Annotated in this window: 104 protein-coding genes (2 of these 104 cut by a window edge); 60 read left to right on the top strand and 44 right to left on the bottom strand. The window is 67.1% G+C overall.

What is annotated here, in order from left to right; all coding sequences use genetic code 11:
- Positions 1-629: the final stretch of an IgGFc-binding protein gene (locus IPI67_29550; GenBank protein ID MBK7584337.1), read on the top strand. Its footprint begins 1,195 nt before the window's first position; only the last 629 of its 1,824 coding nucleotides appear in the window; its start codon lies beyond the left edge, outside the window; the stop codon is at positions 627-629.
- A 33-nt stretch (positions 630-662) separates the two neighbouring features.
- Here IPI67_29550 and IPI67_29545 read toward each other — a convergent pair whose 3' ends face one another.
- The 5 genes from IPI67_29545 to IPI67_29525 form a co-directional block, all read right to left on the bottom strand.
- A complete protein-coding gene (locus tag IPI67_29545) occupies positions 663-3,347 on the bottom strand; it encodes a hypothetical protein (GenBank protein MBK7584336.1) in 2,685 nt (894 codons plus the stop codon).
- 142 nt (positions 3,348-3,489) lie between these two features.
- Positions 3,490-4,263 (bottom strand): DNA methylase, encoded by a 774-nt coding sequence (locus IPI67_29540; protein ID MBK7584335.1) that lies wholly within the window; start codon positions 4,261-4,263, stop codon positions 3,490-3,492.
- A gap of 186 nt (positions 4,264-4,449) precedes the next feature.
- The gene (gene nhaA / locus IPI67_29535) at positions 4,450-5,760 is read right to left on the bottom strand and encodes a Na+/H+ antiporter NhaA (GenBank protein ID MBK7584334.1); all 1,311 of its coding nucleotides are present in this window, start codon (positions 5,758-5,760) and stop codon (positions 4,450-4,452) included.
- Between the two features lie 183 nt (positions 5,761-5,943).
- Entirely contained in the window at positions 5,944-6,837 is an 894-nt protein-coding gene (locus IPI67_29530; GenBank protein ID MBK7584333.1) for a hypothetical protein, read from the bottom strand.
- Positions 6,838-6,945: 108 nt separating this feature from the next.
- Positions 6,946-7,815 carry a hypothetical protein gene (locus IPI67_29525; protein MBK7584332.1) on the bottom strand — a complete coding sequence of 290 codons (870 nt, stop codon included), beginning with the start codon at positions 7,813-7,815 and terminating at the stop codon, positions 6,946-6,948.
- A 257-nt stretch (positions 7,816-8,072) separates the two neighbouring features.
- Here IPI67_29525 and IPI67_29520 point away from each other — a divergent pair, with 257 nt between their 5' ends.
- The 5 genes from IPI67_29520 to IPI67_29500 all read left to right on the top strand — a co-directional run bounded on the left by IPI67_29520 (position 8,073) and on the right by IPI67_29500 (position 12,959).
- A complete protein-coding gene (locus IPI67_29520) occupies positions 8,073-9,296 on the top strand; it encodes a hypothetical protein (GenBank protein ID MBK7584331.1) in 1,224 nt (407 codons plus the stop codon).
- Positions 9,297-9,313: 17 nt separating this feature from the next.
- On the top strand, positions 9,314-10,000 hold the full coding sequence (locus IPI67_29515; GenBank protein ID MBK7584330.1) for a hypothetical protein: 687 nt from the start codon (positions 9,314-9,316) through the stop codon (positions 9,998-10,000).
- Positions 10,001-10,080: 80 nt separating this feature from the next.
- Positions 10,081-10,656 (top strand): TlpA family protein disulfide reductase, encoded by a 576-nt coding sequence (locus IPI67_29510; GenBank protein MBK7584329.1) that lies wholly within the window; start codon positions 10,081-10,083, stop codon positions 10,654-10,656.
- Positions 10,657-10,713: 57 nt separating this feature from the next.
- On the top strand, positions 10,714-11,880 hold the full coding sequence (locus tag IPI67_29505) for a class I SAM-dependent rRNA methyltransferase (protein ID MBK7584328.1): 1,167 nt from the start codon (positions 10,714-10,716) through the stop codon (positions 11,878-11,880).
- 200 nt (positions 11,881-12,080) lie between these two features.
- Positions 12,081-12,959 carry a hypothetical protein gene (locus IPI67_29500; GenBank protein MBK7584327.1) on the top strand — a complete coding sequence of 293 codons (879 nt, stop codon included), beginning with the start codon at positions 12,081-12,083 and terminating at the stop codon, positions 12,957-12,959.
- A gap of 286 nt (positions 12,960-13,245) precedes the next feature.
- Here the strand turns inward: IPI67_29500 and IPI67_29495 are convergent, their stop codons facing one another.
- The 7 genes from IPI67_29495 to IPI67_29465 all read right to left on the bottom strand — a co-directional run bounded on the left by IPI67_29495 (position 13,246) and on the right by IPI67_29465 (position 18,582).
- Complete coding sequence (locus IPI67_29495; GenBank protein MBK7584326.1) at positions 13,246-13,881, bottom strand: hypothetical protein; 636 nt, start codon at positions 13,879-13,881, stop codon at positions 13,246-13,248.
- 226 nt (positions 13,882-14,107) lie between these two features.
- Positions 14,108-14,833 (bottom strand): hypothetical protein, encoded by a 726-nt coding sequence (locus IPI67_29490; protein MBK7584325.1) that lies wholly within the window; start codon positions 14,831-14,833, stop codon positions 14,108-14,110.
- A 148-nt stretch (positions 14,834-14,981) separates the two neighbouring features.
- Entirely contained in the window at positions 14,982-16,562 is a 1,581-nt protein-coding gene (locus tag IPI67_29485) for a PPC domain-containing protein (GenBank protein MBK7584324.1), read from the bottom strand.
- A 176-nt stretch (positions 16,563-16,738) separates the two neighbouring features.
- Positions 16,739-17,296, bottom strand: a complete 558-nt coding sequence (gene pyrE, locus IPI67_29480) for an orotate phosphoribosyltransferase (protein ID MBK7584323.1) — start codon at positions 17,294-17,296, stop codon at positions 16,739-16,741.
- Positions 17,293-17,880, bottom strand: a complete 588-nt coding sequence (locus tag IPI67_29475) for a polymer-forming cytoskeletal protein (GenBank protein ID MBK7584322.1) — start codon at positions 17,878-17,880, stop codon at positions 17,293-17,295. The genes pyrE and IPI67_29475 overlap by 4 nt, the downstream gene beginning before the upstream one ends.
- A 7-nt stretch (positions 17,881-17,887) precedes the next feature.
- Positions 17,888-18,202, bottom strand: a complete 315-nt coding sequence (locus IPI67_29470) for a polymer-forming cytoskeletal protein (GenBank protein MBK7584321.1) — start codon at positions 18,200-18,202, stop codon at positions 17,888-17,890.
- A gap of 26 nt (positions 18,203-18,228) precedes the next feature.
- Complete coding sequence (locus IPI67_29465; GenBank protein MBK7584320.1) at positions 18,229-18,582, bottom strand: polymer-forming cytoskeletal protein; 354 nt, start codon at positions 18,580-18,582, stop codon at positions 18,229-18,231.
- Positions 18,583-18,829: 247 nt separating this feature from the next.
- Here IPI67_29465 and IPI67_29460 point away from each other — a divergent pair, with 247 nt between their 5' ends.
- On the top strand, positions 18,830-19,513 hold the full coding sequence (locus tag IPI67_29460) for a hypothetical protein (protein ID MBK7584319.1): 684 nt from the start codon (positions 18,830-18,832) through the stop codon (positions 19,511-19,513).
- 24 nt (positions 19,514-19,537) lie between these two features.
- On the opposite strand, the gene IPI67_29455 is transcribed toward IPI67_29460, so the two are convergent.
- The gene (locus tag IPI67_29455) at positions 19,538-20,239 is read right to left on the bottom strand and encodes an RNA methyltransferase (GenBank protein MBK7584318.1); all 702 of its coding nucleotides are present in this window, start codon (positions 20,237-20,239) and stop codon (positions 19,538-19,540) included.
- Between the two features lie 6 nt (positions 20,240-20,245).
- Positions 20,246-21,262, bottom strand: coding sequence for a 3-deoxy-7-phosphoheptulonate synthase (gene aroF / locus IPI67_29450; GenBank protein ID MBK7584317.1), 1,017 nt, complete (start codon positions 21,260-21,262; stop codon positions 20,246-20,248).
- 154 nt (positions 21,263-21,416) lie between these two features.
- Between aroF and trxA the strand changes: the two genes are divergently transcribed.
- The 4 genes from trxA to IPI67_29430 all read left to right on the top strand — a co-directional run bounded on the left by trxA (position 21,417) and on the right by IPI67_29430 (position 25,445).
- Positions 21,417-21,737: a thioredoxin gene (trxA, locus tag IPI67_29445; GenBank protein MBK7584316.1), complete on the top strand. Its 321-nt coding sequence runs from the start codon at positions 21,417-21,419 to the stop codon at positions 21,735-21,737.
- A 32-nt stretch (positions 21,738-21,769) separates the two neighbouring features.
- Positions 21,770-22,897 (top strand): metallophosphoesterase, encoded by a 1,128-nt coding sequence (locus IPI67_29440; protein ID MBK7584315.1) that lies wholly within the window; start codon positions 21,770-21,772, stop codon positions 22,895-22,897.
- A 7-nt stretch (positions 22,898-22,904) separates the two neighbouring features.
- Positions 22,905-24,272 (top strand): hypothetical protein, encoded by a 1,368-nt coding sequence (locus tag IPI67_29435; protein ID MBK7584314.1) that lies wholly within the window; start codon positions 22,905-22,907, stop codon positions 24,270-24,272.
- Between the two features lie 123 nt (positions 24,273-24,395).
- A complete protein-coding gene (locus tag IPI67_29430; protein ID MBK7584313.1) occupies positions 24,396-25,445 on the top strand; it encodes a hypothetical protein in 1,050 nt (349 codons plus the stop codon).
- 27 nt (positions 25,446-25,472) lie between these two features.
- Here the strand turns inward: IPI67_29430 and IPI67_29425 are convergent, their stop codons facing one another.
- Together IPI67_29425 and IPI67_29420 are read right to left on the bottom strand one after the other, a co-directional pair.
- Positions 25,473-26,729: a hypothetical protein gene (locus tag IPI67_29425; GenBank protein ID MBK7584312.1), complete on the bottom strand. Its 1,257-nt coding sequence runs from the start codon at positions 26,727-26,729 to the stop codon at positions 25,473-25,475.
- Between the two features lie 8 nt (positions 26,730-26,737).
- Positions 26,738-27,856, bottom strand: a complete 1,119-nt coding sequence (locus IPI67_29420) for a DUF2249 domain-containing protein (protein ID MBK7584311.1) — start codon at positions 27,854-27,856, stop codon at positions 26,738-26,740.
- Here IPI67_29420 and IPI67_29415 point away from each other — a divergent pair.
- The 9 genes from IPI67_29415 (at position 27,855) to IPI67_29375 (ending at position 37,441) form a co-directional block, all read left to right on the top strand.
- Complete coding sequence (locus IPI67_29415; protein MBK7584310.1) at positions 27,855-28,298, top strand: hemerythrin domain-containing protein; 444 nt, start codon at positions 27,855-27,857, stop codon at positions 28,296-28,298. The genes IPI67_29420 and IPI67_29415 overlap by 2 nt on opposite strands.
- A gap of 46 nt (positions 28,299-28,344) precedes the next feature.
- Positions 28,345-29,037: a hypothetical protein gene (locus tag IPI67_29410; GenBank protein MBK7584309.1), complete on the top strand. Its 693-nt coding sequence runs from the start codon at positions 28,345-28,347 to the stop codon at positions 29,035-29,037.
- Positions 29,034-29,504, top strand: a complete 471-nt coding sequence (locus IPI67_29405) for a hypothetical protein (protein ID MBK7584308.1) — start codon at positions 29,034-29,036, stop codon at positions 29,502-29,504. The genes IPI67_29410 and IPI67_29405 overlap by 4 nt, the downstream gene beginning before the upstream one ends.
- 597 nt (positions 29,505-30,101) lie before the next feature.
- Entirely contained in the window at positions 30,102-32,906 is a 2,805-nt protein-coding gene (locus tag IPI67_29400) for a hypothetical protein (protein MBK7584307.1), read from the top strand.
- 30 nt (positions 32,907-32,936) lie between these two features.
- Positions 32,937-33,935: a hypothetical protein gene (locus IPI67_29395; protein MBK7584306.1), complete on the top strand. Its 999-nt coding sequence runs from the start codon at positions 32,937-32,939 to the stop codon at positions 33,933-33,935.
- 64 nt (positions 33,936-33,999) lie between these two features.
- Complete coding sequence (locus IPI67_29390; protein ID MBK7584305.1) at positions 34,000-35,301, top strand: adenylosuccinate lyase; 1,302 nt, start codon at positions 34,000-34,002, stop codon at positions 35,299-35,301.
- A gap of 59 nt (positions 35,302-35,360) precedes the next feature.
- Positions 35,361-35,693, top strand: coding sequence for a hypothetical protein (locus IPI67_29385; GenBank protein ID MBK7584304.1), 333 nt, complete (start codon positions 35,361-35,363; stop codon positions 35,691-35,693).
- Between the two features lie 135 nt (positions 35,694-35,828).
- Positions 35,829-36,476, top strand: a complete 648-nt coding sequence (locus IPI67_29380) for a sigma-70 family RNA polymerase sigma factor (GenBank protein ID MBK7584303.1) — start codon at positions 35,829-35,831, stop codon at positions 36,474-36,476.
- Complete coding sequence (locus tag IPI67_29375; protein MBK7584302.1) at positions 36,473-37,441, top strand: zf-HC2 domain-containing protein; 969 nt, start codon at positions 36,473-36,475, stop codon at positions 37,439-37,441. The genes IPI67_29380 and IPI67_29375 overlap by 4 nt, the downstream gene beginning before the upstream one ends.
- A gap of 13 nt (positions 37,442-37,454) precedes the next feature.
- Here the strand turns inward: IPI67_29375 and IPI67_29370 are convergent, their stop codons facing one another.
- Together IPI67_29370 and IPI67_29365 are read right to left on the bottom strand one after the other, a co-directional pair.
- The gene (locus IPI67_29370; protein MBK7584301.1) at positions 37,455-39,185 is read right to left on the bottom strand and encodes a hypothetical protein; all 1,731 of its coding nucleotides are present in this window, start codon (positions 39,183-39,185) and stop codon (positions 37,455-37,457) included.
- Positions 39,124-39,939: a glycosyltransferase family 2 protein gene (locus IPI67_29365; GenBank protein MBK7584300.1), complete on the bottom strand. Its 816-nt coding sequence runs from the start codon at positions 39,937-39,939 to the stop codon at positions 39,124-39,126. Before IPI67_29365 ends, IPI67_29370 begins: the two co-directional genes overlap by 62 nt.
- Before the next feature lie 69 nt (positions 39,940-40,008).
- Between IPI67_29365 and IPI67_29360 the strand changes: the two genes are divergently transcribed.
- On the top strand, positions 40,009-40,623 hold the full coding sequence (locus IPI67_29360; protein ID MBK7584299.1) for a hypothetical protein: 615 nt from the start codon (positions 40,009-40,011) through the stop codon (positions 40,621-40,623).
- Positions 40,624-40,673: 50 nt separating this feature from the next.
- Positions 40,674-41,525, top strand: coding sequence for a hypothetical protein (locus IPI67_29355; GenBank protein ID MBK7584298.1), 852 nt, complete (start codon positions 40,674-40,676; stop codon positions 41,523-41,525).
- Between the two features lie 150 nt (positions 41,526-41,675).
- Here IPI67_29355 and IPI67_29350 read toward each other — a convergent pair whose 3' ends face one another.
- The 4 genes from IPI67_29350 to IPI67_29335 form a co-directional block, all read right to left on the bottom strand.
- Positions 41,676-43,172, bottom strand: a complete 1,497-nt coding sequence (locus IPI67_29350) for a DnaJ domain-containing protein (protein ID MBK7584297.1) — start codon at positions 43,170-43,172, stop codon at positions 41,676-41,678.
- 247 nt (positions 43,173-43,419) lie between these two features.
- Positions 43,420-44,553, bottom strand: a complete 1,134-nt coding sequence (locus tag IPI67_29345; GenBank protein ID MBK7584296.1) for a hypothetical protein — start codon at positions 44,551-44,553, stop codon at positions 43,420-43,422.
- A 275-nt stretch (positions 44,554-44,828) separates the two neighbouring features.
- Complete coding sequence (locus IPI67_29340) at positions 44,829-45,158, bottom strand: hypothetical protein (protein MBK7584295.1); 330 nt, start codon at positions 45,156-45,158, stop codon at positions 44,829-44,831.
- A 230-nt stretch (positions 45,159-45,388) separates the two neighbouring features.
- On the bottom strand, positions 45,389-45,823 hold the full coding sequence (locus tag IPI67_29335) for a rhodanese-like domain-containing protein (GenBank protein ID MBK7584294.1): 435 nt from the start codon (positions 45,821-45,823) through the stop codon (positions 45,389-45,391).
- A gap of 131 nt (positions 45,824-45,954) precedes the next feature.
- Between IPI67_29335 and IPI67_29330 the strand changes: the two genes are divergently transcribed.
- Complete coding sequence (locus IPI67_29330; GenBank protein ID MBK7584293.1) at positions 45,955-47,553, top strand: ribonuclease J; 1,599 nt, start codon at positions 45,955-45,957, stop codon at positions 47,551-47,553.
- A 97-nt stretch (positions 47,554-47,650) separates the two neighbouring features.
- Complete coding sequence (locus IPI67_29325) at positions 47,651-48,637, top strand: metallophosphoesterase (GenBank protein ID MBK7584292.1); 987 nt, start codon at positions 47,651-47,653, stop codon at positions 48,635-48,637.
- Between the two features lie 51 nt (positions 48,638-48,688).
- Here the strand turns inward: IPI67_29325 and IPI67_29320 are convergent, their stop codons facing one another.
- A complete protein-coding gene (locus IPI67_29320; GenBank protein MBK7584291.1) occupies positions 48,689-49,525 on the bottom strand; it encodes a hypothetical protein in 837 nt (278 codons plus the stop codon).
- 12 nt (positions 49,526-49,537) lie between these two features.
- Positions 49,538-50,746: an acetyl-CoA C-acyltransferase gene (locus IPI67_29315; GenBank protein ID MBK7584290.1), complete on the bottom strand. Its 1,209-nt coding sequence runs from the start codon at positions 50,744-50,746 to the stop codon at positions 49,538-49,540.
- Between the two features lie 126 nt (positions 50,747-50,872).
- Between IPI67_29315 and IPI67_29310 the strand changes: the two genes are divergently transcribed.
- Positions 50,873-52,288 carry a hypothetical protein gene (locus IPI67_29310; GenBank protein MBK7584289.1) on the top strand — a complete coding sequence of 472 codons (1,416 nt, stop codon included), beginning with the start codon at positions 50,873-50,875 and terminating at the stop codon, positions 52,286-52,288.
- A 6-nt stretch (positions 52,289-52,294) separates the two neighbouring features.
- Here the strand turns inward: IPI67_29310 and IPI67_29305 are convergent, their stop codons facing one another.
- Entirely contained in the window at positions 52,295-53,926 is a 1,632-nt protein-coding gene (locus IPI67_29305) for a hypothetical protein (GenBank protein ID MBK7584288.1), read from the bottom strand.
- 76 nt (positions 53,927-54,002) lie between these two features.
- Between IPI67_29305 and IPI67_29300 the strand changes: the two genes are divergently transcribed.
- Positions 54,003-55,760, top strand: coding sequence for an amidohydrolase family protein (locus IPI67_29300; GenBank protein ID MBK7584287.1), 1,758 nt, complete (start codon positions 54,003-54,005; stop codon positions 55,758-55,760).
- A 10-nt stretch (positions 55,761-55,770) separates the two neighbouring features.
- Here IPI67_29300 and IPI67_29295 read toward each other — a convergent pair whose 3' ends face one another.
- Both IPI67_29295 and IPI67_29290 read right to left on the bottom strand, forming a co-directional pair.
- Entirely contained in the window at positions 55,771-55,950 is a 180-nt protein-coding gene (locus tag IPI67_29295) for a hypothetical protein (GenBank protein MBK7584286.1), read from the bottom strand.
- A gap of 20 nt (positions 55,951-55,970) precedes the next feature.
- The gene (locus tag IPI67_29290) at positions 55,971-57,011 is read right to left on the bottom strand and encodes a hypothetical protein (GenBank protein ID MBK7584285.1); all 1,041 of its coding nucleotides are present in this window, start codon (positions 57,009-57,011) and stop codon (positions 55,971-55,973) included.
- Positions 57,012-57,123: 112 nt separating this feature from the next.
- On the opposite strand from IPI67_29290, the gene IPI67_29285 reads away from it, so the two are divergent.
- From IPI67_29285 to IPI67_29275, 3 genes are all read left to right on the top strand, one after another.
- Entirely contained in the window at positions 57,124-58,737 is a 1,614-nt protein-coding gene (locus tag IPI67_29285; GenBank protein ID MBK7584284.1) for an FAD-dependent oxidoreductase, read from the top strand.
- Between the two features lie 123 nt (positions 58,738-58,860).
- Positions 58,861-60,162 (top strand): radical SAM protein, encoded by a 1,302-nt coding sequence (locus tag IPI67_29280; GenBank protein ID MBK7584283.1) that lies wholly within the window; start codon positions 58,861-58,863, stop codon positions 60,160-60,162.
- The gene (locus IPI67_29275; GenBank protein MBK7584282.1) at positions 60,159-60,656 is read left to right on the top strand and encodes a hypothetical protein; all 498 of its coding nucleotides are present in this window, start codon (positions 60,159-60,161) and stop codon (positions 60,654-60,656) included. The genes IPI67_29280 and IPI67_29275 overlap by 4 nt, the downstream gene beginning before the upstream one ends.
- A gap of 7 nt (positions 60,657-60,663) precedes the next feature.
- Here the strand turns inward: IPI67_29275 and IPI67_29270 are convergent, their stop codons facing one another.
- The 3 genes from IPI67_29270 to IPI67_29260 are packed head-to-tail and all read right to left on the bottom strand — an operon-like array spanning position 60,664 to position 62,819.
- Positions 60,664-61,227 carry a hypothetical protein gene (locus IPI67_29270; protein ID MBK7584281.1) on the bottom strand — a complete coding sequence of 188 codons (564 nt, stop codon included), beginning with the start codon at positions 61,225-61,227 and terminating at the stop codon, positions 60,664-60,666.
- A 2-nt stretch (positions 61,228-61,229) separates the two neighbouring features.
- The gene (locus IPI67_29265) at positions 61,230-62,111 is read right to left on the bottom strand and encodes a 3-hydroxyacyl-CoA dehydrogenase family protein (GenBank protein MBK7584280.1); all 882 of its coding nucleotides are present in this window, start codon (positions 62,109-62,111) and stop codon (positions 61,230-61,232) included.
- Positions 62,112-62,117: 6 nt separating this feature from the next.
- Positions 62,118-62,819, bottom strand: a complete 702-nt coding sequence (locus IPI67_29260) for a hypothetical protein (protein MBK7584279.1) — start codon at positions 62,817-62,819, stop codon at positions 62,118-62,120.
- Between the two features lie 394 nt (positions 62,820-63,213).
- On the opposite strand from IPI67_29260, the gene IPI67_29255 reads away from it, so the two are divergent.
- From IPI67_29255 to IPI67_29240, 4 genes are all read left to right on the top strand, one after another.
- Entirely contained in the window at positions 63,214-64,545 is a 1,332-nt protein-coding gene (locus IPI67_29255; protein MBK7584278.1) for a hypothetical protein, read from the top strand.
- 47 nt (positions 64,546-64,592) lie between these two features.
- Positions 64,593-65,618: a WD40 repeat domain-containing protein gene (locus IPI67_29250; protein ID MBK7584277.1), complete on the top strand. Its 1,026-nt coding sequence runs from the start codon at positions 64,593-64,595 to the stop codon at positions 65,616-65,618.
- A gap of 42 nt (positions 65,619-65,660) precedes the next feature.
- Positions 65,661-66,125, top strand: a complete 465-nt coding sequence (locus IPI67_29245; GenBank protein ID MBK7584276.1) for a peroxiredoxin — start codon at positions 65,661-65,663, stop codon at positions 66,123-66,125.
- 85 nt (positions 66,126-66,210) lie between these two features.
- Positions 66,211-67,053 (top strand): hypothetical protein, encoded by an 843-nt coding sequence (locus IPI67_29240; protein ID MBK7584275.1) that lies wholly within the window; start codon positions 66,211-66,213, stop codon positions 67,051-67,053.
- A 6-nt stretch (positions 67,054-67,059) separates the two neighbouring features.
- Here the strand turns inward: IPI67_29240 and IPI67_29235 are convergent, their stop codons facing one another.
- Positions 67,060-68,118 carry an endo alpha-1,4 polygalactosaminidase gene (locus tag IPI67_29235; GenBank protein ID MBK7584274.1) on the bottom strand — a complete coding sequence of 353 codons (1,059 nt, stop codon included), beginning with the start codon at positions 68,116-68,118 and terminating at the stop codon, positions 67,060-67,062.
- Positions 68,119-68,148: 30 nt separating this feature from the next.
- Here IPI67_29235 and IPI67_29230 point away from each other — a divergent pair, with 30 nt between their 5' ends.
- The gene (locus IPI67_29230) at positions 68,149-69,225 is read left to right on the top strand and encodes a hypothetical protein (protein MBK7584273.1); all 1,077 of its coding nucleotides are present in this window, start codon (positions 68,149-68,151) and stop codon (positions 69,223-69,225) included.
- Between the two features lie 42 nt (positions 69,226-69,267).
- On the opposite strand, the gene IPI67_29225 is transcribed toward IPI67_29230, so the two are convergent.
- Positions 69,268-70,584 carry a M18 family aminopeptidase gene (locus IPI67_29225; GenBank protein MBK7584272.1) on the bottom strand — a complete coding sequence of 439 codons (1,317 nt, stop codon included), beginning with the start codon at positions 70,582-70,584 and terminating at the stop codon, positions 69,268-69,270.
- An 86-nt stretch (positions 70,585-70,670) separates the two neighbouring features.
- Here IPI67_29225 and IPI67_29220 point away from each other — a divergent pair, with 86 nt between their 5' ends.
- The 6 genes from IPI67_29220 to IPI67_29195 all read left to right on the top strand — a co-directional run bounded on the left by IPI67_29220 (position 70,671) and on the right by IPI67_29195 (position 75,750).
- The gene (locus tag IPI67_29220; protein ID MBK7584271.1) at positions 70,671-71,750 is read left to right on the top strand and encodes a hypothetical protein; all 1,080 of its coding nucleotides are present in this window, start codon (positions 70,671-70,673) and stop codon (positions 71,748-71,750) included.
- A 31-nt stretch (positions 71,751-71,781) separates the two neighbouring features.
- Positions 71,782-73,455, top strand: coding sequence for a HAMP domain-containing protein (locus IPI67_29215; protein MBK7584270.1), 1,674 nt, complete (start codon positions 71,782-71,784; stop codon positions 73,453-73,455).
- A complete protein-coding gene (locus IPI67_29210; protein MBK7584269.1) occupies positions 73,452-74,015 on the top strand; it encodes a TlpA family protein disulfide reductase in 564 nt (187 codons plus the stop codon). Before IPI67_29215 ends, IPI67_29210 begins: the two co-directional genes overlap by 4 nt.
- A gap of 43 nt (positions 74,016-74,058) precedes the next feature.
- On the top strand, positions 74,059-74,451 hold the full coding sequence (locus IPI67_29205) for a DUF962 domain-containing protein (GenBank protein ID MBK7584268.1): 393 nt from the start codon (positions 74,059-74,061) through the stop codon (positions 74,449-74,451).
- 63 nt (positions 74,452-74,514) lie between these two features.
- Positions 74,515-74,784 (top strand): oxidative damage protection protein, encoded by a 270-nt coding sequence (locus tag IPI67_29200; protein ID MBK7584267.1) that lies wholly within the window; start codon positions 74,515-74,517, stop codon positions 74,782-74,784.
- A 3-nt stretch (positions 74,785-74,787) separates the two neighbouring features.
- A complete protein-coding gene (locus IPI67_29195; protein ID MBK7584266.1) occupies positions 74,788-75,750 on the top strand; it encodes a hypothetical protein in 963 nt (320 codons plus the stop codon).
- A 4-nt stretch (positions 75,751-75,754) separates the two neighbouring features.
- On the opposite strand, the gene IPI67_29190 is transcribed toward IPI67_29195, so the two are convergent.
- A complete protein-coding gene (locus IPI67_29190; GenBank protein MBK7584265.1) occupies positions 75,755-76,078 on the bottom strand; it encodes a TerB family tellurite resistance protein in 324 nt (107 codons plus the stop codon).
- Positions 76,079-76,280: 202 nt separating this feature from the next.
- On the opposite strand from IPI67_29190, the gene IPI67_29185 reads away from it, so the two are divergent.
- Positions 76,281-77,030: a transglycosylase SLT domain-containing protein gene (locus IPI67_29185; protein ID MBK7584264.1), complete on the top strand. Its 750-nt coding sequence runs from the start codon at positions 76,281-76,283 to the stop codon at positions 77,028-77,030.
- A 92-nt stretch (positions 77,031-77,122) separates the two neighbouring features.
- Here IPI67_29185 and IPI67_29180 read toward each other — a convergent pair whose 3' ends face one another.
- Positions 77,123-78,631 (bottom strand): hypothetical protein, encoded by a 1,509-nt coding sequence (locus tag IPI67_29180; protein MBK7584263.1) that lies wholly within the window; start codon positions 78,629-78,631, stop codon positions 77,123-77,125.
- Positions 78,632-79,026: 395 nt separating this feature from the next.
- Here IPI67_29180 and IPI67_29175 point away from each other — a divergent pair, with 395 nt between their 5' ends.
- Positions 79,027-79,995 (top strand): hypothetical protein, encoded by a 969-nt coding sequence (locus IPI67_29175; GenBank protein MBK7584262.1) that lies wholly within the window; start codon positions 79,027-79,029, stop codon positions 79,993-79,995.
- A 25-nt stretch (positions 79,996-80,020) separates the two neighbouring features.
- Here the strand turns inward: IPI67_29175 and IPI67_29170 are convergent, their stop codons facing one another.
- Positions 80,021-81,097: a hypothetical protein gene (locus tag IPI67_29170; protein MBK7584261.1), complete on the bottom strand. Its 1,077-nt coding sequence runs from the start codon at positions 81,095-81,097 to the stop codon at positions 80,021-80,023.
- Between the two features lie 121 nt (positions 81,098-81,218).
- Here IPI67_29170 and IPI67_29165 point away from each other — a divergent pair, with 121 nt between their 5' ends.
- Entirely contained in the window at positions 81,219-81,458 is a 240-nt protein-coding gene (locus tag IPI67_29165) for a SlyX family protein (GenBank protein MBK7584260.1), read from the top strand.
- Positions 81,459-81,479: 21 nt separating this feature from the next.
- Here IPI67_29165 and IPI67_29160 read toward each other — a convergent pair whose 3' ends face one another.
- From IPI67_29160 to IPI67_29150, 3 genes are read right to left on the bottom strand one after another with little or no spacing between them, the layout of a single operon-like run.
- On the bottom strand, positions 81,480-82,466 hold the full coding sequence (locus tag IPI67_29160) for an NAD-dependent epimerase/dehydratase family protein (GenBank protein MBK7584259.1): 987 nt from the start codon (positions 82,464-82,466) through the stop codon (positions 81,480-81,482).
- Between the two features lie 12 nt (positions 82,467-82,478).
- Positions 82,479-83,429 (bottom strand): hypothetical protein, encoded by a 951-nt coding sequence (locus IPI67_29155; protein MBK7584258.1) that lies wholly within the window; start codon positions 83,427-83,429, stop codon positions 82,479-82,481.
- Complete coding sequence (locus IPI67_29150; GenBank protein MBK7584257.1) at positions 83,426-85,120, bottom strand: protein kinase; 1,695 nt, start codon at positions 85,118-85,120, stop codon at positions 83,426-83,428. The genes IPI67_29155 and IPI67_29150 overlap by 4 nt, the downstream gene beginning before the upstream one ends.
- Positions 85,121-85,180: 60 nt before the next feature.
- Between IPI67_29150 and IPI67_29145 the strand changes: the two genes are divergently transcribed.
- Together IPI67_29145 and IPI67_29140 are read left to right on the top strand one after the other, a co-directional pair.
- On the top strand, positions 85,181-86,527 hold the full coding sequence (locus IPI67_29145) for a M20/M25/M40 family metallo-hydrolase (protein MBK7584256.1): 1,347 nt from the start codon (positions 85,181-85,183) through the stop codon (positions 86,525-86,527).
- Between the two features lie 36 nt (positions 86,528-86,563).
- On the top strand, positions 86,564-87,223 hold the full coding sequence (locus IPI67_29140; protein ID MBK7584255.1) for a class I SAM-dependent methyltransferase: 660 nt from the start codon (positions 86,564-86,566) through the stop codon (positions 87,221-87,223).
- A 15-nt stretch (positions 87,224-87,238) separates the two neighbouring features.
- On the opposite strand, the gene IPI67_29135 is transcribed toward IPI67_29140, so the two are convergent.
- Entirely contained in the window at positions 87,239-87,994 is a 756-nt protein-coding gene (locus IPI67_29135) for a hypothetical protein (GenBank protein ID MBK7584254.1), read from the bottom strand.
- A 10-nt stretch (positions 87,995-88,004) separates the two neighbouring features.
- Positions 88,005-89,216 (bottom strand): phosphoserine phosphatase SerB, encoded by a 1,212-nt coding sequence (serB, locus tag IPI67_29130; protein MBK7584253.1) that lies wholly within the window; start codon positions 89,214-89,216, stop codon positions 88,005-88,007.
- A gap of 40 nt (positions 89,217-89,256) precedes the next feature.
- Between serB and IPI67_29125 the strand changes: the two genes are divergently transcribed.
- A complete protein-coding gene (locus IPI67_29125) occupies positions 89,257-90,132 on the top strand; it encodes a hypothetical protein (GenBank protein ID MBK7584252.1) in 876 nt (291 codons plus the stop codon).
- A 52-nt stretch (positions 90,133-90,184) separates the two neighbouring features.
- On the top strand, positions 90,185-90,595 hold the full coding sequence (locus IPI67_29120; GenBank protein ID MBK7584251.1) for a hypothetical protein: 411 nt from the start codon (positions 90,185-90,187) through the stop codon (positions 90,593-90,595).
- Positions 90,596-90,614: 19 nt separating this feature from the next.
- Here the strand turns inward: IPI67_29120 and IPI67_29115 are convergent, their stop codons facing one another.
- The 3 genes from IPI67_29115 to IPI67_29105 are packed head-to-tail and all read right to left on the bottom strand — an operon-like array spanning position 90,615 to position 97,423.
- Positions 90,615-91,817 carry a hypothetical protein gene (locus tag IPI67_29115; GenBank protein MBK7584250.1) on the bottom strand — a complete coding sequence of 401 codons (1,203 nt, stop codon included), beginning with the start codon at positions 91,815-91,817 and terminating at the stop codon, positions 90,615-90,617.
- A 52-nt stretch (positions 91,818-91,869) separates the two neighbouring features.
- Positions 91,870-93,750, bottom strand: a complete 1,881-nt coding sequence (locus tag IPI67_29110) for a 2-hydroxyglutaryl-CoA dehydratase (protein MBK7584249.1) — start codon at positions 93,748-93,750, stop codon at positions 91,870-91,872.
- A gap of 43 nt (positions 93,751-93,793) precedes the next feature.
- Complete coding sequence (locus IPI67_29105; protein MBK7584248.1) at positions 93,794-97,423, bottom strand: CoA activase; 3,630 nt, start codon at positions 97,421-97,423, stop codon at positions 93,794-93,796.
- A gap of 277 nt (positions 97,424-97,700) precedes the next feature.
- On the opposite strand from IPI67_29105, the gene IPI67_29100 reads away from it, so the two are divergent.
- Positions 97,701-98,531, top strand: a complete 831-nt coding sequence (locus IPI67_29100; GenBank protein ID MBK7584247.1) for a hypothetical protein — start codon at positions 97,701-97,703, stop codon at positions 98,529-98,531.
- Between the two features lie 43 nt (positions 98,532-98,574).
- Positions 98,575-99,264 carry a TetR/AcrR family transcriptional regulator gene (locus tag IPI67_29095; protein MBK7584246.1) on the top strand — a complete coding sequence of 230 codons (690 nt, stop codon included), beginning with the start codon at positions 98,575-98,577 and terminating at the stop codon, positions 99,262-99,264.
- Positions 99,265-99,283: 19 nt separating this feature from the next.
- Here the strand turns inward: IPI67_29095 and IPI67_29090 are convergent, their stop codons facing one another.
- On the bottom strand, positions 99,284-101,500 hold the full coding sequence (locus IPI67_29090) for a hypothetical protein (GenBank protein ID MBK7584245.1): 2,217 nt from the start codon (positions 101,498-101,500) through the stop codon (positions 99,284-99,286).
- Positions 101,501-101,612: 112 nt separating this feature from the next.
- Here IPI67_29090 and IPI67_29085 point away from each other — a divergent pair, with 112 nt between their 5' ends.
- The 11 genes from IPI67_29085 to fadJ all read left to right on the top strand — a co-directional run.
- Positions 101,613-102,602, top strand: a complete 990-nt coding sequence (locus IPI67_29085) for a magnesium transporter CorA family protein (protein MBK7584244.1) — start codon at positions 101,613-101,615, stop codon at positions 102,600-102,602.
- Positions 102,603-102,683: 81 nt separating this feature from the next.
- On the top strand, positions 102,684-102,983 hold the full coding sequence (locus tag IPI67_29080; protein MBK7584243.1) for a hypothetical protein: 300 nt from the start codon (positions 102,684-102,686) through the stop codon (positions 102,981-102,983).
- Positions 102,980-103,486 (top strand): hypothetical protein, encoded by a 507-nt coding sequence (locus tag IPI67_29075; GenBank protein ID MBK7584242.1) that lies wholly within the window; start codon positions 102,980-102,982, stop codon positions 103,484-103,486. Before IPI67_29080 ends, IPI67_29075 begins: the two co-directional genes overlap by 4 nt.
- Before the next feature lie 140 nt (positions 103,487-103,626).
- Positions 103,627-105,219, top strand: coding sequence for a hypothetical protein (locus tag IPI67_29070; GenBank protein ID MBK7584241.1), 1,593 nt, complete (start codon positions 103,627-103,629; stop codon positions 105,217-105,219).
- A gap of 186 nt (positions 105,220-105,405) precedes the next feature.
- The gene (locus IPI67_29065; GenBank protein ID MBK7584240.1) at positions 105,406-108,219 is read left to right on the top strand and encodes a 2-oxoglutarate dehydrogenase E1 component; all 2,814 of its coding nucleotides are present in this window, start codon (positions 105,406-105,408) and stop codon (positions 108,217-108,219) included.
- Positions 108,220-108,240: 21 nt separating this feature from the next.
- Positions 108,241-109,599: a 2-oxoglutarate dehydrogenase complex dihydrolipoyllysine-residue succinyltransferase gene (gene odhB / locus IPI67_29060; protein MBK7584239.1), complete on the top strand. Its 1,359-nt coding sequence runs from the start codon at positions 108,241-108,243 to the stop codon at positions 109,597-109,599.
- 1 nt (position 109,600) lies between these two features.
- Positions 109,601-110,992 carry a dihydrolipoyl dehydrogenase gene (gene lpdA, locus IPI67_29055; protein MBK7584238.1) on the top strand — a complete coding sequence of 464 codons (1,392 nt, stop codon included), beginning with the start codon at positions 109,601-109,603 and terminating at the stop codon, positions 110,990-110,992.
- Between the two features lie 91 nt (positions 110,993-111,083).
- Positions 111,084-111,578: an LEA type 2 family protein gene (locus IPI67_29050; protein MBK7584237.1), complete on the top strand. Its 495-nt coding sequence runs from the start codon at positions 111,084-111,086 to the stop codon at positions 111,576-111,578.
- A 494-nt stretch (positions 111,579-112,072) separates the two neighbouring features.
- On the top strand, positions 112,073-112,573 hold the full coding sequence (locus IPI67_29045) for a hypothetical protein (GenBank protein ID MBK7584236.1): 501 nt from the start codon (positions 112,073-112,075) through the stop codon (positions 112,571-112,573).
- 178 nt (positions 112,574-112,751) lie between these two features.
- Positions 112,752-114,047, top strand: coding sequence for an acetyl-CoA C-acyltransferase FadI (gene fadI, locus IPI67_29040; protein MBK7584235.1), 1,296 nt, complete (start codon positions 112,752-112,754; stop codon positions 114,045-114,047).
- On the top strand, positions 114,047-114,121 hold the 5' end (the start) of the coding sequence (fadJ, locus tag IPI67_29035; GenBank protein ID MBK7584234.1) for a fatty acid oxidation complex subunit alpha FadJ. 2,190 nt of this gene lie beyond the right edge of the window; only the first 75 of its 2,265 coding nucleotides appear in the window; its start codon is at positions 114,047-114,049; its stop codon lies beyond the right edge, outside the window. Before fadI ends, fadJ begins: the two co-directional genes overlap by 1 nt.

The raw sequence follows: 114,121 nt of genomic DNA, 5'->3' as shown, positions 1-114,121 counted from the left end.
TGGAGGAGGTCATGTTCCCGGACGAGACGCTGGGGCACGAGTACGTCGTTGCGCCGCCGGCGACTCCGTCGGGTCCGAACCCCGACGCCCAGCAGACGCTGCGCATCGTGGCCATCGAGGAGGGAACGGACGTGCTCTTCGATCCTCCGAGTGTGCATCTGCCGGTGGTGCTCGGCCCGAGCAGCCCTCCGCTCGAGATCCGCTACCTGCGCGACAACGTGCGCATCAAGGCGGGCAAACCCATCATCGTTGCGCAGTTCATGCAAGGTACGGACAAGAACGGCGACGACGGTGTCGGGGGCGACCCCGCTCAATCGATGGCGATCCCGACCGGCCAGTACCGCAACGAGTACACGTTCCTCGCGCCGGAGAGTTACGCGTCGAGCTGGGTCGACGTCATCGCTCGAGTGGGCCAGACCGTGCGAGTCGATGAGCAGGTCGTGAGCAACTTCACCGCCATCGGCGAGAGCGGCTGGGGCATTGCTCACGTGAAGCTCGGCCCAGGCAGCGTGCACCAGGCCTCAGGCGCGAAGACCTTTGGCATCACCGTCTACGGCTACGGCGACTGGACGAGCTACATGTACCCGGGCGGACTGAACCTGGGGACGATCAACCCGACCGTGAAGTGAGAGCGGACGCGGGCGCTCGAGGGCGCCCGCCGCTCACTTGATCTCGGCTAGCTGGTAGGCGCCGTAGTCGAAGGCGTAGAGCGTCTTGTTGGTCGCGTCGAAGCCGAGCCCGTACGAGCTGGTGCTGGTGCCGTAGCTCGCGAGGATGTCGGCGTACGGTGTGGTGCCCGCCGGGCTGCACACGAAGTAGACCTCGCTGCGGTAGCCCTTGTAGTAGAGGAAGTCCGCGGTGCCGTCGTTGTTCGTGTCCTGCGCGTGTACGGCGTTCGAGTAGCTCGATGTGTTGAGGTCGAAGGCGTTGGTGATCAGTGTCACGGCTTTTGTCGTACGGTCGATGCGGATCAGGCGCTTGTTGGTGCCGCAGGCCGTGTAGAAGAACTTGTCGTCGACGGCCAGGCCGCTGCAGTAGTTCTCACCCGTGAACGTCGCTTCCTGGGTCGCGTTGTTCGGAAAGGTCGAGGGCGCGGCGTTGGCCGACCAGACCTCGGTGGCCGTACCGGTCGTGGACTCGGTCGTGATCATGTAGATCTTGCCCTTGTAGACCACACCCGAGCGGAGGTAGTCGCCGGGGACCTGCGGGAACGTCACGTAGTCCTGGCCGCTCCAGGTGGTGCCGGGGATGAGCTTCCAGACGTAACCCGCGGTGCCCGTCAGCGTGTAGCGGATCGAGAACGGATCGGGGCCGTTCATGAAGAACCCGTAACCGAGCCACGACGACGTCACACCCGCCGCGGTTTGCTGGATCCACGAGCCCTTGGTCACCCGCCAGAGCGTGCTGGTGTTGCCAAGGTAGACGTAGCCCGTGGGGCTAGTGTCGGTGGCGACGTAGTACCAGAGGCCACTCGGCGCGCTCACCTTGGTCACAGCCGCGCCCACCATGCCGTTTTGTCCGATGCTGCACGGCGGAGTGACCACCGTGAACTGCCAGCTCGGTTTGGTGATGGGCTTGCTGCACTTGGCGTCGGTAAATCCGGACAGATCGACCGTCACCACTTCACCCGCGGGCATCGCGATGCCCGGGTTGATGTTCAGCGTCTTGTTGCCATTGGTCCACGTGATCGCCGTGTTGGGGTAGGTGAAGCTGAGGTTCGTGCCCTTGTTGCCCGTGACCTTCACCGTCCAGCCGGTCGTGACCAGTGGCACGTCGAAGTCGACGGTCAGGGTCGGCTTCAGTGTGCTGGTCGTGGAGTTGTGCGCTGGGGTCTGGGTCACCGCGCTCGCGCTGAACGTGCTGCAGTTGACCTCGGCGAGCGTCACCACGAGCGGGTTGTTCAGGGGCGCGGTGCCGGAGTTCACGTGGGCGACGTAGAAGAAGTAGGTGGTCCCACTGGTCACGTTCACGCTACCGCTCATGGCGGTGAGCGAGTAGTCCGCGACACAAGCCAGGGGTGCCGAGACACTGCCGCAGGTGCCGCTGCCGACCACCGCCACCCAGCGCGTGCTGATCGGCTTCTCGAAGGTGAACTCCAGGCTGCCTGTGAAGCCGGCCTGGTACGCCAGCACCAAGTCGGGCGCGAGCACGCTGTAACCCGACGCACAGCTCGGGGTGCTGACCAGGTAATCGTTCTTGGTGGCGGTCCAGTTCAACGTGTTCTTGCCAGCTTTGATCGGGATGACGGTGCCGCAATCTTCCCCCGTGGCAGCTCCGGTCACACACGAGTAGTTGCTGCCGCTCTGTTCACACTTCTGCCCCAGTGGGCAGGTTGTCGTGGCCTGCCAGTCCTGGCAGCCATTGATCCCGACCTTGCACTCCTGGATGACGTTGGCGTTGCACTGTTTCGCGTTCAGCGTGGGGCACGGGTTGGTGCAGACACCCTCGCATTTGGCCTTGCCGGCCCCCGCGAGCTTGCAGAACTGGCTCTTCAGCGAGCAGTCTTCGGTCTGCTGCCAGTCCAAACAGCCGTTCGCGTCCGAGCCGCAGGTCGACAACACGTTGCCGACGCAGTTCTGGGTTCCCACTGCGCTGCACTTGTTGTTGCAGGCGAGGGTGCACTGGGCCACGCCGCCCGGTGTGGTACAGGCCTGGCCCGCCGCAGCACAGTCCGACGTGGTCAGCAACATCAAGCAGCCGTCCGCACCTTGGGTGCAGGTGCGCAGCACGTTTCCGCTGCACTGGGTGTCACCCGCCTTGGTGCATTGGTTGACACAGGCGGCGCCGCACTGGGCCGTCCCGCTGGTGGCATCACAGCTCTGGCTCTTGGCCGCGCAGTCCTCACCCGGAGTCCACTGATTGCAAGTGGTCGTGGCGTTGGTCTCGCACTTCTCGATCACGCCGGCGTTGCACTGGGTTGCGCCCAGGGTCGGGCAGGCGCTGACACAACTGGCGGCGCAAGCTGCCTTCCCGCCGGTGGCGTCGCAAAGCTGGCCGTTCGATGCGCAGTCGGCGCTCTGTACCCAGCCACGACACCCGGTGGCGCCTTGGCTGCAGGTCTGGAGGATGCTGCCCTGGCACTGTGTGTCGCCTACATTGACGCAACTGTCATTACAGCAGGTCGCTGGGTCGAGCTGGCAGGTCGTGGCGTTGCAACCCAGGTTTCCGCCCTTGAAGCCGAGCGTCTGACAGGTCAGGCCACCGAAATCCTTGCCGTCGCAAGCCTCCGTCCCGTCCTTGGTGTTGTTGCCACAGCCGCCGTTTCCGCTGCCGCTCCCGCTCGAAGCGCAGGCGATCAGGACGTACGCACCCAGCGCGGCGAAACACGCCGCCAAGACTCGTTTCACTCTAAGCCTCCTCTACCGACTTCAGGCGAGCGTAGCTCAGGCCACCTGCTTTCGCAGCGTCCGCCGCGAAGTTTCAATGGTTTCGGGCGGGTCAGCTTTCGCCCCCGCGCCCGGCTCCCGCGGAAACACGGGTCTTCCTGCGTCACTCGGCGCGCCGCGGGCGGCGCGGAGCCGCGGCGGGTCTGCCCTTTTCACTCGGCCGCCGCTCGAAGAGCAGTAGATAGTTGAAACCGCGCAGGAAGAAGCCGGCTTCGTCGGCGGCCTTCCGGTAGTTGCCGAGCCCCAGTGTGCGGTTGTGGCGCACGACCGCGACGATGTCATGCGGGATGAAGTCCTTCTGGGCCAGCTCGAAGAGCTCGAAGCCGAGGGGCCAGAAGCCCCGACCCTTCTTGAACACGTCGCACACGTAGATCGCGAGCATGCGCTTTTCCCGCAGCACGCGCGCGCACTCGTCGAGCACGAGTCGCATGGCGCGCTGGTAGCGTCCGTCGGCTTTGAGCTTGCCGATGCAACGTTCATCGTCCGAGTAGTCGAGATTGTCCGCGTACGGCGGATCCATGAAGACCAGGTCCACGCTGCGATCTTTGAGCGGCATGCTGCGAGCGTCGGCGAGGCGAATGTCCGGCCGAGTGGGTGCCAGATCGAAGCCAGTGCCGACACGCCCGAGATCTTTGCAGACATCGAGGGTCGTCCCGCTCCCGCAGAAGGGATCGAGCACGAGCTCGCCGGGTGCGGTGAAGCGGTGCACCACGTTCCAGACCACGTAGCTCGGCGTCGCGCCCTTGAAGGCCTGGCTGCCTTGTTGTTCGCTACCGTAGTGCTGCGATGGGTAATCCCACAGGGTCGTCACCTGCGGACGCAGCGGCGGTTTGTCGGGGCGTTGACGGGCGGGCGAGCGCGGGCGCGAAGGGCGCATGCGCGGTAGCTTACGTCGGCTCTCGCTCGACCTCAGCCATTCTGCGCATGCGGGTGCGATTGGCCCACCAGGCGATGACCCGCCCGATGACGAACATTGCCGTCACGCTGCCGGCGGAGAGGGCACATCCCGCGCAAGTTGCCACGAGAAAAGCCTAGCGCGCCGGCTGGACACGTCGAGGGGTGTTCAGGCCTCGGTCGATGTCTCGGCCTCGTGGGCCGACCGTGCGGCCTTGGGGTCCACAGACTGTTTGAGGACCAGTCGCCCGACACCGAGTCCCAGCACGGCTGCGAGGCCCGAGGCTACCAGCACTGCGAGCTTCGCGGTCTCGAGCAGCTTGCCCGGTGGGAAAGCGAGGTCGGCCACGAACAACGACATCGTGAAGCCGATGCCCCCGACGAGTCCCACGACCAATACCCCGCTCCACTGCACGCCGCGCGGGCGGAGTGCAAACCCCGCGCGATTGGCGAGCCACGCCATGCCGGCAATCCCCAGGGGTTTGCCCAGCACCAGTCCGAGCGTGACGCCGGAGAAGAGCAGCGCACCGTCGCCGTCGATGGCGACTCCGGCCAGGGGTACCCCGGCGTTGGCCAAGGCAAAAAGCGGCATGATCCAGTACGCGACGACTCCGTGCAGTTGCCCCTCGAGGTTCTCCACCGGCGAACGCCTTTCGCCCGGGAGCGCGCGCACGGGTGTCATCAGACCGACGAGGACGCCAGCCAGCGTCGGGTGAACGCCGCTCTTGTAGATGCCGGCCCAGACGACGATTGCCGGTAGCGCGTAAGCGACGGTGGAGCGCACGCGGAAGCCTTGCAAGATCACGATACCGAGGATGCCGCCGGCCGCGATGGCGAACCCGGTCAGCTGCACGCCAGTGGAATAGAAGATGGCGATCACCAGGATGGCGCCGACGTCGTCGATGACCGCAAGCGCCAGGAGGAGCACTCGCAGCGCCGGTGGCACCCTGCGGCCCAAGAGCGCGAGCACGCCGACCGCAAAGGCGATGTCGGTGGCCATTGGGACTCCCCACCCGCTGGAGCTCGGCAGGCCTCGATTGAGCAGCGCGAAGATCAAGGCTGGCGCCAGCATGCCACCGACCGCTGCGGCGAGGGGGAACGCGGCGCGGCGGAGCTCGCTGAGCTCGCCCTTGTGCATCTCGCGTCGGATCTCCAAACCAACGACGAAGAAGAACACCGCCATCAGCCCGTCGTTGATCCAGAAGTGCACGTCTCGCTGGAAGCTCCACCTGCCGAGCGTGGCGCCGATGGGGATGTGCCAGAGTGCTTCGTAGCTGCTGCTCCACGGTGAATTGGCCCACCCGAGAGCCAGCAGTGCGGCGCACAGCAGAATGATCCCGCTCGCCGCCTCGATTGCCAGAAAGCTCTCGACGGGGCGCAGCAAGCGCCGCGCGATTCGGCGTGCAGGGCGCCAGCCGTCTCGACGACTGGGCTCCGGATCCTCGGTCAACTTGGCTTCGGCGGATGGATCGGGGCGCATGGTTCGTTTGCGACCGCTGGCGGCCCGACCAGCGCGCTCCTGCGGCAAGACAGCTGCCGCACCCAAGAATCAAGGCCGAAACTCTTGGGCCGGGATGGCGCGAGGTCAACCCACGCGACCACCAAAAGACGAAGCCCCGAGCCACAATTGCGGCCGGGGCATCGGATCACGTTGCGCGCGCTGTCAGGTGCAGAACCACTTGTTCGTCACACAGGTGCACTGCAGGCCGCCCCAGGTGCAGACCTGACCCGCAGCGAGGGTGCAGTTGCTCCCCGATTGCGGCGGGGCGCCTGGACATGCGCTGCCACCAGTGCACGACCAGTTGCCGTTGTTGCACGTACACTGGCCCGCCCCGTACATGCAACGGATGCCACTCAGCTTGCCGCAGCTGCCGGTCGGCTGCGTTGCCGGGCAGGTTCCGCAGTCCCAGTCGCCGTTGTAACACATGCATTGGTCGGTGCCGTAGAAGCACTGCGCCGTGTCGGTGCCGAAGCTGTTGCAGTTGGCGGCGACGGTCGGTTTATTTGTTGGACACGGATCACAGTCCCACGTTCCGCCGAAGCAGGTGCACTGTTGGTTGTTGAACGTGCAGTTCTGGAGCGGAGTCGTGCACTGAGAATTGCTCTGCGGCTGAGTCCCTGGACAGGTCGGGCCGCCGCCGCCCGTGCCTCCGGTTCCCCCCGTTGCGCCACCGGTGCCGCCGGTGCCGCCGGTCGTTCCGCCCGCGCCGCCGGTGCCCGCCGCGCCGCCGGTTGCTCCGCCTGCGCCCGCCGCGCCGCCACCCGCGCCCGCCGTACCGCCGCCTGCGCCCGCGGTGCCGCCGCCTGCGCCCGCCGTGCCACCGCCTGCGCCGGCCGTGCCGCCGCCCGCGCCAGCTGTGCCGCCACCCGCGCCGGCTGTGCCGCCGCCGGATCCGCCGCCTCCGCTGGAAGTACCGCCGCCCGAGGTGCCGCCGGTGTTCTTCCCGCCGGTGCCGCCGGTTGCCTTGGTGTCGCCTTCGCTATCACCGCCGCAAGCGGTTGCCACGAGCAGCGCCGAAACCACACTCGCCCATCCCAAACTCGTAAGCTTAGACATTCTCGCCTCCTACCCAGACCCGAGATGAAGGTAGCTCAGATTGGGAACCCGGTGCAATCTGCTGCGAGGCGACCAAGAGGAGCGCGAGGGACGCGCCGAGCTCACTTCTCAAGCGCAGAACCATTTACTGGACACGCACGCGCACTGGAAGCCGCCCCAGGTACAGACCTGCCCCGCCTGCACGCTGCAGTTGCCACCCGACTGCGGCGGATTGCCCGGACAGCCGTTGGCGTTGCCACACTGCCACTGACCGTTGTTACACGTGCATTCGTTGGCACCGTACTGACAGCGGATGCCAAACAGCTGACAGCTCCCGGTCGGCTGGGTCGCGGGGCAGGTGCCGCAGTCCCAGTCGAAGCCGTAACACATGCACTGCTCGCTGCCGTAGACGCACTGTGCGCCCGTCGACTGGCACTGCGCGTTGTTGTTCGGCTTTGCGGTGGGGCAGGGATCGCAGTCCCAGTGACCGCCGTAGCAGGTGCACTGCTGATTGCCGTAGGTGCAGTTCTGGAGTGAGTTCTGGCAGTTGCCGTTGTCCTGCGCCGTTGCCGGACAGGTGATCCCGCCGCCGCCCGTGCCTCCGGTGCTGGCGCCCCCGGTGTTCGCGCCTCCGGTGTTTGCGCCTCCGGTGTTCGCGCCTCCGGTGTTCGCGCCTCCGGTGCTCGCGCCACCAGCTCCGGCCATGCTGCCACCAGCTCCGGCCATGCTGCCTCCGGCTCCGGCCACACTGCCTCCAGCCCCGGCCATGCTGCCTCCGGCTCCGGCCACACTGCCTCCGGCTCCGGCCACGCCGCCTCCGGTGCCGCCACTGGTCGAGCCACCGCTCGAGGTGCCACCGCCGCTGGTGCCGCCAGTGTTGCTACCGCCGGTTCCCCCGGTGGACTTCTTGGCGTCGTCCTCGCTGTTGCCGCCACACGCTGGCGCGACGAGCGCAGCCATCACCAACACCAAACCACCGACACTCGAAAGCTTTGCCATCACGCCTCCCAATCCAAGAGATCGAAGCATAGCTCAGGCTCGAACTGCCCGGCACTTTCTGGGTGCGCGCGGCAACACGATGGCTCCCGCTACCTCCCGTCCTCTCTCGAGGCTGCCCTGCTCACGGGACGCCCCATATGCTCGGAATGAGCGGGAATTACCCGGTCGATTTGACTCGGTCGTGTGCCTTCTGCCATGCCTTCCGGGCTCTTGGGCGCCGGGTTCGGCGTTCACAATCCAGGTGCCCTGACTCTCCCATGTTTGGTCCCAACTCGAGACTCCCCGCAGCCATCGCGCTCACGGCCTCCGGCCTTGGGCTGACGTTCGCTGCGAACTCCACGCTCGACTATTCGTCGCACCTCGATCGGCGACTTCACGATCTGCATTGCAGCTTCATCCCTGGCGCTGCGCCGACGGATGCCGCCGAAGCCTGCCGGACCGCGATGTACAGCCCCTACGCCGCGTTCTTCCGCGACAAGTACTGGGGAGGGATCCCGATCTCCCTGTTTGCTCTCGGCTCGTTCACCTTCTTCGCCGGGTTCGCGCTCTACCTGCTGCTCGCGGGAGCCAAGGCACCACGGCGCGCCGTGGGTTTTTTTGCCGCGGTCGGGGTCACTCCACTCCTGGTGTCCATCGGGATGGCAATCATCAGTGCGACCCAGCTGGGCTCGTTTTGCAAGACCTGCGTCGGCATCTACATCTCTTCGTTTCTGCTCGCGCTCGGCGCGCTGCTCGGACTGCTAGGGAATCGGAGGCAAGCGTCGGCGGCCTACGCTGAGTCCGTCGAGCGGCCGCAGGGCAGTTGGTTGGTGCCTCTGGCTTTTCTACCTGCACTCGGCGCGGTCACTCTGGTGCCGGCGGCGGTCTACGCCAGCGCAATGCCGGATCACCGGCCGTACCTCGACAAGTGCGGCACGCTCAAGAAGGACCCCGGCGCGGCGGACGGTCTCTTGCGGATGACCGGCAGTCGCATGGTCTTGCCGGCGCTGTTCTTCGAGGACCCGCTGTGCCCGACCTGCCGTGCGTTTCACCAGCGCCTGGCCATCGAGGGTGTGCTCGATCGCCTGGACGTGCAGCTCGCGCTCATGCCCCTCGACAGCGAGTGTAACTGGATGCTGTCGAGCGCGATGCACCCCGGCGCTTGCATCGTGAGCAAGGCCGTCATCTGCGGCAAGGACCGAGCGCGGCAGGTGCTCGAGTGGTCGTACGACGAACAAGATACGCTGACCCGGGCCGGCAAAGCCGGTGCTCCCACGCTGCGCGCTCTGATCGAAAAACGCTGGGGCGCCGAGATGCTGAAGTGTGTCGACTCGAAGGAGACGAAACAGATTCTGAATAACCACTTGCAGTTCGCCACGGATAACGCCGTGGCCGTCTCGACGCCCCAGGTCTTCGTCAGGAAGCAGCGCATCTGCGACGAAGACACGGACATGGGCCTGCGCTACACGTTGCGGCAGCTGGCCCCGGAGCTCTCCCCATGAGCACCCAGGCGAGGTTCGTGGCTCCGCTGGTCGGTGCACTCCTGACGCTCGGGGCGCTCGGGGCCCTGTCGCTCTCGGTTCGGGCTGCGGTGCGCGGAGCGGGTGAGCGGCTGGCGACCCCCGATGCGGAGAAACCCAAAGCTGCCATCGCTGATCACGCCGAGGTGGCCTATTGCACGCCGAAGTTCAAGCAGGTGCTCGAGCGGGTCCTGCATTCGTGCGGTCTAGCCGGCGCCGACGACCGGCGTGGGTGCAAACCGGCAGACGTGAAGACGTTTGCATCGATCGACGACGACGACTTCAACGAGCTCTTCACGCCGCTGAAGGACCGCGGCGGGGTCGTCTTGTTCGACACCGCCAAGGACGAGCTGGACGACGAGGCCAAGAAGTTGTTGGGCGACCGCTGGGCAGACCGCAAGGGGGCCCGCTACTTCTTCGTGGTCGCGCGCGCGTCCAAGACGGGCTCGGCCGACAAGAATCGAGCGCTCTCCCACCGTCGCGCGAACTCGATCATGTACTTCCTGAAGGAAGTCTCCAAAGATCCGGAAATCGAGAAGAAGGTGGGACTCTTGTGGCTGGGAAACGAATTCGCTCAGTTGTCGAAGGAGTACTGCACGTGGCCGAACTCCCGCGCCGGGAAGAAATGCGACCAAGAGTCCATCAACCGCTCCGCTTTCGTCTCGTGGGTCGACTGCCGGTTGTAACGCTGTTTGCGCTACTTTCCGTCGCTTGCAACGACGACAAAAAGCGCGAGCCGGGAGCGACCGGACAGCGGAGCCAGGTCGTGAGCGCCACCGTCGCTGCGCCCGCGAGCACCCCGACTTCACGCGCCTCCGCGGTCACGCCGCCGAGGCCGCGGAAACCGCCTCGCAAGCTGTGCACGGGAGAGCTGGACAAACCCGGCAGAGGGTTCCCCGACAAGCCCATCTCTCGCGCCAACGCACCAGGTGCCGGGCAGCTGCCGGGCAAGCCGCGGGTCGGCGCGGGGGCCTGGACCTGGGTGAACTTCTGGGCTGCCTGGTGTGTGCCCTGCAAAGAGGAGATGCCGCGCCTGATCGACTTCGAGAAGAAGCTGCGAGCGGCGGGCAAGAAGCTGGACCTGACCTTCGTTTCGCTCGACGACGACCAGCGACAGCTGGACGACTCTCTGGGCGCAGCGCCGGCGAATGGTGTGCGCGCTAGTTACTGGTTGAGAGAGGGCAAAGAGCGGCAAGAGTGGCTCTCTCTAGCCGGTATCGAGGAAGATCCTGAATTGCCGACGCACTTGCTGGTTGATCCCGAGGGCAAGGTTCGCTGTCGGGTCAAGGGCGCCGTCGAGGACTCCGACTTCGCGTCGCTCTCCGAGATTGTCGGGGGCTGAGCCGGCCCAGACGGCGCTCGACTGCTCCGGCGCGATCTGGGAGAACCCCTTCACCCCATGGCCAACCTGCCCGAGATCGAGCTGCCTCGTTTTCTCGAAGCCGCCCTCGCGTCGGGGCACCCGTGGGTCTACCGCGATCACGTGCCGCGGGGTTTCAGCGCCGAGCCCGGCAGCGTGGTGCGAGTCCGCGCCGGTGCTTGCACCGCGTTTGCGGTCTGGGATGCGTCGTCGCAGATCGCACTCCGGATCTACTCGACCCGGGAACCGCCGAGCGCGACCTGGGTGGCCGCGCGAGTGCGCGAGGCCTGGGAGCTCCGGGCCCCGCTCAGGAGCCAGCGCACGACGGCGTACCGGTGGATCTTCGGGGAAGGGGACGGGCTGCCCGGAATCACCGTCGACCTCTACGGTCGTTTCGCGATGATGGTGGTCTACGCCGATGGCCTTGGGCAGATCGCCAGCTGGGTGGCCGACGCGCTGCGAGAGACGACCGAGCTCTCCGGCGTCGTGCGCCGGGGGCGCGAAGGCGAGGAGCGGATCGAGCTGGTCTGGGGACGGCTGCCGCCGACGGAGCTGCTGATCGAGGAACACGGCGTGCGGATGCGGGCGGACCTCGCGGTTGGGCAGAAGACGGGGCTGTTCCTCGATCATCGTGAGAACCGCCGATTCGTCGGCGAGGTCGCCGCGGGCCAGCGGGTGCTCAACCTGTTCGCCTACACGGGAGCTTTTTCGCTGCACGCTGCCCTCGGCGGAGCAACTCATGTCACCAGCGTGGACGTCGCGGAGCAGGCGATGGTCGCGGCGCAGGAGAATTTCCGTCTCAATGGCCTCGCCGCCGACGCCCACGATTTCGTCGTGAAAGACGTGTTCGAGTTCCTGGACCAGGCGCGGCGACGAGCATTGACCTGGGATCTCGTGATCTCGGATCCGCCGAGCTTCGCCCGCCAGAAACAACAGCAGAAACAAGCCCTGCGCGCCTACGTGAAGCTCAACTCGATGGGGCTACGGGTCACGGCGCCGGGCGGGCTCTATGCCGCGGCGAGCTGCACCTCGCAGGTGGGGCCGGAGGCGTTCCGTCAGACCCTGGCGGACGCGGCCGCCCGGGCCCGACGCCGGTTCCAGATCATTCACGATGCGGGGCAGCCCGCTGACCACCCGGTCTTTGCGCAGCACCTCGAAGGGCGTTATCTGAAGTTCGTGGTGGGGCGGGTGCTCGACCTCGTCTGAAGGACGCCGGGACCCACGGCCGCGCGCTGCGGCCAGCGGCGACCGGAGCGTAACCCTGGCTGCGTCACGTGTGACGCTCCGACGTCCGCCCGCGCATGCGTGTCCGCGCGATGGCGCAAGAAAACCCCGGTGCCCCGTGCTTCCTTGCCTTCGGCCGGCACCTCGGACGCGCCGGCACGAAATCTGCTGAGGTGTGCGACATGACCCATCGGTTGGTTCGTATGTCATCCAGGTGCTTGTTCCTGAGCGGCCTTTTCGGCCTCACGCTCTCCGCTCTTGGCTGTTCGTCGGACGACTCGAACGATTTCGCGGAGCGCTTCTGCGCCGTGTTCAAGCCGTGCTGTGTGAAGGCCGGAATGGAGGGCGACCAGAGTTTCTGCCGAGCGCTCTACGGGAGCGCACGCCCTACCAGTAGTGCTCTGGCAGATCAGTGTCTGAAGGAGTACGAGGCGCTGGCCAAAGAGCCCAGCTTCTGCGACTTCAAGACCAAGTCGCCGGAGTCCTGCGACAAGGCGTTTCCCAAGAGCTCGTCGGGTGGATCCAAGAAACCGGGGGCCAGCTGCACGAGCTCCGGTGAGTGCGCTGGCGATGCGACCTGCGATCAGGACTTCAGCTCCGACACCGGGCTTTGCGCAACCTTCGTCTTGGCCGCGGAGGGCGCGGCCTGCATCGGCGAAAAACATGGGAGCGCCAGGAGCTGGTCGGGCAACGCCGTCGACAATCAGATCTTGCTCTGTGACTACGATGCTGGACTTCACTGCAGCGGTCAGGTCTGCAAGAAGCGAGCGGCGGTCGGTCAGGCTTGTTCGTTCTCCCAGGACTGCGTCGATGCGGCCTACTGCTCGAACGACCTCTGCGCACCGAGGCTGACGGCCGGCAGCACCTGCACCGGAACCACGAACGACGAGTGTGATTCGACGACCTACTGCGTCGAGAGCACGAAGACCTGTGAGCCTCGGCGCGCTGACGACGAGAGCTGCACGAGCGATGCCGAGTGCCTCAGTGACAACTGCGACTCGGGGGTGTGCAAATACAATCCCGGGCTCGGGGGCTTGGCGCTTGCGTTCGTCTGCGGTTGACGCGCGGGCTCGTTCTGGTGAAGGAGGACACCGGCGGAGACGTCGTTGGACGTTCACCGCCGGTGCACGGCATTCATGAAACTTGGGTTTTGCGCGGAGCTTCAGCCTCCGAGCGTGACACCTCCTGGGTGGACGGCTCCGGGATCACGGGTCGCGCGACGCTTCGTCTGGCTTGCCTTGGGCAGGGCTTGCATCTTCTTCTCTTGGCTTGGAGTTTTTAGGGGACGAGGCGTCGGAACAGCTTCGCGTGATCCGGAGGCGTGAGAGTGACGGGCCTTTCGGGGGATCATTTGATCTGGGCGAGCACCTCCGTTCGGCTGCCGTCGGCGCGATCGATGGTTGCGATGACGACTGATTTGCCGGCGAGCATCTTCACGCTGGCCCGGATCTGGGCTTCGGAGGTGCTGGCCCGCGGTCCGCGCTGGCGCTTCCGGATGTCGAACCCGAGCGGTGCCAGCGCGCCGGCTCCGTCGCGCCGGACACCGATCTGATACTCGACGTCGCCCACCCGAGTCTCGAGCTGGGACGAACCGTCGCCGCCAAGGCTCAGCGAGAACCGTTCGATCTCGGTGGCCGCGCCGGCCCGGAGCTCGCGGAACTCCAGCGCGACCAGGTTCGGTTGCGCGGTGCTCGGCTGTGCGGTGCTCGCTCGAGGGCGCGTCGCCCGCGGTGGCGTCGGTGCAGCGGGCGCGCTGTGCGGCGCACGTGCGGGGCGCGCACCACGGGCGACCGGCAGCATTGCCCGCGGCGAAAACCGAGCCGGCCACGTCGTGAGACCGGCGGAACGCTGCGCGTCGGGGCGCGTAGCGTGAGCGCGCTGGCTCGCTGGTTCTGCGCGTGCTTCGGTCGCAGACAGTAGAAGGACTGTGCAGGCGAGCGGCGCAACGAACAACGACGCGATGTGGACGGAACGAAATCTCATTCAGGGCTCCTTGGCTTGATGTTCCTGAGTAGAGCAACGCGCGTGCCACTCACGTCGGGCGTGGAGAAACGCCGAAATCCGACGAAACAGTCGCGCGCGCCGCGGCGCTCCCAACCGTTTCTTGCCATGCTGTCCGCGCGTCTTCGCGCCGCGTGACGAGCTGACAATCAGCCTGCGGAGAGGGCCATCGTGTCGTGCACGGCCAGTCGAGCGTCGGCGCCGGAGCTCAGAACACGTAACGAAGCGCGAGTCCGCCGGTCCACGCCAGGGCCTGTGCACCACCGCGGTCGCGCCCCAGCACATCCTGGTAGTTCTTCACGCCGCCGTGGAGGGTGAGCGCAGTGTGAGGGTTCACCTGATACCACTCGAGCCCGAGCTGCCCACCCCAGTACAGCCCGAGCTGATCGGCCCTGCGGTAGCCGTAGTAGAAGAGCACGTCTTCGGTGATCTTCGCCCCGCCGGCGCTGCCCTGCACGTAGATGCCAAAGCGGTCCGCTGGTTTGACGGTCAAGCGCAGCCCACCGCCAAAACCGAAGAGTGCGTAGGTGCGTGGCTCGGGTGGCGGATTTGCGTACGAGGTGTTGGAGAAGACCAGATCGCCCTCCCCGAACAGCATCAGCCAACCAAACGGCTCGAAGCCAAAGTGCAGGTGGAACCACGGAGACGTCGGGGAGACGTTCTTGAGCGGGCCGAGGTGTCCCATGGCCCCGACGCTGGACTCGACGACGAACCCGTGTCCGCGTGGCGGGGGCGGTGGCGCCTCTTCCTGATCATCAGCCTCACCGAGGTCGCGGTTATCCGGCTTGTCTTCGGTCGTGAGCCACTTGTCGATCTCGGCCTCGGTCATTTGCCGGCGCTCCGGCTCGTCCGCAGCGCGGACCGGCGCGACCCACGAGAGCAGCGCCGCAAGCGCGGACAACGACACCAAGAGCTCCAAACGACCTGACCGCATCGAAAGCCGGGGCCACGTTACCGCGCCCGGTGCCGGCCGTCACCGGAGTTTTCCCCTCGAAATGAGCGAAGCCCCGCGCCTCTCGGTGCGGGGCTTCGTTCGGGCTGGCTTCGAGCGGACTCGGCGCCTGCCACTCACTCTCGCCGAATCAGGCCTTCGGACGGAAGTGGATACCGCAGCGGTAGTAGGTGCCCATGATGGTCGAGTCCTGGCTCGAAGCGTTGAGCTTGAGCAGGAGCTTGGCCTGGCCGGTCGGCGTCGGGATCTTGTCGATCAGCGCGTCCTTGTCCGCGGTCTCGACGGCAGAGCCGCCGGTGATCGCGGAGCCATCACCCTTCTGCAGCGTCATGGTGAAACCACGCAGGCCCGAGCCGGAGCGCTCGGCGCCGCAAGCGATGGACACGGTGTCGGAGCCGGTGGCCGGCACGTTCATGCTGAACCAGTCGACGTCGGCCCCGTTGTTCTTGAGGTCGCCCTCGACGAAGTAGCTGCCGGCCGTTCCGGTGGCCATGGTCAGCGCCTCGGCAGTGCCCATGGTGTCGTTCTCGCTCGCCGTTTCCTTCTCGACGGGGTTGCCGGCGCCTGCGCCGGCGAGGTCGAAGTAGAAGTCGTTGCCACCGGTCTGGGTTGCCGCGCGCTTGTAGAACGCGACGTACTCCGTCCCGCCGATCAGCGGCACGTCGAGGCTCTGGCCTAGGCCGGACTTGGTGTCCTTCTTGGAGAAGTCGACCTTGGCGAGGATCACGCTCGGCGCGGCCTTCGTGGTGATCCAGATCTCGCCGGGAGAGGTCGTCGAGCCGTTGCCGTCCACGCCGCCCTCCTGGGTGTAGAGGCTGCCGTTCAGGCGGCTGCCGCTGGCCACCGTGATGTCCGTGGCCATCGTGAAGCTGTAGGTGTCGACGTCGGTCGCGCTCGAGAAGGTGCCCATCATGGTCGTCAGGTAGTAGCTGCCGGCCTGATTCGGGTTCTTCTTGAAGGTCAGCGGCGTCGCGGCTGCCTCGGTCTCGTTCGGCTCGACCTCCTTCACTTCACCGGCGTCGGTGAAGAGGATCTCGCTGATGTAGAGGCTGTAGTTCTTTTTGGTGATCTTCGCGACCGGGGCGCAGTTGGCAGCGCCACCCTTCTCCCAGGCCGTGCACTCGAGCACGCGGATGTAGTAGGTGCCGTCCGCCGGGAGCACTGTGAGAATGTACGGATCGTTGCTGCTTCGCGGGTTCGGATCGTCCTGCTCGGCGAGCTTCTTACCCGTCGAGTCGTACATCGTGATCACGAGGTCGACGTAGGTCGGGTCGAACTTGTCGGTGCCCGTCTTCGCTGACGTGATGATGTTGAGGGCCTGGCCCTTCTTGCCGTCGAACTTGTACCAGTCCTGATCGGTCGCGACCGGGTCCAGCGCGCCCGCGACTGCGTCCTTGGCCGGATCGGTTCCGATCTTGGTCTGCGTCGCGGTCTCCTTGGTGTCGTTGCCGTCCGGCTTCGCGCCGCCGGTGCCGCCGGTGCCACCACCGCCCGTGCCTCCGCCGCCCGTGCCTCCGCCGCCGACGCCGCCGACGCCGCCCGAACCGCCCACGAGGGAGCCGCCCGCGCCGCCCGCGCCGCCTGCGCCGCCCGTCGAGCCGCCGGAGCCGCCGCTTCCGTTGCTGTCGCTACCGCCGCACGCGGTCACGGTCATGAGCCAGCCAGCGCTGGCGATCAGAAGTGCAAGAGAGGTCTTGGTCGATGAAGTCATGTTCGTATCCCCGTTCGGTTGTGGACAGGTAATCGTGGCGTCCGGCGTCGCCCGACCACCAACGCGGCGGGCAGCATAGAGGGGAACGGCCGCTTTTCAAGCCGCGGCGAATTTCCGCGTATCATCCCGGGGTTTGTCCGGCATGGGCGCACGTGGCTCCGCCCGGGGCCCGGCGCTCAGCCCATGAAATCGCTCTTCAGCGTCAAGCTGCGGAGCGGGAGCCCGGCGGCCTCGATCGTCTCGGCGCCACCCTCTTGTCGATCGACGAGCGCCAGAATGCCAACGACCTTCGCTCCGACGGCTTCGAGTGACTTCACGGCGTTGAGGCTCGAGCCGCCGGTGGTGATCACGTCCTCGAGCAGCGCAACGCGAAGGCCGGGGCGCAGCGCCTTGTCGCCTTCGACCAGCTTCGCGCTGCCGTGGTCCTTCTGTTGTTTGCGCACGTAGAGCGCAGGCAGTGGCCTGCCCTTCTGGAAGCTCACCAGGCTCACCGCGCTGGCGAGCGGGCAGCCGCCCAGCTCGACCCCGCCGACGGCGTCACACTCCGGTAGCTCCGACAAGGCTTGGAACATCAGCTCGCCGGCGAGCGCGTGACCCTCTGCGGTCAACACGGTCTGTTTGCAGTCGATGAAAAAATCGCTCTCCCGACCCGAGGCGAGCACGACCTTCTTGCGCTCGAAGCTCAGCTCGCGAAGCAGCGCCACGAGCCGTTGGCGCCGGGTCTCGTCGATCACGAACGCTTTGCTTTCTTCTTGCCCTTCACGCCCTTGCCCAAGGACGGCACGACGGGGGCCGGCGGCCCTGCCGGCGGCTCGGCCGCGGCGATGGGCGCCGAAACCGGCGCTGGTGTTGCGGGTGCCGGTGCTTCGTTCGCCTTCGGCGGAGCCGCGGTCGCGGCGGGGGCCTTCGCCGGCACGGGTGCCGGCGCGCTCTTGGGTTTTGCGCTGAAGCTGTCCGCCCGACGCGTCGGGACGACCGCGGCGCGGCGTGGCGCAGGAGCGTCGCCTTCGGTACGGACACTTCCGCGCACGAGTGCGCCATCGGCGATGCCGATGCGTGGCGCGAGCAGATCGCCGACCACGCGCGCGCCGCGCTCGAGCATGACCGCCTCGCTGCCCGTCAAATCGCCGGCAACCTGCCCGGCAACCAGGATCTGCGCGCCGCTGACACTGCCGTTCACCGCGCCGTCCTCGCCGATGGCCACGTCGCCTTCGACCTCGACGTCGCCCTCGACTCGCCCGCGGATCTCTATGGAGGCGCCGCCGCGCAGGTTGCCGCGGATCGTCGTGCCGCGTCCGATGATGGATGCTGCCGCCATCGCTCCGTCACACGTCCATGTCGACGCTGCCCTTGAACGAGGCGCCGTCTGCAATGGTGAATCGCGCGGACTTGACGTCGCCGACCAGGCGACCGCCGGCTTGAATGTCGACCCGCTCTTGGGCCGCGACGTTGCCGGTGACCTGACCCGAAATCGTGACCGAGCTGGCGGTCAGATCCGCCTCGACGACGCCGCTGCCGGCGACGGACACCGCGTCCGTCGTGGTGAGCGTCCCGCGCACCGTGCCTTGAACGACGACCTCGTCATCGCCCGTGAGCTCGCCTTCAATCGTGAGCCCTTCGCCAATCACCGTTCCCGCCATGTTTGCTCCGTCGCTCGAAGGTCGGCTCAGCGCCGCCCTCCGAGGTCAAGGGTGAAGTCCGTGTCGAGTCGCACGTCGACCCGTGAGCCCGGCTCGATGGCCACGCTGGTGCCTTTGAGCTCGCCGCGCACCTCGGCACTGGCGCGCACCACGATGGGGCCCTGGCAGTTGGCGTCGCCTTGGAGCTTGCCCGCAATCTCGAGGGCGGAGCCGCTGACGTCGCCGTCGACGCTGCCGCCGGCGACGATCTCGACCGGCCCGGAGACGGCGACGTCTCCGCTCAACGTGCCCTCGATCCTGAGGGCCCCAGTTCCGCCGACCCGCCCCGTGATCTGGGAGCGGGCGCCGATGACGCTGCTGTCCGAGCTGTGGCGCACCATGGATGCGGGCGGACGCTAATACAGGCCGGCCGGGCTGTCACCACGCGGGATGCGCTCGGGATCGCCGTTTCCCCGTCGCTCGAGCGGCTCCCCGCCCATCCTCGGGGTTGCGCCCCGTGGTCGCCCCCCGCCAAGCGCGGGGCTCCACCGGCTTGGGAAGGCACGACTGCGCTGCTTGGCGCGTGCTCCGCTCTGCTGACGAATCCTCCGCACGCCGGTGACTCGTGTCGGGCGCTATACTCAGAGCGTGCGCTCGCTCCCTCTGCTCGCAGCGGTCCTGGCGCTCGGTTGCTCGCTGCTCGAATCCGTCGACGGTTACGAGGGGCCGGCCGCGAGCGGCGCGAGTGGCGGCGCGTCCGGCGGCACGTCCGGCGGCACGTCCGGCGGCGGGACCGGGGCCGTGATTGGCAAAGGAGGCGGCTGGGCGACGGGTGGAAGTGGTGGCTCGAACGCCGGCTCGGCTGGGGTTGCTGCGGGGGGAGCTGGCGCGTGCAGCACAGCTTGCAGCGACGGCGACGCCTGCAACGGCGTCGAGACCTGCAACGCCGGCCAGTGCGTGCCCGGTGTTCCCCCGACGGTGGATGACGGTAACTCCTGCACCACGGACTACTGCGATTCGAAGACGGGTGTAGCGCACGTGATGGGCAGCTACCCGTCCATCAAACAGTGCATCGCCATGACGGACGTCTGTCCCACCGATTACTTCCGCTCGGAGTACACGTGTTGTGATCCCGAGTGCGGGGCGTGCCCTTACTTCGTCAACGCCCAGTTCTGCCAGCGCGCCTGCGCCGCCGAGATCCAGATTTGCTGCGGGGATCTCCAGGCCAAGTGCGCGGGCCTCAGCTGCCCCGGCGGGTACACCAAGACCGGAGAGGTTGGCGCCAACTGCGTGTGCGGGACTGCTGGATTCGCCGTGGTGTGCAAGCGCTGAGAGTGGCGACGGTCGTGGCGGCCGTCAGCCCGGCCGCGCCGCCGCCAAGATCTCCTCCGCGCGGTTGACCGTGGCAAACAGCCCGCGCGCGTACAGCGTTCGCCGTTCGGCCTCGGACAGATCTCCGGCGCGGTTCCGCGTCGCCGCCGCGAGCAAGATCGCCGCCGACACACTGACGTTGAGGCTCTCGACGAATCCGCGCATCGGGATCCGCACCGAGCGGCGCGTCGCGCTGGCGAGCGCCGGCGAAATGCCCTCGTGTTCGTTGCCGAGTACCAAGGCCAGGCGCGGCACGTCGGCCAAGTCTTCCGGTGAGAGCTCGCCCTTCGGATGGGTCGCGACGAGCTCGAAGCGCTCACCCACCAGCTGCGCGACCGCCGCCTCCGGACTCGGGTGTCGCACGACGTCGACCCAGCGCTCGGTGCCCTTAGCAACCCTCGGTGCGATCAGGAACTCCTCGACCCGCGGCACAACGTGGGCGGTGTGCAAACCGAATGCGTCACATGAACGCAAGATGGCGGCGCCGTTGTGCGGGTCGTGGGGCGCGTCCAGGAGCAGCGTGACACTGCCCAGCCTCGCGGCGATGACCTCGGACAAGCGCGCGCGTCTCGCCTCACCCACCATGGGTTCGAAGAGCGCGATGACGGCCTCGGAGGACCACGCCGGGCCCCACGGCACGCCGGACGCGCCGGGCGGCGAACACACGCCTTCCGACTCGCGTCGCATGTTCGCCTAGACCAGCGCCTGCCCGAGCGCCGCCGCCACCTTGCGGACCTCCTGCATCAGGTCCGCAAACATCGAGAAGGTCAGGGCCTGCGGGCCGTCCGACAGGGCCTTGCTCGGGTTCGGGTGGACCTCGACGATCACACCGTCGACACCCGCAGCCACCGAGGCGCGGGTCATCGGCCCCACGGCCTTGGCAACCCCGGTCCCGTGAGACGGATCTACGATCACCGGCAGGTGGGTGATGCTGCGCAGGATGGGCACGATGCCCAGGTCGAGCGTGTTGCGGGTCATGGTCTCGAAGGTGCGAATGCCCCGCTCGCACAACATCACCTGATAGTTGCCCCGCGAGACGATGTACTCGGCTGCCATCAGCCACTCGTTCACGCTGCTCGCGATCCCACGCTTCAACATGACAGGCTTGCCCAGCGCCCCGACCGCCTCGAGCAGCGAGAAGTTCTGCATGTTGCGCGCGCCGATCTGCAAGATGTCCGAGTAGTCGGCGACCAGCTGCAGCGTCTCGGTGTCCTTGACCTCCGTGATGATCGGCATCCCGGTCGCTTCCCGCGCCTCCGCCAGGAGGGCGAGCCCCTCCTCGCGCAGACCCTGAAAGTCGTACGGGCTGGTGCGCGGCTTGAACGCACCGCCGCGCAGGATGCTGGCCCCGTGCTCCCTCACGTGTTTGGCCGTCTCGAGCACCTGCTCGCGGCTCTCGACGGAGCACGGCCCGGCCATGACCACCAGCGGACCACCGCCGATCTTCACCCCGCGCACCTCGATTACCGTGTCGTCTGGCTTCACCTCGCGGCTCACCAGCTTCCAGGGTTTGCTGACCGCGACGGCTTCTTGAACGCCCGGCAGGCGGTTGAACAAGGCCGGGTCCACCGCGCCCTTGTTGCCCGTGACACCAATGGCGATGCGCACGGCGCCGGGAATTTCGTTGGGCGTGAAGCCGAGCTCGCGCACGCGCTCACACACTCCCTGGACCTGGTCCGGGGTGGCGCTCAGGCTCATGACAATCAGCATTGGGGCCTCCGAAGCAGCGGATCCTCTAGCATGAGGTCGTGGGCAAGAGGGGCGAGAGTCGCGCAAATTCGCGGACTTTGTCGGCTTCCTTCAGCCCGGGTGTTCCGCTTTCGGGCCGCCGTGCTTATGTATCTCGCTCACCCCGGAAACTCCCATGGCATCCAAGAACGTCCAACACTTCAACGACGTAAACTTCGACCAGGAGGTGCTGAAATCCGACAAGCCCGTGCTGGTCGACTTCACCGCCACCTGGTGCGGGCCCTGCAAGGCCCTCGCTCCCATCGTCGATCAGCTCGCTGACGAGCTCGACGGGGTCAAGGTCGGCAAGCTCGACATCGACGAGTCGCCGGTCACGGCAGGCAAGCTCGGGATCCGCGGCGTGCCGACCGTGATGGTCTTCAAGAATGGCGAGCGCGCGGCTCAGCACGTCGGCCTCACCACGAAGGCAAAGCTCAAGGAGCTGATCGGCGTCTGAACCGGCGTCGATTTCTGGTCGTCGCCCACCTCGTGACCGCCGCCTCGCACATTGCGCCGGCGGTCGCTTGGTCTTTGCTCCTGCCCTGGTGGTTGGCGCTCGTCGTGACGTTCACGTTCTGGGCGCTGACCGCGCGGCGCGTTCAGAAGATCTTCTCCGACCCCAGGCGCTCGCGCTGGGTGACGCGCCTCGTGGACGTGCCGATGTTCGTGCATTTCGGCGCGGGGTTCATGGCGCTCCCGCTGTTTGCGTTCGGCGCGCTCCTCGTCGGAGGATCTTCGCTCACCGGTTGTGCACCGGCGGCGCTGGCCGGTGACGGTGCTCTTCAGCTGAGGGAAGCCGCCTTCGCCGCCTTCGCGGCGGGGCTCGGGCTCACGGGTTGGGGAGCGTGGGTGCGCCGCCGGCGAGTGGTCACCCACGAGGTCGAGGTGGAGCTCGCGGGACTGCACCCGGAGCTCGACGGTTATCGCGTGGTTCAGCTCTCGGACCTGCACATCGGGAGTTACGACGACAAGGCGCGCGGCCTCGAGTGGACCCGGATGGCAAACGAGCTCCGGCCGGATTTGCTGGTGGTGACGGGCGATCTCGTCACCAGCGGTACGGACTACTACGAGGACGTCGCGGACGTGCTCGGGTCGCTTCGGGCGAGAGACGGCGTGTTCGTGGTCATGGGCAATCACGACCAATGGAACAACGACGCGCTGACCCGGGCCATCGTCGAGCGGGGGCCCCGTGTGCTCAAGAACGAACACGTGAACATCACGCGCGGCGGTGGTGCGTTCACATTGGCCGGCGTCGACGATGCGTTCTCCGGGAACGATGACATCGAGCGTACGCTGGCCGATCGACCGGCGAACGTGCCGACGATCCTGCTCGCGCACTACCCGAGCTTCTTCCGGGAAGCGGCTGAGCGGGGAGTCGAGCTCACCCTGAGCGGTCACACCCACGGCGGCCAGTTTGGCGTGCCGTTTCTCGCAGACCGCTGGAACCTGGCACGCGCGGTGGGGCAGCCGTCGCGGGGACTCGAGCGTCGCGGTGAGAGCGCGCTCTACGTGAACGCAGGGCTCGGAACGACGGGGCCGCCAGTGCGGATCGGTGTGGCGCCGGAGATCGCCGTCTTGGTGCTCAGGACCTCGGGCAACGAGCGCGGGGCGAGCTGACCTCGTCATGTCCACGAGCGCCAACTCGCTGAGCTGTCCGCGCTGCGGCGGAGCCGTACCGATGGCGGCGCTGGCGCGATCGGTGACGTGTCCGTACTGCGCCGGGCAGATCGAGCTCGGGCGTGATGCGCTGGAGGAGCTCGGGCGTTACCGCGCGGAGGTGCACGGTCGACTCGAGCAGGCGAGCGAAAACCTGCGCCACGCCGAGAGCTGGAACCGCTGGTACGGTGGAGAGGACGCGCGCAAGAAGAACCATCCGCTCGTGGCCGTGGGTGTGTGGCTGGGGCTGGTGCTGCTGGTGGGCGGCACGGTTTTTCTGCTGCAATCCCTCGGTTTGTCCAGCCGGGCTTCCGCAGAGCTCATGCCCTTCGCGACCATGGGTGCGTTCGTGCTCGGCATCGGCGGATACCTCTTCTGGTACTACCGTGGGCGCCGAGCCCGCGCGGCCAGCACGGCATTGACCAGCGCTGCCGTCGTCTGCCCGAAGTGTGGTGCTCCCCAAGGACATCACCCGGGCGAGGTGCTGGAGCACTGCCGGTTCTGTGGGGCCGCGCTGATGCCGGGTTCGACGGCCAGGCAGCACGGCCGCATCGAAGCCGACAGGGCGGCGGTCCGCGCGGAGATCGAGCGCTCGCGGGCGGAGCGTCGCGGCATGCTCACGCTTTCATCGTCGAGCGCCGCGAACGGGACGCCCTACATCGTCCTCGGCTCTTTCTTGCCGATGACCTTGCTGGGCGCGATCGGGTTCAGCGCGTCGTATCTGATGGGGCAGGAGAAACCGGACCAGCTCTACGGCATCTTGCTGCTGTGGGTGCTTGCGCTCGGAAACGTTGGCTTGCTTGGACTGGTGTACGTGTACCGCCGGTCTCGTCGAGAACGGCTCGAGCGCTGGATGGGGACGCTGGCGCGCGAGCTCCGCGGGCATCCGTTGTCGGATCCCTGGGCGGTCAACGCCTGGCTCGATCGTCACTGGGCTGGGCCGGTGCCGCTGGTCGAGCTGTTTCGGGGCCCCTATTACTCCGGGTTTGCCGGCGAGGTGCTCGGGTACCCGGTGCTCGTTGTGGCCAACCCCGTGGGCGCGAGCGAGGACTACCCCGATTTTGTCAGCGTGCGGCTGAGCGCGTGGTTGCCCGAGCCGGCCCGCACCGAACCTCTCGTGGCGCGGGCGCGCAGCGGGCTGGCAGTGCACGGATTCGCGCTCGAGGTCGCTCGAGCAGGGTTCGTGGCGCTGACGGAGCGAGGGCGGGCGGCGCGGCTGCTGAAGAGCCGCGACGCGTCGGGCTTGGGAGCCGCGATAGTGGAGCTTGCGCAGGCTGCGCGGGCGATCGGCGCCCATCCGATCGATGTGGCAGCCGGAGGCTGGCCGGGTGCGTGAGAGTTTTACTTAGTTTTTACAGCGAGTTGACGCGCTGCGCCTCGACGCCTTGACCTGCCAGCGGATTGGAGTACATCGGGCCCGTCTGGAATACATCTGCCCACAGGGGCGACGAGGTAGGTCATGGCCACGCGCTCGAGCAAGATCGTCGGATTCGGACTGGGGTTGGGCTTCCTCTGGCTTGCCGGCTGCTCGGTGGCCAACGAAGGCCCAGGCGCTCCGGACGAGGGTGTCGGTCAGACGGAGCGTCGTGAGCTGCGACTCACCAAGAGCAAGCTGCCCGGCTCGTGCCAGACCAAGAGCGGCGCGAAGTTCTGCGGTGGCAAATCGTTCAAGGGCGCGTGCTGGTGCGACGCCGCGTGCGCTCAGTACGGCGACTGCTGCGCCGACGTCGATGCGGTGTGCAACGTCATCCCCGTCGGCGGTGAGTGCGCCGCGGGTGCCTGCGGCCCCGCACTGGGCATGCCGATCAAGTTGTGCTCCGACGGGGTTCACACGTCGGGCCCGACCGGCAAATGTCTGAAGAACGCCGACGGCACGTGCGGTTGGGAAATCGCGAGCTGTCCGCCGGCGGGTCAGTTCTGCGGTGGCATCGCGAACTTCCTGTGCCCCGAAGGCAAGACCTGCGTCGACAATCCCGACGACGACTGTGACCCGAACAACGGTGGCGCTGATTGCGGCGGCATCTGCGTGGACGCTCCGCCGCCCCCGGCGAAGGAGTTCTGCGGGGGCTTTGCCAACATCCAGTGTCCCGCGGGTAAGACCTGTGTCGACGATCCCAACGACGGCTGTGATCCGAAGAACGGTGGCGCCGATTGCGGCGGCATCTGTGTCGACGCTCCGCCGGCTCCGCCCGAGAATAGCTGCGTCGATCACTGCGGCGGCGTTGCTGCCGACAAGAGCTGTTACTGCGACAGCCTGTGCCAGGGCTTCGGCGATTGCTGCTCCGACTTTGCAGCAGCCTGTGCCGCGCGCACGCCGGTGAGCGGTGGCTGCGCAAAGAGCAGCGATGAAACTTGCTCGACCGATGCGGACTGCACCTCCGGTGGTTGTGGCGGGGAGCTCTGCTACAACCCGGCCTTCGGCGGCGGGATCAGCACCTGTGAGTGCACCGCGCCGACCAGCGTCGCTGGCTGTGGCTGCGTCAGCGGCAAGTGCAGCTGGTACAAGTGAGCACTCCGTCGGGCGCTGCTGACCAGCTCACGCCGCCCGCAGAACTCGCACGATGGACGTGACGATCGAGGCGCCCACAAGCATCAGTCCGATGCCGGTGGCCCGCCCGAGCGTGTTGGATCCAGTGAAGGCGGCGCTCACCCCGAGCATCAGCGTCGCGAGGTGGAGGTAGAGGCCCACCCGCGCAGACCGGTCGGGCCACAGCTGCCGCATCGGAGTCACGGGCCTCTGCCCCACCTGCTGGGAGAAGCGGTGAAACCAGACCATGAAGGGCACGATGCGCGTCAACATGCCGTGAACGATCAGGCCGCCCCACCCGAACAACGCGAGCCAGCCAAGCAGCACCGGGTAACGCGCGTCGGACGCGTAGGCCGCGGCAACCCCCGCCGGCAGGACCAATGACCCGACCGCCAGGCCTGCGCGCCAGAACACCAGGCTCGGATCCGCGCGCCGTCGACGCCGACGCGCGATGGCGCGGAGCACGAGCACCGGATGCAACACGTACACGGCGAGAGCCGCCGGAGCCGCGCCGAGGGAGATGAGGCGCGGGTCCAGGCCGAAGAGCGCTCCGAAGACGAGACCGATCAGACTCGCGCTGATCGCGCCGATGAGGGTCCGTTCGCCCCACTTGGGGAGCGGCGGGGTCAGATAGAACATCGGCACGACCTGGAAGCTCACCGACGTGATGAGCCCGCCGATCCAGACCAGCAGCCCGATGCTGACGTGGGCGGCGAACCAGGCCGTGTAGTGCGGTGACGGCCTGCCGGAGCCGCGCGCCAGACTCAACAATAGGCCGAGCGTGATCGCGGCGGCAAAACCCAGAGCAGCGAGGCGCATGCCGGTCACCGTCATGGTTCGCGCCGGTGCGCGCACCAGCGCGACCGCGGCGGTCAGCAGGAACAGCGTGAGTGCGCCGGCGACCACACCGGCGCCGTGCACGAGCGCGGGCCGCTCGCTGGCGTGAAACCCCCACACCAGCGCGGCGAGCCCCGCGACGAGCGCCGCGTGCACGACGTGTGCGGAGCGCACTGCCGGTACGGGTGCTCCGGCCACGACGGGGATCATCTGATACAGCGCGCCCAGCATCACGCTGGCGAAGAAACCCAACGTGCCGAGGTGCACGAGTGCGGCGGTGGGCCCGGCGAAGCGCGTCGCGACGACACTTGCGCCGCCATGAGCGAGGAGCGCGCCGGCCGTCATCAGCGCTAGCGGCGCGGTCAGGAAGAAGCTGATCGGGACCGAGAGTGGAGGGGCTTGCTCGAGGCGCAGCCCAGACGTGCTCATGCCCTGGCTCATAGGGGTCGGAACACCCTCAAGAGCGCGCTCCCGTCGGCCTCGTCGGCGACCAACCAGCTCACCGCGTGGGCTTCCAGGTGGGGGAACAACAGGCGCGGACGACGCGGCAACCGCGCCAGGTATGCGGCTCCCTTCGGCAGGGACTTCACGGCGTCGAGCACGCGTTCGAGCGGTGCCGGCGGCTCGAGATCGCGCAGGTCTTCCGGATCGGGCGTGCCGGCGTGGAGCACCTCGACCGTCCAGTGTTTGGGTCCCACCTGTTCATCCCGCACGCGGTGACCGCGCCGCTGCAGCAAGGCCAGGAGTGGAGCCGGTCGAAACGGCACGCTCAGCTTCAACACACCGCCCGCGCCCACGTCAGCCAGTGCAGTGAGCACTGTTTCGAGTGGGTCCGTGCCGCGGCTGAGCAGCGGCCGCACGTCGAGCTCCAGCATCCCCTCGGCGCGCGCGGTGAGTGCGGGCGAGTCCACGCTGGCGGCTTGCACGCCGGGACTCGATGCGCCCCCGAGCCCGCGCAGCCAGAGGTCGAACAAGCGATCGGCGGCGAGCTCCATCGGTTCGCTGTTCGGATTCAGGCGCCGGGCCAGGCTGAGGCCTTGGAGGATGCCGACGAACAGCGTTGCGGCGTCGAGTGGATTCACACTCCGCTCGAAGACGCCTTCGTGTTGCCCTTGTCGCACGAGCTCCGTCACCAGCGCGGTCTGCGCCGAATGGAGCTGTCCGAGCGCACCGAGCAGCGGCCCATCGCCAGCCGCGATGTTGGCAAACATCAAACGCGGTAGCCCCGGATGTTTTTCGATGTAACGCGCAAGCTCGCGGGCGAGCGCTCGGAGCTCGTCGCAGGGTCCGCCGCCCCTGGAGAGGATCCCTTCCGCAACCTGAGCGAGCTCGGCGCGGGTCGCGGCGATCGCGGCGAGCAGCAGCTCGTCCCGCGAACCGAAGTGGCGAAACAGCGCTGGTTGGGAAATGCCGATGGCCCGGGCGATCTGCCTCGTGCTCAGCTGGTCGAGGGGGACATCGGCGAGCAGAGCCCGGGCCGCCGCCACGATCTGCTGACGCCGCACGTCGGATTTCACTCGCCCCGAACCAAACATGATGTTATCGACCGATAACATGAAAAGCGAGAGCCCTGCGGCCTTTTTCACCGGAGATCACCGACACTGCGACGAGCTGTGGGCCGAAATCGAGGCGGCCGATTCGCCCGACGCGGCCCTTGCCCTGTGGCTCGAGTTCGACGCCGCGATGCGACGCCACTTCGCGATGGAAGAAGAAGTGTTGTTCCCCGCCCTCGAGAGCGCCACCGGCATGGGGGGGCGCGGTCCCACCAGCGTGATGCGGAGTGAGCACGTCCAGATGCGGTCGCTGCTCGATACGATGGGCAAGGCGGCACAGGCGGGTCAGCTCGAGGCGCTGCTCGACCAGGGCGACACTCTGTTGATGCTGATCCAGCAGCACAACATGAAGGAAGAGGGCATGCTCTACCCGCTGGCCGATGGCTCGCTGCGCGCGGAGTGGCCCGGGCTCTGTACGAAGCTCGAGAGCTACCCAGTCGGCTGAGCGTCGCTCTACCGCCCCACGCCGCGCTTCGCGTAGAGTCGCCCGGATGAGGTGGCTCCGCGCTCTACCGCTCTTGGTCGTCTGGTTTGCCCGGGCCGCCTCGGCCGACGCGGTGCCGCCCCCACCTGAGCAGTGTCCGCCGGGCACGGTGGGGGTCACGGATCACGGCGGTCCGCGCTGCGAGAAAGTGGCCCCGACGAACTGCCCGAACGGCTGGTTCGGCGTGGTGGGCGGCAGGTGTGTGCTGCACCAGTGCACGGAAGACGCGCAGTGTTCTCACGTCGGGAAGGTGTGTCGACCGGCGACCCTGTGTTTCGAGCCGCGAACGCGCAGCTCCACTTGCGGAGCCCTCGAGGTTCCCCGCGGCTCCGAGCTGGGTGTGCCCCGCGTGCTCGGTGAGCCATGCGCCCAGCTGCCCGAGCCGGTCACGGATTGGGTCGCCGTCAACGTCTGCGGCGCGAGCCGGGCCTGTGCTTCGCCGAGTGAGTGTCGCCCCGGATCCCTGTGTGTCACGCCGACGGCTCCTCCGCCGGGCCCCGAGCCGAATGGCGGCTCGCCGCCATCCTCGAATGGTTTTGCACAACCGCCCCCGAACGGGGGCATGCAGCCGCGCCCAAGTGGGTGTGGCTCCGGCTGCGCAGGCTCGCCCGCTTCGGGGATCTCCGGGGCGCTGTTCAGCATCGGGGCCCTGGCGCTTTGGTCGGCGAGGCGGCGTGAGCGCGGGCAGCGTGCGACGTGAGCGCCAGACCATGCAGGTGCATCGCCCTGGGCTGGGCAACTCTAGTAGTTGCCCTGTCGTGTGGGCGTGCAACGCCGACGTGCCCCGCCGCCTACGCACCGGACGACGCTCGCACCGCGCGCATCCTCGACCTGCTCGCGCACGATCCCGAGGCAGCCGAGCTCGCGCGCCGGCAGCGCGGGACCTTCGGCTCGTGTTTTTCTCCTGGGGGCGCCGGCGTCACCGCCGGTGACCTGCTCTTGCTCGATGGAAACTCCGGCGACGCTCGGCTCGCGGCGCGGGTCGCACACCTGCTCCTGCATCGCGAGCAGGGTCGCGAGCGGACCTCGGGACACGCGGCCGATCCGGAAGAAGCCCCGGCGAACGCGCTGGAAGCGCGCGTGCACGCCCGGCTCCGGCAGGGTGACGCTCGCGGCCCTCTTTCTACCGCCCGCCAGAGCGGCCCCGCTCGACACAATCCGGAGTAACATCCCTGCGCCGGATGAGACCCCGCTCCCCCACAGCTCGTCGCGCGCTCCGCGCGTGTGGAATTCTCGTGACCGCCGCGGGCATCGTGGGTGGGGCATTGGTGGCTTGCAGTCGCAACGCCGGACCGGTGCGACCGCGGGACTCGCTGCTCGAGAACGCGCGCGGTGAGACGACCTTCCCGTCGCCGGCGAGCTGGCTTTATCACCCGCGGACCGAGGCGCCGCTCCTGGCCCGAGTGGAGCTTTCGGACGGAACGCTGCTGTACGCCGGCGAGCGAGGCGAGCGCTGGCAGTTCGAGAAGAAGACCGGCCTCGTGCGCGCTGCCGCTCGGCTCGCGCCGGAACCGCTGATCGCGATCCTGCACTTGGAAGACGGCGGATGGTTGTACGTGGGGCAGAGCGGAACCGGCTACGAAGCCCGCGAGCCGCTTGGTCCCTTCGTCCGCACCAGCGCTCCGGTGGACAAACTCGCCAGAGTCAGCGCGGCGGGCACTAGCGTCGTCGGCATCACTCGGGAAGGGCAGCTGGTGCAGAGCCCGGACGCGGGCGCAACCTGGAAGCCCGTGGGCCCCGAGCGCAACGCGTTTCGTCGACGTGATGTTGGCGAGCAGCAAACGAGGCCTGGCGGTCACGGTCCCCGAAGCGCTGTTCGAGACCAAAGACGGCGGCATGAGCTGGACCAAGCTGGATGTTCCCACGTTCGGTGTGCTCGGTCTGGGTTGGGACGATCAGGCGGGGGTTGCGCTGCAGACGCCGCTCTCGTGGACGCGCTGGGACCAGACAGCGAACACGTTCCCGCCGCTGGGCCGCACTCCAGCCAAGGGACGCTTCAAGCTGGCGGCTCGGCCCTCGCGCGGCCCCGACGCCAACGCGCTGGCCGAAGGGCGAGCCATCTTTTTGGACGGACAATACCTGGAGGCGGCGCGCGAAGAGGGAGCCAGCCGGGGGTCCAGTTGGCGCACCGGCAACGAACGCTGGCTCTTGTGGCGCGGTGCGACCGGCGGACCACTCAAGTCCTCGCCGCTCGACGTGGCCAGCGGCTGCCAGACCGTGCGCCTGGCAGGGTCGGGGCGGTTCATCTACCTCGCCTGCTCCAAGGGCGGCTCCGGTGTGAATCAGACGCTGGTGCTGCAGCGCAGCGACGACGCGGGCAAGAGCTTCGAACGTGAGCCGTACGCGATCGAGGGGCGTGTCGCCGAGCTGGCGTTGGCCGTGGGGCCCCGCGGCGAGCTGGCCGTGACCGGGATCTGCGCGCAGCACACCACCTCTCGCGGCTGTCTGCCGCACGGCATTCATCACCGGCGCATCGCACCAGCGGATGCCGGCGCCGGAGATGCGGCGACCAAATCGAACACCAAGGGCGCGGGCTCCGCGGCTTCGAAACCCGACGCCGGGACCGGAGCAAAACCGAAGAAAGATGGTGGCGTCGACGAGATCGAGTGGGAGCTCACCCCATCGGCCGTGCCAGCGCTCAAAGGAGCGGCGCTGGCGATGGCCTATTCGCCAGACGGGCGCACACTGCTGGCGATCGGGCGTCGGACCAAGGGCTCGGGGCTTGCGGTCTTCGTCTCGAAGGACGGCGGCGCGTCGTTCGAAGGCCGAGAGATCGAGCAGGTCGAAGGCAACTTCGACGAGCCGGATCCGGTCGAAGATCGCTGGGCGCGGCCGCCGCCGACGCCCACCGTCAATGTGAGCGCTCTCGGCCCGGCGGAAGACGGAACCTTCGCCATCGTAGTTCGCTCCACGGGAGCGCCGAGTGTCATCGTGGTCGACGATGATGGCCGAGTGATCTCCGCGGCTCGAGCCCCCGGGGAGGCCAACAACGTGGGCGCGGTCGGTTCACGCGCCGTTGCTTTTTCGGACACGACGCGCATGGCGTGGGAGTCGCTCGATGGCGGCGCAACCTGGGATCCCATCGGGCGGCTGCCGGTCAGCATGTGTCGGCCCGCGGCCTACGGGTGCACCTCTACGGTGCGCTGTTACCCGGGCGGTTGTGTGATCGGAAACGAGCTGTCGCGGGTCGGTTGGCGCGGGCAGTCCGACGACGATCAGGGAGTCTTCTCGCCCAACGAGGGGGGACTCGGTGACGTCTTCGATCGCAAGGTGGGTACACCGCTCTCGTGCACCCTGGACGAAAAGCCCTGGCAATTGCTGGAGGGCGTCGCGGCGGCCCCAGCGGCTTCCCACGCCGCCATCGGAAAGGCCGCGTGGTTCGCGTTGACGCAGGACGATCGCAGGGCGAGCGCCAGCGTGTACCACGCCTTCGGGGGTCCCAAACCGAAGGTCGAGAGCGTGAGCTTGCTTGCGCCGGTCAAGAAGCCCAATGACGTTGCGTATACTGCGACGTCGCAGATCGTAGGGGCCGCGGCGCTGCGCTACTCCGCGCCCGAGGCCGGGGCCACCCATCTGCGCAACGTCGAGGTGAGCTGGGACAATCTGCTCGATGGCAAGGTCGTGCGCGCGCGCATTGCCGATGCTGGTCCCGCCGGCGTCAATGATTTCACCCGCTCGGGTTTTGCCGCTCAGCGCGCACAGCCGAACTTGCTCAGCATCGGCAGTGGCGGCATCTACCTTCGCATCCACTACTCACAGGGCGAGGCGCAGCCGACCTTGTTCCTGGATGGGCGCAGCACGGTCAGCATCCCGGAGGTCAGCTGGCCAGGGTCGAGCACGTATGGCTCCCGCACCGAGATGGCCCACGTCGGCGGCACACACGTTCCCCTCATGCTGGTGGGTTCGGGCGCTGCCCTGGTGCGCGCGCGCCGCGATGGCGCCGGCTGGGCCTTCGACTCGATGGCGACGGGCACGGCGGAACCGGCGCGCTTCGGCCTGACTCAGGTGCGGGACCTGGCGTACTCCAAGGGGGCGAGCGGGCTCCAGGTGATGACCTGGGATCCGGACGGTAACCGAAACGACAACCTGTTGTTCTTGTTCCGCGCGACGGGAGCGGTCGCCGAGCCGCCCCTGGTTTTGCCCACCCAGCTCGATTCCGGAGACAAACCCACGCGCTGCGGCAGCGCTCACAAGACCAACACCCCGCGGGTGGTCGTGCCGTATCAGGGCGGGACCCGCCATCCCGTCGTGGTGACGGACACGACCGAGCCCATGCGCGTGCTCCTGACGGGGCAGGCGGTGATGCATGGGAGCGCAAAGGAGCCCTGCACCGCTGCGTTCGACGCCGAGGTCGTGGTCATCGATCCCAGCGTTGGTACTCCGGAACAAGAGCGGGCCATCATCGTCATGGACGATCTCGAGCGGTCGTGGATCTTCCGGACGACCTACGGCACCATCGGGGAGGCACGGCTCGAGTACCGCTTGATGAGCTGTCACTTCGATCCGACCCTCGAGCCGCCTCCGGAGATTTTCGGTCAGCCCGGGACCCGCCTGCGCCGCGCCAAGTAGCGACGGCTCGTCGGTGTTAGGCTTGGGCCCATGGTGCGTGGAGCTTGGTTTGGGGTTGGTGTCGCGGGCCTGGGGCTGCTGTTCATCGTCGGTTGCGGCGGGGGCTCGGCGGCGAGCAGCGGCAGTGGTGGGACCGGTGGTGGTGGCGGCAGCGGCGGCGGGAGCAGCGGCCCCGGACCCAAGATCGCCGGCTGCCCGGTATTTCCCGCGGACAACCCGTGGAATCGCGACGTCTCGGCGGATCCCGTGGACCCGAGCTCGAAGGCGTACATCGATTTCATTCTCGCGAACGGTGGGCAGAACGTGCACCCCGACTTCGGCTCCAATCCCGAATACGGGATCCCGTACGTGGTCGTCGACGAGTCACAGGCCAAGGTCCCCGTGAGCTTCGACTACGCCGACGAGTCGGATCCGGGGCCGTACCCCATTCCGCCCGACGCGCCCATCGAAGGCGGACCGAGCGCGGGCGGCGACCGTCACGTCTTGGTGGTGCAAAAGGGAGCGTGCCGGCTGTATGAGACCTTCGACTCGCACTTCCAGGATCCAGGTTGGCAGGTGGGTTCCGGCGCGATCTTCGATCTGACCAAGAACACCCTTCGCCCCGACGGTTGGACCAGTGCCGACGCCGCGGGCTTGCCGATCTTCCCCGGCCTCGTGCGCTACGACGAGGCCGTGACGGCAGGCGAGATCCACCACGCCCTGCGCTTCACCGTGAGCGTGAGCCAGAAGGCGTACATCCACCCTGCGACCCATTGGGCCAGTGGCAATACCGACGCGAGCGCACCACCCATGGGCCTCAGGCTGCGCTTGAAATCCAGCTTCGATCTGTCCGGCTTCAGCGGCGCGTCGCTGGTGGTGATGAAGGCGCTGAAGCGGTACGGGATGATCGTGGCCGACAACGGCTCGAACTGGTTCATCTCCGGCACGTCACACCCGAGCTTCGACGACGACGAGCTGGGGCAGCTCAAGGCTGTGCCCGGCAGCGCCTTCGAAGTGGTGAAGGTCGACGGCCCAATCTTCAAGCCCTGAGCCTCCGGCTCTGGGCCGCGCATGCGGTGGACAGAGGCAGGCGGACGCGTTACCCCTCTGCGCGATGATCCCGCGTTACACGCCCAAGGAGATCGCCGAGCTGTGGTCCGATCACAACCGCTACGCGGTGTGGCTGGAGGTGGAGCTCGCGGCCTGTGAGGCCATGGAAGTCGCCGGCCTCGTGCCGGCCGGCACGGCGGCCGAGCTTCGGTCGCGAGAGCTTAGGCCGGACCCCGACGAGATCGATCGCATCGAAAAGACGACCCGCCACGACGTGATCGCGTTCTTGACTCACATCGAAGAAAAGGCCGGTGCGCCGGCGCGCTGGCTTCACCGCGGCATGACCTCGAGCGACGTGCTCGACTCGAGCTTCGCGGTGCTCCTGGTGCGCGCGACCGACCTCTTGCTGGCCCGAGCCGATCGTCTCGTCGACGCGCTGGCGCGCCGGGCAGAGGAGCACAAGAACACGCCGGTCATCGGCCGCTCGCACGGCATTCATGCCGAGCCGGTCACGTTCGGTGTGGTGCTGGCCGGTCATCTCGCCGAGGTGAAACGTGGGCGGGCGCGGCTCCGGGCGGCCCGCGGTGAGATCGCGGTCGGCAAGATCGCTGGTGCGGTCGGCACCTACGCCCACCTGTCACCCGAAATTGAAGAGGCAGCGCTGGCCAAGCTCGGCCTCGAGCCCGAGACCGTCGCCACTCAGGTCGTCGCGCGGGATCGGCACGCGGCGTTCTTCTCCGCAGCGGCGCTCCTGGCAGCGGCCGTGGAACGCCTGGCGACCAACATCCGGCACTGGCAGCGGACCGAGGTCGGCGAGGCAGAGGAACAGTTCGCCAAGGGGCAGAAGGGCTCGAGCGCGATGCCCCACAAGCGCAACCCGGTCCTGAGCGAAAACCTGTGCGGCCTCGCGCGGGTCGTACGGGCGGCGGTCGTGCCGGCGCTCGAGAACGTCAGCCTGTGGCACGAGCGCGACATCTCCCACTCCAGCGTCGAACGCATGATCGCGCCGGACGTCACGGCCACCCTCGGTTTCATGCTCGAACGCGCGGCCTCGGTGGTCGAGGGCCTGGTGGTCTACGAAGAGCGCATGCGCGAGAATCTCGAGCGCTCCGGCGGGCTCTTTTTCAGCGAGGCGATCATGCTGGAGCTGGTCGGCAAAGGCCTGCCCCGCCAGCGCGCCTACGAGCTCGTGCAGAAGAACGCCATGGCCGCCTTCGCGGGTGAGGGTGAGTTCCGCGAGCTTTTGCTTGGCGACGCCGAGATCGGAAAACACCTCGGTCGAGCCGAGATCGAACATTGTTTCGATCTCGAGCATGCGCTCCGCTGGGCGGACACCTTGGTCGCGCGGGCGCTGGCTGCACCCTGAAATTCGGTGCAAAAAACTGGTCCGAGGGGAGCGCCACCGGCTAACCGACAGCTCCCACCATGCCGATCTTGACCCGCGCAGAGCTCGCCCGATATCCCGGACAGAACGCCACCGAGCAGGCGGCGAACCAGCACGCCGAGGATCTCGCTCGACCCGCTCAGCGGGCGAAGAGCTTGGGCTCCCTGCGCGCAAGCTCGGCCCGCCCGACCTGGGACGCCGCTGCGATCGCCCTGCCCCGTGTCCTGGATCTCCGGCCGTTTCCCGGGCGTGATCGCACGGAGCGGGTGATGGCTTGGCTCCTCGCGCATACGCCGCGGGCCGCCAGCTGGTCCGTGGATTCCTTGCGGGAGCTCTCCGAGCGCATCGCCGCGACCGGCAAACTCATCGAGTAGCGCCGCATGCCCCGCGCTGTCGCCGGCTGTTTTTCTGGACGCGACCCCCGGAATTTCCGCCGCTTTGCCTGGGTCATGAAGAAATCGACCCAGCCCCGGTGACAGCTCTCCCAGGCTTGCCGTTTGATCGAGACGGTGGCCAAGGGACTCGACCTGCTGGAGCTCGCGGCTCGAGTGCTGGCCTCGGACACGCACGCCTGGCACGAGCTCTGGCAGCAAATGGAGCCGCGCATTTGGGCGGTGACGGGTCGCTGGCAGGTGACCGGGCCGCTCTGCCGAAGCGCCGACGATCGGCGCGAGATCGTGCTCAAGGTCATGGCCCGCCTGCGCGAGGCGGGGTTCCGCCGTCTAGGGGCCTTCATGAGCTCGGCGGGAGGGCAGAGTGAGGCCGCGTTCGTGGCGTGGCTTCACACGCTTGCGACGCGCGTCGCGGTCGATCACGCCCGGGCTCATCCCGAGCGTTTGGGGCGGGGTGAAGCCTCGCGTTGGGTGCGTCTCGTTTCCATCGACGACGTGCCACCCCCGATCGCCACGGCCGATCTCGCCGGGCAGGCCACGGTGCTCAGTCTACTCGAACGTGCGCGCAGCGAGCTCAGCATCCAGCAACTGACGGCGCTCTCACTCTGGCTCGAGGGGGAATCGAACACTGCGATCGCTCGGCGTCTCGGCGTGCGCGAACCGGAAGAAGCACACCGCATCGTGCGCGCCGCGCTGAAGCGTCTCCGGGATCGGTACCGCACGGCCGAGACGGCAGAGCCGCGTGCGATGGAGGAGTCGTCGTGAGCGAATGTCCGGACATCGACCAGCTGCTCCAGAAGAGCGGCGGAGTGGGGGAGCATGTGCACGGGTGTGAGGCCTGTTCGGCCGTGCTCGCCCTCGAAGAGTTTCGGCACGAGCGCGCCGCGGGCAGGGAAGAGGCCTGCGAGGAAGCGGAGATCCGCCTCGCGCTCGACGCTGAAGGTCTGCTCGAGCCAGAGCAGCGAGCGCTCCTGTCGGCGCATCTCGAGAGCTGCGCCGAGTGCGGTGAAGTGGCGGTGCGCCTCGCCTGGGACGCGCGGGCCGCGGGGATTCGTGAGGTCAGTGCCCCGTCGAATACGCAGGCTCTCGGGGGCTCGACTGGGCGGCGGCCCCGAGCTCGGCTGGTCGTGCTCTTTGCCGCTTCGATGGCAATGGCCGCTGCGGTGGGTGCGCTCGTCGCGCGCTCGGGCCTTCGCCAGCCCGCCGAGCTCCCGACTCCGGAGGCGCTGGGCGGTCCGCCAATCGAGCGCGCGTCTCGACCCGGTCTCGGGCCCTGGACTCTGCCGACACCAAGCGTCGAGCGGCCAACCGATGACAGTCAGAAGCGTGCGCCGAGTGCGGCGCCCATCGGCCCGCGTGCCGTGCGGGGAGCAGAGCCAGAACGCCCCACGCTGGTCAATCCCTGGGCGTCGGATCGGGCGACCCCCACACCTGCTCCGTCCCCAGCGCCGCTCCCCGTTCCGGCAAAGCCGGCGCCTGCTCAGCAGGGCACGGGTTACCTCACGGTCATCTGTGTGCCGGTCTGCGAGAGTGTGATTGCAGGTGGAAAGACACTCGGTAGCTCGCCCGTGGTGAGGGCTCCGGTGCAGGCGGGCAGGCTGAAGCTCACGCTCGAGAGCGGTGCTGTCCGGAAACGCATCGACGTCACGATTGTCGCGGGGCAGGTCGTCGCCCGCCGGATCAACATGGCGCCGCCCAGAAAGGATTCAGTCGTCGACCCCTGGCAGTGACCTTTGCGCGAATTCAGGGAGTGGCTTCGACGAACACGGGAGTTGCATCGAGCTGCACCGGAACGTTGCCGCCCTGCAGGCCGACGACTGAGCTCGTTGGTGCGGGGGCTGAAACGTCCGTCACTGCGCGAGTGAGCTTTGCACTCGTCGCGCCGGCGAGCGGCAACAAAACGGCCACCGGAGCCTCTATCACCCCGGGAAGCTCGAGCGTGTCGTTCTCGTGCCAGGCAACCAGGATCGGCGAACCGGGGCGTTCGATGCGGTAGGCCCAGACGCCCGCGCCGAGTCCGCTGAGAGGGGTGACCTGCGTGAATCCGCTGAGCGCCGTCGCGACCTGCTCGAGCGCGCGGATCCCGGGGCGCGGTTTGCCGGGCAGCCGCGCCTTGCAGACGTCCAGCCCATTGGGGTGTGTGACGTCGACCAGCCCCATCATCGCGGCGGCTCCGGTCAAGAAGATCGAGGTCTCTCGACCGAGGAGCCCCTTGACCTGGGTGTCATCCATCCAGTCCTCTGTATTGCCGATCTGGATCCCGGCAGCGCCTTCGGCGGCGGCGACCATCACTTTCTTGATCAGACCCCGAGCGACCTCGGCCCGCACCCAGGCCAAGGACTTGGTGTAGTCGGGGCCTGCTGGATCGGCGACCGCGAGCAGGCTCTGGTAGGTCTTGTTCTTGTCCACCACGCCGTAGCTCGCAGGCCAGCCGGCGCCGTTGGCGAGCATTCCGATCGGGAATGCGTCGTCGATCATCAGCGGGCGCTCGTAGCCGCGCTTCTTCATCTCGGCTCGGAACCAGGCGAGCAACGCCGGGATTTCGCTGTAGTCGCCCAGGCTGTGCACGTCGACGAAGTCGAACAGCTCCGGATGGTCGAGCATCGTCAGCATGCCCGCGGTCGAATTGCGGAAGCCAGGCGGCGGGTCCTTCAGTTTGTTCTGGATGCTCGTCGCCGACGGCGGGTTGCCGATGAAGACATCGAAGAGCATGAACGGGATCAGTCCCATGCGTGCCGTGGAGTCGGCTTTCTTTGCTTCTTCGCAGACCACAGTGAGCGTGGCCAGATAGCTGTCTGCGTCATCCTTGGGCCAGAACCCGGTCCACTCGCCGCCGAACACCCACTCTCGAATTGGCGTAACGAGCCCTGGGGCATCATCGAGGCCATCCCCGTCATATCGCTCGACTACGGCTCGAATGAACGCCCTGAAGTCGTCCAAGCTTGCGGGCTTCGGGGCGATGTCCTTGCAGCCCAGGTCATTCGGGCAGTCGACGGAGGCCCAGTACGACTTGGGGCTGATGTACGCCTGGAGCTGGGTCTGACCGGCTTTTTGGTGCTCGAGGATCAGCGCGTCGACGCAGCTGAAATCGTAAGCGTGCACACCGGCGACGGGGGCCTTCGGTTCGATGCGTTGCCACATGACAATCTCGGGTTGGAGCTTCGTGGCCACGACCCCGGTCGCCGCGTAGGTCGCGCCCAGCCCCATGGCTGCGTATTCGCTGCCCAGCACGAACGCGGCAGCACCCGCCGCGCCGCCGAGGCTCGTGTCATTGGCTGCGTCCGCATCACCAGCGCTCGCATCGGAGGAACCCGCACTGCCTCCGCTCGGCCCAGCGCCGCTGCCCGCCGAACCTCCGCTCTCTGCCAATCCGGTGCCGCCGCTCCCGCCGCTCCCGGACGGTGGATTCGCCTCACTGCTCGAGCAAGCACTCCCGAGCAGCCACACGCTGATGACTAGCCACACCCGTGACATCGCCGGCTGATTGTAGCGCGTTGGCGCTGGAGAGGAGATTGGGGGTGCCGACGCCGAGCGCCGTCAGCATCCGGCGCCTGAGCAACACGCCGAAAATGGTGGCCATGTGCCAGGGACGAACCCCGCTCTTTTCGTCAGCGTACACAGGGCGGACCGGCACTTCGCTGACGCGATGACCCCCGGCTGCGAGCAAACCCAGGAGGTCGTTCGGGTAGCCGTAACGCGGCCAGACCGCCGACAGGTCGAGATGGTCGAGCGCACGCCGGCCGATCGCGGTGTATCCGCACTGGGTGTCGTCCACCTCGAGCCCCGTGAGCTTTCGCGTCAACACCGACAGCGCGCGCCCACCCGCACGACGCGCGAGCGGCATGTCCGCCACGCGCGAGTGCGCGAAGCGATTGCCCTTCACGTAGTCGCTGCTGCCCGCCGTGATCGGTCGGAGCAGCGCGGGCAAATCCGCCGGGTCCATCTGGGCGTCGCCCGCCATGACCGCCACCACGTCGGCGCCCATCTGCAGTCCGTGTCGGTAGCCGGTGATGATGGCTGCCCCCACCCCGCGGTTGGCTCCGTGGCGGAGCACCTGAACCCGTGGGTCATCGACACCGCGGGCCGCGGCTGACGTCTGGTCGGGGCTGGCGTCGTCGACCACCAGAATGGCGTCCACAAAACCGGGAATGCCGAGCAGTGTGCGCGGCAGCAATCGCTCCTCGCAATAGGCCGGGACGACTACGAGGACCTTTGCTCCATCGTACATGCGTAGCGAGTTCGGTATCCCGTTTCGCCCGGGACGTCCATCGCATCCGGTGGTAGACCCGCTCCCGTCTTGAAGCGTCGCCGCCTGATCGCGCTGATTGCGCTCGCCGTGGTGCTGCCGCCGGCCGGGTGGTTTGCCTGGGCTTGGCTCCGCTTCCCCAGCGACCGCACGCCCGAAGGCGCCTATCTACGCGTGGTGCGCGCGGTGAATCTCGGGCAACCGGAAGAGTTTTTTGCTTACACCGAGACCGCGGCACAGCACGCTTGTTTCACCATTCGGACCTACCGCAAACAGGCCCGAGACCGGGTGCTGGCCGACTACCCGGAGCCCGAACGCACGCGTCTCGCAGAGAGCTATTCGAGCGAGGCACTTGCGCCAGACGGCGCCGACGTGTTCGCGCTCTTCGCCCGCAGGCTCGGCTGGGTTGACCGCCTGCGAAAGGACCTGTCCGGGGTCGGCAAGGTCGAGATTGCCGGCGAGCGCGCGACGGTCGAGACCACGAAAGGCACGCGTTATCCGTTCCGACGCCGAGACAACGGCATCTGGGGTCTCACCCTGTTCACGGCGGTGCTGAGCGCGGAAGCTGAAAAAGCCGCGCGTGATGCGGCATTGATCGAAAGAAACGCCGACGATTACCGGCGTGTGAAAGGCTCGCCGAAGCCGCCCGGCGCCGATGGCGGGTGAGGCCGGCCGTTGGTTGCCCCAGGTGGCGCGGGTGACGTATTCTCCGTTGGTTGGCATCCGAGAGCAGTGAGCCGTCGGCCGACGCGAGCGCCGCCAGCGAGGAGCCCAAGGGCTCCGCAGACGCTGCGCCGGGTGCCGATGCGGCGGGGCCCGAACGGTCAGAGGGACTGAGCGCCAATGCGGCGAAAGAGACCATCCCCGCGGCGCCGAGCGCTGCGGCGAAGGAACGAACCAGCCTGGGTGCCGCGGGTTCCGTCGACGCCGCGAGCCCGACCGAGGCGGTGAGCCCGGTCGCCGCGACGGAACCTGTCCCGGCGGACGCCAGCACGCCAACGACGGAGCCCGCCGCCACCGAGGCCACACCCGCGCCGGACGGGCCCGTGAGTGATGCATCGGTGGACGTCCTCTTACGTCGGTTCTTGAGCCTTCCGCCTATCTCGATCGAGGTGGACCCTGCCACAGAACCCCGCGTCGATCGCAAGGCGTCGACGCTGCCGGCTCCCGCGGGCCATGCAGCATTCGCCAGCTTCGACGAGAAGATCAAGGAGGTCGAACCGATGCTCGCGGCGACCAACTGGGACGCCATCATCGGCGCGCTGGAAAAACACTCGACGCTTCCACCGCCCCTGGCCCTGCTCTACGCGGTTGCCCTCAAAGAGCGACAAGCGGCGGGCAACCCCGAGCGGATGGCGATCAGCGCCGTTGCTGCACTCTTGTGTGTACCGGAGACGAGCGAGACCGCGCTGGTCGTAGCGAAGCGACTCCTCCGCGCCAATCCCGTGACCTGGAAACAGCGTCGCGCGCCTTCGACTCGCACCTCGATCGGCATTGCGCTCCTGGTCGCCGCGGTCGGCGCCATTCTCGGTTACCTGGTGAGCCCCGGCACGCCGCTCTTTCGCTGACGCACGCTACGCTCCGGGCGGCTTGCGCTGTTTGGCGTCGTCGTGACGCTCGAGGTCAAGGGCAAGGGCGCGATGGAAACCCTCTTCCTGCAGCCGCTGCGCGCGCGGAGCGCGGCCGCGGGTTGACGTCGCGTCGAGCTCGACTTGCCTTCAGCTGCCGAGTTTTTTCAGCCGCCTGCACAGGGCGGCAATGGCCTCGTCTTTGGGTGCCGTCGAGCGCGCCCGCTCGGCCTCCGCCAGCGCACTCTTGAGCATGCCTGCCGCCTGGTACGCTTCGGCGAGGGTGAGACTGTGCGCCGTCACTCTGGGATCGAGGGCGACTGCGCGGCGCGCAAGGCCAACCGCGCGCCGAGGATCGGTGCCCGCGCGAAGAACCGAGCGCGCCGCCAAGTCGAGTGGCTTGGGGTCTTTGGGCCGGCCCGCGGCTACCCGCTCGTAAGACTGAGCGGCAGCGACGAAGTCCTTGCTGCGCTCCTCGTACTGGGCGCGCGCCAGATATTTCTCCGCGAGCTCCCGCGCGGCGGTCTGCTCGGCTTTCAGCAACAGACCGACGATCTCGCTGTCCTCGGGTGTGATGGACATGGCGATGCGGAACGCGTTGACCGCCGAAACGTAATGGCCGTCGCGCAGCGCATCGAGCCCTGCCAGTCGAAACTTCTGCGCTTGCTCCAAGCGCGCCATTTCTGCCCGCCCCGCGCCGCGCGGCGGGGCTGCCGGAGGGGGCTCCGACCGTTCTGCCGGCTTCGAGCCGAGCTCGGCGGATCCGGGTGCAGCTGCAGGCGCAGCCTCCGCCACGGACGCGGGAGGCGGTTCTTCCGAACGCTTGGCGTCGGGCGTCGAGCTCGCGGTGGACGCGGCGGCAGCGGTGCTCGGCGGAGTTTGGCTCGGGCCGGGAGGTGGCAAAGATGTGAGCACCGCATCGAAGGAGCGAGTGGCGCGGCGAGCCTTCAGGTAGCGGTCATACTCCTCTCGCGACGCCTTCCGCGACAGCACCTCGTACGCGTGAGTCAGGCGCGTGAAGACCTCACTCAGCTTCTTCTGGTAGGTGCCCAGCTGCTTGCCAAAGTATTTGTCCGGGTGAAACGTCGAGATGATGGAGAAGTAGGCGGCCTTGATCTCCTTGCGCTCCGCTCGCGGAGCCACGTCCAACAACTGGTAGTGGGTCAGCGTTTCGAGGCGGGAGTGGGTATCGTCGATCAGCGCTCGCCGTTCGGGGTCGAGCTCCACCTCGACGAGCGCTCGTTCGCCGCCGCCCGATTGGCGTTTGGCGGCGGGCTCGACCGAAGAACTCGGATTCACCTTCGCGCGACGCGCGCCGATCAGTCGCACGCTGTCTTCATTCGGGGCAGCGGAGTCGTCGTCCCGGCGCGGGTCGCGCTGGCGCGCTGGATTGGTCGTTGGCCCGGTGATGCGGGAGGGGCGCGGTACGTCCGCTCGAACGACACCCATTCCGACGAGGCGCTGGACGATGCGGCCGACGTCCGTTGGGCTGAGGGACGTGACCACCGACACCTCGTCGAGATCGGTCGCGCCATCGAGCTGACAGAGCACGAACGCCTCGAGGGGGGTCAACGGCAACGACGCGACCTCGACCCCATCGACCCGCCTCGGAGCAAATCGGCGCTCTTCCTCCCGGAGTGGTCTCATGTGGCCCCCCAGGAGCCTACCAGCAGTCTCAGGTTTCCTGGTTCCTTCGCTCATTCGCTGAGGTGGCCAAGTCGGACTACAAGATCGGCTTCCGCGCTGCGCCACCATCTGGCAGAGGTTCGGTCAATCATGAGCCGACGAGGTGATCGGTTACGCGCCCGAGCTTCAAAACGCACGAGCGCGGGCTCATGGTGCTCTGTACGTCAGGAGTTCAAGACGCGGAGTGCAGAGCACTTACAGCGCAACGCTACTGGGCCGCCCCACGGCGCCCGGGATAAACGCAGCCTGGCTTCACCTTCAGCACGCGCAAGATCGTGTCATAACCTGCGTGCTGCTCCCAGAAGCCGAGCCAGTTCTCATCTTTCCAGGCAAAAGGGCTGAGGTCTCGGGCATCGAAGTCCGGTGTGGACGTGCTGTCGACGATCAGCGACGGAGTGCCCCATTCGGCCGCGTCCAGCGGGATCAGGTAGAGCTTCGTTGTCGAGGCGGAATAGACACGCGCACCGCCCTTGCCCACGGACTGCAGCGCAATTCGGGAGAGGCCCTTGGGGTCCGCGAGCGGATAGATTGACCCCATCGCGGCGTTGCCCGTGGGATCGCCGTCCAGGTTGATGCGTTGCACGACCAGGTCTCCACCGGTCGGTTTGGTCTGGATCCAACCGAGCCAGCCGCCGTCCGCGTCGGCCGCGAGCGCCGGTGGGCCCCGTGGACGTCGTCGGGAACCCGATGGCGTCCACGACCTTCGGGCCTGCCACACGAGCCGAGGTGCGCCGGCCCGGTCGTGCCCCGCAAGCAAGTTGTCGGTGTCCGCGCTGAAGACGTAGGGCCGACCACTCTCTGGGCCAGTGCAAGTCTTGCTGCCAAGCTCGCTGGCGGAGACGTTGGGAATGCTGCCGTACTGGGTGAGGGGCAGCAGCACCTTACCGGTCTCGTCGATGCGTGCGACGTGCAGCGTGTACTGGGGGGGCGCTCCGTAGGCGTGAAGCGCAAACGCTTCGCCATCCCAGCCGGCAGCCAACTGCGTACCGATGAGGAGCGGGTCGCCGGCAACCGGCAGCACGACGTTGGCGAAGGGCTTGTCATCTCCGACATGAAAGAGCATGGCCCGCTGTGGTCGCTCTCCGTTCTCGACCCAGTCGTAGCCGACGACGAAAGTCCCATCTGAGCGGGCACCGACGGAGTAGAGGCCGCTGAGCTTCGCCGTTACACTGGGCGGGTAGGGATCGAACAAGTTCTGGCCCAACAGCGTGCCCGTGTCGCGGTCGAACGTGTCGACGATCAGCCAGACCCGGCCGGAATCCCACTGCGGGGGCTGATTGGGCTTCGGTAGCCACTTCACGGCCCACCACGCAACGTGGACGCCCTTGTCGGTGGCCCACATGCCGCCTCCAAGGATTCCAGCCGGGCCAGTGTAGTCGCCCGGACTCTGAAGAAGCTGCGTGGACACCACGATGTCGACACACCCCTCTCCCCCGCCCACGCCGCCCGTTTGAGGGCTGTCGTCGGCGTCGCCCGCATCCCCATCAGTCCCAGCGCTACCGCCCGCGCCAGCGTCAGGGCAACCTACTGAGCAGGCGCCGCCCGAGCCCGGACTTTGCTCGGTGCTCCCGCAGTGAACGAGCATCAGACCCGCCGCGCAGCCCAAGCGCGCGAATCTCACAGCTGGAACCCGTTCTCGTCGGCCCACCCTGCAAGGGCAATCTCCCGCGCGAGGGCGTTCGACAGGGCAACAGTCGCTTGCCCGAGCGTCTGGGGTTTGGTCAGCGCCCGAGCGAGTGATTTGAGGCCGAGGACGTGCGCGAGCTCGATGACCGCGTGATGCGCGTCCGGGCTGGGCCCTGGCGCTTTCGCAGCGAGCTTCACCGCAGCGGCGAGTTGCTGCTTGATGAACGGTCGGGATGCATCGATGTCGGCGCGGGCCGCTGCGAGGTCACCTGCCAGGATGCGGTCCTCGGCGTGCTGCTCGAGCGCGATCGCGCGGTCCAAGTCCGAGAGTCTCGGGCGACGGATAATGACCGCCGCGGGGTTGCCCAGGTTCCCAGCCGCATCTCGAGCCTGGATCTGCACGAGCGCGGTGTCCGCATCTGGCAGCCGGAGCTCCAACCTCCTACGCCTGGTCCTACAGCGCCCTTTCAGCGACGGAACCTTCGCGTTCGATCTAGATCTGCTCTCGCTGTTGGCAGGGCTTGCGAGTGCTGTGCTTCGCGCCGGGAAGTTCATCCGGGCGGCTTGCGCTGTTTGGCGTCGTCGTAGCGTTGGCCTTCGGGTTTGCCGAGCTCGACGGGAAGGCCTTGGGCACGCCAACCCGGCGAAGCCCGTCCGAATGCGTCGCGGCTGCCTTCCCAGCCGGTGGTCAGGTTGGCCACGTCGGTGAAACCAGCACCGAGCAGCATTTCGGCGGCTCGCATCGAGCGCTGCCCCGAGCGACAGCCCATCACCAGCTTCTCGTGTTTGCCAAAGCACTGCTGCATCACCGCGAGAAACTCGGGATTGGGCAGCATGCCGGCGGGCCCGGCGTGCAGCAGGGGCACGTTGAGCGCGCCGGGAGGGTGGCCCGCGTCGAATTCGGGTTCGCTGCGCACGTCGACGTACACGGCGCCCTCGGCGAGCAAGGTCTGGGTTTCTTGCGGCGATACGCTCTTCACGCTCACGGGGGGCCTCCGAGTCGAAGCGCCGAACGTAGTCCCGTCGGCACGAGTCGGCTAGGCTCCTCGCTCTTCTTCTCTCGGAGCTTCATTTGAGTATCCGCATCGTGCCGTTGGGTGGTCTCGGCGAAATCGGCATGAACTGCCTCGCCATCGAGCAGGACGACGGCATCCTGGTCATCGACGCCGGTACCAGCTTCCCCCACGATGATCTGGGCGTCGACGTCCTGCACCCAGACTTCACGTGGCTGGAGCAGAACGCGGAGCGCCTTCACGGTGTGTTCGTCACCCACGGTCACGAGGACCACATCGGGGGCCTGCCCTACCTGCTCGACCGCCTGGATGTCCCGGTGTTTGGTCCGCCGCACGCGTTGTCCTTGGCGCGCCGCCGGCTGGCTGAGCACGACTTCAAGCCCGGTGAGCTCGACCTGCGCGAGGTGCACGCGGGATCGAGCCATCGAGTCGGTCCCTTCGAGGTCGAGGTGGTACGGGTCGCCCACTCCATCGTCGAAGCCAGCGCGCTCTGCATCGAGACTCGGGCGGGATTCGTGTTTCACACCGGCGACTTCAACTTCGATCCCGATCCGCCGGACGGAGAGCCGAGCGATGTGGCGCGCCTGGAAGCGATTGGCGAGCGCGGTGTCGGTTTGATGCTCAGCGACAGCACGAACATCGACACTCCCGAGCGCCAGGGCTCGGAGCGGGAGGTCGCTCAGGCTCTCGAACGTCTGGTCCGTGAGGCATCGGGTCGGGTGATCGTCGCGATGTTCGCCAGCAACATCCAGCGCCTGATTTCCCTGGGTGAGATCGCGGTGCGTACCGAGCGCAAGATCTGTCTTTTGGGTCGCAGCCTCCTCACCCAGCGGGAGGTCGCGAGCCAGATCAAGCGCCTGGCGTGGCCCAGCAATCTGGTCGTGGCCGCCGAGGATGCCAGGAGCCTGCCGCGCAGCCGATTGCTCGTGCTAGCCGGCGGGACGCAAGCAGAGCCGAACAGCGCCATGAGTCGGCTCGCCGCGGGGGTTCATCCACACCTGACCCTAGAAGAAGGCGACAGCGTGGTCTTTTCATCCCGGGTGATCCCCGGCAACGAGCGGCCCGTGCTCGGTTTGATGAACGACCTCCTGCGGCGCAAGGTGCTACTCCACACCAGGATTTCCGATCCCGGCGTGCACACCAGCGGGCACGCCGGTCGCTCCGAACAACGGCGCATGATCGAGCTGATCCGGCCGCAGGCGTTCATTCCGCTTCACGGAACGCTGGCCCACATGACACGCCATGCGGCGCTCGCTGCCGAGCTCGGGATTGCCCAGCGGGTCGTGGTGGAGAACGGCCAGAGTGTCCGTTTTTCTGGCGACGAGGGCCTCTCCCTCGACCAGCGGGTCGTGCACGGTCGCATCGCGGTCGCGCCGCGCGGCGAGCCGTTGCCCGCGGACGTGCTCAAGAAGCGCGCCGAGCTGGGGCGCTCGGGCCTCATCTGCGTCAGTGTGTCCGTGGCGGACTCGGGTGAGGCCGAAGGTCCGCCGAGTGTCCTCTCGCGGGGTGTGCCAGCGGTCGACGGCGACGCCGGGGCGCTCAAGAGCATCGCTCGCGACGTCGTGGCTGCACTGGCCCGAGCCCGAGGTTTGCGCGGCGTGGATCTCGAAGACGAGATCCGACGAGCCGTGCGTCGGCGTGTCACGGACATCTCCGCCGCCCGTCCGGTGGTGGAGGTGATCCTGACGCGGGGCGAGCGCTGAGCCGAGTCCCGCGGCTCGCGGCGTGGAGGCCCGCGGGCCGTGGACGACGCGACCACCCGGGCACTCGGCGCGAGTTTGGACTACGCTCGGAGGCGTGATGCATTGGCGTTGCCTCTGGCTCTCGGTCGTGGCCGTGTTCGCCGCTACCGCGTGCAATTCGGATCCCCCGCGCGAGCCGAGCGCTGCGACGCGGCCCGTCAGCGCACCACCCGCGCCGCCGCTGGACGACTCGTCGTTCCGCTTTCCAGCCCGGGAGCGCCTGGTCGCAATCGGTGATCTGCACGGGGACATCGCCGCCGCCCGCGCCGCGTTGCGCCTCGCCGGGGCCATCGACGACAAGGACAGCTGGATCGGCGGCAAATTGGCGCTGGTTCAGACCGGGGATCAGCTCGACCGGGGCGACGAAGAACCGGAGATCTTGGATCTCTTCGACAAGCTGAAGCCGGCAGCCGAAAAGGCCGGCGGCGCGTTCTTGGCGCTGAACGGCAACCACGAAGTGATGAACGTCGCCGGCGATTTCCGCTACGTCACTCCCGACGGGTTTCGCGATTTTCGGGAGACACCCAGCTCCGGGCCGCGGGAGCGCGCCGCATCGCTCCTGCCTGCGGAGCAATACGGGCGGGCCGCGGCGTTCTTGCCGGGGGGCCCGGTCGCGAAGCGCCTTGCCGAGCGCCCCGTCGTCATCGTCGTCGGCGACACGGTGTTCGCGCACGGCGGCGTCCTACCGGCCCATCTGCGCTACGGCATCGGTCGACTCAACGCCGAGACCCGCAGCTGGATGCAGGGTCAGACGCCGCGCATGCCAGAGCTCTTGAATGGAGACTCCGCGCCGATCTGGACCCGAGAGTATTCCGACGGTGAACCTTCGGCGGCCGCGTGCGGTGCGCTTGCGAGCGTGCTGACGCAGCTCGGAGCAAAGCGCATGGTGGTGGGCCATACGGTGCAAAAGAGCGGTATTACCAGCGGTTGTGCTGGCAAGGTCTGGCGCATCGACGTTGGCCTTGCGCGCCACTACGGAGGTCGCCCCGCCGTGCTGGAGATCCGGGGTGACACACTGACGCCGCTCTCGAGTGACGCGGGGTGACACACCGAGACGACGGGCGCTTCGTTGGCTCGGATTGCGACCGAGTCTCGCTCAGGCTTTCTGACGCGCGAGCGGGATGATCAGCGCCTCTTGTGCACCCTCTTGCGGCGCTTCGCCCTCGTCCAACAGTCTGAGCACGAGCTCGCGACCTTGGCCTCGGACGACGCACACCCGGAGCGCGCGCATCGGCTCGAGGTTCGTCTGATGGCTACCCACCGTCGTCGGAGGCCCCACGCTCTTTGCTGACGGAGCCATCAGCTCCTCCGCCGACATCACCACCGTGCGCTCGGACTGCTGTTTCTCGCTGGGCCGAACGTTGGTGAGCGTCGCTTCGAGGCCGTCGTGGATGATAGGCGGGGGGCGCGGACGCGTGATGGGGCGCGGCATGAACTCGGTCGGCGGCTCGGCCTCGGGTGCCAGGGGTTCTGTCCCGGCGTCCGTCGCTGACTGCTGGCATGCCTCCAGCAACGACGAATCGGGTGTGAAGTGCGAAGTCAGCTCGTCAGGCGTGACCCGATAGGGTTTGGTCTGGAGCAGGCTCTTTTTGGGACGACTGACGCTGGAGCTGGCACCGGCCAGTTTCGCGAGGTCCACCAGCGGCTGCGTCGTCGACGCAGGGCTCGGCGCGACCGCAGGGGGCTGGTTCGTCCGGCGTACCGGCAGCTGCCGATGTTCGAGATCTGTCAGCACACGGCCGAGAGCGTAGGCGCGGTCGTGGCGGCCATCGTTGGTCGCAGACTGCATGGCGGTGTGCAGCCACTTGAGGGTCTGATCGCGGCTGCCTCGAATCCACATGGCCACCGCGGTCTCCAGGGCCCAGCGCACGTCCGCCGAGTCGTCGGGTTGGGGCTCGACCGTAGTCTCCAGGAAATCGCGGTCCCCACTCATCGGATCCGATCTTTACACGCGTTCGAACAAACTGGCGATGCCTTGGCCAACTCCAATACAAAGTGAGGCGAGGCCGAGCTTGGCCTTCGGGTTGGCACGCATCACGCCGAGCAAGGTCGCCACGATGCGCGCGCCCGAGGCGCCGATGGGGTGGCCGAGCGCGATGGCACCGCCGTGGAGGTTGACCTTTGCCGGGTCGAGATCGAGCCCCCGCAGGCAGGCCAGGCTCTGGGCGGCGAAGGCCTCGTTCAGCTCGACCACGTCGAGATTCGGGACACGCAGCCCGACCCGGCTCAGTAGCTTCTTCGTGGCGGGGATCGGGCCTTCGCCCATGTAGCTCGGGTCGACGCCTGCGGTGGCGGAGCCGGCCCAGCGGGCGATCGGTGTGAGACCGAGCTCCTTCACGACGGACTCCGACGCGAGCAGGATCGCCGCCGACCCATCGTTCAGCGGCGACGAGTTCCCGGCGGTGACGCTGCCGTCTGCCCGAAACACTGGCCGCAGCTTGGCGAGCGCCGCAAGGGAGCTGTCCGGTCGCACACACTCATCGCGATCGAAGACGACTGGCGGGCCTTTGGCTTGCGGCACCTCGACCGGGCACAGCTCGTCCGCAAAGGCGTTCTTCTCCCAGGCGGCCGCCGCCTTCTGGTGCGACGCGAGCGCAAACTCGTCCTGCTCTTCGCGCGTCACACCGTATTTCTTCGCGACGTTCTCGGCAGTCTCCCCCATGCTGATCAATTCGAACCGCTCTTTCATGCGCGGGTTCGGGTAACGCCAGCCCAGTGTCGTGTCATACAGCGTGGGCGCGGCTCTCGGAAATGCTTCCTCGGGCTTTGGCATCGAGTAAGGGGCTCGCGTCATGCTCTCGACGCCGCCCGCGATGGCGACCTCGGACTCGCCGACCAAGATCATACGCGCGGCGTCGTTGATGGCCTCGAGGCCCGAGCCGCACAAACGATTGACCGTCACGGCAGGCACTTCGTACGGCAGACCCGCCAAGAGCACGGCCATACGAGCGACGTTGCGATTGTCTTCGCCGGCCTGGTTGGTCGAACCCAAAATGACCTGATCGAGTCGCTCGCACAGCGCGGCATTGCGTTTTGCCAGGGCTGCGACGACGTGAGCCGCCAGGTCGTCGGACCGGACCTTCGACAGCGCACCCTTGAATTTGCCGATGGGCGTACGCACTGCATCGACGATGAAGACCGTCTCGGAAGCCATGGCCGGACTCTAACACCAGCGTGGGCGCCCGCGAGTGTTGTTGCGGGCTCGGCTCGGGAAATTGCGGCGCGCCGCGCGGCAGACGGAGTGCTCGTTCCCGGGGGCGACTTTGGTACAGTCAGCGCCATGCCCAACCCGCCGCCCTTCGATCAGTGGCCCTACCATCGAGCTGGCTCAGCCGTGCAATTTCCGCGCGACGACGGCTGGCATCGGCTGCTGCCGGGACGCATCGCGAACCCGGCTCTGTCCGAGATGGAGTGGGTGTACCTGAACGCACACGTCGAAGAGGTGGGGGGCGCGGGCCGTCGCTTCAGCGTCTTCGTTGCGTACTTCACCCAGGGGCTGCGCTTCCTGGTCGTGCGCGCCTTCGACGCATCGGATCGGTTCATCGCGGACTGGACCGGCACCGCGTGGGGGCTATTGCGCGCGTCACCGGAGCACCTCGACCTCTCTTTCAAACACGGCGGCGGTACGGACCACTGGGTGACGCCGCGAGACGCCGCGGGCGCGCTCGTGCCGTTTGCGGGTGAGCTGGACGCCAAGGACGACGCCGGACACTTCTCGGTGAAGCTCACCAGCAAGAACAAGAAGCGGCCGTACGAGGCGGGCGGAAAAGGTTATTTACCCTTCGGGCGACGCGGCGCGTTTTACTACTACTCCCTCACTCGGCTCGAGGTCATCGGCACCCTCGAGCTCGAGACGCCCGCGGGCGGGCGCGAGACCGTGAGCGTGAAGGGGGTCGGCTGGTACGACCACCAATGGGGCCCGTTCTACGTCACGCCGATTCGAAATCGGAGCCTCGAACAATACGAGTGGATGAGCGTGCAGCTGGACTCGGGTGATGAGCTCTTGCTGACGACGGTGTGGGAGGCGAACGGAGCAACGCCCAGCTTGCCCGCCTACGGGGGTGCCGGGTTGATCCGTGCCGATGGCACGTTCGACAAGCTGGTCGGCGCCGAGCGCTGGAAACGCACGCGGTTCTGGCGATCCCCCGAGCAGCATGCGGTCTACTCCGCCGGTTGGACCTTCGACGCGCCGGAGTGGGGTACGTCGCTGACCATCGCTCCCCGCTACCACGATCAGTTGACTCCTCTGGTGGACGCCCCGCCGCCAAACCTGCTCGGGGCGATGAGCCGGCTGTTCGAAGGTTGGGCCAACTGGCTGGGAGAGTTCTGGGAGGGCACTTGTAGGGTGAGCGGAACCTTCGCCGGCCAACCCGCGACGGGGTACGCGTTTGCCGAGCTGGTCAAGCGCTACGAGGACCCCGAGTTCCACATCCGCATCGCGCGCAACGAGGCGGCCCTCACGGTGCTCGAGTGGCGCGTGGAGAACCCGGACGAACAGGTGCCGCTCATGTACCGATTTTTTCTCGAACGCGCGGACGGTACGCCGCTCCTGGATCAGGACGGCCTGGACATCCCGGTCATGGTGCTCGACGACCCGTCGCTGCCCAAGGGTGAGCAGTTGATCGCCCGGGTCGTGGCCAAGAGCCTGGACGCTGCGCTGTCGGGAACTGCGTCGATTAGCATCGAGCTCGCCTGAGCCGATTCATTTCGGCAGCAAGATCGTCGGTGAGCTGCCGAGGCTGACGTCGACCTTGCCACCCGTCGGGGTCAGCTCGGCGGTCTTGCCGCTGCTCGAGAAATCCCAGGCGTGGGAGAGGAGCGGCTGGGTCGTGGCCAGCGCGTAGCTCGCGGTCGCGCTCTCGTCGCTGCCGGAGGCCTTGGCCCACAGCACGAACGCGGGCTTGCCGGCCGCCGTCTGGAACGCCGCCCCGCCGACGGTTTGCGGTAGCCCGAGCGCCGTGGTGGCGGTCCCGTCGAACTTCGCACCACCGAGCAAGGCCTTCAAGGTTGCGTAGGCCACACCGGTCTCCGTCTTCACGGCTTGGCTCGGCGCGGTGAGCGACACGATGTCCAAGTACAGCCCCATGAAGTCGTAGGGATCGGTGCTGGCTCCGGCTTTGGCCCCGTCGCTCAGCACGAACCAATCGATGCCGTGCACGCCCGCGGCATGGGCCGAGGTCATCACCTTCATCAAGTAGTTCCGCGCGTACTCGGTTCCGCTCGGCGTGCTGGTGATGGTGACGTGCGGAGCGCCGCTCTCGGTGGTCTCGTAGCCGACCACCTGCTTGCCTGCTTTCGTCAGCTCGGCGTCCATCTTCGTCTTCTGATCGAGGTAGCCGGCCACGCCGGCATCCGAGTTGCCCGGCGTGTAGATCGGGTAGTGATGGAAGCTGAGCACGTCGAAATAGTCGCCGCCCTTGCTCGGGAACTCGCTCGTCGCGCTGCCGTCCGCGGGGTTGTCCGTGTAGCGCAACAGGGCACCGAGGAACGACGGGTAGCCGAGGCCGCCGGTGGCGATCTTGGCTTCGGGATCGGCGAGCTTGGCTGCCACGCTCGATACACGCAGCAGGCGCACGTACTCGTAGATGGAGCCGTTGAAACGCGGCAGAGCTTTGGCGAGCGGCGGGGCGCTGCCCCAGGTCTGCGTGACCTGCCAGCTCGAGACCCAGTCCGGTTCGTTCCAGATCTCCCAGACCTTGATCCAGGTCTTGTACTGGCTGACGGTGTCGAACACGTATTTGGCCCAATGGTTGTTGGGATTCACTCCGCCGCCGGGGAGCACGATGGGTTCGTACAGGTTCTTCGGCAGGTAGTGGGCAAGCTCCCAATCCGCGGCGCTGGCGGGCGCGCTGGAGTGGGTGCGGATCGGGCTGGTCAAGAACGCGACCTGATCCTTCATGCCCACGCTCGCGTAGTGCTGCATGTCCTTGACCTCGATGCCATAGCCCCACTTGTCCAGGTGGGTCTCGGGCAGGCTGATGCGCTGGCTGTTGCAGCCCGCGGCGGCCTCGAGATCGGCCTGCACGTCGTCCGCGAAGCCGGCGTTGCGGTGTCCGCCGTTGATCCCGAAGCGAAATGTCGCGCCGAGTGTGGCGCCGCCGCTGCCGCCGAGTCCCGCACTGCCGCCGAGTCCGCTGCTGCCACCGAGTCCCGCGCTGCCACCGAGTCCCGCGCTGCCACCGAGTCCCGCGCCACCTCCGCTCGCGCCGCTGCCCGCCGTGCCGCCGGCGCCGCCGCTATCTTTGGGGTCATCACCCCCGTCGCTGCCGGAGCAACCCAAGAGGAGTGACGTGGCGAGCCCGAGCAGGGTGAGCAGTCGATTCGAAGCGGACATGGTTCGGAGCATCACGATACCAGACGGTGACGCCGAGGGGATCGAACGGCGAAGCCGCGTGCTACGCTCCCGCGCCATGGCGTTGGATCTCATCGTTCGCGGCGGGCGTATCTTCGATGGCAGCGGCGGTGAGCCCTTCACGGCGGACATCGCGATCTCGGGTGGACGCATCACCGAGGTGGGCAAGGTGGACGGGGTCGCGGAACGCGTCATCGACGCGACCGGCGCCATCGTCACGCCAGGATTCACCGACATCCACTGCCACTACGACGGGCAGATCTCCTGGGACCCGGATCTGGCGCCATCGAGTTTGCACGGAGCGACGACGGTCGTGCTCGGCAACTGTGGGGTCGGTTTCGCGCCCGTCCGCCCCACGGATCGCGAGCGACTCGTGGCGCTGATGGAGGGTGTCGAGGACATCCCCGGCACCGCGCTGTCGGAGGGCATCACCTGGGAGTGGGAGAGCTTCCCGGAGTACATGCGAGCGTTGGACCGGTCGCCTCACGCGATCGACTTCGGGCTGCAGATCCCCCACGACGCGCTCAGGGTTTTTGTGATGGGCGACCGCGCCATTGCCGGCGAGTCGCCCACGGATGCCGAGATCGCGACCATGCGCGACCTGGTGCGAGAGGCCCTCGACGCCGGCGCCATCGGGTTCTCGACGGGACGCTCCGACAACCATCGGGCGGCGGACGGCGGCGCCACGCCCGCATCCGAGGCTGATGCCCGCGAGCTCGAGGGGATCGCCAAGGCTTTTGTGGGCCGCTCGACGGGCGTGCTGCAGGCCGTCTCGGACTTCGACATGAACGAGGGCGACGAGCGCTTCGATGCGGAGTTCGACGTGCTCGAGCGCATGGCCGAAGCGGCGGGGGGACGACCGACGTCGGTGTCGCTCATGCAGCGGGATCAGTCGCCCAATCAGTGGCGGCGGATCCTGGAGCGGGTGGAGCGGGCAGTGGCTCGCGGTGTGCCGATGCGGGTCCAGGCTGGGGCCCGCGGCATTGGTGTGCTCCTGGGTCTCGAGGCGACGTTCCACCCCTTCATGGGGTTCCCGTCGTACAAGAAGATCGCCCACCTGCCGCTCGCCGAGCGCGTGCGCGTGCTCTCCGACCCGGCGGTGCGCACGCGGCTCTTGCAAGAGACCCACGAGCCCGTGGCCGGCGATGGCAGCCCAATCCCCCCGCTCGCGGACAAGTTGCTGGCGATGATGGACGTGGTGGCGATGCGATTGTTCCGCCTCGGCGCGACTCCCAACTACGAGCCGGCGGTCGGGGAATCGATCGCGGCCGAGGCCTTTGCGAAGAACCTGCCGGCGCTTCAGGTCGTGTACGACGCGCTGCTCGAAGATGGCGGCAAGGCCCTCTTGTATTTCCCGATCTACAACTACACCGACATGAGCCTCGACAACGTGCACACGATGCTCACGCACCCGCTGGCGTTGCCGGGCTTGAGCGACGGCGGCGCCCATGTCGGCACCGTTTGCGACGCGAGCTTCCCGACCTTCATGCTCACTCACTGGGCCCGGGATCGCGAGCGCGACAAGCTGCCCCTCGCGCGCGTCGTGCGCATGCTGACCCGCGACACGTCGCGCTACGTGGGCCTTTCCGACCGCGGCGAATTGAAACCGGGTCAGCGCGCCGACATCAACGTCATCGAGTTCGAGCGTTTGTCGCTGACGCGCCCGGAGATGGTGTTCGATCTGCCGGCCGGCGGGCGCCGGTTGATCCAGCGAGCCGAGGGATACCTGGCGACACTGGTAAACGGGCAGGTGATCGTCGAAAACGGCAAGCTCACCGGCGCGCGCCCTGGCCGGCTGGCGAGCCCCGTGAGTTAGCGGATGGCGGTCAGACCAGGTGCCACTGCACCTCGACCCGGCTCGGGTCTTGGGGATGCACGATGAGCGGCAGCTTCAACCCCTGAACCAGCCGTGGCACGAGCAGGGGAGGGATCGTCGTCTGATGGTCGAGTCCGCAGCTCTCACACTTGGCAATCGTCGCGCGCCTGGACCGGCGAGAACCTACCACGGGTGTCGTCGAGGCCCGCGTCAGCGGAGCGTGCCGCGCCAGAGGCCGGAGGAACCCCCGAGCCACACCTCAGTGCCGCGTCGACGGACTTGCCGCAGGGGGCCCGCGGGACCGGCTACGACGCTCCAATGCGTCCCATCGAAGTGGGCGGCGCCGCCGTCGGCCGCCAGCCACACGTCGTTCTTTGCGCTTCCCCACAGCCCTCGCGGGCCACGAAGCGGTGCAGGTTCCGCCGTCCAGCTCTTGCCGTCGAAATGGTGCAGCCGCTCGCCCTTGGCCTCCGCTACCCAGACGTCGTCGTCGGCATTGGCCCAGACGCCATCGCCAGCGACGAAAGTGGGCTTTGTTTCGAGCGGATGCCAGCCGTCGCTACGCAAGCGGAACAGGTCCGCTCCTTCGAGCGCCCACGGCACGCCGTTACACAGCTCGACAGCGGGCAGCCCGGGCGGTGGTTTCAGTGTGGTCCAACCCGTGCGGCGCTTGATGATGCAGACGAGGTCGGGCGCGCAGACGACCTCCGGATCGTCGTTGCCCAACACACCGAACAGCGGGCTCGCCTTCTCACCGCCGAGTTTGCCGATCTCCGCCACCGCGCGCTGCCAGCCTCCAGCGCGCCAACGCAGGTAGACTGCCGCAGTCGACTCCGAGCCGCGCTCGAAGCCCATCAGCCGCGGCTGATCGTCGCGGCCGAAGTAGATCTGAACACTCGGGCCAATTGCCGGCGGACGCGGGAGCTTCGTCAGACCCTTCCCGATGTCCAACCAGACCTCACCACCGATGGCCGCGACCCGTGCTTTGTCGCCGAGGGCGAACGAATGGACCGGATCCGACAACGGGTGTTCGAACGCTCCGAGGTCGATCGTTGGCGGTGCCTTCGCCTCGGCCGGAGCGGGGGCTGGGGGCGCTGGGTTCGTCGCTGCGCTCGGGCTCGGGCTGGTCACTTCGGCACGGGCGGAGGGCCGCTTCTCCACAGCGGGAGCGGCAGCGGGTGACTCGGGGTGACCGGTCGCGCAGCCGCTGACGGCAATCACGACGAGGCAAGCTGCGATCGGCTGCTTCACGAGCGCAAGGATACTTCCCCGCGCCTCGGGCGCGCACCACCCGGCTGGGCGATTGCGCAAGCGGGCGCCAGAATCGTTGACCTCCGCTGACACGCCGGGGAGCATCCGGGCTGTGGCAGCGAGAAAAGTTCTGATTCTGGGTGGGGGCCTCTCGGCTCTGTCAGCGGGCATTCACCTCTTGCAGGAGGGCGGGGCCAACGCGTTCGACGTGACCATCGTGTGCATGGAACACCGCCTGGGTGGCAAAGCAGCGAGCTGGCGTCTGCCCGACAACCGCTACATGGAGGTCGGGTTCCACGGCGTGTTCGGGTACTACCACGCGCTTCAGACGCTGCTTGCTCGCGGCGGACACCCGGTCACCGATCCGCGCTGGTTCACCTCCAACGAAGGCGTGCACTTGATGTACGAGGCCAGCGCGCGCGCGGTCAATCGCCTCGACATTCCGTCCGGGCCGCTCGACGTGCCGGCCCTCTTTGGCAGCGGCTTCATCGGTTACCAGGGCATGAGCTTCACCGAGAAGCTCGCGGCGGGGCGCTGGTTGGCGAAGGTCGGCGCGAAGCTGCTGCTGCAGAATGTCGACCCGGCCATCGACGAGCACGCGTTCACTGCCTACGCGGTCGAGACCGGGCTCGACATCGAGCTCACCAAGAAGAGCTGGTTCAAATACGTGCTCGACCTGGCCTTCAACTTCCCGGCAGAGGGTTCGGCCTACGTCGCCAACTACGGTTTTCAGCGGTTGATGGGCAGCGAGAACTCGACCGTCTTCTATTTGAACGGTCCGTTGAGCGAGGTGATCGTCGCGCCAATCGCCGAGCTCTATCGCTCGCTCGGCGGCAAGCTCGAGTTCTGCACGAAGGCGACCCGCATCGAGCTCGATCCCGCCACGAAGCGCGTGACCGAGGTGGCCACGCGCCAAATGGCCACCGCGCAGCCGATCGCCGGCGTGGTGGACCACGTCACGCCCGTGGCAATGGGCGGCGGATACTCCCTCGACGAGAACCCCTATCCGGTCGGAGATCCAGCGCCGGCGTCGAGCAGCGCCGAACGAGTCCTCCGGCGTGGGACCGATTTCGACGACGTCATCTCGGCTCTGCCGGTGGACAGCCTGCGCACGCTGCTCGGCACGACCTCGCGCTTCGACGAGGCCGTGATGGCGGTCCCCGAGCTGCGCACCATCTGGGCGTTGCGTACCGTCGCCTCGATCTCACTCCGGATGTGGCTGCCGCAGAAGGTCATGCCCTCCGACTACGCCACCGTGGTGATGGGGACCCCGCAGCCGTGTGCGACGCTCATCGACTACACCAACCGGGTCACCGAGCTCGAGAACGGTGCCTTCGGTTCGGTGATCGAGTTCGAGGGTCAAGAGGGCCTGTACGCTGGCCTGTCGGACGAGACCATCGTGCGTGAGACGCTCACGAGCTTCAGCGAGCTGCCGTTCGTCGATCGCCAGCGGTTTGACGTCGATCAGGTCGTGACCCAGACCAACGGCAACAAGTGGCTGTTCCGGCGCAACACCGCTCAGCACATGCGCTACCTGCTGATGGAGCCCGGGCACTGGAAGTATCGCCCGCGCCAGGACGTGCGTCCCTACACCAACCTGACCTTGACGGGAGACTGGGTGAACGGCACCCAACCGACTGCGAGCATGGAGGCTGCCGTGCGCACGGGACGAGTCGCGGCAACCTTGCTGCGGGCAGATGCTGGGCTGCCGGCCCCGGTGTCGTGAGGGTGCGCCTGTCGGGCACACGGCTGCCGGAGCCGCGCCGCCCGCCGCCGTGATCCGGGGCGGGCCGCTAGCCCAAAGCGGGCGCGCTCGCATTGACGACCGTCAACTGTTACGCTGCCCCAGATGCTTGGTCGGGGGCCTGATCCGCTGTCGCCAGATGAGCGGGCCCGTGAGCTGCTGAAGCCGCGTCCCCGCAGCCTGCCCATTGCCCCCATCGCGCATGCCGCTCGGAGGCAGCTACCCCTCGCGGCCGAGTCGCGGGCCGTCGATCGACAGTGGCGTCCGGTGTACGCCGTCTGGGAGATCACCCTGGCCTGTGATCTCGCGTGTCGCCACTGCGGCTCGCGCGCCGGACACGCTCGACCCGACGAGCTCGACACGGCGGCTTGCCTCGATCTCGTGGCGCAGATGGCAGCGCTTGGCGTCAAGGAAGTGACCATCATCGGTGGCGAGGCGTACCTGCGCTCCGACTGGCTCGAGATCGTGGCCGCCATCCGCGCGCACGGCATGACGGCCACCATGACCACGGGCGGTCGTGGCATCACGCCCGAGCGCGCACGGGCTGCCGCCCAGGCGGGTCTACAGAGCGCGAGTGTGTCCATCGACGGTGGCGAGGTCACCCACGATCGCCTGCGCGGCGTACCCGGCTCCCACCGCTCGGCGCACGCGGCGCTGAAGAACTTGCGCGAGGCCGGCGTGCGCGTCGCGGCCAACACCCAGATCAACCGTCTGAGCATGCCGGAGCTGCCGGACGTGCTCGAGAGCATCGCGGCCGCCGGGGCACACAGCTGGCAGATCCAGCTGACCGTTCCCATGGGGCGGGCCGCGGACGAACCCGACGTGTTGCTCGAGCCGTACCACCTGCTCGAGCTGTTTCCACTGCTAGCCAAGCTGAAAGAACGCTGCGACGAGCTGGGCGTGCGGCTCTGGCCGGGCAACAACATCGGTTACTTCGGACCGTACGAGACGGTCTTCCGTGGCACGATGCCGCGGGGACATCTGGCGTCCTGTGGCGCGGGGCGCTCGACGCTGGGTATCGAGGCCGACGGTGCGATCAAGGGTTGTCCGTCGCTCCCCACCGAGGCCTGGACGGGCGGCAACATTCGCGACGCGAGCCTGGAGCAGATCTGGGAGCGAGCCACCCCGCTTCGCTACACCCGCGACCGCACGGTCGATGATCTGTGGGGTTTCTGCCGCAGCTGTTACTACGCCGACGATTGCCGCGCGGGCTGCACCTGGACGTCGTTCACGTTCTTCCAGAAGGGCGGCAACAACCCTTACTGCCACCACCGCGCCCTCGAGCATCAGCGCCAGGGCAAACGCGAGCGGCTGGTTCAGCGTGTCGCGGCTCCAGGTGAGCCGTTCGACGTCGGAGATTTCGAGTTGATAGTCGAAGACGATCCTAGCGAAGGAGTTTCTGCATGAGTCACTTGGTTCCTTGTCCAGAGTGTCAGCGCCACGTGCGCGCCAACGAGAGCGCTTGCCCCTTCTGTCAGTCTGCTCTCGATCTGTCGGCGAGCCCTCCGCCGGTGCTTCCGACGCGACGCCTCGGTCGTTCGGCGCTGTTTGCGTTCGGCGCCACGCTGGCCGCGGGTCTCGCGGCCACCGCGTGTGGGGGTGACTCCGATGGCGGCGGCAGCGGCGGCAGCTCGACCGGAGGCACGGGGACCGGTGGTGCGGGTGGCTCCGGTGGCACCTCCACTGGCGGCAGCGGCGGCGTAGCGGGCAACGCCTCGGGTGGCGCGGCGGGCAACGCTTCGGGTGGCGCAGCGGGCAACGCTTCGGGTGGCTTTGCCGGTGCAGCGCCGCTCTACGGTCTGCCGGCAGACGCGGGCGGGGATGATGCAGCCGATGACGGTGGTCAGAGCACCGACGGCGGACCGCAGCCGCTCTACGGCGCGCCGCCTCCGCCGCCCTGATACGGCCTCAGCGTTTGATCCACCCCACGCGAAAACGCCATCGCGTGGGGCCGACGGCCTCCCAGCTGGTGCGGTACGGTGTGCGCCCGAGCATCGCGATGATCGTGTCGCTCCAGCCGGAGATGAGCTCCGGGATCCCCTTGGGTAGATCCGGATCGTCGAGCTCACCAATCAGATGATCCGGATGCTCCTCGACGACGGTGAAGGTGCCGACGGTGGTCTGCCGGGACCAGACACTCGACGCACGGTTGAACACCAGCGCCGGGGTCGCGAACTTGAGAAACAACCGGTAAATGACGTGGATTTGGTAGCGAGCAGCCATGCTGCCGAGCTCGCGAAGCTCGTCGTTCGAGCTCTTCACGGCCTGGCAGTACGCCTGCATCAGGGCGTGCAAGTGGGCGCGCGGATACCAAGAGCTGGCGTAGATTTCGCCGCGGAAGAAGCGCTGCGCTTCGGGTGACATGGCGAGCTCGACGCGGTGCCATAGGTCGCCCTTGTCCCGCTGCAGCGGCGCGACGTAGGACAGCAGGGCGTAACCCTTGACCTCGCCGGTATGTTGCGCGGCCGGCATGTCTACTCGGCGGGGACCGGCCCCTCGTCCGTCCAGCGATAGAACCCGAGTCCCACCTTCTTCCCGAGGCGGCCCGCTCGCACCATCTGCCGCAACAGGGGCGGCGGCCGGAATTGCTCGCCGACCTCGCGCTGCAGGTGTTCCAGGATCGCGAGTCGCACATCGAGCCCGACGAGGTCCGTGAGCTTGAGCGGCCCCATCGGGTGTCGATATCCGAGCTCCATCGCGCGATCGATGTCGGCAGTGCTGGCGACTCCTGCCTCGAGCATGCGCATGGCCTCGGCCCCCAAAATGACACCCAGCCGGCTGGTGGCGAAACCCGGAAAATCTCGGACCACGATCGACTCTTTGCCGAGCTGACGCGAGAGTGACAGCGCGCGCTCCAACGTCTCGCGGCTGGTTCCGAGTCCCTGGACAATCTCCAGGAGCGGCATGACCGGCGGAGGATTGAAGAAGTGCAGGCCGACGGTTCGATCCGCCGCCCCCGTGCGCTGCCCGAGTTCCGTGATCGACAAACTCGAGGTGTTCGAACCGAGCAGGGCGTGGCTCGGCGCATGCTCGAGCACAGACGCAAACAGCTGCACCTTCAGGTCCATCGACTCCGGGGCGGCCTCGATCACGACGTCCGCCGAGCGGCACGCGCTCGGGAGATCGCTGGCCGAAATCAGGCGTGCGACGCAGGCTTTCTCCTCTTCGGCGCTGAGCTTGCTCTTGGTCGTGAGCTTGGCGAGCTGGCCGCGCACGTCGCTGAGTGCTCGGGCGAGCTGGTCCGACGAGACGTCGAACAGGCGCGCCTCGATCCCTCGTTGCGCTGCGAGCTGCGCGATACCGCGTCCCATCGTGCCGGCGCCGAGCACGGCTACCGTCTTGATCGAGTCAGTCATCGTCCCTCACAAGGCGTAGGCGTGGCCGCGGAGCTCTTCGCCGCACGTCACGCAGTTCCTGGGTACGTGCTCCTTGTCGTAGACCTGGGCACAGGTCGGGCACAGACGGGCATCCCGCTCGAAAGCGATGGTCTTTTCGCTGGCGGCGCAGGCGCGCCCAGCGATCTGCAGGTTCTCCACCGGCACCAGCTCGCCGTCGGTCTCTTTTGGCTCCGGCAGCCCTTCGGAGTCCCGATCCTTGACGTCGAGTGCATCCGGCACGCGCAAGACCGCTTGTTTGAGGATCCAGGCGACGGTTGCCTGGTGGCCTGCGATGGGGATCGCCATCGTCACGTCGTCGGTCTCCAGCAGCAGCTTGGCGCGATCGATGCGGATCCGCGTGAGGTCGCACCAGGCGACACGCAGGAACTCGCCGCCCTGTTCCAGCGCAACGCCGGCGTCACCGACCCGGACTGGATCCCCCGTGACGTCGCTGAACCAGAGCGCTGCGCCGAGGGTGAGCGCGCCGCCGGCGACCAGGTACTGTGCCCAGGGGTAGCCCGGCTCGCGGATCCACTGGCCGTAGACACCTGCACCGAGCGCGAGGGCGCCGGCCATTCCACCAATCCCCGCGTACGTCGAGGTCGGAGTCGTGGTGGGCAGGAAGCGTCGCTCCTTGCGATCACGCTTTGTGCTCTTCTTCTTCTTCGCCGTCTTCTTTTCGGACATCGGGGCGCGGAGCGTAATTCATGCGCGACAGAGGCGTAAAGCCGTCCTCTCGGCAGGGGTTGCCAATCGCGGCGGACGGCCCAAAACTAGGCCGACCATGTCGTCCGTCGCCTTCCCGCTGCTGCTCGGGCTTGCGTACTTTGGGATCCAGCTGTGGCTTCTGCCCCGGCTCGGCGTATCCACCTGAATGGTGCCGAACCCGCGTCGGTCGACGCGGACACCAACGAAGATCGAGTCCGAGGGCGACGAGGCCTGAGCGCCAGCCGGCTCATCCGCCAAAGCAGGTAGCGCGGCAGGGAGGCGGCGCGAGAAACGGCCTGTTCGGTGGCCCGCGACTGCGGCTCCGGCGCGACTCCGGGATTTTCAGCGTTGAAGGGTGCACACTGCTCGTCGCGTGCGAGGCAGTCGCGTCGTTCTCTTGTCGTTGCCCCTGATCACCGTGGCGGTGATCGCCTTCGCTTTGTTCGTGGTCGGGGCACCCCGACCCTACTTCGGTGCGCGGGTGTTCGGGGGTTCGACCGAAGGCGCGACCCGTCTCGCGTTGCGCGTCTCCGTGGTCGAGCGCTACCTCGCCATCGAGTCGCCGGCGAACATCGGTGAAGTGACGATCGAAGCCGAGCTCGCGGATGGACGGCGGGTCCGCGCGGTTGCGACTCCGGACGAGCTGGGCATGGCCAGCGTGGCTCTCGAGCCACCGGGTGCCGTGCACGGACCCGTGAAACTCCGTGTGCTCGGCCGGAGCGGACTCCTGGCCCAAGGTACGGTCCAGCTCTCGCAAGAGGAATGGGCGAAGGGTGCGCGAGAGCGCGGTGGATTCTTGAACGGGCAGCTGAGCGGCACCCTGGTCATTCGCGCGGCACCCGGGCGCGGCGCGTTCGCCGTGCCGTTCACTGACCCGTTGTGGGTCGAGGTGAGCGGCCCGAGCGGCGCGCGTTCGGGGGTGCGACTCGTGCTCGAGGCAGACGGCGCAGACGTGGTGCGGCTGCCGGACCCGACCGACGCCCAAGGGCGCAGCGTCGTGAACCTCACACCTCGCGATCACATCGTGTCCCTGACCATCAAAGCGACGGAGCCGGGGGGAGAGGCAGGGGAGTGGAGCGGGCAGATCCCCGTGGCAGTCGGGGCGCTGCGCGCGTCGCTGGAGGGCCGCAAGTTGCGAATCGAGTCCGCCATCGAGCGTGACGTTGCCTACTTTGCCATCGTGAGCGAGCAGCAGCGCCTGCTCGGTGGCCTGCTGCCGATGGCCGCAGATCAGCGTGGCGGTTCGATCGCCGTCACCGAGCTGCCCGAGTTGCCGAGCGGCCCGCTGTGGGCGGTCGTGTCCGGTGAGCCCGAGCTCGACAGTGCTTCCACCGTAGGGTGGCCAGTTCGCGCGCCGCAGGGTCCGCTCGCTGCCGAGCCGCCACGCGCCCGGGCTGTCCCGGATCGTCTGCTGGTCGATGGCATGGGCCTCGGTTTTGCGGCCGATGTCGCGAGGCGCAGCAAGGCGCGGTTCGTGGCTCTGGGTTTCACGCTCCTGGCCGCCGCACTCGCGGCGCTGCTCCTGGTCTTGGAGGGACGCCGGTCGGCGCGGGTCCTCGACCTGCACCTCGAGGAAGCTGGCATCGGCGACGGCGAGCGCCGTTCATTTCAGTCCTCTCGCTGGCTCGGCGTGGTCGTTGCGCTGGTGTGCGTGAGCATGGGTTTTGCGGTGGCGCTGCTGGTTGCGATGTATCGCATCGGTTGAAGCGAAGAAGCTCGCGCCGGTCGTCGCATCGCGGGTAGAGTGCGGGCGTGCGAAGCACCGCTTTGGCACTGTTCCTGTCGAGCTTCGTGGTCGCGTGCGCGGCCGGTGGGGCGACCCCGGCCACGGCGGCGCCGGGGAAAGCGCCCAAGGCTGCCGCCAAGGCCGGCACACGGCCCAGAGTCCCCACGGTGATCGGCGCGGCGACGGCGGAGCGCGTGCAGCGGATCTGGGATGCCGCCGCCGGCGGTTATGGCCGCGGCGTCGCTGTGAGCAGCCGATTATCGAGGGTCGCTTTCGCCAACAAGGACGGCGTCGAGCTCTTCGAGCTGTCCACCGGCAAGTCTCTGGGCAAGGTGCAGCGGTGTCGTGACGTGGTGCGCGGCGGAGTCGCGTTTCACGGTGGTGACTTGATCATCGTGTGCGAGAAATCCGTGGTCGTGGTCGACGGGCTGAAACACGCAAAGAAGCCCGACTTGCCGATCAACGGCTCACGCATCACTGCGGCCGCCGTGAGCGGCGCGCGCTTGGCGCTCGGGCACCACGATGGCGTGGTGCGGGTGTACGGGCTCGATGGCTCGGCAACCACCGAGATCCCGGTCCCTGGGCCTCCCATCGACGTCAAGAGCTTGGCTCTGACGCGCGACGGTAGCCGCATTGCAGTTGCGTGGGTGCAGGGCTCGGTGTGGTGGTGGGACCTCGCAAAGCCGAGCGTCCCCCATGATCTCGTGCGTCACGAGAGTGAATCCGATGGCATCGCCTTCAGTCACGACGGCAACCTCTTGGCAGAGGAGGGTGGCGAGAACACCACGACGCTGTGGGAGCTCGGCGAAGTGCCAGTGGCCAAGGCAAAGCTCAAGAACGGCGCGTGGGTGAAGCGGATCTTGTTCACGCGGGATGGCAAATGGCTGGCGCGCGGCGGCTCCGACGGGCTGGAGCTCGCCGAAGTCGCGGGTCCCAAGCGTGTTGCCCTCGACACCAAGAGCCCGGTGGAAGACGCGGCGTTCGACGAAAGCGGAGCGATTCTCGCGGCCAGCGCCCGCGATGGGCGCCTGACGCTCTGGGCCGTGCGCTGAGGCCTGGCAATCCGCGGCGGTGTGGTCCAGCATCGGGCATTCATGGCTCGCGCGCTTGCTGTCGGTGATCCGGTCCCGGACTTCACTCTGGACGACCACCTGGGCCGCGCGTGGCGTTTCGCCGACGCACTCGCCCAGGGACCGGTCGTAATTTTTTTCTATCCCAAAGACGACACCCCGGTCTGCATCGCCGAAGCCTGTGCGTTTCGGGACCAGCACGAGGTGTTCACGGAGCGTGGTGCCCAGGTGGTAGGCATCAGCTCCGACGGTGTTGCGTCGCACCGGAGCTTCGCCGGTCGCCATGAGCTGCCCTACGTGCTCTTGGCCGATCCCGGGGGCGAAGTGCGGGCCGAGTTCGGGATCAAGAAGACCTTGGGCTTCTTCGACGGCCGGGTCACCTTCGTCGTCGGTCGTGATGGCCGGATCGCACACGTGCACCGAGCGGCGCTCAACGCCCAGAGCCACGTGGACGAGGCGCTGTCCGCACTGAAAAAACTCACGAGCTGAGCCCTCGGCAGATCGTTTTCCTCCCCGGCGCGTCTCAGAGCTTGGGCAAATGGACGCGAGCGCGCCAGACACCGAGGAAAAAGCCATGAACCGTCGCCGTTTACGCTACGTCATCGCCGCGCTGGTCACCGTTTCAGTGGTTCTCGGCGTGATGGCCGCAGCCGCCAGGAGTCCCCGGTGGCGCCCCCCGCCGCCGCCCCGCCCCGCATTTTCGCTGTCGCTGGAGGACGGAGCAGGCCGCTCCCTGCGCACCTTTCAGCACCGGGGCACCAGCTGGGTGCTCGGTGAGGACGGCGACCGCTACGTGGTCGTGGTCCGAAATCCCACTGCTCAGCGGGTCGAGGCTGTCGTCAGCGTGGACGGGCGGGACGTGCTGAGTGGTCAGAGCGCCGACTTCGTGCGCCACCGCGGCTACATCGTGCCGGCGTTTGGCAGTGTGCGCATCGAGGGCTTCCGTCAGAGCCTGGACGACGTGGCGACGTTCCGTTTCACGAACCCGAGCGACAGCTACTCGTCGCGCATGGGCACGCCCCAGAACGTCGGCGTCGTCGGCGTGGCGTTCTTCGCTGAGCGAGTGCGCGAAGAGGTCGCCATTCCTCAGGACAACTGGCGTCGCCGACGCGCACCGGCAAGGTCGAAGTCCGCCCCGAGACCGAGCGCAGGCCGAGCGGGTGCAGCTCAGGACCGCGCTGCCGAGAGTGATGGCAACATCGGAACTGAATACGGTGAGTCGCGCACGAGCCGCGTGGTCCAGGTCTCGTTCGAGCGTGCGAGCTCGAGCCCGACCCGCGTGCTCAGCCTGCGGTATGACGATGCGGATGGACTCGAGGCACGTGGTATCGACGTGTTCCGGACCTTCCGTCCGTCGCGCCCACTGCGTCCCGGTCCGCAGCCGTTCGCGCAGGGGTTCGCGCCGCCGCCGCCCTGACCGTCGTCACGGACAGGTCAGGCGCCAGGCGTCGAGGTCCCAGGTCTTGATCAGCGTCGAGAACCCCGCGATGGTCGATTGCCCGCAGACTGAGCCCTTCTTGGCAGCACCTTGGCCCGAATTGTCCACGTACTCGACGTGGAAGACGGCCTTGTTCGCCGTGATGAACGGCTTGAGCAGTCCGCACTCTTTGTAGGCGAGACACTCCTCGTTGAGTGCCCAATCGAAGCTTGCAACCAGCTTTGGCACCAGGTCGAGGGCGTTCTTGAGGCCCACCGACAACTTCCGAGCATGGGACTCGGTGGCAAGGAAGTTGTTGTAGTCGAGCTGATGGGCTTCGGTCAGCGGGAAGCCGGACGAGTTCTGGTACCCGTCGACGTTGTCCGGCTCGACTCCGTCGCACTTCTTGCTCACCGCCAGGTCCAGTCGCTTCTGCATGATGCTGCGCACGTTGGCCGAGCGCACGTCGAGCCAATTCTCGCCGGACCAGCCCGCGACGCCCTTGCCGTAGTCGCTTGCTTTGAAGCTGCCCGCGTCCGGCCGCCAGTCCTCGCGGCTGCCAGCGCTGAAGTAACAGATCACGACTCGGCCCATGGCGTGCAGCGCGTCGATCACACTCTGCTTGGCGTCGAAGAGATCGATGTCGAACATGGCAGCGTCGACGCTCGTGTCGATGGTGCCCGTGAGTTGCCACTGCCAGGTGGTGCCGGGTTTGGGTTGCCAGAGGTTGCCTGCGCCGCTGGCCCCGCCTGTGCCCGCGCCGCCTCCGCCCGTTGCTCCGCCCGCGCCCCCGCCGCTTGGAGCGCCGCCTGCGCCCGAGGCGCCCCCGCTCGCCGCGCCCGCCGTGCCGCCGCTGGCACTACCGGCCGCACCGCCGGAGCTGACGCCGCCGCCGCCGGAGCTGACGCCGCCTGAGCTGGCGCCGCCGGAGCTGACGCCACCGCTCCCGCCGCTGCCCGAGGCGCCCCCGCCGCTCGACTTGCCGCCGTCATTGCTGTCGCTGCCGCAGCCGACGAGCGCGCTTCCCCAGATCAACGCTGCCACGCCCAACGCCAATGGTCGCATGCCCGACATTCTACCGTATGCTCGGGAGGTATGGGACTTGGGGGCAAACTCGCTCTCTATCTCGGCGCATCCCGCGCCGAGCCCTTCGAACCGGAGGTCGCTCGGGGTGCAGCCTCGGCGCTCCTGAACGCCGCCCTGGACACCGCGGTCGACGAGCGCGAGGCGTTGGTATCCGAGCTGGCCGAGGATCTGAAACGTGAAGGATCGTCGCTCACGTTGAGCACGGTCATGGCTGGCGCGCTCGTCGAGCGCGGCGCCCCGGGGCGGGCGCTCGAGTCCGCCCTGTTCCCGCGGCTGCGCCGCTGGCTCGACGAGAGTGTCAAGTTGCTCGACAAGGTGCTTGGTGAGCAGCCGGCGCGAGACGCCTCCGGCGGCGACGAGGTCGACGAGGTCGACGAGGTCGACGAGAGTGAGTGGGTCGGGACGCGTCTGTCAGAGGAGCGGCCCTGGGCGTTGATCGGCGACACTTACCTCGCTGCGGTGGCGGTGCTCGGCGCCGATCCCGAAGCGCGTCGGCGGCAGCGCGAGTTATTGCCGGCGCTGCGCCGGCTGGAGCCCTATCACCCGGGGGCGGCGTGGTTACGCCAGCTCCTCGACGTGCTCGATGCCGAACCGCTGCTCGTGATCGACGTTGCCGCGGGGCGAGGACTGTCTGGCACGATGAGCGGCGTCGCCAGCAACTTCGAGCTATTCGTGCTGGTCGCCGATGCGGCGTCGGGTGATCCAGCAGGCGGCTACCTGACCCTGGTCCGCCCGCCCGCGGAGGCGGTGTCGTGTCTCACGGGTCACGGCGCGCAGGACTCGGGGCTCGTGGTCGAATGCGCCTTCAATGCCTACGCCTACACCGCGCTGGTCGAGCGCGGCTCTCTGCCCGAGGCCAGTGACTACTCGGGCTCCGCGCACTGGATCTGGGGCGAAGGCGAACCCTGGGAAATCCCCGCGGTCGATGGCACCCGGGTGCTCCTGATCGGCCCGTCCTCGTATGCTCGCCTGATCCCTGCCCAGCGCACCTACGCGTCGCTCGACGCGCAGGTCCGGCTGACACCGCTATCCGAGGCAGAGGTCGAGGCCTGGCTCTCCCGGATCGTCCTGGCCAACGCGAACTGAGCCGCGTCTCGTCGCGACGCCACCGCGCGGGGCCTTCGAGGCTCAGGCGCTCGGTTTCGGTAGTTTCGCGTTCTGAAACACCTGAGTGAGCGCCCGGATCATCGGTGCAACGTCGGCGGTAGCGGCCATTTCGCGGCACGAGTGCATGCTGAGCATCGGGTTTCCGACGTCGACCGTGCGCACGCCCATCGCCGCCGCCGAGATGGGGCCGATGGTGCTGCCGCAGGGCATGTCGTTGCGCGACACGAAGCGCTGGACCAGCGTGCCCGTCTCCCGGCACGCGATCTCGAAGACCGCGGCGCTCGGGCCGTCCGTCGCGTAGGACTGATTGGCGTTGGCCTTGATCACCGGCCCTTTGCCGAGCTGCGGCGCGTGTTGTTTGTCATGTTTGTCCGAGTAGTTCGGGTGGACTGCATGCGCCATGTCGGCACTCACCATCAGCGAGCGCGCAAACGCGCGGCTCGTCGCGTCGCGTCCCGCGTCTGCGTACGCGCTGGCCACCCGGTCGAGCACACTCGACAGGAAGCGGGATTTCGCTCCCGCGGCGCTCTGGCTCCCGACCTCTTCGTGATCGTAGAGAGCGATGACTCGCGTCGCGGCGCCGGCCGGCCCGGATGCGAGGAGCGCAGTCGTGGCCGCGTGGCAAGACGCCAGGTTGTCGAGCCGCGGCGCGAACAGGAGCTCGCCGCGTTCGCCACCGATGCACGCGGGTTGAACGTCGAACAAACACAGGTCGAGCCCCACGATCTCCGCGCTCTCGAGCTGCGCTCGCTCGCTCAAGCTGGCCGACAATCCCCGCTTCTCGTCCTTGTCTCCCAGTCCAAGGAGCGGGACCAGGTGGTTCTGTGCGTTGAGCTGGAGGCCGGCCGAGTTGACGTCTCGATTCAGATGAATCGCGACACTGGGGATTCGGCACAGAGCCTCGTCGAAGCGCACCAGGCGAGTCTCCCCGCTCTGCAGCGTCAGGCGACCGGCGACCGACAGATCGCGATCGAGCCAGGTGTGCCAGATCACGCCGCCGTATACCTCGACGCCAAACTGGCGATAACCAGCCGGGGATAGGTCGGGCGACGGCTTGACCCTGAGATTTGGCGAGTCGGTGTGGGCGCCGAGCAGGAGAAACCCGGCATGCGACGGCGGCTCGCCGCCCGCGACGAACGCCACCAGCGTGCCGCCTCCACGCACGACGAAGTGCTTCGCGCCCGGTGTGATCGGCCAGGCTTCGCGCTCGTCCAGCTCCGAGAACCCCGCGGCGACGAGGCGTCGCTTCACCTCGACAACGGCGTGATAAGGGGTGGGTGAGGCGTTGATGAACTGAATCAGGTCCGAAGCAGTGTCTCGGTCCGCGGGCTCCAACATTCTCCGACTATACTTCCGATCCCTCGCGCGCCTGAACCCCTGATTGTCCTCCGAATCGCGGGTGTCGAGGCGTATACTCCCGGGCCGTGCTGTCGCGTGACGTTCGCCTCGAAGGGTTCACTACCGACGATTGGGTGCGGCTGGCGGAGGTGTTCCAAGCGCCTCGAGCCGCGGTCGAGCGCAGCGAGCCTGCTGATCGTGGCGAGCCGGCGCAGAACAGCGACGATGTTCGTGCTGAACGCGCCAGCGCGGACGCTCGCCTCCGCGGCGGCGTGATTGCCGTGACGGCGGACGGTCAACTGAAGAAGCTCCTCGGCACCGAGCTCGGGCGGCTCGACCTCGGCGCTCAGCCGTGGCCCGAGCCCCTCGAAGAATTGGCGGCACGCTACGGCTGCCGGTGGGCGGCGGAGCTGAGGCGCGGCGCGCTCGACGAGCTGATGGAGCGCGTCGCAGCGAGGATGCGGCGCGACCAGGATTCGCTGGACCAGATCGTGCTCTTCATTGCAGTGCTGCGCGAGCTCGAGGCCGAGGGTCAGCTGAGTGTTTGGCCTTGGAAGGTCAACGCTTGGCCGATGCCCCACGAAGGCGTCTTGCTCAGGGCGTTCGACGCGCTGTGTCCCGATGGAAAGTCACTCCTCTTGGGAGTGTTTCGCGAGGGCAAGCTGTACACGAGCATCCTCGCGCGGCGCAAAGGTGCGGGTTTCGATCTGATCCTCGGTCCCGACCGCTTGCGCGCCGAGATGGGGCTCGTCGCGGGGGATTTCAGGCGTGACTATCGGCATCTGGCGCGGGCGGCGGAGCAAGCGGGTGGCCCGCTCGCGATCGGATGTTTTGGCGAGCTCGACACACTCTCGGCCTTGCTCCATCGGCCGCTTCCCGGGGCGTGGGCAGCGGCGGTCGCAGCGCGCGACGTCATCTTGTCTCCCGCAGTGCCGGCGGTGGCGTTGCCGCTGGGTGTGGACGTTGGGCGAGCCGCGTTCGTCGCAGTCCGGGGGCTCGCCGAGCGCATGGGTGCCTCGGCATGGTTGACCTCGGACGGACCGCTAGGGCCCGCGTTCTCGCGTTTCCGCGAGCTTGCCCACGTCGATCGCGACGTGCGCGAGCTCCTCGGATTTGATCCCATGTTGCTCTTGCGGAAGTTATTTTCCCGCGGGGGCGACGCCTGAGGTGGCCCAATCGGGGCGTATCCGTCGGCGCTTGGCACTGGCCATCGGCCTGACCGCTCTGATCCCGATGTTGTTCGCCATCTGGATGGCGCGCAGCATGGTGCGCCAGACGGCGTCCCGCTTCTACTTGCCCGAGATCGGCTCTCGCCTCGACGAGTCCCTCGGGTTGTATCAAGAGCTCGCGCGGACGGTGAAGGCGTCGATGCGGAACGCGGCAGCGGCCATCGCGGCGGGCCAGCCACTCCGGACCGCGGTGGCAAGCGCGGACGCTGCCGCGACGAAGCGTGAGCTGGAGAAAGATCTCGCACGCTATCCCGGCGTGGTGTCCCTGAGTGTCTACGCTGCGGACGGCAAGCTGCTCGCCGCAGTCGACCGCGGAGCACCGCTCGATCCCAAGAAAGAGAACAAGCTGGAGGTGACGCGTTTTCTGGGCGAACAAGCGCCGCCGCCGGACACCGGAAACGAGCAATACGAGCCTGAGGATCCGCCCGATGACGCAGGACTCGGCGAGGCACCCGAGGCTCCGGCAGCGAACGTGGCCAAGCTGGTGGCGGTCTTCGCCGCAGACAAAGCTCGCTTCGAGGAGCTCGAGGGCATGAGCCAGTTCGTCGACACCTACAAACAGATGGAGCAGCGGCGGGAGGTCGACGAGGAGTCGTACGTTTACTCGTTCGCCATGCTCCTCGGCATCACCATTCTCGCGGCGTTTGGCGTGGGGACTCTCCTGGCGCGCAGTGTGTCGTCCCGCATCGGAGAGCTTGCCGTCGCGACCAAGCGAGTCGGCGCTGGTGATCTCGCCATACGTGTGCCCGAGGCCGGCAGCGACGAGATCGCGGATCTGGCCCGCGCGTTCAATCGTATGCTCGGTGAGGTCGAAGCCAGCCGCGCGCGCATCGAGTACCTGCAGCGCATCGGGGCCTGGCAGGAGATGGCGCGGCGCTTGGCCCACGAGATCAAGAACCCGCTGACGCCGATCCAGCTCGCCGTTCAGGAGGTCCACCGGCGCTACGACGGGGATGAGGCGGCTTATCGCAAGCTGCTCGACACGACGCGTGAGATCGTCGAGGACGAGGTCGGCACGTTGCGACGGCTGGTCGGTGAGTTCTCGAGCTTCGCACGCTTGCCGCAGGCGCGGCTGGAACTGGCGGACCTCGCTGGATTTCTGCGCGAGCAGCGGGAGCGCATCAGTGTGGTCGACGAGGAAGGGCTGGACGCGGAGGCACCGCTCGAGCGCGGAGCCGTCTTACCCCGGGGCGTCGAGCTCGAGTTCGAGCTCCCGGAGGGCGCCGCTGAGGTACACCTCGATCGACAGATGCTCCGGCGCGCGCTGCTCAACCTGATCCGTAATGCCGGTCAAGCCATCGTGACCGAGAGCGGCCGCGTCAAGGTCAGCCTGCACCGGCAGGGTGAGTTCTTCGTCATCGATGTGGACGACGACGGTCCGGGTATCCCCACCGAAATGCGCGAGACCATCTTCGATCCCTACGTCACGACCAAGACCGAGGGCACCGGGCTCGGCCTGGCCATCGTCAAGAAGATCATCATCGAGCACGGGGGCACCGTGGTCGCGGACGCGAGCCCGCTCGGCGGTGCGCGCGTGAGGGTCCGGCTGCCGGCCAGCGGCACTCCGGCCGCGCAAGCCGTGCTCGAGGCGAGGGACTGGCAGGGGCCGCCGTCATCGGTTAGACCGAAGCCCGCAGCGTGACTGAATCGGTCGACCGGAGCAAAGACGAGCCTCGTACGGCTTGGTTGACCATCGTCTTGGTCATCGCCGCCAGCTTGATCTTCGGTCTGGTGGTGTTGCCGCGGGTGGGCGGCGGCAAATCGAGCCCCCTCGAAGGGGCTCCCGCGCCCGACTTCGACCTCGACGTCATCTCGGGTGGAGAGCTGGGCAATCGCCTCCACCTGGCAGACCTTGCCGGCAAGGCGGTGGTCTTGGATTTTTGGGCGAGCTGGTGTGGGCCTTGCCGTCAGCAGGCGCCGATCGTCGAACAACTCTCGCGCGCTCACCCGAGCGGCGACGTGGTGGTCGTGGGCGTCAACACCAGCGACGAACGCGACGACGCGCTGACGTTCGTCAAGTCGGCGTCACTCACCTACGCGATGGTCTTTGACGAAGGCACCCGGGTGGCCGCGGCGTATGGGGTGCGCAACCTCCCCACCCTGGTGGTCGTGGGCAAGAGCGGAAAGGTGACCGCGGTCCGCGCGCGGGTCGTGCGAGGGCCCGAGCTCGACCGTCTGGTCGCGGAGGCGCTGACTCGATGAGCGACTGGCGCGATGGCGCATCCTCGGGCAGGCTATGGGTCCCATGAAAAAGCGCATCGAATCCTTCGAAGAGTTCTGGCCGTTCTACGTGCGCCAGCACTCCCGAAAGCTGACGCGGCAGTTCCACTTCGTGGGAACCACGTTGGCCGTGGGGTGTGCTGCCGCGGGGCTCCTCAGTCGCAGTCGAGCGTTGCTGCTCGCGGCCCCCGTGGCGGGCTACGGGCCGGCGTGGTTTTCGCACTTCTTCGTCGAGAAGAACCGCCCGGCAACCTTCAGTTATCCCGCCTGGAGCCTGGCTGCGGACTTCATCATGTGGGGCAAGATGCTGGCCGGCACGATGGACGACGAGGTGGCCGCGGTGCTCGAGGTGGAGCGAGTGGCTTCGGTCGAATCCAGCGTGCGCCCGAACATGGCGACCGACGGCACGTTGAACTGAGGCGGAGCGCGTCCCCGCCGCTTCACGGTTGACGACACCGGCCCGCCGACGCAAGAAGCGGGCATGGCGCGTTCGGTTCAATGCGTGAAGCTCGGTCGCGAGGCAGAAGGCCTGGACAAACCTCCGTTCAAGGGTGAGCTCGGTGAAAAAGTCTTCGAGACCGTGTCCAAAGAGGCCTGGCGTGGGTGGCTCGAGCACTCGAAGATGATCATCAACGAGTTTCGACTGGACCTCACCAGTGAGCAGGGCCAGCGCGTCTGGATGACGGAGCTCGAACGTTACTTCTACGGTGAAGGGTCGGCGGTTCCGCCCGAGTTCAAACCCCACGGTTGAGCCATGCGAGTCCGGTGGCGGTATCTGGGGTGGGCGGCCGGCTTCTCGCTGGCTCTCGCGGCTTGCGCCGCCAAACCGCCTCCGCCACCGGTCATCGAGACGCAGGAGGCGCAGATCGGCGGCGCGCAGCGTCCGCCCGCTGACGAAGGGCTCGGCGCCCAGGCGGCGGGCGCCGGTGAGGGCGGCGCGAGCGCCGGGAAGCCGACAGCGCTCGATGCCACGGACACCGAGCTGCAGGCGGGGCCCGCGGTAAAACTTCTCGACGCCGGTGCGGAACCTCGCCGGGAGCTGAGGCACCGTTTTGGCAAGAACACGCAGCGGCTCGCCATGAAGGCGAAGACCCGAGTGAAAGGTGCCAATCTGCCGCTGCCGACCATCAACATCAACGCGCCGATGCAGGCGCAGATCGTCGAAGTGAACAAAGCCGGCGAGGCACGCTTCAAGTTCGAGGCTGGCCCGTTCAAGAGCGGAGGCGGCGGCGGGGCGGCCGCGCTCGGCGGCCTGATGGGCGGAGGCGGCGCCGCCCCGGAAAAGATCGCAGGCTGGGGCTGGATCACCAGCCGCGGAGTGATGAAGGAGTTCCACGTCGAAGAGGGCGCGACCGACGGTGATGCGCCGGTGGAGACGGGAGACCCGTTTCCCGAGGAGGCGGTTGGCTTGGGCGCGCGCTGGCAAGTCACGAGCTTGGTCAACGAAAAGGACGGTCCCGTTCGCCAGGTCAGCTCGTACGAGCTGACCTCGCTCGACAAGAAGTCCGCGCACACCCGGCTTTCGCGCACGCAGATCCCCGCCGGCAGCACGGACGAGACCGCGACTGCGAGGAGCAGCGGCGAGCTCGTGTTCCGGTTCGGTGAGGTCTACCCGACCGGTCGGCTCGAGATGACGCGCAACATGAAGCTGGATCTGCCGGGCCTGGACGGGACCACGCTTCAGCTGGCGTCCGAAGTTACCATCGGCAAGCGCTGAAGTTTCAGACCAGGAGCTGCTCGAGCAGGTCCAAGTTCTCGCGCTCGTTGTCGTCGATCTCGCCGTCCACCGCGATCATGTCGCGTGCGGCGTCCAAGAAGAGCTTGCGGTGTGCTCGAGGGATCTTGTTGGGGTCGATCTCTTCGGCTCGCGGTGGCGTCTTCAACCACTGCTCGACCTCTTTCTTCTCGTCGGCGTCGAGCTTCAGCTTTCCCACCAGCTTCTTGACCAGCGCCTTCTCGCTCGCCTTCACCTCGAGATCGGCCCAGGCGAACGCACACACGAACTTGAGGAGGAGCAGGCGGTCCTCCTTCTTCAGCTTCTGCATGGGCGGCAGCCTAATGCAGTTTGGTCCGCGTCGTCATCGGCGACGAAATGATCCGAGCGGGCTCTGGGCGAGCGGCGCTTGCCACGGGCACGAGCTTGCGGAAATTTCCCGCATGATTCCGCCGATTCGGGCTGCCGAATTTGCTCCTGGTACGACGCCTCTGCTACCGACTGGGGTCCCGCGCCTTCCCGAGTAGTGCGTCATGCTGCGCCCGATTGCCGTCATCGTCTCCGCCATCCTGCTGTCACGGCCGGATCTGCCGCGCGAAGAGGCGGAGCGGTTCGCGAAGGTCGTTCAGGAAGAGGCCAAACAACGAGATTTCGATCCGTTGACCGCCGTCGCGATCGTCCACAACGAGAGCGGGTGGCATCCCGACGTGGTCTCGCCGAACGGCGAGGACTACGGACTCGGTCAGATCCGTGCGCGTTTCATCGGGGCATGCCGGGGCGACGACGACCCGGTGAACAATCCGAGCGCTGAATGCCAGGCGGAGAAGAAGTCGCTGCTCGACGCCGAGACGAACCTGCGCACCATGGCGCGTATCATCAGCGACAACCGCAAGCTGTGCTTCGAGAAGGTGAAGAGCGCCGCGTTGCCCCGTTGGTTGGCAGCGTACCAGGGTCTGAATTTCCCCAAGCAGAACCGCTGGTGTGCGCCGCGCGAAAAGACCTGGCAGGTGATCAGGTATCGCGAGTGGCTCGTGCGCGAAGTCGTGGGTCCCAAGTCTGGGCGCACTCACAAGCCATCCGCGCCAGCCGAGAAACCGTCACCGAGCAAACCCCCCGCATCCGGTAGGCCGCCGGTGTCGAAGGCGCCCAGTGCAAAACCATCGTCACCCGCGAAGCCGCCCGCAAAGGCGAAACCGCCCGCAAGGGCGAAACCGCCCGCAAAGGCGAAACCGCCCGCGAAGGTGAAGCCGCCGGCGACGAAAAAACGAGCCCAGAAGGGTTGAAGCATCCCCAAATGCGTCGAGGCGAGTGACGTCGCCGCCACTCGCCTCGTGTGCCGATCAGCTTTCGCTACGTGCGCCGAACGGAAGCTCGCTCAGAAACGCACGGCAACCGTCGCAGAGCCACCTGCCTTGACCGTGGTGCCCGACGCTTTCCGTCCGTGCTCGGGGTGAATGAAGACCACGGAGTGCGGCCCTGCGCTCACCTTGAGACCGATCAGCGGGGTCGAGCCCATGGGTCGACCGTCGAGCACGACGTTGGCCATCGGGATCGAGTTGATGTTCAGCGTGCCGCCCTCGATCGCCTGCGTCGCGCCGGCGTTCTTGGTGTCGGCTTTGGCGTCGGCAGCCTTCTTCGCTTCGGGTTTGTCGGCCTTGGCAGTTCGCTCCATCTTGGCCGGGCTCTGTGCGACCGGCCTGGCTTCGGTGCGGTCCGCCGCCGGGCTTTCGGCCTTCAGGTCGTCGAGGGAGGTGCCCCCAGCCAAGATCTTCGGCTGCTCTGCCGCGGCCTGCGGCGCGACCGGCACGAGATCGACGTGCAAGGCAGCCTCGGCCCCGCGCTCGACGGCAACGGCGCGGGCCGCCGTGGTCGAAAACCCGGGCGCCTCCGCGCTGATGAAGTGCGTGCCCGCGCTGAGCTCGCCGAGGCGGCACGGGGCAGTGTCGCACTGGACGACGCCGTCGACGAGGACCCGCAGTCCGTCGACCTTTGCGCCGCCTGGCCCAGCGACCGTGACCGCGAGGGCGCCGGTCTTGGGCGAACCAATTCCCAGCGCCGACCCACCTTTGACGGCGGCGACACCCAGGGCCCCAACCACACACAGCGCTGCTGCAGCGGCCAACAAGACCAAGCCGGTGTTGCCCTTCGGCTGCGCGGTGGTGACCGGCGGCGGTGGCACACTCGCTGCCATCGGCATCAGACTGTGGGCGCGGCTCGCCGGAATGGTCTCGAGCGCGCTGCGCGGACGCGGAACCGACGGGGGCACACTCGGCGGCGCGTAGGAGCGAGCTGTGCCGCTCGGAGCAAGCAGGCTCGCCGCGGCGGACGCACGGGCAGCCTTGGAGCTCACCGGTGCTTTCAGCTCTGCCTCTACTTCGGTCACCACGGGCGGGAGCGCAGGCGGGATCATCGGCTCGCTCGGCGCGGCGAGATCTTGCCTGGACGGCGGCGGCGTCGGAACCGGAGGAAGTCTGGACGCGCTCGGCGCGGACGGGACAGGTGGAAGCTTGCCCGCGCTGGAAGGCGGCGGCGCTGCCCGGCGGCTGACCGGAGGAGGGGTGGAGCTCGACGCGCGCGGCGCCGACGATGCGATCGGGCGGGCGGTCGCGGGTGCACCGAGGAGCGGCGAGTGCAGCGCGATCGTCGGACCCTCGTCGACGTACTCGTCGTCGACCGGTCGAATCGGTTCGAGGTGAGCGGGTGCCGATGCGAGCAGCTCTTCCGCTTCGACCTCCTCGAACATCTCCGGCTTGCGCGCGCTGGGCGGCGGCGGCTTCACACTCGCGGGGGCCTTCGGCGTCGCTGGCCTGACACTCAACGGCGCCCTCACGCTGGCCGGCTGCGATCGCAGGCTGGGCGGCGGCGGGATGACTCGAGCCGACACCGGCGCACCTTTGAGCAGACTCGACGCGGCGGCAGCCGGCGCCATGAAGCGCGGCGATTTCGAGGCCGCACTGGGTCGCTTCAGGTTTGGGAAAAGTACGTCGAGGTTCGGCTTTTCGTTCGTAGGTGACGAGTTGAGGTCGACCATTTGCTCCCTTTCGCCCCGACCGGCTGTCCGGAACGGTCGCGAGACGATACACGAATTATCGGCAAAAGCACGTCGGATCAGAGAGTTTCAGGTTTTGGTAGGCTGAACCATTTCAGCACAGCCGTAACGTTTCACTGTCGCGCGCCAGAGGTGTGTCTCTGGATCCAGTTCACCTACATACCGCCACCTGCACGCGCGCCTCGCGTCGCCCGGGGCGCTATCCTCGAACGACGAAACGAGGGAGCGCGATGGATCTCGAGGCGATGCTCGAAAAATGTGAACGCGAGCAGTGGAAAGTCGGTGATCTCGATTTCAGCAAACGTCCGCGGGACATGAGCCGCGAGGACGAGATCGCCATCGTCCAGTACTTCACCGACATGGCGGGCATCGAACGCCTGGCAGGCGCGCTCTTCGCGCAGCAGCAAAAACACACGGACGACCCCACGCTGCGGCGCATCTTCGCCAGCTTCGTCAAAGATGAAGTGAGGCACGCGCACGCAGCGCAGATGCTGGCGGACTTCTACGATGTGCACAAATACGAGGTCTACCAGCTCAATCCTGCGCTCGTGAAGTTCACCCCGCACTTCGTCAACGCCGTGCGCTACCTCTCCCCGGAGATAGCCAACGCCTACATCACGGCGGGCGAGCTCGTGCTGGACGTGGCGCTCCTGCGCTCGATCAACGACTTCGTGGGTGACGAGATGAGCGCGAGTGCAATGGAGCTCATCAATCGCGACGAGTCACGGCACATCGCCGTCGACTTCCGCATGACCGAGTACTACTCGTCGCCCGAGTATCGACGGGATCTGGCGCGGCGCCCGAAACCCCGGCTGGCTCATCGGGTCAAAGGTGCACTGGCTTTGGCCGGGTTGATGTACCGGGCGGCGCCGTTCTTTCGGGGGGTGTTCTTCGAGCCCATGACCCTGACGGACCCCAGCGGGCGCCGCATCAAAGAAGCCTTCAAGCGCATGCAGATCTTGGGGACCAAACCCGGCGTTCAGGAGCACCCATTCACGCGTTTCTTGCAGGCTCTGCAGGACGTCTACAACGAACACCCGGTGGCCCGCCTGGTCTTCGGCCGCCTGATCGAGCGCATCGTGGGGATCGACCGCACGCTGCTGGCGCGGCTCTACACCGAGAGTGACCGAGAGCGGGCTCGGCGCATGAGCTTCGACGAGCTCGCAGAGGAAGCGCTCTCGGCGAAGTTCGCGGCTTGAACGGCGAGACCGCTCCGCGCGCCGCTCACTGGCAAGCGTTGATCTTGCAGACCCCCCCGACGCAGGTCTCACTGTAACAAGCCTGATCGCTCTTGCACGGGCCACCGTTGTTTTGTAGCGCCACGCAGGTGCCGGCGTCGCAGCGGGTGTAGGGGGCGCACACCTGATCGCCGAGCTCGGTGGCACACGGCTCCCCGGCGCCCGGCAGGGCCTTGCACGTGCCATCCGCCGAGGCCGCGCCGCCGTCGCAGTACTCACCCGCAGGGCAGGCGCTCGGGATCGACGCGCGCTTGCAGGCCGCGCCCGAAGCCACCTTCTTCGCGCACGCGCCGGTGGTCGGGGGGGTGCCTTCGAACACACAACTCTGGTCGGCCGTGCAGAGGTTGAGTTCCTTGAACGAGCAGGCGCTGCCGGGACCCCCGCTGAACACGTCCGAAAACGCTTTGCACTTTCCGGCGGTCTGAGTCGCTGCGCTCGCGCCTGCACACGCAAGCGTCGGCGCGCATTCGGGCGCCACGCCCCCGCCACAAGCGTCGCCGACCGCGCCGGGTTTTACGCAGGCTTGCGTCGCACCGCCGCACACCAGGCCGTCCTGGCAGTCGTCGTCTCGCTTGCAACCAGCCCCGGCGGGCTGGCGCTCACTGCATTTGCCCGGACAGGCGCTGTCGAATTTGCAGTAGAGCGAGCCTACACAATCGAAGTCGTAGTCGCAGCTCTCGCCGGCCGCGACGCTGCCTTCGGCCGCCAGATCGCAGGCCTCACTCGTGCGCTGCGCCAGGGCGTCGCAGCTCCGCGCAGCGATCTCCGCCAGGCAGTCGGCGGCCTTGGCGCCGTCGTATTTGATCTTGCCGGCAGCGACGCCCGCCGCGAGCTGCCCCAGAGAAGAGCTCTCGACCCGTGTCTTGGTGAGGGTCTCGCAGTCTTCACCCTTGCTGAACAGGCCGAAGACGTCACCAAAGCACTTCTTGTACAGACCACACTGAGCCTTGGCGTACTCCGCGGGCAGGTCCTCGATGCTGAGCGTCTTGCCGCCACCGCCGTCGTCGCTACTGCCGCCGCAGGCGACGACCACGAGGGAGACCACAGAAATCGAACTGAGCATCGAGCGCCTGAACATCAAACACCTCCGCGCGGTAAGGTCCGCTGTCCCGAGAGTGTAGCCGGTTTCTTCCAAAATGAAGCGGGCTCGGACCGGCGGGTGAAGGCGCGCTACACTCGGGCCCGTGAAAGACGGAACCGGCGCCGAGGACCGCGGGGGCACGGACGGGAGGCTGGTCGAGCTTGAGGTCCGCTACACACATCAAGACAAGACCCTCGGCGAGGTGAGCGACGTCGTCTATCGACAGGAGCAGCGCATCGAACAGCTGGAGCGCCGGCTCAAGGCGCTGGAGAAGCGCCTGCTGGAGCTCGGTGAACCCGGCGCCACCCGCGACGCGAAGGACGACGTGCCCCCGCACTACTGAGCGGCGGAGAGGCCGGGTCGTTCACGCGAGGCCGCGTTCGCGGAAGTACGCGATGGCATCGTGCAGGGTCTCGGAGAGCGGGCGGTAGGTCGCCCCGAGCTCACGCTCCGCACGCTTGCCGGTGCAGAAACACGGCAACGTGCTGTACTCGAAGAAGTTGCGCGACAAAAGCGGTTCTTTGCCCGTGCGACGCGCCGCGGCCTCCATCGCCTTGACCAGTCCGCGCGCGACCGAGGTCGGAACCCTGACGTAGCGCCGCGAGCGGCCCGCCACGTCGTCGACTGCTTGCATGAACTCGAGGGCGGTCAGGTTGTGCGCGGTCGCGATGTAGCGTTCTCCAGGCCGACCCTTGTCAGCCGCGAGCACGTGCACGCGGGCGGCATCGCGCACGTCGACGTAGCTCGCGCCGGCGTCGATGTAGACCGGCGGTCCGCCCTTCAACGTGTTCAGGATGAGCTTACCGCTCGGAGTTGGCGTGATGTCCCCCGGGCCGAGCACCACGCCGGGACACACGATGCGCACGTCGAGCCCAAAGCGCGCGAAGTCTTCGGCCAGCTCGCGGCTATGATACTTCGAGCGGCTGTAGGGGAAATCGATGTCCCAGGCCTCATAGGCGGTGTTCTCGTCCGCGAGGCCGCCCTTCGCTGGGCGCCCCAGAGACACGATGCTGGCCGTGTAGACGACGCGCTGAACCCCGGCGCGACGTGACGCTTCGAGCATGTTGAACGTGCCGCTCAGGTTGACGCGATACATGTCCGTCGGGTCGGGAGCCCACGCTTTGTAAATGGCGGCGGCGTGGAACACGGTCTCACACCCTGCGACCGCGCGCTCGCAGGCCTCGCGGTCCCTGATGTCTCCCCGAACCAGCTCGACGTCCACACCGCGCAGGTTGTCCGCCACCTCGTGTGGCAGCGCGAGCACACGCACGCTCCGGCCGGCCTGAACGAGCTGTTTGACGATCGAGCTTCCGAGGAAGCCACAGCCACCGGTCACCAAGCTGGGGGTCATGAAACGTACCTCTCAGAACCGGAAGCGGCCGCTCACGGAGCCCGGTCCGACTGCCACGCTCGCGCTTCCGGCCTCGTCTGGGGTCTTCTTGCCGGTGAAGATCAGATACAGCCCGACGCCGCCGGCGACCGCCGCGACGCCGAACGCAACGTTGGACAGCGTGCGATTGTTGATCGCCCGATCGCGCGCGTCGGCGTCGGTCTTTCCCGAGTCGTTGAACTCGCTCTTGGCCGACAGAGTCTGCACTCCGAAGAAAGCTCCGGCGCCTGCGGCTGCCACACCCACACCCAAGCTGACCCAGCCCCAGGTGCAGCTCGTACATGATTCGGATTTCGCCGGAGCTTTCTCCGGGGGTGGTTTCGGGGCCGCAACCGGCGCGGCCTTGGGCGGCGTCGGCGGCGGCGTGTCGGCTGCCAGATCGGCGGCCTCGAATTCGACGGTAAGAGTGGCGCCCGCTCGCAGCGTCACGTTTCGTTCCGCCGTGGAGCCGTCACGTCGCTTCAAGACGAGCTGGTGCTCACCTGGTGTGAGATGAAACCGAGTGGGAATGGGAGCCTCGGTGACGTGGTCGCTGCTGATCGTCGCGCCGATGGGTTTCTCGACGAACACGTAACCGAGCATCGGCTTCAACACTGCCAGGCGCGCTCGTGCGGCCTTGGCACGCCCTTCGTCCAGTCCCTCGCTGTTGAGCGCGGCCTCGAAAGCATCCGCCGCGCGCGCGAGCTCTGTGCCCTTTTCCCACGCCAGCGCCGCGTTGTACTTGGTCGCCGGGTGGGGTTTGACGCGATAGGCCTCTTCAAAGGCAGCAGCCGCGCCCGCGAAGTCTTTCTTCTCGAAGGCAGCGCGGGCCTTCTTGTCCCAGTCCGCCGCTTCGTCGGCGCGCGCACTCGGGGCGTGCATGCAGACCGAAAACACGAGGGCTGCCCCGAGCAGAGAGGCGAGCGAGGGATGTCGGCGCGTCATTTCTCGTAAGGGGTCGGCGCCAGTCCGGGCAGCTCCGGAGGCTTGGGGGAGTCTCGCACGACTTGGCCGGCGGGGGCAGCGGCAGCGGGGTGCTTCACTTCGCTGAAGGTGAGGCGCGCTGCTTCGGCCCCAGGTTCGACGGTCGTGCGCGTTTTCCGCTGGTCCTCGGCGACCCCCTCGAGCTCGATGCTCTTCTTCCGCTCGTCGGCACTGAGCGTCACCCGTGCCAGGCGGGCGTGCGGTTCGAGGCTGATGTGTCGCCCGTTCACCTTCAGCGCCTTGAGCGGCGCGTTAAACTCGACCGAGAGCTCAACGGTCGACGGCGTGGCGGCGGCGACCGCGCTCGGGCTCGGGCTCGCGGGCGTGGCCGGCGTGCTCGCCGGCGCTGAGCTTGGGGGGGGGGTATTGGTCACGGTCTCGGCCCTCGGGGTCCGCCCGCCCATCCAGATGGCGAACCCGACGGCGCCTGCGGCGACCACCAACGCGCCGATGAACAGTCCGCGGTAGCTCCGCTCGGCGGGGCGCAGGCCCGCCATGGAATCGGCGCTGATGCGGCCCGGGTTCGCGGCCCCGATGCTCGACGCCGAAATGGCACTCGTGGTGTCTTCGTTGCCCGGGCCACGGGTGCTGAGACTCCCCGAAGACTCGTGGGCGGCTCGGGATGCGGCGTTGCTGACCTTCGCGAGGCTGCCGCGAAGTTTGATGACCCGACTCACCTGCTCGCGCCGCGCGCTGATCTTCTGGCGTGCGGTGCAATCGACGAACTCGCCGACCTCCTGAGCGTCCGCCAGACCCCCCGCCGCTCGCCATGCTTCGGTCAAGCGCTGCCGCAACGCCGCGGCGTTCGGGATGCGCTGTTCGAGATCCATGGTCAGCGCGTCGGCGATCACCTGGTCCAGCTCCGACGCGATCTCCGGGCGCACGGTCTTCAAGCGCGGCGGCGGTTCGTTCACGATCTTCAGCAGGGTCGCGAGCTGATCTTCTTGTTTGTACAGGCGCTGGCCGGCCAAGATCTCCCAGGCGACGACCCCCGCAGCCCACACATCACAACGCCGATCGACCTTCTTCCCCAGCGCCTGCTCGGGCGCCATGTAGGCGACCTTGCCCTTGATGATGCCCGAGGTCGTCACGTTGACGCGTCCGGCCGATTTCGCGACACCAAAATCGGTCAGGCGGCTGACACCGTCGCTGCCCACCAAGATGTTCTGGGGGCTGAAGTCGCGATGCACGAGCTCGAGGGACACGCCATCGTCGTCCCTCAGCTCGTGGGCTGCGTGCAGCCCGGCGAGCGCGTCCATCAAGACCCGGCCAGCGATCCTGAGCGGGAGCATGTGTCCATCGGCGCGAACGGTCCGGTGCAGCCCGCTCAAGGTGTCACCCTCGACGTACTCCATGACTAGGAACACGCCGTGTGGGCCGTCTCCGACCTCGATCACCGGCACCACGTTGGGGTGGCGGATCCTGACCGCGAGCTTGGCTTCCTCCATGAGCGAGATCGACGATTCTCGCCCCTCGGCCTGCATGAACGGGTGCAGCAGCTTCAGCGCGACCTCGCGGTGGACATCCCCGACCACCGCGACCCGCGCGAGGTACACCGTCGCCATGCCCCCCGTTCCGATGGGCAACAGCAGCTCGTAACGCCCCACGCGCTCCGGAAACGTGGGCGCGGTCTCGTCGCTGGACGCGGACATGGGACGCGACAGATTACCACGCTTGGCTCCGGATTCCGGTAGCATGCCGTCCTCCTCGCCATGTCCGCGATCGACCAAGGAAAAGCCAGCGAAGAGGCGCTCGAGCTGTTCAAGGCGCTGCTTCGAATCGACACGACCAACCCCCCCGGCAACGAGCGCCCGGCCGCTGAGCTCCTGGCCCGCCTGTTCGAACGCGAAGGGATCGAACACACGGTGCTCGAGAGTGAGCCGACGCGCGCAAGTGTGGTCGCGCGCCTGCGCGGCACGGGTGAAAGAGGCCCGCTGCTCTTGAACGGTCACCTCGACGTCGTGCCAGCCGATCGCGAACATTGGAGCCACGACCCGTTCGCCGCCGTCGAGGCGGACGGTTGTGTCTGGGGACGCGGCGCCATCGACATGAAGAACATGGTGGCGATGAGCGCCATGACCCTGATCGCGCTCAAGCGCTCCGGCGCAAAGCTCGCGCGTGACGTGATCTTCGCCGGCGTCGCGGACGAAGAAGCTGGCTCCAACAAGGGCGCGCTCTTCTTGGTGAATCAACACCCGGACCTGGTGCGCGCCGAGTACGTGCTCAACGAGGTCGGGGGGCACACGCTGCACATGGGGTCGTCGCGCTTCTATCCGGTGCAGGTGTCCGAGAAGGGCATCTGTTGGTTCGAGCTGGTAGCCACGGGCGAGCCCGGGCACGGCTCGATGCCCCACCCGAACAACGCCGTCGTGAAGCTCAGTCGTGCGATCGAGGCGCTCGGGAGCACCCGACTACCGCAACACGTCACACCCGTGGTCGAGAGTTTCCTGCGCGCGCTGGCGCGGCGCGCGCCCTTTCCGCAGAACAAGTTGCTGCCCATGGTGCTCGAGCCCCGTCTCGCGGGGTTCTTGCTCGATACCATCGAGCGGCAGAATCCGGATCAAGCGCGCGGTATCAACGCCATGCTGCGAAACACCGTGTCGCCGACCATTTTGCGGGCGGGACGCAAGGTGAACGTGATCCCCTCCGAGGCTCGGGCCGAGCTCGACGGGCGGGTGGTGCCGGGGCTCTCGGTTGGAGAGTTCCTGGCCGAGGTCCAGGACGTGATCGGCCGCGACCTGCGCCTGAACATTCTGGAGCAACACGACGGCACCGTGTTCGAGACGCGCACACCGCTCTACGACGCCATCGTCGAGACCGTGGGCCGCCACGACGCCGACGGTACGGTTGTGCCCTACATGATTCCCGGTTTCACGGACTCGTTTGCGTACGCCAGGCTGGGCGCTGTGTGTTACGGCTTCTCGCCGGTGCGTTTGCCGGCCGACCTGAATTTCACGCGCATGTACCACGGCCACGACGAACGCATCCCGATCGAGGGGTTCAAGTGGGGCTTCGAGGTGCTCTCGGAGTTGGTCCGGGAGTTCTGCGCTGCGCCCTGACCCCTGGCTATTAGAGTCTCGAAACGAATTTCTCCGATGTCCAACCGCACCCTCGCAGTCACCGACCGTATTCACGAGTATCTGCTCGGCACCGTGCGCGAACCGCGCGTGCTCGCAGAGCTCCGAGAAGAGACGATGAAGCTGCCGCTCGCGCGCATGCAAATTGCGCCTGAGCAGGGTCAGCTCATGGGCCTGTTGGTCGAGCTGGTGGGGGCGAGACGTGCCATCGAGATCGGCGTTTTCACCGGCTACAGCGCGATTTCCGTGGCGCTCTCTCTGCCCGACGACGGGCGCCTGGTGGCTTGTGACGTGAGTGAAGAATTCACCAGCGTGGCGCGGCGGTATTTTCCGCGCGCAGGTGTCGAACACAAGATCGACTTGCGGATCGCCCCGGCGCTCCAGACCCTCGATGCGTTGATCGAACAGGGTGAAGCCGGCGGCTTCGACTTCGTGTTCATCGACGCCGACAAGGGGAACTACGGCGCCTACTACGAGCGCAGCCTGCAGCTCCTGCGTGTCGGGGGGCTGGTCGCAGTCGACAACGCGCTCTGGAGCGGTGACGTTGCTGATCCCGAGAACAACGACGCCGACACCCAGGCCATCCGGGCGCTCAATGCCAAGGTAGCGGCGGACGAACGTGTGACCCAGAGCCTGCTGCCAATCGGTGACGGCCTGCTCCTGGCGCGCAAGCGCTGAGGCTTGCGCGTTCGCTCAGCTCGCTTGCTGGTCGGGCGGCAGTGCCCACAGGACCAGTTCGAACAGGCGCAGGCGCTCGCCGTCGCTCACGTCCTTCCAGTACGCGCCCAGGAATTCGTGGAAGAGCTGGATGGCCAGCGCGCCGACGCCGTGCCCGTCGGCTGCGCCGGGGCGTTCACTCTCGAAGGCCGCCTGGTCGCAGGCGTTCTTCCGCACACTCGCGGAGCGCGCCGGGCCGAGCCCCACGTAACGATACGCCAGCGCGCCAGCCGCCTGAGCCGGCACGCGAGCGGCTTCTCGAGGCTCCGCCACCGCATCCAGGCTGAGCACCGCGGCGCTCGCAGCGTAGTGCGCTGCTAGTGCTGCGTGGCGCACCACGACGCTGTCGGCGTGGGGGTCGATCAGCGTCGTTTGGCCCGGGGGGCGCGCCTCGGTCGACAAGGAAGCGCGCACGGCGTCTGCGGTGGCGCGCTCGAGGGGCATCAGCGCCGAGAACAGCTCGGCGCGCGCCTTCTTCACCGCGCCCTCGCCGAGCTTCTGCCCGGCGAAGTCGGAGAGCGTCGCGAGCGCGTGCTGGACCGCTGCGCGGGCGCTCGGCGGAGCGCAGGCAACCACGGTGTTTTCGCAGATGCTGGCGCACAGGTGGAGCAGACCCCGGTGCAGCGCGTCGCCCGGTCTCGCCCGCGCGACCGCGCGCTCGAAGGCGGGCGGCGCGATGCCGGTGAGCTCGTCCGACGGCAACACGAGCGGCAGCGGGCGGAGCTTGGCCATCGGCGCTCGATTACTCGACGCTGCGTAGGTCGCGGGCGTGAAAGCCCATCAGGTAGAGCAGCGTATCGAGTCGCTCGTGATGGTTGAGGCTCATGTCGGCCACGGCCTGCAGCTTGGGCTTGGCGCGGAAGGCGATACCGAGCCCGGCCGCCTTGAGCATGAGCATGTCGTTGGCGCCATCACCGATGGCCACGGTCTGCTCGATGCGGCACTTGTAGACCTTGGCCATGTCCCTGAGCACCTGGGCCTTGCGCTCGCCGTCGACGATGGTGCCGAGCACACGTCCGGTCAGAACGCCGTTCTGCACTTCGAGCTCGTTCGAGAACGCGAAGTCGAGGCCGAAGCGTTGTTTGAGCGGCTCGACGAAGAAGTCGAACCCGCCGCTGACCAGCCCAACCCGGAAGCCCAAGCTCTTCAGCGTTCGCACGAAGCGTTCGGCGCCCGGCGTGAGCTCGAACTTCGATGCCAGATCGAGTGCGCGCTCCATGCTGAGCCCTTCGAGCAGCTTGACGCGCTCGCCGAGGGCACTCTTGAAGTCCAGCTCTCCACGCATCGCCCGGGCGGTGATCGCGGCGACCTGCTCCTTGACACCCACGAGCCCCGCGAGCTCGTCGATGAACTCACCCTTCACGAACGTCGAGTCGACATCCATCACGACGATGCGCTTGCTCCGGCGGTAGATGTCGTCGCGCTGCACCGCGAGGTCGACCCCCAGCCCCGCCCCGAGCGTCAGGAACGAGCCTCGCAGCTCCGCGAGCTCGTCGGGCCCGAGGTTTGGACCGGGCGGCAGCTCCGCCAAGAGCTCGAGCCCATCCAGGTCGTCGTCGGAGAGCGAGCGGATCTCACCGATGTTCATGTTCTTGGCGGCCATTTCTCGAGTGATGGCCGCAACCGCCTGGCCGTCCGCGAGCTGGCCCAGCACCGTGACACACAGGCCCGGAGGTGCATCCGAGCGCAGGCCCTGAGTCGGCATGAACTTGGACACCTCGAGCCGGAGGCCGAGCTCCGACGCGAAGAACAGGATCTCCCTGAGCGCCGCCGAATGGGCGGGGATTTCCACGATCGCCGAGAGCGTCAAGTAGCCGTGGAGCACACTCTGGCCGATGTCCACCAGGAGCGCTTTTTCCTTGGCGACGATCTCGGCAATGCGAGCGGTGACGCCGGGACGATCGGGGCCGGCGACGTGGAAGACGATCCGGTCGTTGTCTTTTTTCTGGGTCATGACTCGGTTCGGGGCGCGGTGATAGGATCTTCGGTGGCGGATGGCAAAGCTCATCTACGTGTTCGAGGACATTTCGGAGGCGGACCTGTCGAGGACCCCGCTCGCCGCCTTGCGGGCAATGCGCCTCGCGGGAGTGACCCTGTCACGCGCAGGCTGGCTGTCGATGTCGGCGGAGCTGCGCCGCGATCTGGTGCTGGCGGGGGCAGCGGACGCCGTGGAGCTGTCACGCATCCAGAAGTTGATGAATGCCGCGCCGATCCGAGAAATGAAGCTGATCGCCTCGATTCCGGACCCGCCGACGGACGAGGTGCCGCAAGCCGTTGGACACGCACTTGGGCCTGGCCGCAGCGTGAGCTTGGAGCTGTGGCGCGCACTCTCCGGTCTGGATCGCTACGTGCTCGCCCTGCTCGCCAACAACACGCGGCTGTTCTGGCGCGCGCTGCAGGAGATGGCGCTCAGCCGCCGCGAGGTCGGCCAGCTGTTGCCGAGCTTTGGCTGGACGGGCACGCTCGCCCGGGCAGAGGTTCGCATGTCGGGTGAGACCTTGACCCAGCTAAGATCGCCGCTCTTCATGGACGGCCGGGCCTTCGTCTTGGCGCGCGTGGCCGGGATTCGGGCGGCGCGCTGGGCCTCCGAAATCCTCGACCTTCACGCGGCGAACCCGACCGGTGCAGTCGAGCTCGGTCACTCCTTCGACTTGCAGCGCGCCGACATGCTGGTCTGGCAGGCGCACGTCAGCACCGTCGAAGGCCAGTTCTCACCATCTGCGTCCCTGCTCGCGGTCGCGACGGCCTCGGCGGCGCTGGCCGACATGCTGACACGCGCCGGCTCGACGTTCATGATCGAGAGTATTGGTCTGTCCACCGAACCGTGGCGAGCCGACGACACGGAGGACGACGTCACGATCGGTGTCTGACTTGACCCGTCGCGGTCTCTGCCCGAGACTCCCGTCGTTCCAGGAGACGAAAATGCGGATGAAGTGGCTTGGTTCAGTGCTGGTCTTTTCCGCGCTTCTCGCCTGCAAGAAAGATCCTCCTCCACCCCCGGCGGTGACGGCAGAGGCGCCACTACCGCCGCCCGCTCCGACCGCCCCCGAAGAGAAGATCGAAGACTTCCGGGGGACCTACATCTCGAACTGGGGCAAGGCGAAGTGCACCCAGGTCAAGCGCAACGTGAACTGCCTCTACGCCGGCAAGAGCGGCTCAATGGACTGCAAGGTCGTGGGCGAGAAGGAGCTGGAGTGCGACTGGGACGAGCCGGGCGCCAGCGGCAAAGCCAAGCTCGCCAAGAAGGACGACGGAAAGATCTCCGGCACCTGGGGCAACGGTTCGAGCGCCACGAACGGCGGAGCGTGGGTCTTCAAGCCCGCCGCCCAGTGAGCGGCGCGGGAGAGATTGGCTAAGGCTTGGGCACCTTGCGCAGCTCGCCGGTGCTGGTGGAAAAAACGACGTCGTAGGGACCGTCCGCGAGGGACTCGGGTCCGGACTCCTTGGGACCGATCTGGGTGACGGCTCCGCCGCCGGGCGAGACGATGAACACGCCGCCGCCTTCGAAGCCCTGGGCGTCGTCTCCACGCGCCGTCCAGGCCACGAGCGGAGCGGACTTGAAGCGAATGATCGGACCGATGTTGACGAAGCCGCTGGCCAGTTGTTTCTCCGCGCTCCCGGTCCCGTCACACGTCGTGCCCGAGAGCGTTCGGGCCCAAACGCTGCCATCGCCCCGCGTGAAGTAGAAGTTGGCTGCGTCGGCCGCAAGGCCAATGGCGTCGGTCACTGCGTTCGAGAGTGCGCTCTTGCGGGAGCCGCCTCCGGTCGGCATCACCCAAATCCCGCCGGACGCCACGAAATACACGCAGCTACCGCTGGCCACCACGGCGCCTCCGGTCTCGCTGCCCGTACCGGTGAAGATCGCCGTTCCGGTCTGCACGCCCGAGGCCAGCCCAAACCGTGCGACCCCCACGCTGTGCGTCGCGTCGGTATCGAAGGTGACATAGGCAAAACCGTCGGTCGCCACGTACAGGCCACGCGCAGCGAGCAAGCTCGCGCTCGGGATCGTGATCTCGTCTTTGACTCCGCCGGCCTTGGTAGTCCGGACCAAGCTGCCTCCGGCGCCGGAGTTGCGGCCGCCGACCGCAAAGAGAAACGTCGACGTCGACGGCACGGCGATGGCACCCGGCTTCTCCAGGGTGGGGGGCAGCGTCTCGGGGGTGCCTCCGGCTACCGGTGTCCGCGTCAGCGCGGAACTCGCGACACCCGCGACCGAGTGGAAGACGTCCGTCTCGTCCACACCGAAGACGATGGGGGCTGTGCCCGCCCACAGCTTGGTGACGGGGAACTTCGTGGGATCGTAGGGCACGGTCCCGGCGCTGCCGCCGGCGCCGCCGCTGCCACCGGTCGCGCCGGTGCCGCCGCTGCCGCCGGTCGCGCTGGTGCCGCCGCTGCCGCTCGCGCCCCCCGCGCCGCCGCCGGCAACTCCGCCGCCTGCGCTGCCGTCCTTCTTCTCGTCGATCCGGGCTTCGTCCAGGGATTTCAGGCAGCCGGTGGCCGCGAGGGCGCCCACGACGAACCACACGCGAAGGCGAAGCGGGGAGGGCGCCGGCATGCTGGCCGAAGCATACCACCCGCCCTCACGCGCGGTCGAGTTGGTGCCGGGCTCAGCCCGCCGCGGCGGCGACCTGCGAAGCCGGGTCCGATTTCAGCCCAAACGCGACCTCGATCAAACGCGCCTTGGCCTTGGCGAAGGTCTCGTCGACGACCGCCGGCCCGTTCTCCTTGGCGATGTCCCGGAGCTCGAGGCTCGCGCGGGCGGCGAGGGTGAGCGCCCTTGGAGCTGCCTTCGCGGCCCCAAGCAGGCCACGGCCCGCGAGCGCCGCGTTCTTGCTCAGACTGGTGGCGCTGCGGCGCCAGAGCGGAGTCGCGGCCAGGTGCGCCGCCTCTTTCACGAGATCCGTCGTAGTGCAGCCGCCGGCGTGGGGCGCGCGGTGCAAGGACGACGCGAGCCGGGGGTGCGCTCGGAGGTAAGCGCGCGTCGTTTCGAGATCACGCCCGGTCGAGGCGAGGGCTGCCAGAACTTCCGCCTCTGCCGCCTGGCGCGCCTTGAACAGGTACATCTGTACGCGCGAGTAGAAGTTCACCGCGCCGTCGCCGCTGGTCTCGACCGCACAGAAGATCGTTCCCGGGTACTTCTCGGTGATCAAGGACTGCACGCCGTCGCTCACGCTGCCCGACGGCATACAACCAAACGGCTTCACGCTGAGCGTCATGGTCGCCTTCTGTTTGACCACGTTCAAGATGAGCTTGCCGACCTCCATGTGGCCTTCGCCGCCCCGCAGATCGTTGTTGTAGTGCGGCATGGCGGCGTCGGCGACGTCGGCCATGTTCGGCAGGTGGTAGCCGTGAAGACCACCGAACCACGCGTAGGTCTGGAACACGACACGCAGCCCCTTGTCAGCTGCCCAGAGCGCTGCCTTGCGCTTGGCCACGCCGTATTCTCCGAGACCCTTGTGGCCAAATCGCCCGCCGTCGTCGGCGCGCAGCTCGGCGCGATTCTCGGTGTCCCAGGTGACCTCCCAGATGTTGTAGAGCAGCCAGGCGGTGACCAGCTGGATGTCGACCTCGGCCCCCTCTTTCTCGAGGAAGCGCTGCAACTGGTAGTTGCCGTCGCCCTCGGTCGTCATCGCCCAGAATTCCCCGATGATGGCCACGCGGGGTTTGATCATGGTGCGATCGACCTCGACCTGCTCCAGCACCTTTCGCGAGCGGTACAGCGCGCCGAGGATGCTCTTGCCGTTCGAGAGCGCCTCGTGACAGATGCGTTTTGCCTCGTCGATGGCGCGATCGGTGGCACCGGCCTCGACCTCGTATGGACGAATTCGGTAACCGACGGCGTTCAACACATCACCCGCGAGGATCGCCTTGACCAAGGCCAGGAAGAACTTCGGGTTCAGCTCGAGCCCGCTCTCCTCGCCCGTCGCCTGGGAGAGCCCGCCCTGCTGCTGGAACAACATCACGCGGAAGCCGTCGAAGCCCGCGTCGCGGAGCGCTTTGCGGTACTCGGTGACGTACATGCCGAAGCGGCACGGCCCACACGCCCCAGCGGTCAAGAACACGAACTTCGAGATGATCTCTTGAGGGCTCATGCCCTTGTCGTCGCGCAAGTGAACCAGGAACTTCACCAGGTTGCCGACGGTGAAATACGTCGGGTTACACTGGCCGCGGTTGCCGAACTCTTTGCCGTAGCGCAGCGCATCGTTGTCCGGAGCGTCGAGGGCGAGCACCGAATAGCCGACCCGTTTCAGCGCCGCCTCCACGAAATAATCGTGGGCCATGGTCAGGCCACCCACGAGCAACGTCACGTTCGCGCGCTCGCTCTTGGTGAAACCCAAGTTGGCCATGTCCTCCACCCAGCGCTCGCGGTCCTCTAGGCCGAGGCGCGCACGCTCGTCGGCCTCGAATTGACGGAGCTCCGCGTCCACGTCCACGTCGGCGAGAGGAAGGCGCTTCTTCGGGGGGTCGAACGATACGGACTGAGTCATGCGGTTCTCCTGGTCTCTTCCTGTTGGTCTGTGTGGCGGGCGTTCATTCAGCGGGGACGGCGGTTGGTGCGCTCTCGACGGGAACGATGCGGCCGTCCAGCTTCTTGCCGAGGCGGACGACGTTCTTTGGTAGCTCGATGGGGGCCGGGGGGGCCGCGTACGCCCGGAGTCGCGCCCCAAGCTCCTCGATCTGCTGGTTCAAGCTCGGGTCGGAGCGTTTGGCGCCCTCCAGCTGCTGCCGCTTGAGCTCGAGCAGCTCCAAACGTTTCTGATCGATGGCCTGGGCGAGCTCGGCGCGTTTGTGCGCTTGGTCTTCCAGCCGCTCGAGCTGCATGCGCAACGAGTGGGCATACGTCTTCACTCGGATCTTGATGCTTCCGCCAGGTTTGTTGGCGTCCAGATCGTGGAGCGCCGCTGCCGGGGTCTTGGCCGTCTGCAAGATGGTGTCGATCAACCCGTAAGTGGGCGAGTCGTGGCCACACTTGAAGCTCGACAGATCCAGGACCGCGACGTTCGGATGGCGTGAGGCGAAGGTTGCGGCCCAGACCTTCTGTGCGCTGTTGGCCGAGTAGTTCTCGGGCCAGACGTGGTTGATCTCGAGCGCGCTCTTGATGCGGCGTTCGCCCAGATCCTTCTGGTAAAACCGCGCGAGCCACGCCGGATCCCTGGGGATCGAGCGGATGCTGATGATCGGGTAGCCCAGCACCTGAAACTCCTCCGGGATCGAGTGGTTGAGCCCGGGATCGGAGTGGTAGGGGCGGTTGAGCACCAAGATTGCAATGCGGTTCTCGTGCTCGACCGTCTCGAGGATCGCGAGGCCCTTCTCCTGCAAGTCGAGCTCGAAGGCTTCGAGCGCCTTCCACCCCTCGCGACAGGCGTGGTCGTTCTCGTCCTCGGTCATGCCGAGGCGCGGGCCCCAGGTCTCGAACATACGCTGCGCCAGCAAGGTCGGCTCAGTGAACGACAACGCCGGGTCGATGTACTCGATGTTGCGCTGCTGGAAGAAGTCCACCTCCTTGGTGAAGGCGGCCTTCATCACATCCGGGGTGCCCGCCACGATGGGACACGAGGCGTTGTCCATCGTGTCCGTGACGAAGTTCGGGACATGGGTCAGGATGGGGAAGAAGATGTGGGTGAGCGGTTGCTGCCGCTCGGGCGCGTGTTTGTGAAACAGCAAGTTGTGGATGTGCGCCTGCACGACCTTGCTGGGGAAACACGGGTCAATCGAGCCGTACTTGCCACCCTCCACCCACATCTCCTCGGTGGTCGGGTCGCTGAAGATCACGTTGCGTTTCGGCACGCCGAGCGCCTCCAAATAGGTGCGGAAGAACGGCGCCGTGGAGTACATGTTCAGCACACGCGGCATGCCGACGCGCACGTTCTTGCGAGCGGCCCAGCTGGCGCTCGTCGAGCGCTCGAACGCCCGGGTGAACGTCTCGCGTTTGACCCGGAACAGCCCGCGTTTGACCCGCACGTCCTCGAGCGGTGAGCCCGCTTCCGGCATCGGAGCCGGCTCGTAGAAGTGCTGGAAGGCGTGACGCCCTTCGTACTCGACCAGGTTGGGGTGCTGGGCGGCGATCTTCTTGCGCGCGGCGACCAGCTCGTGCATTGCGTCTTTGCTCTCGACGGTGCCCTTCTCGCAGGAAAAGCCCGAGATGTAGCGGGCGTTCGAGCCATCCGGTCGCCGGGCGTCGATGAACGTGCGTTTGCACTCGTTGGCGCAGAAGTGACACACGGTCTCTTCGTCGTTCTTGGTCGTGTACTCGAGGTTGAGCAGCCCTTCGACGCCAATGAAGCGCGTGGTGCCGACGCGCTTGAAGCGACGCAGCGTCTCCATGGCCGCGCCGATCGCGCCGGCCTCACCGGTGTGGGGATGCACGTAGACCTCCGCGTCCGGAACGCGCTGTTTGATGTAGTCGACCTGCGCCTTGACCGCCGCCATGTTGTATTGAGTGCCACCTTGGAGCACGAACTTGCGGCCAAGCGAGGCGAGGCGGGGGATCTGCACCACGTACTGCCAGACGTTTTTCGGTAGCACCTGCGCCAGCCCGGCGAGCAGCTCCTCTTTCTGGAAACCTTCCTTCTGGAAGTTCACCCGGTCGGTGTCCAGGAACACCGCGCAGCCGTAGGAGAACTTCGGCGCGAGCTCGGCCTTGAAGGCGTTCTCGGCGTACTCCGTGACCGGCAGGCCAAACTGGTCGGCCATCGCTTGCAGCAGCATGCCGTTGCCGGCGCTGCAGCTGTTCGACAGCTTGAAGTTCTGGATGTCGCCGTTCTTCATGAACAGGACCTTGATGTCCTGCCCGCCGATGTCGCAGATCACGTCGACGTCACCGAAGTAGTGCACCGCGCTCATCATGTGCGCGACGGTCTCGACCACGTTGACGTCTGCCAGCACACACTCGTCCAGCACGTCGGCGGCGTATCCCGTCGCCCCGAACCCGATGCATTCGAGCGTCGCGCCTTGGCTCACGACGTGTTCGTTCAGCTGAGCGATGAGCTCCTTGGCGTCCTTGATCGGATTGCCCCCCGAGAGCTGGTACGCCTTGGCGACGATGCTGCCTTCTTCGTCGACCAGCACGGCCTTGCTGCTGGTCGAGCCGCCATCGAGCCCGATGACCGCGCGCACGACCTGCCCTCTCTCGAAGCGGGCGGGCTCGAAGCGCGGGATCTTGTAGGTCTCGATGAAGTCACTGGTCTCGGTCTGGCCGACGGAGAGTGGCGGGCCGGCTTGTTCGCCGAGGCGAGCACGGCGCCCGTGGTTGATGAACTGCTCCAGGGTCTCGATGCCTGTGAATCGGCCTGCGTCGCCGCCCTCACTCAGGCCGTACGCGGCCGCGCCGAACGCGGCGTACAGATCGCTCTTTTCTGGTACGAAGATCTGCTCCTCGATCGGCACTTCTTTCGGGTAGTCGTAGCCGCGGTCGCGCCAGGTCTCCGGGATGCGCTTCTGCCAGCACTCGCGCAGGAAGGGCAGGTAGGTGTTCGGGCCACCCAAGAGCAGCACGCGTCCTCGAAGTGTGTTGCCGCGTGTCAGCACCGACAGGTTCTGCAGCACGATGGCGTCGGCGAGGGAGTTCAGGACCTCGTCCTTCGGGATCCCCGACTTGACCAGGTTGACGATGTCGGTTTCGGCGAAGACTCCGCACTTGGCAGCCACGTGGTGCAGCTTTTCGTCGTTGAAGTGGAGCGAAGTGGCGAAGCCCGGCTCGGCGCCGACCTTGATCATGCACTTGTCGATGGTGGCGCCGGTGCCGCTCGCACACTTGTCGTTCATCGAGGTGAGCGCGGTCTTCTGGCCGGTGCTCTTGTCCTCTCGGAACATGATGATCTTCGCGTCCTGTCCGCCGAGCTCGATGACGCTGAGCACATCGGGGTGTTTGCGCTCGACCGCCAGGGTCACGGCGTTGACTTCCTGGACGAACTTGCCGCCGGTCGGCGGCGCCAGCGGACCCGCGCCGGAGCCCGTCAGGAAGATGCGCCAGGCTTCACGCGGCTGGTCGGGGAACGCTGCCAAGATCGCCTGCAGCAGCTCGAGCACCTTCTCGGGTTGTTTCGTGTGGTGGCGCTGGTAGTCGTCCCAGAGGATGTCGAGGGTGTCAGGGTGCAGGACTACGGCTTTGACGGTCGTCGAGCCGACGTCCATGCCGATGATCAGATCGTGGGAGCTCATGTTTCGCCCTCGTGAAGCGCGCCTTGTACCCAGCCCCTGCTGAACTGACGCCGGCGTCAGTGTACGGATCGGGACCATGAGGGCAAGCAGGCATTGAGCGAAGCCCCCCCCGACCCGACGCTTGGCGGGTGATTTGGCCCAGTTCTCCGGCCGGGAGGCTTCGGGTGACCCGGCCGCGCCGCGTCGCTGCTCCCGCTCGGAGCATGCTGACGTCCGTGTCACTCGGCAGTCCACCCCCCGCCACAGGGGCCCGAGGGGGGCTGCTAGAGTCCCGCGAATGTCGCGTACGACGAAGCTCGGTGGTTCCCTGCTGCTCGCTTGCTCGCTGCTTCTTGCCTGCGGCTCCGACGACAAGACACCGGCTCAGGATTTCGCCGCTCGTTATGGAGAGCTCCTGTGTCCGCGGCTGACCCCGTGCTGCAAAGCCGCTGGCGACGACAACGACGAGGGAGCTTGCAGGCAGTTCATCAGTTTTGCATCGGCCGCCCAGGGCTCGAAGCTCAACCAGGCCGCGGCCGATGAATGTCTTGCCGCGCTCCAGAGCTGGAGCTGCGAAGAGCCGGAGCCGAAGGCGTGCGACGCGGTGTTCGCCGGCTCGTCCGCTCCCGGCTCGGGCTGCGACTCGAGCTCCGACTGCGCCACTCCCGCGGAGGGGGGTGTCAGCTGCCACTACTCGTCCGGAAGTGGCTCGGGCACCTGCAAGGTCGAGCCGGTCCCCGCGGTAGGTCAACCCTGCGGCTCCAAGGGGAGCACTGCGACCGAGTACTTCGTATGCGAAGACGATCCGGCGCTGTATTGCGACGTGGACACCTGCAAAGCGAGAGCCGCTCTCGGAGCGCCGTGTGCCGGCTTCTCGAGCTGTGTGAAAGATGCGACCTGCCAGTCTACCTCGGGGGCATCCGGGACTTGTGTTGCGCTCACCCCCGTCGGCGGCAGCTGCGACTCGGTCGCTTGTATCGAGAGCGCTTACTGCACACCGGCCAAGCAGTGCGTGGCGAAGAAGGCCAGCGGCGAGCCGTGCTCGAGCTTCGAGGAGTGTGTCGGCTTCTGCGACACCGACACGGGCAAGTGTCGCGCTGGCGCCACGGTTTGTTTCACCAAGAACTGACCCGCGTTTACACGCCAGGGTCCGACCACGTATGGTCTCCGCCGTGGCCCGCGCGAAGACCAAATCGCCAGCGTCGGAAAGAGCGCGGGGTCGCGGCAAACGCAGGGTGGCGGCGTCCAAGGCCGAGCGCCGCTCGCACATCCTGGCGGCCGCTCGCGATGTGTTCGCCAAGCGGGGCTACCATCAGGCGACCATTGACGACATCGTGGCCGAGACCGGCGTCGCCCGCGGTACCTTCTACCTCTACTTCGAGGACAAGCGCTCGGTGTTCTCCGACCTCATGGATCGGTTCTTCACCTCGCTCACGATGGCGATCAATCGCATCGACGTAGCGCCGGGCGCAGCGCCGGTGGCCGAGCAGGCGCGCGCCAACGTTCGCGGCATCATCGGCATGTGTCTGGCGGATCGCGCCATGACCAAGATCCTGCTCTCTGATGCGCAGGGCGTAGACCCGGCCTTCGACCGCAAGCTCTCGACCTTCTACGACGCTGTGGTCCAGCTCCTGACCGACAGCCTGCGCGAGGGTCAGAAGCTGGGCATCGTCGCGGACGGTGAGCCGCGGGTGATCGCCTACCTGACCATCGGCGCGCTGAAGGAGCTGCTGTACCAAGCCGTGACGCTGGGCTTGGCGGAGGAGAGCGCCGAGGTGCTCTCGCAGCAGGTCTTCGATTTCGTCAGTCAGGGTTACCTGCGAGTGCACGCCCGGGAGCCCAAAGGGCGTCGGGCTCGCTGACGCTCGGGGCGGGCCGCGCTCAGTTGAAGATGGGCGTCGGCCAGGTCGGACAGAATGCGCAGCCGCCGACCGGACATGGCATGCAGAAGTTCCGCTGGCACGAGTCCGCCGTGGGGCAGCCCGAGTAGTCGCAACCGGCCGGCACCGCGAGCTGAGCGTAGCCGCCGCTGCTCGGCGGGAGGCCCGGCTGGGGTGTGCCTGGACAATAGTAGACGGTCGCAATGCAGTAGCCCGCGTTGGAGCTGAACTGCCACTCGTCGCCGGCCACACACGTGCCGTTGCCGTCGCACCCGAACACGAAACCACCCGTGCAGCCCGCGCCGGTGCAGGCGCTGCCGTTCGATTTGGGCGAAGACGTGGCGCATACGGCCTGACCGGTACTGCACTGGGTCACACCATTCATGCAGGCGTTCGACGCTGAGCAGCTGGCGCCGGTCTGGCAGGCGTTGCAGTTACCATTGTAACAAACCAGGTTCGAGCCACAGCTCGTGCCGTTCTGCACATTGGTGGTCGCGTTGCACACGGAGCTGCCGCTACTGCAGCTGACTGAGCCGTTCTTGCAAGGGTTCGACGGAGTGCAGCCGCCGCCTTCGCTACACGCCTGACACGTCCCGCCGTTGCACACCATGCCCGAGCCGCAGGACGTGCCCGAGGCCACGTTGGTCGTTGCGTTGCACACGCCCTGCCCGCTCGAGCAATCGAGCGCGCCGTTCTTGCACGGGTTGGACGGCACACACGAGCTGCCGCCGGCGCAGTTGCTGCACGACCCGGCATAACAGACCTTGCCGGTGCCGCAGCCCGTCCCGCTTTGAGCATTGCCTGCCGCGCTGCACACCGGACTGCCCGAAGAGCAGGTCAACGTTCCGGTCTTGCACAGCTGTGAGGGCGTGCAAGAAGCACCATCCGTGCATGTGATGCAGGAGCCGCCGGCGTCACACACCTTGCCGGCGCCACAGGCGGTGCCGGCCGCCAGGCTCCCGGTCACCAGGCAGACCGACGCGCCCGTCGAGCAGTCCGTCGATCCCGTCTTGCAGGCCGTGCTCGGCGCGCAGCTCTGGCCCTGGGCGCAAGCGACACACGCTCCCTGGCCGTTGCAGACCTGTCCCTGTCCACAAGACACACCCGCAGCGGTGAACCCGGTGTCGTTGCACTTGGGCGCTCCGCCCGAGCAGTCGACGCTGGCGGTGTGACAAACCGCCGACGCGGCGCAGCTTGCACCCTGCACACAAGCAGCGCACTGGCCGTCGGTGCCGCAGACCTTCCCACTCGGGCACGTGCCACAGGCGAGGTCGTTGCCGCAGTCGTCCTTGAAGGTACCGCAAGCCTTGCCGAGCTCGGCGCAGGTCTTCGGCTTGCAAGCACACGCGCCTGCCCCGTCGCACGCTTGCCCCGCGCCGCAGCTCGTGCCGGCCGCTGCGTTGCCGGTGTCGGCGCATTTCGCTTCACCGCCCGCACAAGTCATGCTCGCGGTCTTGCAGGGGCTCGAGGCGGCGCACGGGTCGCCTTCGCTGCAAGCGCCACACGTGCCGCTCGTCCCGCAGATCTGCCCCGACGGGCAACCGCCGCAGTCGAGGTTGCCGCCACAACCGTCGTTCGGTGCACCACACTCGACACCCGCCTCTTGGCAGGTCTTGGGGGTGCAGACGCAGTTGCCCTTGCCGTTGCAGGTGAGGCCGGGACCGCACGCCTTACCCTCACTGATGAATCCGTCGTCGACGCACTTCGGGGCTCCGCTGCAGTCCATGCTCGAGGTGACGCAGAGCTTGGAAGGTGAGCAGGCAGCGCCCTCGGTGCAGGTCACGCATTGGCCTTTGTCAGAGCAGAGCAGGCTACCCGTGCACTCCCCACACGACAGGGTGCCGCCGCACCCGTCCGAAGCAATGCCGCACTGTCGACCACTGTCCGCACAGGTGGTTGGTTTGCAGCCGCAGCGATTGGCCTTGCCGCCGCCGCCGCAGCTGAGCCCTGGCGGACACGCGCCACAATCGAGCGGGCACTTGCCGTCGTCGTACTTGCCGCACTCCGCGCCGGAGGCCACGCACACTCCGGGGTCCGGAACGCAGATAGCCGCGTCGCCGTCCGGCTTGCCGCTGTCGGACGTGCCAGCGTCGGCCGAGCCAGACTTCAGGGAGTCCAGATCCTGGCTGAGTGAGCACGACGCGGCCGTGAGCGCAGCAACGATCGCGGAGGCAACCAAGCTCACCGCACGTCGAATCGAGGGCGCCCGCCAAACCATGGTCGGTCCAAAGGTAGCGCCGAATGTGCCGAGGGGGAAAGCCGAGGCCGGCTTTCTTCGCCGTTCTTTGGCGTTCGCCTGACGTCCCGACGTACGATCGCGGCGAGCCTGCATGTCCGAAGAGCCCGCCGCGGGCAGCACCACGCGCGTCGTTGCGTTCGACTTCGAGAAGAAGGTCGAGCGATTCCTGCAGCTATCCGAGGTCCGTGGCGCGATCGAGGCCGGCCAGTACGTGTGGATCGACGTGGACATTGGCGACGCAGATGCAACCCGCACGGCCCTGGCCGAGCTCGGGCTTTTCAACGAAGAGATCGTCGAAGACGCCTTGACCCGTGAGCCGGCGACACAAACCGCGCGTTATGACGGCTACCTTCATCTGGTGATCTCCGGCTGCCGCCTCGTCGGCCGACACTTCGATCTCGAGCGGGTCGACTGCATCATCAGCGACCGCTTCCTGTTCACGCTTCACCGTGGCGCCGTGGTGTTCCTGGAGGCCCTGAAAAAGGACTACTCCCACGACTTCATCGCCTTCGCCAAGAGCCCGAGCTTCCTGGTGTACGAGATCTGGGATCACCTGACCGACAACTACCTGGCCGTACAGAAACGCTTCGAAGAACGGGTCGAAAAACTGCAGAACGAGCTGATGAAGGAGGTGGACGATCGGGTCTTTGCCAGTGTCTCGGAGCTGGGCGCCGACCTGCTTCACTTCCGCAAGGTGGTCATGCCCGCCCGCGCCGTGCTGACCGATCTCTCGACGCGAAAGTCCCTCTACATCAGCGAGGCCACCCAGCCGTTTCTGGCAAACATGGTCGGGACCCTCGAGCGGGTGTTGCAGGATTTGCTGGTCGATCGCGACGTGCTCTCGAACTCGCTCAACCTGTACATGTCGCTGGTCCAGCACCGGACCAACGAGGTGATGAAGAAGCTGACGGTGGTCAGCGTCATCTTCCTGCCCCTCACCTTCTTGTGCGGTGTGTACGGCATGAATTTCGACCACTTGCCCGAGCTCAAGTGGCAGTACGGATACGCCATGTTCTGGGGCATGGTCTTCGGCATCGTCTTGCTGATCGCGCTCGTGTCACGCCGTGCGAAGCTGTTGTGAGCGCACGAGCGGCCCGCGATGGCGGTTGACGAGACGGCTCGGGTCCGTGATCGTCCAGGGCGGAGGCCGGAGCATGCGAGCATGCGAAGGGTTTCGATTGGACTGTCGGTCATCGCCGCGCTGGCGCTTGCTTTCGGGTGCAGCAGCGATGCTGGAGACACGGGGTCGGGTGGGGGAGACGCTCGCCAGAAACCCGTGGGTTGCTCGGGCAAGTGCGATTCCCCGACGGATCTCTTCGTCAGCCCTTATGTGGCCGACGTCGCCAAGCTGAACGCGATCTGGCCCGGCGAGCCGGCCATGCTGAAGGTGGAGGACGCTTACACGGTGCTGGTGGATCTGGCGCAGGCGAAATTCCCCGCGCCGACCCACTTGTTCAGATGAAACCTGGTGTGCTCGAGGCAATGGCGATGAACGAGCTGCCGGCGACGGATCCGAAGCGCATCGCCGTGGAACAGCTGTTCGACGCGCTCGTCGCGGTGGTGAAAAAGAGCTACGCGACCTACACGGAGTTCCAGGCCGCGCTCGAACCGCTCATGGCCCAGGCCCGGAAGATGACGGATCCCCGCGACGACAGCGGCGCGGGGTACTTCGTGCCGCCGAGCCTCCTGCACGTCGTGGCTCAAGGCAAACATCCGGGTGGCCTGATCGGGCTCGCGTATGTCGGCCACGGCATCCATTGGTCCGCGGTGAGCCTGCCGGCGACGCCCGCTCCCGCCGAGCCGAGCGACAACGGCTCGCTCGAGGTCGTCACCAGCGACAACCCATTCGCAAAGAGCTGCCGCTCGTCGTGCGGGGGCTCCTCGCCGGACGGCTCGTGTTGGTGTGATGGCTCCTGCAGCGAATACGGCGACTGCTGCTCCGACAAGGCGGCGCTCTGCCCCTGAACGGACACCCTTGACCGCTGGATAGCGCGGCATTCCGCAGAAAAGTTGGCCGCCTGAGATTTCCCACTTGCCCCCACAGATACTTACATGTAGGTATTTGGGGCACACGGGGTGTTCACCCGTGAAGGGAGATGGGCCAGATGAAACTCCGCAACGTTCTCGTCCTCGGCGCGCTGGTTTCCGTCGTCGCTTGCAGCGGCGATCCCTCCGGCACCGGCGGAGGCAGCTACGAATACCCATCTCGCCCGCCGAAGCTCGGCAAGGCTGAAGGCTGGGACTACAAAAACGATCCCAAGAAGCTGGGCGACTTCTTGAACAAGGATCTCGTTTACAGCATGGGCGAGCTGCCTCTGGAAGGCATGGCCCAGAACACACCCTGGCCCGACACCTACTGGCCAACCTACAAGGACAGCACGAACACGCGCTGGAAGGCCAAGGACGAGCTCAGTCCTCTCGAGAAGTACGACGTTGCGTTCAACGGCTGGAAGGCCGACGCGGAGTTCATGAAACTCCGTCCCTTCGACGCCGACAACTGCGCCGCCGGGACCAGCGCTTGGGACAAGGATTACTACGAGAAGCTCGGCCCGGCCGCCAAGTACCAGAGCGCCAACAAGGGCAACGAAGCCTCGCGCGATGGCGTCGACAGCGACGGCGACGGCCAAGTCGACGAGTGCGATGACAACGACGGCGTCGAGTCATGGTGGGGCCTCTGCCACGCCTGGACGCCGGCGGCGCTGAACGAGGTCGAGCCGAAGTTCCCGGTCGAGTACCAGGGCGTCATGTTCTACCCGTCGGATATCAAGGCGCTGCTCATCACCATCTACGACCGCAGCAAATCGATCATCGTGGGCGGGCGCTGCAACACCAAAGAGGTCGAGCGCGACGAGCACGGTCGGATCAAGGATCCGAACTGCCGCGACACCAACGCGGGTTCGTTCCACGTGATCGTGACCAATATGCTGGGGCGGTACAAGATGGCCATCGCCGAGGACCGCACCTACGACTACCAGGTGTGGAACCAGCCCGTGCACGACTTCAAGGTGGACAAACTCGAGGAGATCGACGTCGCCAAGGCGAATGCGCTGCTCGGCATCGAGGGCGCCGACTACCCCTACAACCCCGAGGCGAAGCGCTTCTGGGAGGTCGTGGTGACCATGCACTATGTCACCGAGTCCCACGCCACGGACCACCCACTGGTGCCAGAGATCGGCAGCTATCTGCGCACCGACAAGTACAACTACATCGTCGAGGGCGACGCCGACGGCAAGATCATCGGCGGTGAGTGGATCAAGCCAGGCTCGAACCACAGCATGTGGGGATTCAGTGAGCAGCCGGATTTCCTGTGGACCAGCGTCGGCCCCGCAGGGGACGTGACGAGCAATCCCTTCGTGTCGTACGCCAAGGTCAAGGAGCTGCTCGCCAAATCGCAGATTGACCCCAACGCGCCGCCACCGCCTGCCGAGGCAGGGGTCTGCGCGGGCAAGTGTGAGTCTGCGGCCGCTCAGACCGTGGACGGTCGAACCTGTTACTGCGACGCGCAGTGCTTCAGCTACGGCGATTGCTGTGAGGGACGCGCCGCGGCGTGTGGTGGCCCCGCCGGCGGGAGCTGCAAGGACTACTGCGGCCGAACCGACGCGGCGCCGGGCAGCTCCCCCGACAATCTCTGCTACTGCGACCCGCAGTGTGGTCAGCGCGGCGACTGCTGCTCCGACTTCGCGCAAGCCTGCAACTGAAGCGGCGTGCTGCTCGAACGGGTGCGGCTCGAGAGAGAGCTGCGCCCGTTGCTACGTTCGGGTTTCGGACCCACCCCGGCGGAGTCCCGGTCGAGGGCGGATCCCCCCTCAAAACCCAGTCGCAGCGGGTTTCGACCTGCACACCCGCTTGACCGTCAGGGGCGGGGGGAGCAGATGGCAGAGGCCATGGATTTCAGCTCGCGCGCCCCGAATGCCCTGTCGCTCGGCTTCGTCGAGGACCTCTACGCGGCCTACGTCGCGGACGCGCGCTCCGTCTCAGAAGACTGGCAGCGCTACTTCGCCTCGCTCGGGGACGCTGGCGCACCACCAAGGCTCGGCCCGACCTTTCGCCCGCACAGCGTCTTCAACCCGGGCAACGGCGCGGCGCGCGGCCCGCTCCGGAGAGAGCCCGGCGCTGTGCAGGTCGCAGACGTCAGTGATGCGGTCGTGCGCCAGGACCGCGTCGATCAGCTGATTCGCGCCTACAGAGTCCGCGGGCACATGATCGCGCGGATCGATCCGTTGGGTCTGCCGCGCGCCGATCAGGCCGAGCTCGCCCCGGACTACTACGGGCTCACCGCAGAAGATCTCGACCGCAAGTTCAGCGCCCGGACGATTGCTGACGGTCGGGTGATGACGCTGCGTGAGATCCTCACGCTGCTCCGGAATACCTACTGCCGTTCGATCGGCGTGCAGTTCATGCACATCGACGACCTGGGGGTGAAACACTGGCTTCAGGAGCGCATGGAGGGCTCCCAGAACCATCTGAGCCTCGGCCGCGAGGAGCAGCTACGCATCCTGACCAAGCTCACCGACGCTGTGATGTTCGAGGAGTTCGTCCAGCGGAAGTACCTGGGCGCCAAGAGCTTCTCTCTGCAGGGCTCCGAGAGCCTGATCCCGCTCTTGATGTTCGCGATCGAGCGCGCGAGTGAGCGAGGTGTGGACGAAGTGGTCCTGGGCATGGCCCACCGCGGGCGGCTCAACGTACTCGCGAACATCATGGGCAAGAGTGCGCGGGCGATCTTTCGCGAGTTCGACGACCGCGATCCCGAGCTGTTTCTGGGCAGCGGCGACGTGAAATACCACCTCGGCTACAGCAGCGACTGGCAAGCGGCCAATGGCCGCAAGGTGCATCTCTCCTTGTGTTTCAACCCGAGTCATCTCGAGTATGTGAACCCCGTCGTGCTGGGGCGGGTGCGCGCCAAGCAGGATCGGGGTGGAGACACCGAGCGCGACAAGAAGCTCGGCGTGTTGATCCACGGTGACGCGGCATTTGCAGGCGAGGGCATCATCCAGGAGACGCTGAACCTGAGCCAGCTCGAGGCCTACCGGACCGGGGGCACTCTGCACGTGGTCGTGAACAACCAGATCGGGTTCACGACGCCGCCGACGCAGAGTCGCTCGACCACCTACGCCACGGATGTCGCCAAGATGTTGCAGAGCCCGATCTTCCACGTGAACGGCGAAGACCCGGAGGCAGTGGCTCAGGTCGTGCGGCTGGCGCTGGACTTTCGCAGCGAGTTCCAGCGGGACGTCGTGCTCGACATGTATGCCTACCGCCGCTTGGGGCACAACGAGGGCGACGAGCCCGCATTCACTCAGCCGCTGCTCTACGCTGCCATCAACGAGCGCAAGAGCGTGCGGGACGGGTATCTCGAGCACCTGCTCGCGCTCGGTGGCGTCACACGCGACGAAGCGGATCGCATCGAGGTCGAACGCCGCGAACAGCTCGAGCGCGAGCTGTCGCAGGCGCGCAAGAGCGACTACGTCCGAACCAGCGCCTGGCTCGGCGGTTACTGGCAAGGTTACTCGGGCGGCGCAGAAGAAGACGCTCGCGAGGTCGAGACGGGTGTGCCCCGAGAGAGGCTGGCGGAGCTCGTCGAAGCGCAGGCGGCCGTGCCCGAGGGATTTCATCCCCACAAGAAGATCGAGCGCATGCTCGAGCAGCGTCGTGAGGTCGCGCACGGCAAGCGCCCCCTCGATTGGGGAACCGCGGAGCAGCTAGCGTTCGCGACCCTGGTGACCAGCGGCATGCGTGTTCGCCTGACCGGTCAAGACGCGGAGCGCGGTACGTTCAGTCACCGACACTCGGTGCTGCACGATGTCCTCGACGGTCACACCCACATGCCACTCGGCGCGCTCGCGGCGGATCAAGCGCCGATCGAGATCGTGAACAGCGCGCTCTCCGAGGCGGGTGTGCTCGGCTTCGAGTACGGCTACAGCCTGGATTGGCCGGACGGCTTGGTGCTGTGGGAGGCGCAGTTCGGCGACTTCGTCAACGCCGCCCAGGTGATCATCGATCAGTTCCTGGTCAGCGCCGAGGACAAGTGGAAGCGACTGTCGGGGTTGGTGATGCTCCTGCCGCATGGTTACGAAGGGCAGGGGCCGGAGCATTCGAGCGCACGGCTCGAGCGGTTCCTGGTGCTGGCCGCCGAGGACAACATCCAGATCGCGCAGCCGAGCACGCCCGCCCAGTACTTTCACTTGCTCCGCCGCCAGGTCCTCCGCCCGTGGCGAAAGCCCTTGATCGTGTTCACTCCGAAGAGCTTGCTCAGACACCCCCGCTGCACCAGCTCCCTCGAAGAGTGCGCGACGGGGCGGTTCCGACGTGTGCTCGCTGATCCGGCGGTCGAGCCGGCGGAGGTTCAGCGTGTGCTCCTGTGCAGCGGTCGCATCTATTACGACCTCGTGCAGCGCCGCGAGGAGCTGGCACGACGTGACGTCGCCATCCTGCGCATCGAGCAGTTCTACCCACTCGACGCCGCGATCCTGCGCGACGAGCTCGAGCCCTTCCGCGAAGGGACACCGGTGGTGTGGCTGCAAGACGAGCCCAACAACATGGGCGCGTGGCGCCACTTGCGCGCGCGCTTCGGCGACGGCGTCTTCGGGCGGCACCCGCTCTCGGTGGTGTGTCGGGCGGAGTCCGCGAGCCCGGCCACCGGTTCGCCGAGCGCGCACAAGCTCGAGCAGGCGGAGATCCTCGAAAAGGCGTTCAGCTGAAGCAGAAAGGCGACGAAAGAGATGCTCCTCGAACTGAAGGTCCCAAGCGTCGGCGAGTCGATCACGGAGGTGGTGATCGGCGAGTGGTTGAAGTCCGTGGGAGACCGCGTCCGCCGCGAGGAGATTGTGGTGATGATCGAGACCGACAAGGTCACGGTCGAGTTGCCGGCTCCGGTCGACGGCGTGCTCACCGAGATCCGCGTGGCCAACGGTCAGGCCGCCCGAGTCGGAGACGTGATTGGCACGGTGGAAGAGTCGATGGCTTCGGCCGGCGCGGCACCCGCGCCAGTGCAGGTGGCTCCCCCCGCCTCGCCGCCTCCGGTGGCGGCCACGCCGCACGCGCCGAGCGCGCCGCCGTCGCCCTTTGCGCGAGCCGTCGCCGAGCCCGGCTCGGCCCCACAAAGCGCCCGCGCCGCCAGCGTGCCGCCCGAGGGTTTCGCCCGAGTCATGCCCGCAGCGCGCCGGGTGTTGGCCGAAGGTCACGTCGCCGCCGCGGACGTAACTGCCACCGGTCCGGGCGGACGTATGCTCAAGGAGGACGTGCTGCGTGCGGCTGCGGGCCGAAGCCCCGGGTCGGCACCGGCCTCGGCGGGGGTCGAGGCCCCGCGTCCGGCCGTCGCTGCGTCGTCACCGGCGGCGCATTCACCGCCCGAGCCGACCGCGCTGGTCACGGGAGGCGAGCGCGAGGAAGAGGTCGTCGCCATGACCCCGATGCGTAAGCGCATCGCCGAGCGACTGGTCGAGTCGCTGCAGTCGACCGCGCAGCTGACCACCTTCAACGAGGTCGACATGTCTGCCGTGTTCAACCTCCGCAAGGAGTTGCAGGCGCAATTTCAGGAAAAATACGCGATCAAACTCGGCTTGGTGTCGTTCTTCGTGAAGGCGGCGGTCGAGGCGCTGAAGTTGGTGCCGGAGGTCAACGCCGAGATCCGCGGCACCGACATCGTGTACAAAAACTACTACGACATCGGCGTGGCCGTTGGCGGCGGCAAGGGGCTCGTCGTACCCATCATTCGCAACGTCGAGCGCCTTTCGTTTGCTGAGATCGAGCTCAGCATTGCGGACTATGGCAAGCGCGCGCAGGCGAACAAACTGAAGCTCGAGGAGCTCCAAGGCGGGACGTTCACGATCTCGAACGGAGGCGTCTACGGAAACCTGCTGTCGACGCCCATCATCAACCCGCCGCAGAGCGCCATCCTGGGTCTGCACGCCATCCAGGATCGCGCCGTGGTGCGCGATGGTCAGATCGTCGTGCGACCCATGATGTACGTCGCAGTGAGCTACGATCACCGCATCGTCGACGGTCGCGAGGCCGTCGGTTTCTTGAAGCGCATCAAAGAGTGTGTGGAGCAACCTTCTCGCATCTTGCTCGAGGTTTGACGTGGCAGAAAAAAGACACGACCTGATCGTGATTGGCGCCGGCCCCGGCGGCTACGTCGCGGCGCTCCGGGCGGCGCAGCTGGGGCTCGACGTTGCGTGTATCGAGCGGGAACCCGCGCTAGGCGGAACCTGTCTCCGCATTGGCTGCATCCCGAGCAAAGCGCTGCTCGAGGCCAGCGAACGTTACGCGGAAGCGAAACACGGTCTCGAGGCCTTTGGGGTGAAGCTGACGGGGGTCGAGCTCGATTTGCCGCGCATGCTCCGGAAGAAGGACGACACCGTGCACGCGTTGACCGCGGGGATCGCGGGTCTGTTCAAGAAGAACCGCATCACCCGCTACGCCGGCAACGGCAGCCTGTCGGGCCGAGGCAGAGTTCGGGTCGAGTCGAGCGACGGCGGGGTCGAGCTGCGTGCCGAACACGTGGTGATTGCCACCGGAAGTGTCGTGCAGCCGCTGCCGGGCGTGGAGCTCGACGGCGACGTGATCGGGACGAGCACGGAGGCGCTGTCTTACCCGAAGGTCCCCGAACACCTGGTGGTGATCGGGGCAGGTTTCATCGGCCTCGAGCTCGGAAGCGTGTGGCAGCGGCTGGGAGCCAAGGTGACCGTGCTCGAGTACCTGCCGCGCATCTTGCCCGGCATGGATGCGGAAATCGCCAACGATGCTCTGCGGGTCCTCAAACGCCAAGGGCTCGAGATCCGCACCGGCACGCGGGTGACCGGGGCGCGACGTGAGGGCCGCGGCGCCGTCGTCAGCATCGAAGCGGGTGAACCGATTGTGTGCGACCGTGTGCTCCTGGCCGTCGGGCGCGCACCGAACACCGCCGCACTCGGACTCGACAAGGTCGGCATCGAGCTCGATGCCAGAGGGCGGATCCCGGTCGGGGAAGGCTACGTGACACGGGTCCCCGGCATTTATGCCGTCGGAGACGTGATCGAAGGGCCGATGCTCGCCCACAAGGCCAGCGAAGAGGGGGTGGCGTGTGTCGAGCGTATCGTCACCGGCTATGGGCACGTCAACTACGCGGCCATCCCTGGCGTCTGCTACACACACCCGGAGATCGCCGGGGTCGGCGCCACCGAAGAGGAGCTGATTGCCGAGCGAGTGCTCTACCGGAAGGGGAGCTTTCCCTTCATGGCCAACGGTCGTGCGAAGGCCCTTGGCAGCGTGGATGGGCGCGTGAAGATCCTCGCGCATGCCGAGACCGATCGAGTGCTCGGTGTGCACATCATCGGGGCGCGCGCCGGCGAGCTGATTGCGGAGGCCGTGGCGGCCATCGAGTTCGGCGCGAGCTCCGAGGACCTGGCGCGCACTTGCCACGCCCACCCGACCCTGGCCGAGGCGGTCAAAGAGGCCGCGCTCGCGGTCGATGGGCGCGCGCTCCACATCTGAAGCTCGAGCCCGCTCGTGCGCGGGTTGGCCAACTCGGCGGGTTTCATCTGACGCCTGGTACGGGCTGCCCGCGTCGGCTACGCTCCGGACGATGCAGCGGCGATCTTTCTTGCTCGGGGGCGCCTCGGTCCTGGTCTTGCCGGGTTGTGTGTCGAAGCCGAAAATGGAGCTTCATCACGCCGAGGTGCAGACCGCGAGCCCGATGGGCATTGGCATGACCGTGTACCTGCGCGTCAACAACTCCAACAGCTTCGACGTGCAGGTGCGCAACGTGCGTGTCCAGACCACGCTGCAGGGGCGCTGGACGCTGCCGCCGCTCGTTTACAGTCCAAATCAGTGGTTGCCCGCGGACGGCACGACGATCGTCGCGGCGCCCGTGATCATCCCGTGGGGCATGGTGCCGCCGCTGCTGGGTGAAACGGCCATGAATGCCAACATCGAGTACCGCGTGCGCGGCGAGGCGGACGTCACTGCGATCCGCTCCGTCGGAATCAAGAGCGACAACTACCCCGTCGACGAGACCGGAAAGATCCCCCGCATCGCGGTGCTGCAGGCCGCGCGCTCATCGATGCCATTTCTTCGCTAGTCTCTAGTCTCGACCCGAGCAGTCTTGCGACGCTCAGATCGCGATGGGCATGAGCGGCGAAAACCCACTTGAACTACCGGCGAGGCCGGCGGATGCCTGCTCTGGTCTGGGATGAGTCGCGAATTTCTGGCAGGTCGCGCGCCGGGGGTAACCTCGAAGAAACCCTCTCGCAGCAGTGTTTCCGCTGCGCGAGAGCGCACAAGTCGAGTCTAGTTGTGCGCTTTCGCACAGGGAAAGAACCGACGTGAGCGGGTTTCTGCGATTGCCCCGCGAAAATCGAGTGGTGAAAACGCCCACTCATTTGTCCGCGCTGGGTTGACGCCCGCGCGCGGCTTCGCGATCCTCCGTTTGTCGGCGCGAGGGGTGCTGACAGGGAGGTCGATCATGTTGATCGGGGGAAGTACGCCTTTTGGCGTTTGGAGGTCGCGTTGGGGAATGATCTCGGGGCCACCGGGTTTCAGCTACCAGGGGTCGGCTGTCGCCGAGTCAATCCAATGACGCTGGAACACAACGATACCAAGACGGCGATGGTGGTGATGGAGGCCGGCGCACGCTGGCCCTCGTACTCGAGCGAGCTTGCCGGCCGCGCCTCGAGTGCCGTCGTCGAATCTCAGCCCGCGAGCGAGAGCAGTGAGGAATTCGCGACCCGAGTCGTGGGCCGCCTCGCGCGGCTCGCCGAGCGACAGGTCACACTTCCGGTGGCAATCTTGGCGACCAGCCAACGGATCGACTCCGAAGCTCGCGACGCCCGCTACCAGATCGCCCGCAGCATCCTCAATCAAATGACCGCCCAGGGTTTGGGTGAGCTGGTGATCATGGGGGATGAGCACTTCGGAGACGATGTGCGGCACGAGTTGATGGCATTTGTCGGCGCCCTGTGTGACGGCCTCGCCGGAAGCCCGGTGACAGTGCGGGTTCGGTTTGGAGCTGGGCGCAGTGGAACCCGCGCAATTGGCCTGCCCGGCCATCTGTCGCGGGCCTCGGGCTCTTCCTGAGCTGGCTCTGCCTTCGCGGCAGCTTGTTGGGCACTGCCCGCGAAACGATTGCCGGGGCTGACCCCACGCTGGCTTGACACGCCGCGTCATACTGCCTATGGACCCCTGGTCTGACGCTCCGAGGTGGAGCGCGGTGCGGCCCGCTGTCGAAGCGGAGCCGCCAGGAGGTCCGGTCACCATGGGCAAGAAGGTTGGCGCACGCCGGGTTGCGATCGTCAGTGGGCTGCGCACCCCATTCGTGAAGTCGGGGGGCGCGTTTCGGACGCTGAGCGCACTCGACCTGGGCAAGCTGGTCGTGGCGGAGCTGCTCGAGCGCTCCGAGGTTGCTCCGAGCGCGGTGCAGCAGCTGGTGTACGGCCAGGTCGTCCCGTCGCTGGTTGCACCGAACATTGCGCGCGAGATCGTGCTCGGTACGGGTCTGCCGCGCGACATCGAGGCCTACAGTGTGTCGCGGGCCTGCGCGACCAGTTACCAGTCCACCATCAACGTCGCCGAAGCCATCATGGCCGGGACCATCGACTGCGGTGTCGCGGGTGGCGCGGACAGCGCCAGCGACGTGCCGATCGCCGTCAGCAAACGCCTGGCCGAGGCGCTCATCGCAGCGAGTCGGGCCCGAAGCCTCGGCGAGCGCATCAAGGCGTTTGCCGGGCTCTCGCCCAAAGATCTGGTTCCGGTGCCTCCCGCGCTCACGGAGTATTCGACCGGGCTCACGATGGGCGAGAGCGCCGAGAAGATGGCCAAGGAGAACGGGATCTCCCGCAGCGCCCAGGACGGGCTCGCGCATCGCAGTCACAGCCTGGCCGCGGCAGCGTGGAACGACGGGCGGCTCGAACAAGAGGTGATGCACGTCTTCGTTCCGCCGAAGTTCGAGGTCGTGGCGGAAGACAACCTGGTGCGCAAGGACTCGAGCCTCGAGTCGTACGAGAAGCTGCGGCCGGCCTTCGACCGAAAGCTCGGCACGATCACCGCGGGCAATAGCTCGCCGCTGACCGATGGTGCGAGCGCAGTGCTCCTGATGAGCGAGGAGAAGGCGCGTGCCGGTGGCTTCGACGTACTGGGTTTCATCCGCAGCTATGCGTTTGCTGCGCTCGACCCCGCAGGCCAGATGTTGATGGGCCCGTCCTACGCGACCCCGCTGGCGCTGGATCGCGCCGGGCTCAAGCTGAAGGATCTGGACCTCATCGACATGCACGAGGCCTTCGCGGCGCAGGTGCTGAGCAACACCCAGGCGTTCGAGAGCGACGAGTTCGCCCGGGACAAACTCGGGCGCGGCAAGCGAATCGGGGAGGTCGACTGGGATCGGTTCAACGTGTCCGGCGGCTCGATCAGCATCGGACACCCGTTCGCGGCCACGGGCGCGCGGCAGATCACCCAGAGCCTGAACGAGCTCAGGCGCCGCAAGGGCGCCCTTGCGCTGTGCACTGCGTGTGCGGCCGGCGGGCTCGGCGCGGCGATTGTACTGGAGGCAGAGTGATGGCCAAACGACAGAACGGCAACGGGTCGGGAGAGACACACGTGCTCAGCGTCGAGCAGCGAGCCGACGGCGTC

The organism is Myxococcales bacterium, assembly GCA_016706225.1.
Taxonomy (GTDB): domain Bacteria; phylum Myxococcota_A; class Polyangia; order Polyangiales; family Polyangiaceae; genus JADJKB01.
This window is presented reverse-complemented; position numbering and strand designations above follow the sequence as displayed.

Bases quoted from the DNA above. Each gene is read 5' to 3' on its own strand.
- IPI67_29540 (MBK7584335.1), bottom strand. From the start codon at position 4,263: ATGCGCCCTTCGCGCCCGCGCTCGCCCGCCCGTCAACGCCCCGACAAA.
- nhaA (MBK7584334.1), bottom strand. From the start codon at position 5,760: ATGCGCCCCGATCCATCCGCCGAAGCCAAGTTGACCGAGGATCCGGAG.
- IPI67_29530 (MBK7584333.1), bottom strand. From the start codon at position 6,837: ATGTCTAAGCTTACGAGTTTGGGATGGGCGAGTGTGGTTTCGGCGCTG.
- IPI67_29525 (MBK7584332.1), bottom strand. From the start codon at position 7,815: ATGGCAAAGCTTTCGAGTGTCGGTGGTTTGGTGTTGGTGATGGCTGCG.
- IPI67_29520 (MBK7584331.1), top strand. From the start codon at position 8,073: ATGTTTGGTCCCAACTCGAGACTCCCCGCAGCCATCGCGCTCACGGCC.
- IPI67_29505 (MBK7584328.1), top strand. From the start codon at position 10,714: ATGGCCAACCTGCCCGAGATCGAGCTGCCTCGTTTTCTCGAAGCCGCC.
- IPI67_29500 (MBK7584327.1), top strand. From the start codon at position 12,081: ATGACCCATCGGTTGGTTCGTATGTCATCCAGGTGCTTGTTCCTGAGC.
- IPI67_29495 (MBK7584326.1), bottom strand. From the start codon at position 13,881: ATGAGATTTCGTTCCGTCCACATCGCGTCGTTGTTCGTTGCGCCGCTC.
- IPI67_29490 (MBK7584325.1), bottom strand. From the start codon at position 14,833: ATGCGGTCAGGTCGTTTGGAGCTCTTGGTGTCGTTGTCCGCGCTTGCG.
- IPI67_29485 (MBK7584324.1), bottom strand. From the start codon at position 16,562: ATGACTTCATCGACCAAGACCTCTCTTGCACTTCTGATCGCCAGCGCT.
- IPI67_29475 (MBK7584322.1), bottom strand. From the start codon at position 17,880: ATGGCGGCAGCATCCATCATCGGACGCGGCACGACGATCCGCGGCAAC.
- IPI67_29470 (MBK7584321.1), bottom strand. From the start codon at position 18,202: ATGGCGGGAACGGTGATTGGCGAAGGGCTCACGATTGAAGGCGAGCTC.
- IPI67_29465 (MBK7584320.1), bottom strand. From the start codon at position 18,582: ATGGTGCGCCACAGCTCGGACAGCAGCGTCATCGGCGCCCGCTCCCAG.
- IPI67_29455 (MBK7584318.1), bottom strand. From the start codon at position 20,239: ATGCGACGCGAGTCGGAAGGCGTGTGTTCGCCGCCCGGCGCGTCCGGC.
- aroF (MBK7584317.1), bottom strand. From the start codon at position 21,262: ATGCTGATTGTCATGAGCCTGAGCGCCACCCCGGACCAGGTCCAGGGA.
- trxA (MBK7584316.1), top strand. From the start codon at position 21,417: ATGGCATCCAAGAACGTCCAACACTTCAACGACGTAAACTTCGACCAG.
- IPI67_29435 (MBK7584314.1), top strand. From the start codon at position 22,905: ATGTCCACGAGCGCCAACTCGCTGAGCTGTCCGCGCTGCGGCGGAGCC.
- IPI67_29430 (MBK7584313.1), top strand. From the start codon at position 24,396: ATGGCCACGCGCTCGAGCAAGATCGTCGGATTCGGACTGGGGTTGGGC.
- IPI67_29425 (MBK7584312.1), bottom strand. From the start codon at position 26,729: ATGAGCACGTCTGGGCTGCGCCTCGAGCAAGCCCCTCCACTCTCGGTC.
- IPI67_29415 (MBK7584310.1), top strand. From the start codon at position 27,855: ATGAAAAGCGAGAGCCCTGCGGCCTTTTTCACCGGAGATCACCGACAC.
- IPI67_29420 (MBK7584311.1), bottom strand. From the start codon at position 27,856: ATGTTATCGGTCGATAACATCATGTTTGGTTCGGGGCGAGTGAAATCC.
- IPI67_29410 (MBK7584309.1), top strand. From the start codon at position 28,345: ATGAGGTGGCTCCGCGCTCTACCGCTCTTGGTCGTCTGGTTTGCCCGG.
- IPI67_29400 (MBK7584307.1), top strand. From the start codon at position 30,102: ATGTTGGCGAGCAGCAAACGAGGCCTGGCGGTCACGGTCCCCGAAGCG.
- IPI67_29395 (MBK7584306.1), top strand. From the start codon at position 32,937: ATGGTGCGTGGAGCTTGGTTTGGGGTTGGTGTCGCGGGCCTGGGGCTG.
- IPI67_29390 (MBK7584305.1), top strand. From the start codon at position 34,000: ATGATCCCGCGTTACACGCCCAAGGAGATCGCCGAGCTGTGGTCCGAT.
- IPI67_29385 (MBK7584304.1), top strand. From the start codon at position 35,361: ATGCCGATCTTGACCCGCGCAGAGCTCGCCCGATATCCCGGACAGAAC.
- IPI67_29370 (MBK7584301.1), bottom strand. From the start codon at position 39,185: ATGTCACGGGTGTGGCTAGTCATCAGCGTGTGGCTGCTCGGGAGTGCT.
- IPI67_29365 (MBK7584300.1), bottom strand. From the start codon at position 39,939: ATGTACGATGGAGCAAAGGTCCTCGTAGTCGTCCCGGCCTATTGCGAG.
- IPI67_29350 (MBK7584297.1), bottom strand. From the start codon at position 43,172: ATGAGACCACTCCGGGAGGAAGAGCGCCGATTTGCTCCGAGGCGGGTC.
- IPI67_29345 (MBK7584296.1), bottom strand. From the start codon at position 44,553: ATGTGGGCCACCGACAAGGGCGTCCACGTTGCGTGGTGGGCCGTGAAG.
- IPI67_29330 (MBK7584293.1), top strand. From the start codon at position 45,955: ATGAACTGCCTCGCCATCGAGCAGGACGACGGCATCCTGGTCATCGAC.
- IPI67_29325 (MBK7584292.1), top strand. From the start codon at position 47,651: ATGCATTGGCGTTGCCTCTGGCTCTCGGTCGTGGCCGTGTTCGCCGCT.
- IPI67_29320 (MBK7584291.1), bottom strand. From the start codon at position 49,525: ATGAGTGGGGACCGCGATTTCCTGGAGACTACGGTCGAGCCCCAACCC.
- IPI67_29315 (MBK7584290.1), bottom strand. From the start codon at position 50,746: ATGGCTTCCGAGACGGTCTTCATCGTCGATGCAGTGCGTACGCCCATC.
- IPI67_29310 (MBK7584289.1), top strand. From the start codon at position 50,873: ATGCCCAACCCGCCGCCCTTCGATCAGTGGCCCTACCATCGAGCTGGC.
- IPI67_29305 (MBK7584288.1), bottom strand. From the start codon at position 53,926: ATGTCCGCTTCGAATCGACTGCTCACCCTGCTCGGGCTCGCCACGTCA.
- IPI67_29300 (MBK7584287.1), top strand. From the start codon at position 54,003: ATGGCGTTGGATCTCATCGTTCGCGGCGGGCGTATCTTCGATGGCAGC.
- IPI67_29280 (MBK7584283.1), top strand. From the start codon at position 58,861: ATGCTTGGTCGGGGGCCTGATCCGCTGTCGCCAGATGAGCGGGCCCGT.
- IPI67_29275 (MBK7584282.1), top strand. From the start codon at position 60,159: ATGAGTCACTTGGTTCCTTGTCCAGAGTGTCAGCGCCACGTGCGCGCC.
- IPI67_29270 (MBK7584281.1), bottom strand. From the start codon at position 61,227: ATGCCGGCCGCGCAACATACCGGCGAGGTCAAGGGTTACGCCCTGCTG.
- IPI67_29265 (MBK7584280.1), bottom strand. From the start codon at position 62,111: ATGACTGACTCGATCAAGACGGTAGCCGTGCTCGGCGCCGGCACGATG.
- IPI67_29260 (MBK7584279.1), bottom strand. From the start codon at position 62,819: ATGTCCGAAAAGAAGACGGCGAAGAAGAAGAAGAGCACAAAGCGTGAT.
- IPI67_29245 (MBK7584276.1), top strand. From the start codon at position 65,661: ATGGCTCGCGCGCTTGCTGTCGGTGATCCGGTCCCGGACTTCACTCTG.
- IPI67_29240 (MBK7584275.1), top strand. From the start codon at position 66,211: ATGAACCGTCGCCGTTTACGCTACGTCATCGCCGCGCTGGTCACCGTT.
- IPI67_29235 (MBK7584274.1), bottom strand. From the start codon at position 68,118: ATGCGACCATTGGCGTTGGGCGTGGCAGCGTTGATCTGGGGAAGCGCG.
- IPI67_29230 (MBK7584273.1), top strand. From the start codon at position 68,149: ATGGGACTTGGGGGCAAACTCGCTCTCTATCTCGGCGCATCCCGCGCC.
- IPI67_29225 (MBK7584272.1), bottom strand. From the start codon at position 70,584: ATGTTGGAGCCCGCGGACCGAGACACTGCTTCGGACCTGATTCAGTTC.
- IPI67_29205 (MBK7584268.1), top strand. From the start codon at position 74,059: ATGAAAAAGCGCATCGAATCCTTCGAAGAGTTCTGGCCGTTCTACGTG.
- IPI67_29200 (MBK7584267.1), top strand. From the start codon at position 74,515: ATGGCGCGTTCGGTTCAATGCGTGAAGCTCGGTCGCGAGGCAGAAGGC.
- IPI67_29195 (MBK7584266.1), top strand. From the start codon at position 74,788: ATGCGAGTCCGGTGGCGGTATCTGGGGTGGGCGGCCGGCTTCTCGCTG.
- IPI67_29190 (MBK7584265.1), bottom strand. From the start codon at position 76,078: ATGCAGAAGCTGAAGAAGGAGGACCGCCTGCTCCTCCTCAAGTTCGTG.
- IPI67_29185 (MBK7584264.1), top strand. From the start codon at position 76,281: ATGCTGCGCCCGATTGCCGTCATCGTCTCCGCCATCCTGCTGTCACGG.
- IPI67_29175 (MBK7584262.1), top strand. From the start codon at position 79,027: ATGGATCTCGAGGCGATGCTCGAAAAATGTGAACGCGAGCAGTGGAAA.
- IPI67_29170 (MBK7584261.1), bottom strand. From the start codon at position 81,097: ATGCTCAGTTCGATTTCTGTGGTCTCCCTCGTGGTCGTCGCCTGCGGC.
- IPI67_29160 (MBK7584259.1), bottom strand. From the start codon at position 82,466: ATGACCCCCAGCTTGGTGACCGGTGGCTGTGGCTTCCTCGGAAGCTCG.
- IPI67_29155 (MBK7584258.1), bottom strand. From the start codon at position 83,429: ATGACGCGCCGACATCCCTCGCTCGCCTCTCTGCTCGGGGCAGCCCTC.
- IPI67_29150 (MBK7584257.1), bottom strand. From the start codon at position 85,120: ATGTCCGCGTCCAGCGACGAGACCGCGCCCACGTTTCCGGAGCGCGTG.
- IPI67_29145 (MBK7584256.1), top strand. From the start codon at position 85,181: ATGTCCGCGATCGACCAAGGAAAAGCCAGCGAAGAGGCGCTCGAGCTG.
- IPI67_29140 (MBK7584255.1), top strand. From the start codon at position 86,564: ATGTCCAACCGCACCCTCGCAGTCACCGACCGTATTCACGAGTATCTG.
- IPI67_29135 (MBK7584254.1), bottom strand. From the start codon at position 87,994: ATGGCCAAGCTCCGCCCGCTGCCGCTCGTGTTGCCGTCGGACGAGCTC.
- serB (MBK7584253.1), bottom strand. From the start codon at position 89,216: ATGACCCAGAAAAAAGACAACGACCGGATCGTCTTCCACGTCGCCGGC.
- IPI67_29125 (MBK7584252.1), top strand. From the start codon at position 89,257: ATGGCAAAGCTCATCTACGTGTTCGAGGACATTTCGGAGGCGGACCTG.
- IPI67_29120 (MBK7584251.1), top strand. From the start codon at position 90,185: ATGCGGATGAAGTGGCTTGGTTCAGTGCTGGTCTTTTCCGCGCTTCTC.
- IPI67_29115 (MBK7584250.1), bottom strand. From the start codon at position 91,817: ATGCCGGCGCCCTCCCCGCTTCGCCTTCGCGTGTGGTTCGTCGTGGGC.
- IPI67_29110 (MBK7584249.1), bottom strand. From the start codon at position 93,750: ATGACTCAGTCCGTATCGTTCGACCCCCCGAAGAAGCGCCTTCCTCTC.
- IPI67_29105 (MBK7584248.1), bottom strand. From the start codon at position 97,423: ATGAGCTCCCACGATCTGATCATCGGCATGGACGTCGGCTCGACGACC.
- IPI67_29100 (MBK7584247.1), top strand. From the start codon at position 97,701: ATGTCGCGTACGACGAAGCTCGGTGGTTCCCTGCTGCTCGCTTGCTCG.
- IPI67_29090 (MBK7584245.1), bottom strand. From the start codon at position 101,500: ATGGTTTGGCGGGCGCCCTCGATTCGACGTGCGGTGAGCTTGGTTGCC.
- IPI67_29085 (MBK7584244.1), top strand. From the start codon at position 101,613: ATGTCCGAAGAGCCCGCCGCGGGCAGCACCACGCGCGTCGTTGCGTTC.
- IPI67_29080 (MBK7584243.1), top strand. From the start codon at position 102,684: ATGCGAAGGGTTTCGATTGGACTGTCGGTCATCGCCGCGCTGGCGCTT.
- IPI67_29075 (MBK7584242.1), top strand. From the start codon at position 102,980: ATGAAACCTGGTGTGCTCGAGGCAATGGCGATGAACGAGCTGCCGGCG.
- IPI67_29070 (MBK7584241.1), top strand. From the start codon at position 103,627: ATGAAACTCCGCAACGTTCTCGTCCTCGGCGCGCTGGTTTCCGTCGTC.
- IPI67_29065 (MBK7584240.1), top strand. From the start codon at position 105,406: ATGGATTTCAGCTCGCGCGCCCCGAATGCCCTGTCGCTCGGCTTCGTC.
- odhB (MBK7584239.1), top strand. From the start codon at position 108,241: ATGCTCCTCGAACTGAAGGTCCCAAGCGTCGGCGAGTCGATCACGGAG.
- IPI67_29050 (MBK7584237.1), top strand. From the start codon at position 111,084: ATGCAGCGGCGATCTTTCTTGCTCGGGGGCGCCTCGGTCCTGGTCTTG.
- IPI67_29045 (MBK7584236.1), top strand. From the start codon at position 112,073: ATGACGCTGGAACACAACGATACCAAGACGGCGATGGTGGTGATGGAG.
- fadI (MBK7584235.1), top strand. From the start codon at position 112,752: ATGGGCAAGAAGGTTGGCGCACGCCGGGTTGCGATCGTCAGTGGGCTG.